This window comes from Dictyoglomus sp. DH (assembly GCF_055181375.1).
This window is the reverse complement of the sequence record NZ_CM143706.1, coordinates 922162-1037504: the sequence shown is the minus strand read 5'-3', so window position 1 is coordinate 1037504 and position 115343 is coordinate 922162. Positions and strand designations below refer to the sequence as shown.

At 32.0% G+C, this 115343-nt stretch carries 111 protein-coding genes, 6 tRNA genes, 1 pseudogene and 1 riboswitch (2 of these 119 only partly in view); of the genes and pseudogenes, 23 read left to right on the top strand and 95 right to left on the bottom strand.

From position 1 onward, the window contains the following. The 13 genes from ACY3JJ_RS04950 to ACY3JJ_RS04890 form a co-directional block, all read right to left on the bottom strand. Positions 1-607 carry the 5' portion of an ABC transporter ATP-binding protein gene (locus tag ACY3JJ_RS04950; protein WP_463091076.1) on the bottom strand. Its footprint begins 98 nt before the window's first position, so 607 of the gene's 705 nt are visible here — the first part of the coding sequence; it begins with the start codon at positions 605-607; the stop codon falls past the left edge of the window. Further along, positions 594-1373, bottom strand: coding sequence for an ABC transporter ATP-binding protein (locus ACY3JJ_RS04945; RefSeq protein WP_463091075.1), 780 nt, complete (start codon positions 1371-1373; stop codon positions 594-596). The genes ACY3JJ_RS04950 and ACY3JJ_RS04945 overlap by 14 nt, the downstream gene beginning before the upstream one ends. Further along, a complete protein-coding gene (locus ACY3JJ_RS04940; RefSeq protein ID WP_463091074.1) occupies positions 1373-2350 on the bottom strand; it encodes a branched-chain amino acid ABC transporter permease in 978 nt (325 codons plus the stop codon). The genes ACY3JJ_RS04945 and ACY3JJ_RS04940 overlap by 1 nt, the downstream gene beginning before the upstream one ends. Continuing rightward, on the bottom strand, positions 2350-3228 hold the full coding sequence (locus tag ACY3JJ_RS04935; protein WP_463091073.1) for a branched-chain amino acid ABC transporter permease: 879 nt from the start codon (positions 3226-3228) through the stop codon (positions 2350-2352). Before ACY3JJ_RS04935 ends, ACY3JJ_RS04940 begins: the two co-directional genes overlap by 1 nt. Before the next feature lie 84 nt (positions 3229-3312). After that, positions 3313-4443, bottom strand: a complete 1131-nt coding sequence (locus ACY3JJ_RS04930) for an ABC transporter substrate-binding protein (RefSeq protein ID WP_463091072.1) — start codon at positions 4441-4443, stop codon at positions 3313-3315. Positions 4444-4567: 124 nt separating this feature from the next. Beyond that, positions 4568-5869, bottom strand: a complete 1302-nt coding sequence (gene asnS / locus ACY3JJ_RS04925) for an asparagine--tRNA ligase (protein WP_463091071.1) — start codon at positions 5867-5869, stop codon at positions 4568-4570. A gap of 12 nt (positions 5870-5881) precedes the next feature. Then, positions 5882-7162, bottom strand: a complete 1281-nt coding sequence (locus tag ACY3JJ_RS04920) for an amidohydrolase (RefSeq protein ID WP_463091070.1) — start codon at positions 7160-7162, stop codon at positions 5882-5884. Continuing rightward, positions 7159-8193, bottom strand: coding sequence for an S-methyl-5-thioribose-1-phosphate isomerase (gene mtnA / locus ACY3JJ_RS04915; protein ID WP_463091069.1), 1035 nt, complete (start codon positions 8191-8193; stop codon positions 7159-7161). The genes ACY3JJ_RS04920 and mtnA overlap by 4 nt, the downstream gene beginning before the upstream one ends. After that, a complete protein-coding gene (gene mtnP / locus ACY3JJ_RS04910) occupies positions 8190-8981 on the bottom strand; it encodes an S-methyl-5'-thioadenosine phosphorylase (protein ID WP_463091068.1) in 792 nt (263 codons plus the stop codon). Before mtnP ends, mtnA begins: the two co-directional genes overlap by 4 nt. A gap of 17 nt (positions 8982-8998) precedes the next feature. Further along, positions 8999-9730 carry a zinc dependent phospholipase C family protein gene (locus ACY3JJ_RS04905; protein ID WP_463091067.1) on the bottom strand — a complete coding sequence of 244 codons (732 nt, stop codon included), beginning with the start codon at positions 9728-9730 and terminating at the stop codon, positions 8999-9001. A 25-nt stretch (positions 9731-9755) separates the two neighbouring features. Beyond that, entirely contained in the window at positions 9756-10856 is a 1101-nt protein-coding gene (locus ACY3JJ_RS04900; RefSeq protein WP_463091066.1) for a glycosyltransferase family 4 protein, read from the bottom strand. An 11-nt stretch (positions 10857-10867) separates the two neighbouring features. Beyond that, positions 10868-11515, bottom strand: a complete 648-nt coding sequence (locus ACY3JJ_RS04895) for a cyclase family protein (RefSeq protein WP_463091065.1) — start codon at positions 11513-11515, stop codon at positions 10868-10870. Between the two features lie 100 nt (positions 11516-11615). Then, positions 11616-12152, bottom strand: a complete 537-nt coding sequence (locus ACY3JJ_RS04890; protein WP_463091064.1) for a type II secretion system protein — start codon at positions 12150-12152, stop codon at positions 11616-11618. A 276-nt stretch (positions 12153-12428) separates the two neighbouring features. Here ACY3JJ_RS04890 and pyrE point away from each other — a divergent pair, with 276 nt between their 5' ends. Further along, a complete protein-coding gene (gene pyrE, locus ACY3JJ_RS04885) occupies positions 12429-12998 on the top strand; it encodes an orotate phosphoribosyltransferase (RefSeq protein WP_463091063.1) in 570 nt (189 codons plus the stop codon). 652 nt (positions 12999-13650) lie between these two features. On the opposite strand, the gene lysS is transcribed toward pyrE, so the two are convergent. The 13 genes from lysS to ACY3JJ_RS04820 form a co-directional block, all read right to left on the bottom strand. Further along, positions 13651-15222, bottom strand: a complete 1572-nt coding sequence (lysS, locus tag ACY3JJ_RS04880) for a lysine--tRNA ligase (protein WP_463091062.1) — start codon at positions 15220-15222, stop codon at positions 13651-13653. Continuing rightward, positions 15216-16430, bottom strand: a complete 1215-nt coding sequence (locus ACY3JJ_RS04875; RefSeq protein WP_463091061.1) for a methionine adenosyltransferase — start codon at positions 16428-16430, stop codon at positions 15216-15218. The genes lysS and ACY3JJ_RS04875 overlap by 7 nt, the downstream gene beginning before the upstream one ends. Positions 16431-16618: 188 nt before the next feature. Continuing rightward, complete coding sequence (xylB, locus tag ACY3JJ_RS04870) at positions 16619-18175, bottom strand: xylulokinase (RefSeq protein ID WP_463091060.1); 1557 nt, start codon at positions 18173-18175, stop codon at positions 16619-16621. Positions 18176-18340: 165 nt separating this feature from the next. Further along, positions 18341-20131: an NADH-quinone oxidoreductase subunit NuoF gene (gene nuoF, locus ACY3JJ_RS04865; protein ID WP_463091059.1), complete on the bottom strand. Its 1791-nt coding sequence runs from the start codon at positions 20129-20131 to the stop codon at positions 18341-18343. Positions 20132-20160: 29 nt separating this feature from the next. Next, positions 20161-20529, bottom strand: coding sequence for a (2Fe-2S) ferredoxin domain-containing protein (locus tag ACY3JJ_RS04860; protein WP_463082303.1), 369 nt, complete (start codon positions 20527-20529; stop codon positions 20161-20163). A 1-nt stretch (position 20530) separates the two neighbouring features. Further along, on the bottom strand, positions 20531-21064 hold the full coding sequence (locus ACY3JJ_RS04855) for an ATP-binding protein (protein WP_463091058.1): 534 nt from the start codon (positions 21062-21064) through the stop codon (positions 20531-20533). Continuing rightward, entirely contained in the window at positions 21061-21549 is a 489-nt protein-coding gene (gene nuoE, locus ACY3JJ_RS04850) for an NADH-quinone oxidoreductase subunit NuoE (protein WP_463091057.1), read from the bottom strand. Before nuoE ends, ACY3JJ_RS04855 begins: the two co-directional genes overlap by 4 nt. A gap of 2 nt (positions 21550-21551) precedes the next feature. Further along, positions 21552-22295 carry a PHP domain-containing protein gene (locus ACY3JJ_RS04845; RefSeq protein ID WP_463091056.1) on the bottom strand — a complete coding sequence of 248 codons (744 nt, stop codon included), beginning with the start codon at positions 22293-22295 and terminating at the stop codon, positions 21552-21554. Between the two features lie 18 nt (positions 22296-22313). Beyond that, positions 22314-22682 carry a DRTGG domain-containing protein gene (locus ACY3JJ_RS04840; protein ID WP_463082307.1) on the bottom strand — a complete coding sequence of 123 codons (369 nt, stop codon included), beginning with the start codon at positions 22680-22682 and terminating at the stop codon, positions 22314-22316. Beyond that, entirely contained in the window at positions 22679-23026 is a 348-nt protein-coding gene (locus ACY3JJ_RS04835) for a serine kinase (protein WP_463091055.1), read from the bottom strand. Before ACY3JJ_RS04835 ends, ACY3JJ_RS04840 begins: the two co-directional genes overlap by 4 nt. After that, positions 23013-24338 (bottom strand): [Fe-Fe] hydrogenase large subunit C-terminal domain-containing protein, encoded by a 1326-nt coding sequence (locus ACY3JJ_RS04830; protein WP_463091054.1) that lies wholly within the window; start codon positions 24336-24338, stop codon positions 23013-23015. Before ACY3JJ_RS04830 ends, ACY3JJ_RS04835 begins: the two co-directional genes overlap by 14 nt. Next, the gene (locus ACY3JJ_RS04825) at positions 24338-25207 is read right to left on the bottom strand and encodes a CBS domain-containing protein (protein WP_463091053.1); all 870 of its coding nucleotides are present in this window, start codon (positions 25205-25207) and stop codon (positions 24338-24340) included. Before ACY3JJ_RS04825 ends, ACY3JJ_RS04830 begins: the two co-directional genes overlap by 1 nt. Next, positions 25204-25563, bottom strand: a complete 360-nt coding sequence (locus ACY3JJ_RS04820) for a DRTGG domain-containing protein (protein ID WP_463091052.1) — start codon at positions 25561-25563, stop codon at positions 25204-25206. The genes ACY3JJ_RS04825 and ACY3JJ_RS04820 overlap by 4 nt, the downstream gene beginning before the upstream one ends. A gap of 236 nt (positions 25564-25799) precedes the next feature. Here ACY3JJ_RS04820 and ACY3JJ_RS04815 point away from each other — a divergent pair, with 236 nt between their 5' ends. Further along, a complete protein-coding gene (locus tag ACY3JJ_RS04815) occupies positions 25800-26726 on the top strand; it encodes a patatin-like phospholipase family protein (RefSeq protein ID WP_463091051.1) in 927 nt (308 codons plus the stop codon). Here ACY3JJ_RS04815 and ACY3JJ_RS04810 read toward each other — a convergent pair. The 5 genes from ACY3JJ_RS04810 to ACY3JJ_RS04790 are packed head-to-tail and all read right to left on the bottom strand — an operon-like array spanning position 26723 to position 30593. Further along, on the bottom strand, positions 26723-27229 hold the full coding sequence (locus ACY3JJ_RS04810; protein WP_463091050.1) for a nitroreductase family protein: 507 nt from the start codon (positions 27227-27229) through the stop codon (positions 26723-26725). The genes ACY3JJ_RS04815 and ACY3JJ_RS04810 overlap by 4 nt on opposite strands. Then, on the bottom strand, positions 27230-28156 hold the full coding sequence (htpX, locus tag ACY3JJ_RS04805) for a zinc metalloprotease HtpX (protein WP_463091049.1): 927 nt from the start codon (positions 28154-28156) through the stop codon (positions 27230-27232). A gap of 3 nt (positions 28157-28159) precedes the next feature. Further along, positions 28160-28711, bottom strand: coding sequence for a LemA family protein (locus tag ACY3JJ_RS04800; RefSeq protein WP_463082315.1), 552 nt, complete (start codon positions 28709-28711; stop codon positions 28160-28162). A 37-nt stretch (positions 28712-28748) separates the two neighbouring features. Beyond that, complete coding sequence (locus ACY3JJ_RS04795) at positions 28749-29990, bottom strand: adenosylhomocysteinase (protein ID WP_463091048.1); 1242 nt, start codon at positions 29988-29990, stop codon at positions 28749-28751. Positions 29991-29993: 3 nt separating this feature from the next. Beyond that, positions 29994-30593, bottom strand: a complete 600-nt coding sequence (locus tag ACY3JJ_RS04790; RefSeq protein WP_463091047.1) for a hypothetical protein — start codon at positions 30591-30593, stop codon at positions 29994-29996. A gap of 113 nt (positions 30594-30706) precedes the next feature. Between ACY3JJ_RS04790 and phoU the strand changes: the two genes are divergently transcribed. Beyond that, positions 30707-31363, top strand: coding sequence for a phosphate signaling complex protein PhoU (gene phoU, locus ACY3JJ_RS04785; RefSeq protein ID WP_463091046.1), 657 nt, complete (start codon positions 30707-30709; stop codon positions 31361-31363). A 6-nt stretch (positions 31364-31369) separates the two neighbouring features. Further along, positions 31370-32521: a hypothetical protein gene (locus ACY3JJ_RS04780; protein ID WP_463091045.1), complete on the top strand. Its 1152-nt coding sequence runs from the start codon at positions 31370-31372 to the stop codon at positions 32519-32521. Here ACY3JJ_RS04780 and ACY3JJ_RS04775 read toward each other — a convergent pair. The 3 genes from ACY3JJ_RS04775 to ACY3JJ_RS04765 form a co-directional block, all read right to left on the bottom strand. Beyond that, complete coding sequence (locus ACY3JJ_RS04775; protein WP_463091044.1) at positions 32513-33157, bottom strand: cytidylate kinase-like family protein; 645 nt, start codon at positions 33155-33157, stop codon at positions 32513-32515. The two genes, ACY3JJ_RS04780 and ACY3JJ_RS04775, sit on opposite strands and share 9 nt — an antisense overlap. 23 nt (positions 33158-33180) lie before the next feature. Continuing rightward, complete coding sequence (locus ACY3JJ_RS04770; RefSeq protein ID WP_463091043.1) at positions 33181-33663, bottom strand: adenosine-specific kinase; 483 nt, start codon at positions 33661-33663, stop codon at positions 33181-33183. Positions 33664-33733: 70 nt separating this feature from the next. Further along, on the bottom strand, positions 33734-36418 hold the full coding sequence (locus tag ACY3JJ_RS04765; RefSeq protein WP_463091042.1) for an ATP-dependent Clp protease ATP-binding subunit: 2685 nt from the start codon (positions 36416-36418) through the stop codon (positions 33734-33736). A gap of 165 nt (positions 36419-36583) precedes the next feature. Between ACY3JJ_RS04765 and ACY3JJ_RS04760 the strand changes: the two genes are divergently transcribed. From ACY3JJ_RS04760 to ACY3JJ_RS04750, 3 genes are all read left to right on the top strand, one after another. Beyond that, the gene (locus ACY3JJ_RS04760) at positions 36584-37372 is read left to right on the top strand and encodes an inositol monophosphatase family protein (protein ID WP_463091041.1); all 789 of its coding nucleotides are present in this window, start codon (positions 36584-36586) and stop codon (positions 37370-37372) included. Further along, positions 37369-37845, top strand: a complete 477-nt coding sequence (locus ACY3JJ_RS04755; RefSeq protein ID WP_463091040.1) for a hypothetical protein — start codon at positions 37369-37371, stop codon at positions 37843-37845. The genes ACY3JJ_RS04760 and ACY3JJ_RS04755 overlap by 4 nt, the downstream gene beginning before the upstream one ends. Before the next feature lie 5 nt (positions 37846-37850). Then, positions 37851-37927: transfer RNA gene (locus ACY3JJ_RS04750), tRNA-Arg, on the top strand. Between the two features lie 7 nt (positions 37928-37934). On the opposite strand, the gene ACY3JJ_RS04745 is transcribed toward ACY3JJ_RS04750, so the two are convergent. The 9 genes from ACY3JJ_RS04745 to ACY3JJ_RS04705 all read right to left on the bottom strand — a co-directional run bounded on the left by ACY3JJ_RS04745 (position 37935) and on the right by ACY3JJ_RS04705 (position 48173). Continuing rightward, positions 37935-39995: an alpha-amylase/4-alpha-glucanotransferase domain-containing protein gene (locus ACY3JJ_RS04745; protein ID WP_463091039.1), complete on the bottom strand. Its 2061-nt coding sequence runs from the start codon at positions 39993-39995 to the stop codon at positions 37935-37937. 3 nt (positions 39996-39998) lie between these two features. After that, positions 39999-41570, bottom strand: coding sequence for a 1,4-alpha-glucan branching protein domain-containing protein (locus ACY3JJ_RS04740; protein WP_463091038.1), 1572 nt, complete (start codon positions 41568-41570; stop codon positions 39999-40001). A 103-nt stretch (positions 41571-41673) separates the two neighbouring features. After that, positions 41674-42786, bottom strand: a complete 1113-nt coding sequence (locus ACY3JJ_RS04735) for an ABC transporter ATP-binding protein (RefSeq protein ID WP_463082327.1) — start codon at positions 42784-42786, stop codon at positions 41674-41676. Positions 42787-42918: 132 nt separating this feature from the next. Further along, a tRNA-Arg gene (locus ACY3JJ_RS04730) sits at positions 42919-42995 on the bottom strand. Positions 42996-43087: 92 nt separating this feature from the next. After that, positions 43088-43163, bottom strand: a tRNA-Phe gene (locus tag ACY3JJ_RS04725). A gap of 51 nt (positions 43164-43214) precedes the next feature. Beyond that, entirely contained in the window at positions 43215-43646 is a 432-nt protein-coding gene (locus ACY3JJ_RS04720; RefSeq protein WP_463091037.1) for a LysM peptidoglycan-binding domain-containing protein, read from the bottom strand. Continuing rightward, on the bottom strand, positions 43612-46212 hold the full coding sequence (locus ACY3JJ_RS04715; RefSeq protein ID WP_463091036.1) for a calcium-translocating P-type ATPase, PMCA-type: 2601 nt from the start codon (positions 46210-46212) through the stop codon (positions 43612-43614). Before ACY3JJ_RS04715 ends, ACY3JJ_RS04720 begins: the two co-directional genes overlap by 35 nt. A 28-nt stretch (positions 46213-46240) precedes the next feature. After that, positions 46241-46768, bottom strand: coding sequence for an HNH endonuclease (locus ACY3JJ_RS04710; RefSeq protein WP_463091035.1), 528 nt, complete (start codon positions 46766-46768; stop codon positions 46241-46243). A 34-nt stretch (positions 46769-46802) separates the two neighbouring features. Further along, positions 46803-48173: a sugar transferase gene (locus tag ACY3JJ_RS04705; protein WP_463091034.1), complete on the bottom strand. Its 1371-nt coding sequence runs from the start codon at positions 48171-48173 to the stop codon at positions 46803-46805. Between the two features lie 65 nt (positions 48174-48238). Between ACY3JJ_RS04705 and ACY3JJ_RS04700 the strand changes: the two genes are divergently transcribed. Together ACY3JJ_RS04700 and ACY3JJ_RS04695 are read left to right on the top strand one after the other, a co-directional pair. Beyond that, positions 48239-49279: a hypothetical protein gene (locus ACY3JJ_RS04700; protein ID WP_463091033.1), complete on the top strand. Its 1041-nt coding sequence runs from the start codon at positions 48239-48241 to the stop codon at positions 49277-49279. Between the two features lie 18 nt (positions 49280-49297). Further along, positions 49298-50017 (top strand): LolA-like protein, encoded by a 720-nt coding sequence (locus ACY3JJ_RS04695; RefSeq protein WP_463091032.1) that lies wholly within the window; start codon positions 49298-49300, stop codon positions 50015-50017. On the opposite strand, the gene ACY3JJ_RS04690 is transcribed toward ACY3JJ_RS04695, so the two are convergent. The 19 genes from ACY3JJ_RS04690 to ACY3JJ_RS04600 all read right to left on the bottom strand — a co-directional run bounded on the left by ACY3JJ_RS04690 (position 49998) and on the right by ACY3JJ_RS04600 (position 69796). Further along, complete coding sequence (locus tag ACY3JJ_RS04690; RefSeq protein WP_463091031.1) at positions 49998-50948, bottom strand: ROK family protein; 951 nt, start codon at positions 50946-50948, stop codon at positions 49998-50000. The genes ACY3JJ_RS04695 and ACY3JJ_RS04690 overlap by 20 nt on opposite strands. Continuing rightward, the gene (locus ACY3JJ_RS04685; protein ID WP_463091030.1) at positions 50911-51396 is read right to left on the bottom strand and encodes a methylated-DNA--[protein]-cysteine S-methyltransferase; all 486 of its coding nucleotides are present in this window, start codon (positions 51394-51396) and stop codon (positions 50911-50913) included. The genes ACY3JJ_RS04690 and ACY3JJ_RS04685 overlap by 38 nt, the downstream gene beginning before the upstream one ends. Beyond that, positions 51371-54220 carry an excinuclease ABC subunit UvrA gene (uvrA, locus tag ACY3JJ_RS04680; RefSeq protein WP_463091029.1) on the bottom strand — a complete coding sequence of 950 codons (2850 nt, stop codon included), beginning with the start codon at positions 54218-54220 and terminating at the stop codon, positions 51371-51373. The genes ACY3JJ_RS04685 and uvrA overlap by 26 nt, the downstream gene beginning before the upstream one ends. Continuing rightward, entirely contained in the window at positions 54217-56205 is a 1989-nt protein-coding gene (uvrB, locus tag ACY3JJ_RS04675; protein WP_463091028.1) for an excinuclease ABC subunit UvrB, read from the bottom strand. The genes uvrA and uvrB overlap by 4 nt, the downstream gene beginning before the upstream one ends. A gap of 3 nt (positions 56206-56208) precedes the next feature. Further along, entirely contained in the window at positions 56209-56817 is a 609-nt protein-coding gene (coaE, locus tag ACY3JJ_RS04670; RefSeq protein WP_463091027.1) for a dephospho-CoA kinase, read from the bottom strand. Continuing rightward, positions 56814-59384 (bottom strand): DNA polymerase I, encoded by a 2571-nt coding sequence (gene polA, locus ACY3JJ_RS04665; protein ID WP_463091026.1) that lies wholly within the window; start codon positions 59382-59384, stop codon positions 56814-56816. Before polA ends, coaE begins: the two co-directional genes overlap by 4 nt. Before the next feature lie 4 nt (positions 59385-59388). Further along, complete coding sequence (radC, locus tag ACY3JJ_RS04660) at positions 59389-60075, bottom strand: RadC family protein (RefSeq protein ID WP_463091025.1); 687 nt, start codon at positions 60073-60075, stop codon at positions 59389-59391. Further along, positions 60056-60475: a DUF47 family protein gene (locus ACY3JJ_RS04655; RefSeq protein ID WP_463091024.1), complete on the bottom strand. Its 420-nt coding sequence runs from the start codon at positions 60473-60475 to the stop codon at positions 60056-60058. Before ACY3JJ_RS04655 ends, radC begins: the two co-directional genes overlap by 20 nt. A 1-nt stretch (position 60476) precedes the next feature. Further along, positions 60477-60908 carry a prepilin-type N-terminal cleavage/methylation domain-containing protein gene (locus ACY3JJ_RS04650; RefSeq protein WP_463091023.1) on the bottom strand — a complete coding sequence of 144 codons (432 nt, stop codon included), beginning with the start codon at positions 60906-60908 and terminating at the stop codon, positions 60477-60479. Between the two features lie 86 nt (positions 60909-60994). Beyond that, entirely contained in the window at positions 60995-61423 is a 429-nt protein-coding gene (locus ACY3JJ_RS04645; RefSeq protein WP_463091022.1) for a type II secretion system protein, read from the bottom strand. A 183-nt stretch (positions 61424-61606) separates the two neighbouring features. Further along, complete coding sequence (locus tag ACY3JJ_RS04640; protein WP_463091021.1) at positions 61607-62035, bottom strand: type II secretion system protein; 429 nt, start codon at positions 62033-62035, stop codon at positions 61607-61609. Positions 62036-62124: 89 nt separating this feature from the next. After that, positions 62125-62832 carry a sigma-70 family RNA polymerase sigma factor gene (locus tag ACY3JJ_RS04635; protein WP_463091020.1) on the bottom strand — a complete coding sequence of 236 codons (708 nt, stop codon included), beginning with the start codon at positions 62830-62832 and terminating at the stop codon, positions 62125-62127. Then, positions 62829-64058, bottom strand: a complete 1230-nt coding sequence (locus ACY3JJ_RS04630) for a type II secretion system F family protein (protein WP_463082347.1) — start codon at positions 64056-64058, stop codon at positions 62829-62831. Before ACY3JJ_RS04630 ends, ACY3JJ_RS04635 begins: the two co-directional genes overlap by 4 nt. Positions 64059-64065: 7 nt before the next feature. Continuing rightward, entirely contained in the window at positions 64066-65136 is a 1071-nt protein-coding gene (locus tag ACY3JJ_RS04625; protein ID WP_463092586.1) for a type IV pilus twitching motility protein PilT, read from the bottom strand. A gap of 29 nt (positions 65137-65165) precedes the next feature. Then, positions 65166-67787, bottom strand: a complete 2622-nt coding sequence (gspE, locus tag ACY3JJ_RS04620) for a type II secretion system ATPase GspE (protein WP_463091019.1) — start codon at positions 67785-67787, stop codon at positions 65166-65168. Between the two features lies 1 nt (position 67788). Then, the gene (locus ACY3JJ_RS04615; protein ID WP_463082349.1) at positions 67789-68313 is read right to left on the bottom strand and encodes a YqeG family HAD IIIA-type phosphatase; all 525 of its coding nucleotides are present in this window, start codon (positions 68311-68313) and stop codon (positions 67789-67791) included. Positions 68314-68315: 2 nt separating this feature from the next. After that, the gene (mltG, locus tag ACY3JJ_RS04610) at positions 68316-69440 is read right to left on the bottom strand and encodes an endolytic transglycosylase MltG (protein ID WP_463092585.1); all 1125 of its coding nucleotides are present in this window, start codon (positions 69438-69440) and stop codon (positions 68316-68318) included. Next, positions 69328-69666: a DUF1292 domain-containing protein gene (locus tag ACY3JJ_RS04605; protein ID WP_463091018.1), complete on the bottom strand. Its 339-nt coding sequence runs from the start codon at positions 69664-69666 to the stop codon at positions 69328-69330. Before ACY3JJ_RS04605 ends, mltG begins: the two co-directional genes overlap by 113 nt. Positions 69667-69708: 42 nt before the next feature. After that, positions 69709-69796: transfer RNA gene (locus ACY3JJ_RS04600), tRNA-Leu, on the bottom strand. 109 nt (positions 69797-69905) lie between these two features. Here ACY3JJ_RS04600 and ACY3JJ_RS04595 point away from each other — a divergent pair. The 3 genes from ACY3JJ_RS04595 to ftsH all read left to right on the top strand — a co-directional run bounded on the left by ACY3JJ_RS04595 (position 69906) and on the right by ftsH (position 73162). After that, positions 69906-69981: transfer RNA gene (locus tag ACY3JJ_RS04595), tRNA-Met, on the top strand. 6 nt (positions 69982-69987) lie between these two features. Then, the gene (tilS, locus tag ACY3JJ_RS04590; RefSeq protein WP_463091017.1) at positions 69988-71358 is read left to right on the top strand and encodes a tRNA lysidine(34) synthetase TilS; all 1371 of its coding nucleotides are present in this window, start codon (positions 69988-69990) and stop codon (positions 71356-71358) included. Between the two features lie 4 nt (positions 71359-71362). Next, entirely contained in the window at positions 71363-73162 is a 1800-nt protein-coding gene (ftsH, locus tag ACY3JJ_RS04585) for an ATP-dependent zinc metalloprotease FtsH (RefSeq protein ID WP_463091016.1), read from the top strand. 16 nt (positions 73163-73178) lie between these two features. Here the strand turns inward: ftsH and ACY3JJ_RS04580 are convergent, their stop codons facing one another. Further along, a complete protein-coding gene (locus ACY3JJ_RS04580; RefSeq protein ID WP_463091015.1) occupies positions 73179-73784 on the bottom strand; it encodes a tetratricopeptide repeat protein in 606 nt (201 codons plus the stop codon). Between the two features lie 51 nt (positions 73785-73835). On the opposite strand from ACY3JJ_RS04580, the gene ACY3JJ_RS04575 reads away from it, so the two are divergent. From ACY3JJ_RS04575 to ACY3JJ_RS04565, 3 genes are all read left to right on the top strand, one after another. Continuing rightward, positions 73836-74765, top strand: a complete 930-nt coding sequence (locus tag ACY3JJ_RS04575) for a 1-phosphofructokinase family hexose kinase (RefSeq protein ID WP_463091014.1) — start codon at positions 73836-73838, stop codon at positions 74763-74765. A 63-nt stretch (positions 74766-74828) separates the two neighbouring features. Continuing rightward, a complete protein-coding gene (locus tag ACY3JJ_RS04570; protein ID WP_463091013.1) occupies positions 74829-76037 on the top strand; it encodes an aminotransferase-like domain-containing protein in 1209 nt (402 codons plus the stop codon). Continuing rightward, positions 76034-77227 carry a geranylgeranyl reductase family protein gene (locus tag ACY3JJ_RS04565; protein ID WP_463091012.1) on the top strand — a complete coding sequence of 398 codons (1194 nt, stop codon included), beginning with the start codon at positions 76034-76036 and terminating at the stop codon, positions 77225-77227. Before ACY3JJ_RS04570 ends, ACY3JJ_RS04565 begins: the two co-directional genes overlap by 4 nt. Before the next feature lie 47 nt (positions 77228-77274). Here the strand turns inward: ACY3JJ_RS04565 and ACY3JJ_RS04560 are convergent, their stop codons facing one another. The 7 genes and pseudogenes from ACY3JJ_RS04560 to ACY3JJ_RS04530 form a co-directional block, all read right to left on the bottom strand. Next, positions 77275-79626, bottom strand: coding sequence for an S-layer homology domain-containing protein (locus ACY3JJ_RS04560; RefSeq protein ID WP_463091011.1), 2352 nt, complete (start codon positions 79624-79626; stop codon positions 77275-77277). Then, a complete protein-coding gene (locus ACY3JJ_RS04555) occupies positions 79623-79757 on the bottom strand; it encodes a hypothetical protein (protein WP_463091010.1) in 135 nt (44 codons plus the stop codon). The genes ACY3JJ_RS04560 and ACY3JJ_RS04555 overlap by 4 nt, the downstream gene beginning before the upstream one ends. Before the next feature lie 120 nt (positions 79758-79877). Further along, positions 79878-80345, bottom strand: coding sequence for a methylglyoxal synthase (locus tag ACY3JJ_RS04550; protein ID WP_463091009.1), 468 nt, complete (start codon positions 80343-80345; stop codon positions 79878-79880). An 18-nt stretch (positions 80346-80363) separates the two neighbouring features. Next, positions 80364-80774, bottom strand: a complete 411-nt coding sequence (locus ACY3JJ_RS04545; protein ID WP_463091008.1) for an ABC transporter permease — start codon at positions 80772-80774, stop codon at positions 80364-80366. A gap of 93 nt (positions 80775-80867) precedes the next feature. Then, positions 80868-81182, bottom strand: coding sequence for a hypothetical protein (locus tag ACY3JJ_RS04540; RefSeq protein ID WP_463092584.1), 315 nt, complete (start codon positions 81180-81182; stop codon positions 80868-80870). 54 nt (positions 81183-81236) lie between these two features. Beyond that, positions 81237-81650, bottom strand: a pseudogene (locus tag ACY3JJ_RS04535) (ABC transporter permease); the annotation flags it as partial. A 92-nt stretch (positions 81651-81742) separates the two neighbouring features. After that, on the bottom strand, positions 81743-82777 hold the full coding sequence (locus ACY3JJ_RS04530; protein WP_463091007.1) for a substrate-binding domain-containing protein: 1035 nt from the start codon (positions 82775-82777) through the stop codon (positions 81743-81745). 147 nt (positions 82778-82924) lie between these two features. Here ACY3JJ_RS04530 and ACY3JJ_RS04525 point away from each other — a divergent pair, with 147 nt between their 5' ends. Both ACY3JJ_RS04525 and ACY3JJ_RS04520 read left to right on the top strand, forming a co-directional pair. Beyond that, a complete protein-coding gene (locus tag ACY3JJ_RS04525; RefSeq protein ID WP_463091006.1) occupies positions 82925-83359 on the top strand; it encodes a PPC domain-containing DNA-binding protein in 435 nt (144 codons plus the stop codon). Positions 83360-83364: 5 nt separating this feature from the next. Continuing rightward, a complete protein-coding gene (locus ACY3JJ_RS04520) occupies positions 83365-84063 on the top strand; it encodes an RraA family protein (protein ID WP_463091005.1) in 699 nt (232 codons plus the stop codon). A 32-nt stretch (positions 84064-84095) separates the two neighbouring features. Here the strand turns inward: ACY3JJ_RS04520 and ACY3JJ_RS04515 are convergent, their stop codons facing one another. Next, positions 84096-86381: a glycoside hydrolase family 3 N-terminal domain-containing protein gene (locus tag ACY3JJ_RS04515; RefSeq protein ID WP_463091004.1), complete on the bottom strand. Its 2286-nt coding sequence runs from the start codon at positions 86379-86381 to the stop codon at positions 84096-84098. Between the two features lie 133 nt (positions 86382-86514). On the opposite strand from ACY3JJ_RS04515, the gene ACY3JJ_RS04510 reads away from it, so the two are divergent. Both ACY3JJ_RS04510 and ACY3JJ_RS04505 read left to right on the top strand, forming a co-directional pair. Continuing rightward, a complete protein-coding gene (locus tag ACY3JJ_RS04510; protein WP_463091003.1) occupies positions 86515-87408 on the top strand; it encodes a DegV family protein in 894 nt (297 codons plus the stop codon). A gap of 42 nt (positions 87409-87450) precedes the next feature. Then, positions 87451-87618, top strand: a riboswitch (FMN riboswitch). A gap of 75 nt (positions 87619-87693) precedes the next feature. Further along, positions 87694-88227 carry an ECF transporter S component gene (locus ACY3JJ_RS04505; protein ID WP_463091002.1) on the top strand — a complete coding sequence of 178 codons (534 nt, stop codon included), beginning with the start codon at positions 87694-87696 and terminating at the stop codon, positions 88225-88227. On the opposite strand, the gene ACY3JJ_RS04500 is transcribed toward ACY3JJ_RS04505, so the two are convergent. Continuing rightward, a complete protein-coding gene (locus tag ACY3JJ_RS04500; RefSeq protein WP_463091001.1) occupies positions 88199-89071 on the bottom strand; it encodes a DMT family transporter in 873 nt (290 codons plus the stop codon). The genes ACY3JJ_RS04505 and ACY3JJ_RS04500 overlap by 29 nt on opposite strands. An 86-nt stretch (positions 89072-89157) precedes the next feature. Here ACY3JJ_RS04500 and ACY3JJ_RS04495 point away from each other — a divergent pair, with 86 nt between their 5' ends. Genes ACY3JJ_RS04495 through ACY3JJ_RS04485 form a run of 3 tightly spaced genes read left to right on the top strand, consistent with a single transcriptional unit; the run spans position 89158 to position 91793 of the window. After that, entirely contained in the window at positions 89158-89631 is a 474-nt protein-coding gene (locus ACY3JJ_RS04495) for a bifunctional nuclease family protein (RefSeq protein ID WP_463091000.1), read from the top strand. An 18-nt stretch (positions 89632-89649) separates the two neighbouring features. Beyond that, the gene (purH, locus tag ACY3JJ_RS04490) at positions 89650-91146 is read left to right on the top strand and encodes a bifunctional phosphoribosylaminoimidazolecarboxamide formyltransferase/IMP cyclohydrolase (RefSeq protein WP_463092570.1); all 1497 of its coding nucleotides are present in this window, start codon (positions 89650-89652) and stop codon (positions 91144-91146) included. Then, on the top strand, positions 91143-91793 hold the full coding sequence (locus ACY3JJ_RS04485; protein WP_463092569.1) for an endonuclease: 651 nt from the start codon (positions 91143-91145) through the stop codon (positions 91791-91793). The genes purH and ACY3JJ_RS04485 overlap by 4 nt, the downstream gene beginning before the upstream one ends. Here the strand turns inward: ACY3JJ_RS04485 and ACY3JJ_RS04480 are convergent. Genes ACY3JJ_RS04480 through ACY3JJ_RS04430 form a run of 11 tightly spaced genes read right to left on the bottom strand, consistent with a single transcriptional unit; the run spans position 91780 to position 102342 of the window. Beyond that, the gene (locus ACY3JJ_RS04480) at positions 91780-92814 is read right to left on the bottom strand and encodes a LolA family protein (RefSeq protein WP_463092568.1); all 1035 of its coding nucleotides are present in this window, start codon (positions 92812-92814) and stop codon (positions 91780-91782) included. The two genes, ACY3JJ_RS04485 and ACY3JJ_RS04480, sit on opposite strands and share 14 nt — an antisense overlap. 3 nt (positions 92815-92817) lie before the next feature. Next, entirely contained in the window at positions 92818-93255 is a 438-nt protein-coding gene (locus ACY3JJ_RS04475) for an anti-sigma factor family protein (RefSeq protein ID WP_463092567.1), read from the bottom strand. Then, a complete protein-coding gene (locus tag ACY3JJ_RS04470) occupies positions 93245-93919 on the bottom strand; it encodes an RNA polymerase sigma factor (protein ID WP_463092566.1) in 675 nt (224 codons plus the stop codon). The genes ACY3JJ_RS04475 and ACY3JJ_RS04470 overlap by 11 nt, the downstream gene beginning before the upstream one ends. Positions 93920-93939: 20 nt before the next feature. Then, a complete protein-coding gene (locus ACY3JJ_RS04465; protein ID WP_463092565.1) occupies positions 93940-94578 on the bottom strand; it encodes a hypothetical protein in 639 nt (212 codons plus the stop codon). A gap of 57 nt (positions 94579-94635) precedes the next feature. Further along, positions 94636-96114, bottom strand: coding sequence for a glycerol kinase GlpK (gene glpK / locus ACY3JJ_RS04460; protein WP_463092564.1), 1479 nt, complete (start codon positions 96112-96114; stop codon positions 94636-94638). Between the two features lie 29 nt (positions 96115-96143). After that, complete coding sequence (locus tag ACY3JJ_RS04455; protein WP_463092563.1) at positions 96144-96710, bottom strand: hypothetical protein; 567 nt, start codon at positions 96708-96710, stop codon at positions 96144-96146. Between the two features lie 16 nt (positions 96711-96726). Further along, complete coding sequence (locus ACY3JJ_RS04450; protein ID WP_463092562.1) at positions 96727-97947, bottom strand: ABC transporter permease; 1221 nt, start codon at positions 97945-97947, stop codon at positions 96727-96729. Between the two features lie 10 nt (positions 97948-97957). Further along, positions 97958-99256: an efflux RND transporter periplasmic adaptor subunit gene (locus tag ACY3JJ_RS04445; RefSeq protein WP_463092561.1), complete on the bottom strand. Its 1299-nt coding sequence runs from the start codon at positions 99254-99256 to the stop codon at positions 97958-97960. Continuing rightward, positions 99253-100302 (bottom strand): TolC family protein, encoded by a 1050-nt coding sequence (locus tag ACY3JJ_RS04440; RefSeq protein WP_463092560.1) that lies wholly within the window; start codon positions 100300-100302, stop codon positions 99253-99255. The genes ACY3JJ_RS04445 and ACY3JJ_RS04440 overlap by 4 nt, the downstream gene beginning before the upstream one ends. Next, positions 100299-101642 (bottom strand): TolC family protein, encoded by a 1344-nt coding sequence (locus tag ACY3JJ_RS04435; RefSeq protein ID WP_463092559.1) that lies wholly within the window; start codon positions 101640-101642, stop codon positions 100299-100301. The genes ACY3JJ_RS04440 and ACY3JJ_RS04435 overlap by 4 nt, the downstream gene beginning before the upstream one ends. Continuing rightward, positions 101635-102342, bottom strand: a complete 708-nt coding sequence (locus tag ACY3JJ_RS04430) for an ABC transporter ATP-binding protein (RefSeq protein WP_463082387.1) — start codon at positions 102340-102342, stop codon at positions 101635-101637. The genes ACY3JJ_RS04435 and ACY3JJ_RS04430 overlap by 8 nt, the downstream gene beginning before the upstream one ends. Positions 102343-102484: 142 nt before the next feature. Here ACY3JJ_RS04430 and ACY3JJ_RS04425 point away from each other — a divergent pair. Next, positions 102485-102559 (top strand) — tRNA-Ala (locus tag ACY3JJ_RS04425). Between the two features lie 686 nt (positions 102560-103245). Here ACY3JJ_RS04425 and proB read toward each other — a convergent pair. From proB to lpxB, 12 genes are all read right to left on the bottom strand, one after another. Next, positions 103246-104355: a glutamate 5-kinase gene (gene proB, locus ACY3JJ_RS04420; RefSeq protein WP_463092558.1), complete on the bottom strand. Its 1110-nt coding sequence runs from the start codon at positions 104353-104355 to the stop codon at positions 103246-103248. Further along, positions 104348-104551 (bottom strand): DUF951 domain-containing protein, encoded by a 204-nt coding sequence (locus tag ACY3JJ_RS04415; protein WP_463082389.1) that lies wholly within the window; start codon positions 104549-104551, stop codon positions 104348-104350. The genes proB and ACY3JJ_RS04415 overlap by 8 nt, the downstream gene beginning before the upstream one ends. Then, a complete protein-coding gene (fusA, locus tag ACY3JJ_RS04410; RefSeq protein WP_463092557.1) occupies positions 104548-106635 on the bottom strand; it encodes an elongation factor G in 2088 nt (695 codons plus the stop codon). The genes ACY3JJ_RS04415 and fusA overlap by 4 nt, the downstream gene beginning before the upstream one ends. 83 nt (positions 106636-106718) lie before the next feature. Further along, the gene (gene dut / locus ACY3JJ_RS04405; RefSeq protein WP_463092556.1) at positions 106719-107168 is read right to left on the bottom strand and encodes a dUTP diphosphatase; all 450 of its coding nucleotides are present in this window, start codon (positions 107166-107168) and stop codon (positions 106719-106721) included. A 4-nt stretch (positions 107169-107172) separates the two neighbouring features. After that, the gene (gene proS, locus ACY3JJ_RS04400) at positions 107173-108615 is read right to left on the bottom strand and encodes a proline--tRNA ligase (RefSeq protein WP_463092555.1); all 1443 of its coding nucleotides are present in this window, start codon (positions 108613-108615) and stop codon (positions 107173-107175) included. 15 nt (positions 108616-108630) lie between these two features. Then, on the bottom strand, positions 108631-109818 hold the full coding sequence (locus ACY3JJ_RS04395) for a DUF3084 domain-containing protein (protein WP_463092554.1): 1188 nt from the start codon (positions 109816-109818) through the stop codon (positions 108631-108633). Next, entirely contained in the window at positions 109818-110537 is a 720-nt protein-coding gene (gene lptB, locus ACY3JJ_RS04390; protein ID WP_463092553.1) for an LPS export ABC transporter ATP-binding protein, read from the bottom strand. The genes ACY3JJ_RS04395 and lptB overlap by 1 nt, the downstream gene beginning before the upstream one ends. A 36-nt stretch (positions 110538-110573) precedes the next feature. Then, positions 110574-111206 (bottom strand): tetratricopeptide repeat protein, encoded by a 633-nt coding sequence (locus ACY3JJ_RS04385; RefSeq protein WP_463092552.1) that lies wholly within the window; start codon positions 111204-111206, stop codon positions 110574-110576. Beyond that, complete coding sequence (locus tag ACY3JJ_RS04380; RefSeq protein WP_463092551.1) at positions 111184-112137, bottom strand: Gfo/Idh/MocA family oxidoreductase; 954 nt, start codon at positions 112135-112137, stop codon at positions 111184-111186. The genes ACY3JJ_RS04385 and ACY3JJ_RS04380 overlap by 23 nt, the downstream gene beginning before the upstream one ends. Beyond that, positions 112130-113869, bottom strand: a complete 1740-nt coding sequence (locus ACY3JJ_RS04375; protein WP_463092550.1) for an ABC transporter ATP-binding protein — start codon at positions 113867-113869, stop codon at positions 112130-112132. Before ACY3JJ_RS04375 ends, ACY3JJ_RS04380 begins: the two co-directional genes overlap by 8 nt. Further along, positions 113844-114935 carry a glycosyltransferase family protein gene (locus ACY3JJ_RS04370; RefSeq protein ID WP_463092549.1) on the bottom strand — a complete coding sequence of 364 codons (1092 nt, stop codon included), beginning with the start codon at positions 114933-114935 and terminating at the stop codon, positions 113844-113846. The genes ACY3JJ_RS04375 and ACY3JJ_RS04370 overlap by 26 nt, the downstream gene beginning before the upstream one ends. Continuing rightward, positions 114932-115343 carry the 3' end of a lipid-A-disaccharide synthase gene (lpxB, locus tag ACY3JJ_RS04365; RefSeq protein WP_463092548.1) on the bottom strand. Its footprint extends 677 nt past the window's final position, so the window shows 412 of its 1089 coding nt (coding positions 678-1089); its start codon lies off the right edge, out of view; the stop codon is at positions 114932-114934. Before lpxB ends, ACY3JJ_RS04370 begins: the two co-directional genes overlap by 4 nt.

The following is a 115343-nucleotide window of genomic DNA, read 5'->3' as shown; positions in this document are numbered from 1 at the left end:
TATGAGCAATGGAAAAAGCCATATTGGCATTTTGTTCTACAAGAAGGAGAGTTATTTTTTCTTCATTTATCTTTTTTAATACAGAAAAAATCTCTTGAACAAGTAAGGGAGCAAGTCCCATAGAAGGCTCATCAAGTAAAAGAAGTCTCGCATTAGACATCAAAGCTCTACCTATGGCAAGCATTTGTTGCTCTCCACCACTTAATGTTCCAGCCAATTGTTTTTGTCTTTCTCTAAGGCGAGGAAAAAGATTATACACAAATTCTAAATTTTTTTCTACTACCTTTTTATCTTTAACAAGATAAGCACCCATTTCTAAATTCTCTTTTACAGACATGTTAGGAAATACTCTTCTCCCCTCAGGAACATGTGCAATTCCAAGGGAAGCAATCTTATATGATGGTAATTTGGTAAGGTTTATTTCGTAAAAATAAATATCACCTTTTACTATTGGAGTTAATCTAAATATAGAACGAAGAGTAGTTGTTTTACCTGCGCCATTGGCTCCAATAAGAGCAACTACTTCTCCTTCTTTAACATCAAGATTAATACCTTGTAAGGCTTTTATACCACCATAATAAACATGTAGATCTTTAATGGATAACACCTTTTACCTCCTTACCCAAATATGCCTCAATAACTCTTGGGTTATTTTTAACTTCTTCAGGTTTTCCTTCTGCAATTTTCATACCAAAATCCAATACAATTATTCTCTCACATATATTCATAACTACTTCCATATGATGTTCAATAAGTAAGATGGTAAGATTGAATTTCTCTCTTATAGTAGATATCAAATTTACAAGCTCAAGAGACTCATTTAGATTCATACCAGCTGCAGGTTCATCTAAAAGTAAAAGGGAAGGCTCAGTGGCTATTGCTCTTGCTATTTCAAGTTTCCTCTGTTCTCCATAAGGAAGATTTTCTGCAATTTCATCTTTTCTTTTGTAGAGTCCAAAGAAATCTAAGTATTCTTCAGCCTTGTCCCTCTGAATACTTTCTTGTTGAATATACTTACGATTAGAAATTAAGGTATCAAACAAGGATGCATCATAAACTTTGTGCATAGCTATCATCACATTTTCTAAAACTGTTAGTTTTTTAAATAACCTTGGATTTTGAAATGTTCTTGCTATTCCAAGCTTTGTTATTTGATAAGGTTTCATACCTAATAAATTTTTTCCATTAAATATAATACTTCCCTTAATAGGTAGATAAAAACCAGTTATTAGATTAAAAACAGTTGTTTTTCCAGCTCCATTAGGACCAATTATTCCTAAAATTTCATTTTTTTCTACTTCAAAGGAAAGATCTGAAACTGCCATCAGTCCCCCAAAAGCACAAGATAGATTTTTCACTTCTAAGACAGCCATTAGCCTATCCCTTTCCTTTTCAAGAATTTATATAATCTGTAAAAAGAAATCTCTCTATTACCCATAAGTCCTGAAGGTCTTACAAGCATCATTATTATCAGAGTTAAAGAATAAATAATTAATCTTAAGTGTGCAAAACCCCTTAATGCCTCAGGAAGAACAGTTAAAACAAAGGCTCCAAAAATAGATCCCGTTATACTTCCAAGACCACCAAGTACAATCATGAGTAATATTTCCACAGATCTCATAAAAGTAAAACTACTAGGATGTAACATCATTAAGTAATGAGCAAAAAGTCCTCCTGCGATTCCAGCAAAAAAGGCACCTATAGAAAAGGCAAGTACTTTATAATAAGTAGTATTTATTCCCATACTTTCAGAAGCAGTTTCATCTTCTCTTATAGATATTATTGCCCTACCATGAGAAGAATTTATGATCCTATATATAACCAAGACAGCTATAAAAGCCCAAAAAGCAACCCAAGTTATATCTGTTAGCTTTGGTATACCAGGAAAACCTCTCGGTCCTCCTACCACATCTAAATTTAAAATTGCAACTCTTATGATCTCACCAAAACCTAAAGTAGCTATGGCAAGATAATCCCCTTTAAGTCTTAAAGTAGGAATACCTATTATTAGTCCCAAAAGAGCAGCAAACAACCCTCCAATAATGAGAAAAGCTAAAAATATAACACCTTGAGCCAAATCTCTTGGAAGAAAACTTAACATATTTAATAGTTTCTCTCCCTGATAGATACTTAGGGCTGCACTAAAGTATCCTCCCGCTGCCATAAACCCTGCATGTCCAATTGAGAATTGTCCTGTAAAACCATTTATCAAATTTAAACTCACTGCAAGAATAGAGTTTATCCCAAAAAATACTAAAATTTGATATATATAAGGATCCAAATTCTTACTTAATACAGAAAGAAATAATATTAATATTAATGTTGATAAGGTCAAAAGATTTCTTCTCATCACACCTTTTCCCTCATATATTTTCCTAAAAGTCCTGAAGGTCTAACTAAAAGAATTACTATAAGGATTATAAAAGCAACAGCATCTCTAACAGTAGATGATATAAAAGCAGAAACTAAAACTTCTGCAATTCCCAAAATAAACCCACCAAGCATAGCTCCTGGAATTATTCCAATACCTCCTAAAACAGCTGCCACAAATGCTTTTAAACCTGGCATAACTCCCATATAAGGTTCTATTTTATTAAAATATAATCCTACAAGTACTCCACCTGCAGCTGCTAAAGCAGACCCAAGAGCAAAAGTAAAGGAGATCACACTATCAATATTTATTCCAAGAATCAACGCCATTTCTTTATCTTGAGAAACAGCCCTCATAGCTTTACCTATCTTTGTTCTCATAACAATAAATTGTAGAAGTATCATAAGAAGAATAGATATTAATAAAATTATAATTTGACGATTAGTTAAAATAAGTCCACCTAAATTGTATATATCTACAGGAATACTTTGGGGAAAAGATCTAGGTGACGCACCTACTATAAGCACCATTAAATTCTCTAAAAGAAATGAAACGCCTATAGCTGTTATCAATAATGATATCCTTGGAGCTGTTCTTAAGGGTCTATAAGCAAATCTTTCTATAAGCATACCTATGACACTTGCACCAATCATTGCTACAACAAGCCCTAAAGCAAAAGGTAAATTCCAAGAACCTAAAGCAAAATAACCTATAAAAGCTCCTACCATAAATATATCTCCATGAGCAAAATTAATAAGTCTTAATATACCATATACCATGGTATAACCTAAAGCAATCAAGGCGTATATACTACCTAAGGATATTCCATTTATTATTTGTTGTAATATATCAACCATCTATCCACACTCCATTTTAAAGATAAAACCTTTATATTATACAAGAAGGGAGGTAGATAAATCTACCTCCCACATGAAAACCTATTATGGTTTCACTGTAGTTCTATAAACTTGTTTTCCATCTTTAATCTCAATTATAACTGCACTTTTTACTGGATTTCTATTTGCATCAAAAGTTATGACTCCTGTCACTCCTTTGAATCCTTTTGTAGCTGCAAGAGCATCTCTTATCTTTGAAGAATCTGTACTACCAGCTCTCTTAATAGCATCTACTAATAGTTTGGCTGCATCATAAGCAAGAGCAGCTAAAGCATCTGGTGTTGTTCCGTACTTCTTTTGATAATTCTTTACAAAGGTTTGTACTATAGGCTCTTTCGAATCAGGACTATAGTGGTTGCTGAAGAAACATCCTTCAGCTGCTTTTCCTGCTGTTTGAAGAAGTACAGGAGAATCCCAACCATCTCCACCACCAAATGGAACAGTTATTCCAAGCTCTCTTGCTTGAAGAAGGATAGGTCCTACATCAGCATAATATCCTGGTACATATACAAAATCTGGTTTTGCTGATTTGATTTTAGTTAATTGAGCTCTAAAATCAGAGTCTCCCTCAGAATATGACTCTTCAGCCACTATCTTACCACCAAGAGCGGTAAATTTCTGTTTAAAGAATTGAGCAAGTCCTTTACTATAGTCACTTGTCACAGCGGTAAGTATGGCTGCAGTCTTTAATTTTAAATTTTTATAAACAAAATTTGCCATTACTTCTCCTTGGAAATCATCTATAAAGCATGCTCTAAAGATATAATCTCCTACTTGTGTTACTTTTGGATTTGTTGCAGTTGGTGTAAGAAGTACTATTTTAGATTGTTGGGCAATAGGAGCTACTACTAAAGTAACAGAGCTTGTTACCTCTGCTATAAGAGCCACAACCTTATCTCTCTCAATAAGCTTTTTAGCAGCGTTTGCTGCCTCTTCTGGTTTATACTGGTCATCTTCAATCAGAAGTTCAATCTTACTTCCTAACACTCCTCCTCTTAAATTAACCTCTTCAATAGCCATTTTTGCTCCATTTGCACAGGATGTACCAAAAGTAGCTAATGGACCAGTAATTGGGAATATAGCTCCTATTCTTATTGTTCCTGCTGCTTGTAAGGGTAGTACCAAAAGGAAAATTAAAACCATAGAGATTAGGAAAAGTTTTGCAAAACGCTTCATCCCTTCACCTCCCTAAAGTATATTTATAAAAAAACAGGGATATTCCCTAAAGAACATCCCTGTTCTAAGTATTGAAAAGTATAACTAAATTTTTAGCTTAATGTCAACTATGAATGTTTTTAAACTAAGGATAAATTCTATATATCATTCTCGGGAATGGAATTGCTTCTCTTACATGTTTTAAACCGCATATCCATGCTACTGTTCTTTCTATACCAAGTCCAAAACCTGAATGAGGCACACTTCCATATCTCCTTAAATCTATGTACCATTCAAAGGCTTCTCTTGGTAAATTGTTTTCTTTTATCTTTTCTTCTAACAATTTTAGATCATGTACTCTCTGACTTCCACCAATAATTTCTCCATATCCTTCAGGAGCTAAAAGGTCATTATTTAAAACTTCATCGGGATTCTCTGGATCCGGTTGCATATAAAATGGTTTTATCTTAGCAGGATAATGATGAATAAATACTGGTTTATCAAATTGATTTGAAATTATTGTCTCCTCATCACCACCAAAGTCATCTCCATATTCCACATTTAAACCATTATTTTTAAGAATTTCTATAGCCTCTCTATAAGTAATTCTTGGAAAAGGTGGTTCTACATTTTCAAGAGGTTTTGTGTCTCTCTCTAATATTTCAAGCTCTCTTTTTCTTTTTTCCAAAACTCTCTGAACTATATAACTAACCAAGTCTTCTTGTAATTTCATATTATCTTGCCAATCCCAATACGCCATCTCTGGTTCAACCATCCAGAATTCTGTAAGATGACGTCTTGTCTTTGATTTTTCTGCTCTAAATGCTGGACCAAAACAATAAACTTTACCAAGTGCCATGCATGCAGCTTCCATGTAAAGTTGTCCACTTTGTGAAAGATAGGCTTTTCCAAGATCAAAATAATCAAGAGAAAATAATGTGGTTGTTCCTTCACAAGCGGAGGGTGTCAATATAGGAGCATCAACTAAAACAAACCCCTTGCTATCAAGAAAATCTCTTATAGCTTTAACTACTTCACTTCTTATTCTTAAAATAGCATTTTGTCTCCTTGATCTAATCCACAAATGTCTTCTTTCAAGAAGAAAATCTATAGAATGATCTTTCTTCTGTATTGGATATTCTTCAGAATAGGAAACCACATTTACCCCTTTCAACATTAATTCATAACCACCAGGAGCTCTTGGTTCCTTTTTCAAATCTCCAATCACAATTATGGATGACTCAATTGGAATTTTCTCAAAAGAATCAAGCTCTTCTTGACTAAAATTGTCCAAAGTTGCTACACCTTGTATATAACCTGTACCATCTCTAATAATAAGAAAAACAACCTTACCACTTGATCTTTTATTAAATAACCACCCTCTTATTTCAATTTCTCCCTCTTGTATCTTAGGAATATCTTCAATGTAAACCCAGGAAGCTGTCATAGCTTCATCCTCCTAATTTTTTTTAATTAAATCAAAAGCTCTTTTCTCAGCCTCATATATAATCTTCTCTTCATCAAGAGTTTTCAATTCTCTCTTCTCCATTAAAATTCTACCATCAACAATAACAGTATCTACATCAAAAGCCCCAGCAGAATATACAAGATGAGATAAGAAATTATGACGAGGATAAAAATGTGGTTTATTAATATCTACAAGGATTAAATCTGCCTTATATCCTTCCTTTATTACCCCAGAATCATGCCAGCCTAAAATCTCCATACCACTTTTTGTAGCCATAGTTATTGCATCCTTAGCTGGGATTGCTACTGGGTCTCTTTCATATCCTTTATGTAATATTGCAACAAGCCTTATTTCCTCCCACATATCCAGATTATTATTACTAGCTGGGCCATCAGTACCAAGACCTACCTTAACTTTTTTCTCCAACATTCTTTTCACAGGAGCAATTCCAGAAGCAAGTTTAAGATTACTCTGTGGGTTATGAGCAACACCTACACCTTTTTCAGAGAGAATCTCTATCTCTTCATCATCTACAAAAACACAATGAGCAGCAAGAACTGGCACATTAAAAAGACCTATTCTATTCATCAAACGGACAGGAGTTAAACCATATATATTTTTAATATTCTCTACTTCTAATACTGTCTCCGAAAGATGAGTATGAATACCAACATTTAACTCAACAGCTTTATTTATTACTTTTTCCAAAAAAGAAGGTGGACAGGTATAAGGAGCATGAGGTGCAAGCATTACTTTTATCCTTCCATTCTCTTTATTATGCCAATTTCTTGCAAATTCTACTCCTCTATTTAGAATCTCATCCTCATCCCCAGCAATACCTATCATTCCGACTGAAAGAGAGGCTTTTATTCCACTCTCAGAAACTGCTTTTGCAACTTCATCCATAAAAAAATACATATCTGCAAAAGCAATGGTACCAGACTTTATCATCTCACAAAGTCCTAACAAACTTCCCCAATATACATCATCAGCTTGAAGTTTAGCCTCTTGTGGCCATATTTTTTCCTCTAACCACTCTTTCAAAGGTAAATCATCTGCATAACCCCTAAAAAGCGTCATAGCAAGATGAGTATGTGTATTTACAAGTCCTGGCATAGCAATTTTATTTTTCCCATCAATCTTATAATCAATATTTTCAAAATCTTTTTTATCAGAAATTTCCATAATCTTATCTTCTTCTATTAATATATTCTGATTTGATATTACTCTATCTTCTTGAAGAATATCCACATTCTCTATAAGAATTCTCATTTGGATATTTCCTCCTTTATTTTTAAAATTTTCTCTTTAAAGGGAGGATAAATAACACCCTTATCAGTTATTATCCCTGTAATAAGTTCGGCAGGTGTTATATCAAAGGCAGGATTTAGAGCCTTTATCTCATCCAAGGTAATTTTCTTACCCATACACATAAGGACTTCTTCAGAATCTCTTTCTTCTATAGGAATATCAGATCCATTTTCAATGCTAAGGTCAAAGGATGAAAAAGGTGCAGCTATGTAAAAGGGAATATTATGATAATTGGCAAGAATAGCTATCATGTATGTACCAATTTTATTTGCTGTATCTCCTCTTAAAGTAATTCTATCAGCTCCTACGATTACAATATTTACAAGACCCTTAGACATGACATAACCCACCATATTATCAGTAATTAAAGTAGAAGGAATTTTCTCTTTATAAAGTTCCCATCCAGTAAGTCTTGCTCCCTGTAAAAGGGGACGAGTCTCAGTAAAATATACATGCTCTAACTTTCCCCATTTCCAAGCCTCTTTAATAACTCCAAGAGCAGTCCCAGGACCTATGGTAGCTAAGCCTCCAGTATTACAATGTGTCAGTATTCTTGCCTTTTCAGGTAATATTTCAGCACCATAATTAGATATAGCTTCGGATTTCTCTCTTTCCTCTTTCTCTATTCTTTTAGCCTCTTCAAGAAGAAGGATCTTAATATCAGAAGGTGATAAATTCTTATTATTATTTAAAACATTTGCCATTCTATTTATAGCAAAAAACAAATTTACAGCAGTTGGACGAGAGATGGCAAATTCACTCATTACCTCATTTAAATAATCCACAATATTGGAACCTGTGTACTTGATTGCAGCAAGAGCAATTCCATAAGCAGTAGCAACCCCAATAGCAGGTGCTCCTCTTATTCTCATTTTCTTAATAGCATCAATCACTTGTTGATATTTAAAACACAAAATATAATCTTCTTTAAATGGGAGTTTAGATTGGTCAAGAATATATAGGACATTATTTTTCCACTCTATAATATTCATAATATCCCCTTCTCCTTATACTCCTTTAATGCATCTTTACATATACATTTTCTTTCCTTAGGAATCTTAGGTATCGCTCTTGCAAATAATTTTCTTACTTTCTCTATATTCTCAGACATAACATCCAAAACCTCCTGATGAGTCAAAGGAGAGGGAGATATACCTGCAGCATAATTAGTTACTAAGGAGACCGAAGCATAACACATCTCAAGCTCCCTCGCTAATATAACCTCAGGAACATTGGTCATCCCAACTACATCACCAAAATAAGAAAACATCTTTATCTCTGCTGGGGTTTCAAAACGAGGTCCCTCTGTGCAAATATAGGTACCATAATAATGGATTCTCAATCCTAATTCTTTTGCTGTTTCAAATAAAATCTCTCTCAATTCTGGACAATATGGTTGTGTAAAATCTATATGAAAGACTTTCCCATCATCTCCATTAAAAAATGTATAATCTCTTTTCTTTGTAAAATCAATAAATTGATCAAGTATTACAAGATCCCCTGGCATAAGATCCATCTTCAGACTCCCCACAGCAGTAGTTGAAAGAATCCTTTCTACCCCAAGACTTTTTAGAGCCCACATGTTAGCCTTGTAATTTATCCTATGAGGTGGAACTGAATGACCTGCTCCATGTCTTGCTAAAAAAGCTACTTCCTCTCCTTGATATATACCCTTTAATATCTTGGTATCCCCATAAGGGGTAGAAATTATAATCTCTTGAGGATTTTCCAAAAAGGCAGGATCATATACACCTGTACCCCCAATGATCGCTATTCTCATTTAGTAACCTCCCTTTTTTATCTGAAAAAAATACCCTTTATATAATCTATAAGATCATTGACAAGATCTATAAATGAAGTCCCTCTTGTACCTCTATCAAGAGCACTATAAAAATAGCTTGCTACATCAAAAGTTGCTTCATCTATTTGCCTTTGGGTAATTTTTGAAACATCCGAGAAACCTTTTCCTCTTAAATAAGCTCTTTCAATATCACTATAATATTTAGACGCAATTTTTGCTCTTTCTATAATATAACTCATAGGGTAAGAGATATATTTTAAAGACTTTGGTCTTTTAGGTTCAATTACTTCTGCATCTTTCTCATATTTACTGTGAAAGAGATTCTCTGTTTTGCTTGTTGCTGTATGAAGAGGTTGATTCAAATCAGCAATATAATGAGATAAAACTCCCAGTTGAAAAGCTATAAGTCGCCAAGGTTTTTTATCTTGAATTAATCTAATAATTTCTAAATATTTTTCTCTTATCTTTTCAGGACCTTTTCCTTTACTTCCATATACATGATAAATTTGGCTATCAAAATCCCTATAAATTCTATCTGGGGCTGTACTTCCATCTATTATTTCATCAAAATATGGTGATAGTTTCTTTTGATACTCCTTTGGCAAAGCATAAAATGCTTCCTTTGCTATCTTTTGATGAGTTTTACCTCCCCACCCCAAAATGGGGGTACTAAGAAGTAATATGATAAGAAAATATACAAATAATTTCTTATAACAGAATCTTCTCATAACGGTAAATATTTTATCACAAAAATTAAGCATTATTTAATATCTCATCCAAAAACTCTTTAAATTCTTTTAAAAATCTATCTTTTGAAAATCTATACGCATTTTTAACTATATTTTCAGTTTTGAAATTATCTCTTTCATTTATAAACCTAAAAATAGCTTTCTTTAAAGACTCCACATTCTGCTCATAGAAAAAGATACCAGTTTCCCCCTCTATCACAGTCTCTAAAGCTCCTCCTTTTCCATAAGCAATTACAGGAGTTCCACTTGCTTGAGACTCGACAGGAACAATACCAAAATCTTCTTCTGCTGGGAAAATTAAGGCTTGAGCTTTGGATAAATAATCCCTAACAATATGATCTTCTTGCCAACCTAAAATTCTAATATTTTCTTTAGCAATTTTTTTTATTTTTGACATTTCCTCTCCATCCCCAATAACAACAAGAGGTAACTTTATCTCATTAAATACTTCCACCACTAAATCTACCTTCTTATAGGGAACTAAACGTGACAGAACCAAAAAATAATCATCCTTATCTTTAGAAGGAGTAAATTTATCAATATCTACGGGAGGATATATAACTTTGGACTCTCTTTTATATATTTTCCTTATTCTCTTTGCCACATTTTTTGAATTTGCAATATAATAATCCACTCTATTTGAACTTAAAACATCCCACATCCTTAAATAATGGAAAATTACTTTAACAAACAAACCCTTTATACCAGTATCTACCTTATGATCTCTCAAATATGGAAAATAAAGATCCCAGATATATCTCATAGGAGTATGGCAATAACAAACATGTGTCTGATGCGATTTAGTTATTACTCCTTTTGCCACACAATGGCTACTGGAAATCACTAACTCATATTTGCCAAGATCCAATTGCTCTATAGCTAAAGGCATTAGTGGAAGATAAAAAGAGTACTTTTTCTCGCCAAATGGCATATATTTTATAAAAGAAGCATAAACCTTATTTTTTATATTCAGTTTTTTCAAGGTTTCCTCAGAATACACTAAGGTAAAAATATCTGCATTAGGGAAAATCTCTAAGATGGCTTTTAATACTTTTTCAGCCCCTCCTATATTAACTATCCAATCATGAACTATTGCTACTTTCATGTTTAAACCTTTTATACTTCTACAGGAAATAATATGGCTCTTACAGGTGACCCTTCTCCTCCTTCAATCTTTAAAGGAAGAGAAACAATAAAATATAGACCTTCCCCCACATTTAACAGGTCTAAACCTTCTATTATTCCTATTTCTTCCCTCAAAAGAGTCCTATGTACTTCTCTCCCTTCATCTCCTCTTGGTCCAATTGATAGATAATCGATTCCTACAGTCTTTATTCTTTTGCTTGCTAAATATTTAGCTGATTCAATAGATAATCCTACATAATTATCATGAAATTTATTTTCTCTCAACAAATATGAATTCTTAGTTTTAAAAAGGATTATATCTCCTTCTGCAATAGGCAAAGGAACGATGTCATCTAACGTTATTTTCTCTTCATTTTTTATTAAAAAAACTTTAGCTATACCAAAAAATTTATTTATATCAATCCTCTCAAGAGTCTTCCCATCCTCAAGAAAATGATAAGGTGTATCAATATGAGTACCTGTATGAGAACCCATAACTATCTTTGATAAATTTGCATTTCTTCCTTCCAATATTTTTGATACCCATTCCCTTTGAAATTTAGGATCATTAGGCCAAAAAAGCATATTTTCATTTATAAGTAAACTAACATCTATTGGTTTATCCCAAATAATTTTCATTATTAACTCCTCCTTTTTTAAGTATTATAACATTAATCTATAAGAAAGATATTCTCTGTCCCCATTGTAGAAAGACATAAAGGATTAAAGTAAAAGTAAATTAAGGTAAGCAATTTCCACAAGGCGAATATCCATTCTCTATAGCTCCTTTTCGAGTTTTAAAAAAAATTTGATTTTGAGGAGAAGGAAGAGTCCAACACCAAGGATAATGAAATTTCTTTGTTCCTTTATTACTTACATAGAACTTGGGAGGATAGTAAAAGACTGTATATGCTTTTTCTTCATAAGCATAAAAAATTATGTGGGCATTTTTAAAATTATCATTCTTAAAAGCATTTCTGAAATAAGTTATATCTGATGTAAAGGTGTAATGCTTATCATTATAAGGACTAATAGGATATTCGAAAAATTTAGATAAAAGATCTTGTAATTCGTTGAGATTTGGATATCTTCCATATTTTGTAGCAAAAATCTCAATTTCTTTAGTTATCAATTGCATATTATTATGCTGGGTAGCTCTCTTCGCTTCTTCTATGGTATTAAAATATAGAGGTAATGCTAAAGAAACTAAAATAAATAAGATACTTATAACAATCAAAATTTCTAAAGAAGAAAAACCCCTCCTCACTTTCGTCATGCCATTAATATCTAAAAAAGTATTTAAAATTTATATATTTAAAATAAATTATAACTCAAATTTAGTAAATTTTCAAAAATTAAAAGCAATTTACCTTTAGAAGGAGAAAAAATCATATTTTTTCATATTCTATTTGAGCACAACATCTTGCAGTATGTCTATACAACATTTGTACTTACCCTAAATAAACATATCTAAAATCACTTGACCTAAATAAATTATGTGTAGTATCTTTAACATAGTTAAAATAAATTAAAAGAGAAAGGAAATTCATATATGGATTGGCTTAATGTATTTAAAGCAAAAGGAGCTTTTTTAGAAGGCCATTTTTTATTATCCTCAGGTCTCCATAGTCCAAATTATCTCCAATGTGCCCTCATACTCCAATATCCTGATTTATCAGAAAAGATCGCAAAAGAAATAGCAGAAAAAATACCTGAGTACTTAAAGATTGATGTAGTAGTTGGTCCTGCTCTTGGTGGAATTATAATTGCCTATGAGCTTGCAAGGGCGTTAAACGTAAGAGGAATATTTGCAGAAAGAGAAGAAGGTAAAATGACACTAAGAAGAGGCTTCAGTATCAAACCAGGAGAAAAAGTCTTAATCTGTGAAGATGTAGTTACTACAGGTGGTTCTGCGTTAGAGGTAGCAAATTTAATTAAAGAAAATGGAGGAGAGGTAGTTTCTTTTGCCTGTATTGTAGACAGAAGTGGAGGAAAGAATATTTTTGACAAACCTATTTATTCTTTAATTCAATTAAAACTTGATACCTATAAACCTGAAGAATGCCCCCTCTGTAAGGCAGGAATTCCCTTATTAAAACCAGGAAGCAGAGGACTAAAATAAAAAGGGGATAATAGATTACTTCTATCCCCTTATATTCTCAATATCAATTATATTCCTTATAATAGTGTTTCCTTGAACTACTCCTATAAAAATCACAATGTTGTAACTAATTCTCCAGCACCTCCTGTTACAAGATTCTTATATAATATCTTCATATCTTCCAGAAATATTTTTTGTTGATTGGTGGAAAGTTTTATATTTTTCCCATTGAAACGCGCAAGTTTTATTCAATAGAAGTATTACTTGCCCAAATAGTTTTTTTACAAACTTTTACTTTTTAAAGGTAGGAGGTAAAATTACTTAAGGATTAGATATTGTTCTCAAACTTGTTGAATTTTTCAACTCAAGTATACTTTTAGTTTATATTGCACATAATCCAGATTTTGTTGAAACAAAGGATGAATTAAAATGGAATTTTAAATGATGACTGTCAATACTATGAAAAACCTCAATGAAAAGTAGAAAGTTATATGGAGCAAGATACATACTCGTTAAAGTAGCAAAAAATATAGTTAGACATGCCCACTACTCTGTAAATGAAGAAGATATAAGATAATTATCTTTACCTATTATTGATAAAAAACCTAATAATTAAAACATTCTGCCGTTTGAAAAAATTATAGTAATTTTTTTAATGGACTTTTTTAAAAATCTAACTTCCTGCTTCCAATAGTCTACTTACAACAAAATCTTTCGGCAAAGATATTAAGAAGTAACCAGCTCTTGGCCCTGATGTTTGATTGAGAAAAGAAAGATATATAAGCTGAAAAGCTCTTTTTCCTTCTATTCCATGTTCTTGAGCTAAGTTATATATAAAGTTTTGTAGTTCATCACCTTGCCAATCTTTTTCCTTTATTTTATTAGCCAAAATTCTTAAAAATTCCTTTTCCTTAGGAAGAAAGGTTTTAACTATTTCAGGTGTCTTTTCCTGTAATTTAAATTTCACCTGAGATGGTGCAAATTTTTCAAGCCAATTTTTTACATATTCAATCCTTTTTAATATTTCATCAAATTTACTAAGCTCACTTTCATAACCGCTTCTTATAAGCATCTCTTTTAGATGTTCATTATTTCCCAAGGATATTTGAGTTAATGTAATTATATGCCTGAGTGGTACTTGTGGCCCTATCTCTTTTGGAACCTCTCTTACCTGCGAAAGTTCATAAAGTCTCGCAATTTCAGCCCACTCTTCTTCAGTACCTTCAAATCGGTAATAAATTCTCTCCAATTTTTCATAATCCTCCGCTAAAAGAATATATCCATTTACTGGATCAAAATCTATATGCTTATCTGGTTTATATCTCAATATGAGATATCTTACCCATGATGGTGGAAGGATTTCTAATATTTCATTAATAGAAATAGCTATCCCTTTCGAGCTTGACATAGCTCCTTTCCCTTTCAGATATATCCATTCATATACAAAGGGATAAGGAGGCTCATATCCAAATATCTCTTTCGTAATTACCTTTCCTGTATCATAAGAACCACCTGTAGTAGCATGATCTTTCCCAAAAGGTTCTACTGTAACTCCAAAAATTTTCCATCTACCCGGCCAATCAAGTCGCCAAGGAAGTTTTGCTTCTCCTTTACTATAATCTGATACTCCTTGATGACCACATTTACATTGATATTCTACTTGATGTTTTTTAGTATTATAGGAAATTATTTTTGTAGTAGTTAACCTTCCACATTTTTCACATTTTGGAAGAAGAGGAACAAAATCTTTCTCTAAATTTCTCCCTGCTATTTCATTAAGAATATCTGTTATTTTTTGATTATTTTCCAAAGTTAAGTCAATAATCTCAGTATACAAGCCCTTTTTATAACTTTCGTGAGCTTTTATTACTCTTGGTTCAATACCTAATACTTTTATTGCTTCTAAAAATGGTTCTAAAAAGTGTTCTGCATAATTCTCATGACATCCTTTAGGATCAGGAATTTCAGATATGGGCTTCCCTACATGCTCAGCATAAGATTCTGGTAAGAAAGGATATACTTTTCTTAAAGGGTCAAAGGTATCTGCTATATAAATAAAATCTACTTCCGAACCTTGATCCCTTAAAGCTCTTGAAAGGGCATCACCAGTTAAAATCTCCCTCAGGTTCCCAAGATGGATGGGACCTGAGGGAGTAATACCGGTTGCTACCACATTTTTATTACCTTTTAATTTAATTATTTCAGATGCTGCTATATCTGCCCAATGCGAAACTTTTTTTACCATACAGAATACTTCCCTTCTGCTAATTCATTGCAGAATTTTTCGATATTAGAAAGCTCATTATCAATAATATTTTCTACTGATTTTGATATATCATAAATTGATACACCATTTTCTAAAATAAGTTGAGCGGTAGCAATTTTTGGTTGATCAATTGGCTTTCCAATTTGACTGCAAAGCCATACATATACCTCTTTTATACCAGGGACATTCTGATAAATTTCATTTGCTATTTTATGAGTCAAAATATTGTATATTTTTCCTACATGGCTTACAGGGTTTTTACCTGCAGCTGCCTCCGTTCCCATTGGGCGATTTAGCGCAATAACACCATTTACTCTATTTCCTCTTCCCACTTGTCCTGAGTCAGCATCCTCAGCAGAAGTTCCAAGAACGCTTATATACATTCCATCCATACCTCTTTCAGAATCATCCAATGTGTTAATATCTATTGTTATCTGATCAAAATTTTGAGCTCTCTCTTGTACAAACTTTTCAACTATTCCTCTAATTACTTCCTTTTTCTCAAAATAATCTAGCACACTATTAACATATCTATCGATAAAAGGCATAGCTATAGTAACTTGCAAATTTCTTTTTTGACGAAATGCCATTATTTTTATATCTTCTCCTACTTCGGGATGAATTTTCTTAAATTCTGGAGAGTTAAGATATCTTTCAAGTTCTAAAACTATTTTTTCAGTGGATGTTAAAGGTGCATATCCTACAGCAGCTGAGGTATCATTAGCTGGAAGAAGACCTTTCCTTCTTCTGAAAATATCGGTAAGCTCTGGAGAGCCAGGATAAAGCTCTACTTGATATTTTACATGTTTATCAGGATCAACAAATCTCAAGTTTTTTCTAAACCATTCTTTGGCGGTTTCAATTGCTATCTCTTCTACAGGAATTCTAATACCATCAACCTCAAAAGTCGCTCTGTCTCCTATTACTAAAAGCATTGGTTTTTTCACTTCTCCACCAATTCCAAGCTTTCTTTCAACCTCTCCAGCTACTAATAAACTTTTATCAATATTATGGTGTAATATATTTCCTACCCTTCTTATATACTCCTGGGAAAGATTTACAGATATCTGGTCCATGATTGCATCACATATAGAGTCAGGATGTCCTACACCTTTTCTTTCAACAAGTTCTACTCCATGTTCTTCTACTGGTAATGAATTTAATTTTTCAACTACAATGTTTCTCATCTTTCCTATCCTCCTTCTTACTTTTTTGTTGAAAATAAGCAAAAAAATAATATCACAAGTTAATTAATATTACAACAAAAAGTTTATATTAAATAAAAGTAATACATTTTTCTTAAAATTGCAATAAAAAGAGGGGAACATTTTAGTTCCCCTCAATATTATTTTAATATAAACGTATGTTTAAAAAATTACTTCTTATTAGAGTAATATCTCTCTACAAAATTATGTAATTTTCTATAATATTCCTTCATTATAGGATATAATTCTCTGTAAAGACCATATAATTCTTCATATAGTTTTGCTCTTTCTTGATCTGGTTCTTCTCTACTTACTACTTTTACTACTTTATCACATGCATCCTCTACACTCTTGTAAACTCCAACACCAACTCCTGCAAGTAGAGCAGCACCATAGGCAGCACCTTCTGTTACATTTATAGTAGTGATAGGAGTATTAAATACATCAGCTAAAATTTGTCTCCAAAGAGGACTTCTTGCACCTCCAGCTATAGCTCTTATTTCTCTCATATTTATTCCAAGAGATTTCATAAGTTCCAAAGAATCTCTTAATCCAAAAGCCACTCCTTCTAACACTGATCTTACAAAATAAGGCTTATTATGCCTCAAACTAATTCCCGCAAAAACTCCTTTTGCCATAGGATCGGCATGAGGAGTTCTCTCACCAGTAAGATATGGTAAAAAGATTAATCCTTCTGATCCGGCTGGAACATTCCCAGCTTCCATGGTCAAAAACTCATAAGGATCTTTTCCTGTCCATTTAGAAAGCTCTGTTTCTATCTCCCCAAAAGAGTCTCTAAACCATCTAAAGGATCCACCAGCTGATAACATAACTCCCATAGTATGCCACTTTTCGGGGACTGCATGACAAAAAGTATGAAGTCTTCCCTCAGGATCTCCTTCTGGAGTATCCAAATGAGCAAAAATTACTCCTGAAGTTCCTAAACTTACAAATAAGACCCCACTTTTTACAATCCCACTACCTACTGCTTGCGCTGCATTGTCACCTCCACCACCTACGACAGGAATCCCTGCAGGTAGACCAAGTTCTTCAGCAACTTTTGGAAGTAAGGTTCCTGTAATCTCAGGAGATTCATATACTTTTGGCATCCAATCCTCTGGAATATCAAGAAGATTTAACATCTCTTTAGACCAAGTTCTCTTTTTTACATCAAATAACAAAGTACCAGAAGCATCAGAAACTTCTGATGCGTACTCTCCTGTTAATCTGAATCTTACATAATCCTTTGGTAATAATACTTTAGCAACCTTAGAATAATTCTCTGGCTCGTTCTCTCTAAGCCAAAGGATTTTGGGAGCTGTAAATCCTGTAAGAGCAAGATTTAAAGTAAGTTCAAGAAGTTTTTTAACCCCTCCTACCCTTTCTACAATCTCGTCGCATTGCTTAGCTGTCCTTTGGTCATTCCAAAGAATAGCTCTTCTAATTACATTACCTTTTGAGTCAAGAAAAACAGAACCATGCATTTGCCCAGATAATCCTATACCTTTTATCTCTTTTGGTGATACGCCAGTTTTATTTATTAAACTAATAATTGCATCCTTTGTTGCCTTCCACCAATCCTCTGGCTCTTGTTCAGACCAAGAAGGAAAAGGAGTAAATAGAGGATACTCAAAAGTTGAACTTCCTAATACTTCTCCTTCTTCATCAATAAGCAATGCTTTAGTACCAGAAGTACCCACATCAATACCTAAAAGCACTTTTTCCACCTCACCTTTCCCATGGAGTTTTATCTTTGATTATAAAAACGTTTTTCTTTTTAGTCAATAAAAAAATAAAAATACCATAAAAAATTTATAATATTTCCTTATAAAAATCTTCTTTTAAGAGATGTTTCTTTTTCTCACTATAGGGAGGAGTAAAACTCCTCCCTATTATTCTTTTCTGATAGCTTTAAATGGACATACTTGGAAACATATTCCACACTTAGTACATTTACTTTGATCAATAACATATGTTCCATCTTCGTCTTTATAGATCGCCCCTACAGGACAATTTCTAAAACATATAGAACATTTCCTACACTCTTCCCTTATTACCTCATAATGAATCAAAGCAGTACAAACTTTTGCAGGACATTTCTTATCCCTAATATGGGCAAGGTATTCATCCCTGAAGTATTTTAATGTTGTTAAAACAGGATTAGGAGCTCCTTTTCCAAGACCACAAAGTGATGTATTTCTCACAGTATAAGCCAATTGTTCAAGCTCTACTAAATCCTCTTCCGTCCCTTCACCTTTTGTTATTTTATCTAAAATTTCCAACATCCTCTTAGTACCTACTCTGCATGGTACACATTTTCCACAAGATTCGTCTTGTGTAAAGGACAAGAAAAATTTAGCAACATCCACCATACAGTTATCTTCATCCATAACGATAAGTCCACCAGATCCCATAATAGCTCCAAGAGCAGTTATCGATTCATAATCTATAGGTGTATCTAAGTATTCTGCTGGTATACAACCCCCAGCTGGACCTCCTATCTGGACAGCTTTAAACTTCTTTCCATTAGGTATTCCACCTCCAATATTGTAAACTACCTCTCTCAAAGTTATACCCATAGGTACTTCTATAAGTCCTGTCATATTTATTTTCCCAGCTAAAGCAAAAACTTTAGTCCCTTTACTCTTCTCTGTTCCATAACTTGCAAACCAATCAGCACCATTAATAATTATTGGTGGAATATTAGCCCATGTTTCTACATTATTTATCACAGTAGGTTTTCCCCATAATCCAGAATTTACTGGAAAAGGCGGACGGGGTCTTGGCATACCTCTTTTACCTTCTATAGATGCAATTAATGCTGTCTCCTCTCCACAAACAAAAGCTCCTGCTCCAATTCTAATCTCAATATCAAAGGAAAAATCAGTACCCAATATATTGTCTCCTAAAAGGCCATAATTTCTTGCTTGTTCTAAAGCTGCAGTAAGTCTTTTAATAGCTAAAGGATATTCAGCTCTTATATAGACAAATCCTTTCCTAGCTCCAATAGCATAACCTCCAATTAACATACCCTCAATAACAGAGTGAGGATCACCTTCCATAATACTTCTATCCATAAAAGCTCCAGGGTCTCCTTCATCTGCATTACAAACTACATACTTTTCTGTTCCAGGAGCTTTTCTACCAAGCTCCCATTTTAATCCAGTAGGAAAACCCGCTCCTCCCCTTCCACGAAGACCAGATTTTTTAACTTCAGAAATTACATCTTCTGGAGACATTTGAGTAAGAACTTTTGCAATAGCAGAATAACCATCTCTAGCAATATATTCCTCAATATTTAGAGGATCAATAAATCCTACATTTCTTAAAGCAATTCTTACTTGATTTTTAAAAAAGGGAAGATCGTTAATAGTTGGTATAACTTGTTTTTGCTCTGGTTCCTTTACAAGAAGTCTCTCTACAATCCTACCCTTAATAAGGTGTTCATATACTATCTCTTTTGCATCCTGTGGCTTTAATTTAACATAAAAAGTCCCCTCTGGATATATAGCCATAACTGGCCCTAAATCACAAGTACCAAAACATCCAGTTTCAATAATTTTTACCTCATCGTAAATACCTGCTTCCTTTAATTCCCTTTCAAGGGCTGATTTAAAACTTTCTTCACCCGCAGAAATGCATGCTGCACCTGCACACAAAAGAATATGTGCTCTCTCTGGCATTTTTAAACCTCCTTATATTGTTTTATTCTTTATTCGGTAGAAAGAACATCCTCAGATACAACCTGACCATTAACCACATGCTGAGCAATTATCTTTCTTGCCTTTTCAGGAGTTACATGTTTGTAAAGAACCTTATGTCCTCCTAACTTTTGAACAGATATTAATGGCTCATACTCACAAAGTCCAATACATCCTGCCTGAGTTACAACCACATTTTTTAAACCTCTTTTTTCTATCTCATCCAAAATAGCCAATAATGTTTCCCTTGCGCCAGCTGCTATTCCACACGTTCCCATATGCACTACTATCTTATCCTTACCTTCAGGACTTCTCATCTCAAGTTCTGCTTGAGTCTTTTCTTTAATCTTTTTGAGATCCTCTAAAGTTAATTTTTTCATTTTACCAACCTCCCAAATTTTCATTTAAAAATTCTTTTAAAAAGGAAATTACTTCTGGAGAATTAATAGGTATTTTAATAGACTTCTTTATTTCCTTTGTAGAAATATTAATCTCATCACCATTTTTTACTATCTTAATCTCAAAATCTATATCTGGATTTGTAACTATCAAGCTCCATATAGTCCCAGAAAGATTTCCCATAGGAGGTAAATCTATACATAAAAAAGGAACTTCTGCATAAATCTCTGTGCCTTTTCCTATCTCAGAGTTAATCTTTACCTCTCCCCCACAATTTTTAATCAACTCATAAAATAGAGGAATACCAAGACCGACTTTCCTTGTAGTTCTACTTGTAAAAAATGGATTTTTAATCTCTTCTAATATCTCTTTTGGCATACCTTTTCCATCATCTTTTATAATTATATACAAAATTCCCCTTTGAAGATCTTTTCTAATCTCCAAGTAAATATTTTTTGCATTAGCTTCTATAGAATTTTGTACAAGATCCAAAATATGTAGAGATAATTCTTTCATTGATGTTCTTTTCTAAAGTTTTCAATTAATTTTCTCAACTTATCAGGAGTAAGTTTTCCATAAACATCATCATCTATCATGAGAGCTGGTGCCATACTACAAGCTCCAATACACCTTACAAGATCCAAAGAAAAGAACCCGTCCTCTGTTACTTTACCTTCTTTAAGTCCCATCTGCTCAAGGGTTCTGAGTAAGTCCTCAGCTCCTTTAACATAACAAGCCGTTCCCATACAGAGTCTTATTACATGCTTGCCTTGAGGCTCAAGTCGGAAGAAGGAATAAAATGTTACTACACCGTAAATCTCACTTAATGGCACTTTTAATCTTTCAGAAATCAGTTCTAAAGCCTCACGAGGTAGATATCCAAACTTTTCCTGTACTGCATGAAGGATCATAATCAAAGATCCCCTTGAGTCTGCAAAACGATCTAGAATCTTTTCTACCTCTTTCTGAGCATATTCGGAAAACTTTAATTCTACTGCCATTTCTATACCTCCATTTCCTGTATTTTTATATTTTTTTCTTTCAAGCTTTTAAAGACTGCTTTTTTAGAAAATTCTTCTAAATATATAAAAGTTTTTGGTTCTTTTATATCCTCTAAATAGTGAGCATCAGAAGAAATTAAAAACTTCTTATCTTTCAGCTCTGGGTGCTCGCTAATAAATTTAGAATAGTTTATCTTGTTAGACAATTCGATAAAATCAAAAAATAAATCCTTCGGAATAAAACCCAAATTAGATATTATACTAAAGGAAGGCCTATCCACATGGGCTAATATTATTATCCCGCCATATTCTTTTATTTTTTTAACTGTGTCTGTAACCCTAAGTGATATAGAGGTATTTAATAACCTTTCCTCTATTCTTTCTACCTCATCATTCTCATTAACCACTACTTGTACTCCAAAAATTTCTTCTCTATTTTTAGTATCTGGTAAAAAGTTAAAAATATCTTTTTGAAATTTTAAAGCTGTATCATAATCTTCAAATAAAGCCAATATATGCACTTCTTCACTGGTTTGAATTTCCATACCTGGTATTACTAAAACACCCATTCTATCTCCCCAAAAAGAGATAGCAGGATAATTTTCTACCATATGATGATCGGTTATCGCTATAACTCCTATATTCATTTTCTTTACTCTCTCTATAATGTTTTTAGGACTCATACTCCAATCTCCACAAGGAGAAAGAACCGAATGTATATGCAAATCTATCCCTACCCATGCCAAATAAAAAATTCCTCCTTACTACGAATCATTAATAGAGGTAGGCACAATACCTTTATTATATAGAATTCCACTAACCTCAAAAACTATTTTATCAGTACTTATAAGAATAATTCCTTTTTCTTTAGAAAGTTCAACAACTTCCTTAGGAACTACTTTTCCTCTGCAGACAATTATCATTGGTATATCAAGAATCTCAGCAGTGCGAACAATTTGTGAATTTGTGATCCCCGTAATAAGTACCACATCTTTTTCATTAGAAGTTACCATAGCTAACACATCACTCATAAGATCTGCAGCAAAAGCCTTTTTAATATCTACCTCATCTAACAAATTTTCTCCTGCCAATACCTTCCCATTAATCAACTCTACAATCTCTCTTGCCTTCATTGAAGCTTATCTACTCCTTTTATTCCTAAACTATAAAGTTTACCTACCACATTAAAGGCATTATCTTTAGTAATTAATAAAGCAATTTTTTCTTCTTTTGCCTTTTTAATAGTCTCTTCATCAGGATTTTGACCTGAAACAAAAATTATACTTTTAATTCCAGTAAGTACTGCAACTGCTATAGTATTTACATGAGTCTGAATAGTAACCCATACGGAATCTTCAGGAGCATGAGCCATAACAAAAGAAAGCAGATCACTTACAATTCCGCCCCTAATTTCGTAATCCTCATCCATATAAATAACATTTAACTCCAAATTTCTAACAATTTCACTCAGTTTCATCTTTTTCTTCCCTCCGTTTTAAGATAACCGAAGAGGACCTTCTGGATAATTCTTCCATCTCTTTTGCCATTTCCCATAACTTTTCCTTGAGAAGAAATATACAATCATAAATTTGAGCATTTCCTCTCACTATATCTTCTGCTAAAGCAGCACAGGTAGGAGATCCACATGAGCCACAATCAAGTCCAGGAAGCATTTCTAATATTTTTCTCATATCCTCCATCTTTCTTAAAGCCCTATTTATATCTTCATCTAATTTCCAAACAGGTCTTGGTAAAATAGGAGAAGTTCTTAATACTTCTGATAGATTTATATCCTCACAAAGAGATTTCTTTATAAAATCTTTATCAAGTTTTTTGTGTAAGGCTAAAATTCTTTTCTTGGCAAGATAATAATTCTCAGGATTTAATACTCCTCCAACACAACCCTCATCACAGGCTCTAAGCTCCAAAAACTTTACATCCTGAAGTTTATTTCTTTCTAAATCTTCTAGAGCTCTAGCTACCTTTTCTATACCTCCCACACTTATCACTTCTTCTTCGTTGAATACTATTCCCTCTCCCCCAAGAGCTCCTGATAAAATTCCCCTTGCATAAAACCCACCATCTATTGCTTCTACCTCCCTATTGTCCTCTTTAAGATCCTTTTTTATTTTTAAATAAATATTATCAATGCCTATAACAAATTCAAAGCCTTCTTCTTTATTTTGTTTTAAATATGTGGCAAAAGCAGGACAAGGAGTAATATAAGCAAGATGAAGTATTCCTCTTTCTTTCTTCTTCCATAACTTTTTTACTATACTCCCTGTTATCTCAACAGGAGTTTTAAAAGGTGATAAGTTAGAAATCAAAGTAGGAAAACGTACTTGTATTAACTCTACAACAGCAGGACAGTAAGTGGATATAAGTGGAAGATTGCGAGAACTATTAATATAGTCCATAAGAGCTTCTTGTAAAAGAAATAAACCACAGGTAGTATCCCAAACTTCTACAGCATTAGTTACCTTTTTAATTGCTCTTTGAATTTCAAAAGGAGAATAATTAGTTGGAAATTGGGAATATATCTCGGGAGATATTACTACAACCAAATTATCTAAATTAGATATACTATCATAGGTGTGAGTAAATCCAAAAGGTGCATGATATGGGCAAACTCTAATGCATTCCCCACAATCAATACATCTATATGGAAGAATGAGGGATTTTCCATTACGAACCCTCATAGCTTCAGTAGGGCAATACCTTATACAATGAATACACCCCTTACACCTTTGTAAATTAATAGCCACAGAATGGATATATTTCTCGCTCATCATCTATCCCTCTTTAAATATATTTTTGAGTACACCTTTGTACCCTTTCCCACTTCAGACTCAATCTTTAATTCATCTGATGAATTTTTAATATTTGGAAGTCCCATACCTGCTCCAAACCCCATTTCCCTAATATTATCTGGTGCTGTTGAATAACCAGGTTGCATAGCAAGCTCTATATCCGGAATTCCTGGACCTTCATCCTCAGCAATAATTTCAATATATTCTGGTGTAACTTTTACTCTTAAAACTCCCCTATAGGCGTGAATAACTATGTTCATCTCAGCCTCATAAGTGACTACTGCAACTCTTCTAAGTATATCTACACTTATTCCAAGTTGTTGTAAAGCCTTTTTTATATTACTGGATGCCATACCAGCAAGAGCAAAATCTCCCCCTAACACAGGAAACTCCAAAGTTAATATATTTTCCTCTTTGGGCTCTTGAGTAATAGTTCCTTCAATATCTTCCACATCTACCAAATTCAAAACTACATCCTTAGTACTTAATATTCCTAAAACCTTTTTTTCATTATCTATCACAGGAAATCTTCCATACCTAAATTGTCGGAACCTAATCAAAGCTTCATATAAAGTATTATCTGGAGACAAACATTTTGGATCTTTTACCATATACTTTCCACACGGTGAGTTTAAATCACCATTAACAAGTGCCACAATTACATTCTCTACAGTAACTAAACCTACAAGCCTATCTATATCATCTACAATAGGAATTGCATCAATTCTTTTGATTCTCATAATTTCTTGAATTGAACGCATATCTTGGTAAGGTTTTAACCTTACTATATCTGTATTCATCATATCTTTTACTTTTATTTTTTCTAAATATTCCTTAGGTATCTTCAAATATCAAAATCAACCTTCTTTCCTTGAAACCCAGCTACATATAATTTTCCACATGCCTCATACATAGGGTATTTTGTTGTAAGAAGAGGAATACCATATTTCTTTGCTACTTCTATTACATCTTGATAGGGTATTTTACCTCTAACAAACACAACTCCAGCCAAATCTAAAATCTCAGCAGTTCTTATAACCTGCAACGTAACAAGACCTGTAAGGAGAAGGGAATTTGCCTCTAAGAGACAAAGAGCATCACTCATTAAATCTGTTGCACCTACATATAAAATCTCATTTTCGAGTTTCTCTTCTAAACATAGGACTTCAGCTTTTAATATTTCTTTTACCTTCCTAAGATTCATTTCTCTCTCCTCAAAATATTTTCAGGTTTAATTTAAACACATTTTTAATATCATTGTCAACAAAGATAAAATATGATATAATTTTAAATTTTTTTTAATTATACCTACAGGGGTAAACTAATTTGTTAAAATTTTCTCAATTGATTTAGGTTTCTAAAGATAATATCTATTAATATACAGTGGTAAGGTATATAAAATTAGTGATATATATTCAGTTGTAATGTTATAATATAAACATGAAAAAGAAGAAGATAGGACTTGCATTAGGTAGCGGAGGAGCAAAAGGTCTTTCCCACATTGGAGTATTAAAGGTACTGGAAAGGGAGGGTATAGAAGTCTCTTATATAAGTGGGAGTAGTGCAGGGGCTTTAATAGGTGGATTATATGCAAAAGGATATTCTGCAGAATATTTAGAGAAATTAGCCTTAGAAATAGGAAAAAACAAAGAAGAATTTTATAAACTTTTTGATTTTTCAAAATCTCTCCAGGGAATTATAAAGGGTGAAAAAATATTAGAGTATTTAGATAATATATTAGAAGGATCTCTATTTTCAAACCTAAAAATACCATTTATATCTTTATCAGTAGATCTTATTACTGGAGAAAAAGTAATTATAAATGAGGGAAAAGTATCAGAGGCTATCAGAGCAAGTATATCCATTCCTGTGATATTTCAACCTTATCCTTGGAAAGATAAACTACTAATAGATGGAGGTGTACTTTCTCCTGTTCCAGTTAAAGAATTGAAAGAGATATATAAACCAGATATCATCATAGGAGTTAGTTTGCATAAGAGAACAAATTGGAAACCTAAAAAAGAAATTCAGATAGATATTCCCTATCAACCCAGCAATATAACAGAAAAAATCACATATAAAATGTCTCAGATAAAGTTCTTTAAGGAATTTCAACAGAGGTTAAATCCATTATTAAACCCATCCTTATTTGAGGTCCTTATGCAGACCATAGATATTATGAATTATGAATTAGAAAATCAGAATCTCAAATATGCAGATTTAGTTATCATCCCTGAGGTACAAAATTTTGGAACTTTTGATTTTGATAAAGCTTCCGATATTATAGTCTTAGGTGAAAAAGCCATGGAAGAAAAGCTCGATTCCTTAATAAAGCTTATAAAAAAGAAAAAATTTATATTCTTTTAATAAACCTGTATTATTTCATCTAACGGGAGTCTTGGTTTTTTTGGGGGATCTTCAGCTGGATACCCTAAGGTCATAAGTTGTATTACCTCTGCTTCCTTAGGAAGATTTAATACTTCTTTAACTTTATCTTGATAAAAAGATCCTATCCAACAAGTTCCAAGTCCTTCTTCCACTGCTTGAAGATGTATATGGGTTAAAGCTATAGCAACATCTATATAATGAGCAGGTATTCCACACCTCATTACATAATCCTTATCTAAAACATAAGCCACTATAATTATGGGAGCCTTTAACATAAAGGGTTGATGAGGAGAAGCTTCTTTAACCAATCTTTCCTTCAAATTTTTATCCCTTACAATAATAAATCTCCATTCCTGCCTATTTCTTGCTGAAGGAGCAAGTCTTGCCGCCTCCATTATTCTCAGAAGTTTCTCATCCTCCACATCCTTATCTAAATAATCTCTTATACTTCTTCTCTTATTTATAGCCTCAAAAACATCCATTTATTTCACCCCCATAAGTTTCCATCTCTCACCCATCATCCTTAATCTCTTTATTCTCTCTTCTATAGGCGGATGAGTACTAAAAAGATTATTTACATTATATTTTTTGAGGGGATCTGCAATATATAAAGGAGCAGTGATATTATTCGCTTTCTTTACAGGATTTGGATCCTTAGCTATCTTTTCCAGTGCAGAGGCAAGACCTTCAGGATATCTTGTAAGCATAGCTGCAGTAGCATCTGCCATATACTCTCTCTGTCTCGACAAGGCAAATCTTAAAATTGTTGCTAATAAGGGAGCCAATAAGGCAACAATTAAAGATATAATACCTAAAAAGTCTTGATCTTTAGTTTTTCTTTTTCCTGAATAGAAAGATCCATAATAAAATGATCTTTTTAAACTATCTCCAAGAATTACGATCAAACCTACCAATACAACCGCTATAGTTTGAAGTCTTACATCATAATTTTTTATATGTGATATCTCATGAGCAACTACTCCCTCAAGCTCCAATCTATTCATCTTCTCTAAAAGGCCAGTAGTTACAGCAATTGCACTATTTTTGGGGTCTTTTCCTGCAGCGAAAGCATTAGGTGATGGATCATTTATTACATAAATTTTAGGTGTAGGAATACCTGCAGCTATGCTCAAACCTTCCACAATATTTATAAGATAAGGATATTCATCCTTTTTTGGCTCATATGCATCACTTATAGATAGAATTAATTTATCACTATTTTTATACGCATAGTAGTTTACTGTTAAAGTAATTAACAAAGCTATTAATATAGCTATTTCTCCTAAATTGAAAAAATAGATTATAGAATAACATACAAAGAAAAGAAGAATAGATATAAGAAATAATATTAACCATGTTTTTCTCTTATTTTGTTCTATAGCTTCATAAAAAGTATAAGTATTCTTCATAAATTAAAAGCTAACTTTAACAGCTTTTCTTTCCTCTGGATTTTCCACTTCAAAATATTCTTTAGGCTTAAATCCAAAAATATTTGCGATTACAGAATTTGGAAAAACCTGCAAAGATTGATTATAAATCATAACAATGTCATTATAAAATTGTCTTGCATAAGCAATTTTTTCTTCAATTCCACTCAATTCTTCCTGCAACATAAGAAAATTTTGATTTGCCTTTAAATCTGGATAATTCTCAACTATGGCAAAGAGGGTTTTTAAAGTAGAAGTAAGTCCTTGATCTGCTTGAGCTATTTCTCCTGGGGTCTTCGCACTCATCATTTGCGCTCTATAAAGAGCAATTTTATCAAAGATTTCTTTTTCATGAGATGCATAACCTTTAACCACTTCTACTAAGTTTGGAATTAGGTCATATCTTCTCTTTAGTTGTACATCAATTTGAGCCCATGCATTCTCCACCCTATTTCTCAAAACTACTAATCGGTTATATATGACTATAACAAACAGAGCCAAAAATATTAATATACCTAAGATGATTAAACCTAACATTTTAAAAACCTCCCCTAAAAAAATTTAAAAATCAAAACTAATCCCAACTTTGAAGATATTTAAACTGTTCCTCTGTAAGAGTGTCAATTTCAATATTTAGGCTTTTGAGCTTTAACTCTGCAACTTCTTCCTCTATTTCTCGAGGAACTTGAAGCACTTTTCTTGGTAAGTTTTTACCATGCTCAAGCAACCATTTCATCACCAAAAACTGAACTCCAAAAGAAAGATCCATTATTTCGACAGGGTGACCATCACCCCCTGCTAAATTCAAAAGCCTTCCTTCTGCTATAACATAAAGCCTCTTATTATTAGGAAGGACATATTCATGTATATTTTCTCTTACCTCTTTTTTATTAATTGCTAATTCTTCTAAAGATTTCATATCTATCTCCACATTAAAATGTCCTGCATTAGCCAATATGGCTCCATCTTTCATATTCAAAAAGTGCTCCTTAGTTATCACCTTACAATTCCCCGTTGCTGTTATAAATACATCTCCTAACTTTACAGCCTTTGAAATTGGCATAACTTCAAAACCTTCCATATATGCTTCTAATGCCTTAATAGGATCAACTTCAGTTATAATAACTCTTCCTTTTAATCCTTGGACTTTATGAGCTATACCCTTTCCAACCCATCCATATCCTGATATTACGAAAATTTTTCCTGCAACTAACAAATTGGTGTTTCTCATAAAGGAAGACAAAGCAGATTCACCAGTACCAAACCTATTATCAAATAAAAATTTTGTCCTTGCATCATTTACTGCTACTATTGGAAAATCTAATCCCTTTTCTTTTTCAAGGGCCTTTGCTCTTATAACACCTGTCGTAGTTTCTTCTCCCACACCTAATATTTTACTTTTTAAACGTGAAAATTCCTTATACAAAAGGGTTGTAAGATCAAAGCCATCATCAATTAAAAGATCAGGTTCTTTATTTAACACTTCCCTCAGATTATTTATATAATCTTCTTCTGTTTCTCCTCTCCAAGCAAAAACTTCTACTCCTTCTTTTACCAGATAATCTACCACATCATCTTGAGTAGATAAAGGATTACTTCCAGCACATACTACCTTTGCTCCACAATTTTTAAAAGAAAGAGCAAGTCGTGCAGTTTTTGCCTCTAAATGAATACACATCCCGATAGTAGTATTTTTAAAAATTTGAGTAGAAGAATAGTTTTTTTCAAGAAGATTTACTACAGGCATAAACTGTTTTGCCCAATAAACCTTTCTTTCTCCATTTTTCCATAGATTAATATCCCTAATTTTGCTCATAATTCATCTCTTTTTTCTATTTTGCATGGCCATAAATTCTACTTCACCTTTTAATATTTGCAAAAAGAGATTGTTTCCTACATTTCTATTCTCTTTCATATACTTTTCTATTCTTTCTCTCTCAAATGATATCACCCTCAAAAAATCATCAACGGTAAATATGGGAAGACCAAATTCATTTTCTCTCTTCTCTAATTTTGCCAATTCCTCTTGTAAAATACTTTTTAGCTTTGTCCCGCGGGAAGATTTAGGGTAAATATTTGGAAGATATAAATTTTTTTTACGGGTTTGATACTCCTTCTCAAGTAAATTCAAAACCTCTAAAAACTCTTCATCAGTAAAAGAAGGAAATTCTGACAAAAATTTATACACCAACTCTTCTAAGAATAAAAATAAATCCCATTGGAGTCTTGTAAAATCAGCAGGTTTTTCTTCAACCCTCTCTATAGTGTGTATTTGAGCTTCCTTTAAATAGATACAATCTTGAGTACAATTTATCTCCTTTATACGCTTTGTGCCACAGCACTCAGTACATATAAAGGCGCTAAGAGCTGAACATTTTCTTTTACCTTTTCTTTTCCCACATATAACACATACACTCATGTGATAAATTATAGCATGAAGATTTTAAAATAACATTAATTGAATCCCATCAACTATGAATATATAATTACTCTATCAAAAACCAATAAATTTTTTAAAAGAGGAAATTCAATTTGGAAAAGACTACCATAACAAAAGAAATAGAAATCTTAAGAGAAAAACTTATACGTATGGGGAGCATTGTAGAGAAAATGCTCCATCAAACTATTGATTCAATAAGAAGAAGAGATCTAAAATTAGCCCAAGAAGTAATTGAAAAAGATAAATTGGTAGATGACTATAACTGGGACATAGAAAATCAATGTATTAGTATACTATCTAATCACCAACCTGTGTCAAAAGATTTAAGAATTATAACCTCTACAATGAAAATTGTAAAAGATTTAGAAAGAATTGGTGATTACTCTGTTGATATTGCTAAATATGTTTCAAGTCTCCTTGAATACTCCTTTGAACTACCCATTTCCGATATTATATCCTTAGCCTCTTTCGTTGAGCAGATGACAAGAGAGACAATAAGAACATATTCTAAGCCAGATCTAAACAAATTAGAAAAATTATCAGTATACTACAACCTTGTAAATCAAAAGTATCAGGAAACATCAGATGAATTGTTAGGTGAAATTTATAAAAATCCTATACTTACCCAACAAATTATCCAATTAATAATGATCTCTCGTTATTTAGAACGTATTGCTGATCATGTAACAAATATAATAGAGCTTATATTCTATATAGAGACTGGAGAAAGAAAAGAATTACATGGATGAAAAATAATGGAATACGTATTAGATGAAAACTCCTTATCTATAGAGGACCTTGTAGATATTGTTAAGAAGAGATATATAATAACTCTTTCTGAAACTCTTTCTCAAAAAGTTAATCAATCTAATAATCTTCTAAATATATATATTAGACATTTTGACTCAATATTTAAAGATGAGAAATTTAATAAAATCTTCTCTAGTTCTTATTTAAATAAGGAGGAAAAAAGATCTATTATTATCACATTAATATACACTGCCTCCAATGGAAATTCAGGCATAAGCTATAAAACCATAAAAGAGATTATAACTAAAATTGGTAGATTAGAAGATATAGACATTCCAGAAACTTCTTTAAGTCCAATAAATATGCCTCCATATGGCTATATTTTATCCCACTTAGATACCTCAGATGTGGAAAGAAGAATAATTCTAAAAAGTAAGGGTTATTATATAGCTATCTTAGCTCTTTTATATTATAGATTAGAGATTATTAGAAAAATTCTATCGGTAATCTTTGTCCTATATTATAGAACAGTGAAATTTCAAAACCCTTATATTGATCCCTATATTTTAGCTTCAAATCCTCATTTATCCTTGATCAAATTAGGAGAGAATATAAATATCCTAACAAAAAAGGAAAATGATAGATCTTTATTGGATTTAAATTCTATTGACATTTCTTTTCACAAACTCTGTCATCTTTATGATTTGTCCTATAAACTAAAAGAGATATTAAATATTGAATTAAACTCTTCCCAATTCCCTATAATTTTTAATATAGACAAAGAAAATTACGTTTTAAATCCTTTAAACACAACGGAAAAATATTTATTAACTATTTACTTGGAAAATATTACTAGAAATATTGTTGAGATTTTGTCTACCCTTTTTCCATCCTCCACATATAAATTATTCACAATAAAAAACCCTAAAAATTATGAGAGCAGTATACTATATTTTAAAGAAACCATTCGTATAACAGAAGAGATTTTAAGTAAAATACTATTAGAACTTTTAAAAATAAATAATTTACAAACTGAACTAAAAAATCTTTTAATAAATTTCCTGAAAGAATTTAAAATAAAAACTCAAGAAGAACTAACATTATCCCTTGAAAATCTAATCTCCTTTTTAGAGAATCAAATAGAAGAACTATACTAATTTAATTGTTTCTTTTATAACTCTAACAATCTTATCAATTTCCCACATACCCATATTGATTACCATATGATATAATTCTGGGTCATTCCAATCTACATTATAAAACCTATATAGATATTCTTGAGCAGCCTTATCCTTTTCAGAGATGTATTTTAAGGCTTCCTCCTTTGAAAAACCCTTTTTCTTCATCATATTCTCAATTCTAAATTCTAAAGGAGCTATTACTCTTAGATGTAAAGTGTGGGGAATATTCCTAAGAAGAATTTGTCCACCTCTTCCCACAATTACCACATTATCCCAATCCACCAACTTTTTAATTACTGCTTGTGTAAAGGCCAAAGAACTCTCTTCATCAAAAGTTTTTGTGGTAATAACGGTTCTACCTGTATCATCTTTTTCTTTAATGGTTATTTTACCTAAGGGAGTCTTTCTGTTAAAAAGCTGTTCAAAAAAGCTTTTTATTTTATAATTATCTTCATTGTAATCTATAACTTCAGCCTCGCTTAATCCAGAAGCAACAGCTATCTCTGTCATTAGGAGCTTATCAAAATACCTATATCTAAGTTCCTGTGATAACTTTTCTGCTAACTCATCTCCCATACTTCCTATCTGTCTTGATATGGTAATAATAGCCACAAAAACACCTCCCCCTAAAATGTTTAAAGTTTATATCCTATTTTTCTAAGAAATTCTTTTCTATGTTTTATATCTTCCTCTCCTTCAACTCCCTTTGGTTTCACCCCATCAATTACTCCTAAAACTCCTCTACCTATCCCGTCATCTGCAACTATTACTCTAAGAGGGTTAGCTGTAGCAGCAAAAATATTTACAACCTCTGGTACATGTTTTATAGCATTTAAAACATTTATAGGATAAAAATTCTTTATAAATATTATAAAAGTATGGCCAGCAGCTATTTTTTGCATATTCTTTATGGCTAATTCCTCCATTTCTTGATCAGTACCTATATGCCTTATAAGAGCAGGGCCCGAAGCCTCACAAAAAGCAATACCAAACCTTGCAAAAGGTACACTATTTACAATTGCCTCATATAAATCCTCTACAGTCTTTATAAAATGCGTCTGACCAAGTATCAAGTTAACATCTTCAGGTTTCTCAATTTCCACAATTTGAATCTCCATATTTTTAACCCCTCCTATTCTAATTCTTTAAAATAAAAGGGGAGGAAAAATTCCTCCCCTTTTATTAACTTCATTTTGCTTTAACTTCTTCGGTTATCTTTCCAAACTCTACTTGATTCTTTTCTTGATCATACTTAACCCTTATCTTATCTCCTTCTTGGATTGTACCATCTAACATGGCTTTAGCAAGCTTAGTTTCAATTTCATTCCTTATCTTTCTCTTAAGTTCTCTTGCTCCAAATTCTGGACTATATCCTATTTCAGCTAAGAATTCTATTACTGAATCATCAAACATAAGATCTACATTCTGAGCTTTTGCTGTTCTTCTTACTCTTTCCAGTTGTAATTTCACAATATCCTTTATCTGTTCTTTAGTAAGAGCATGGAATACAATTATCTCATCAATTCTATTGAGAAATTCAGGTCTAAAGTATCTCTTTAATATTTCCATAAGCTTTTCTTTCAACTGTTCATATGAAAGCTTTTCCTTTCCAGTAGCACTTAGATTAGCCTGAATAATGTCAGAACCAATATTACTTGTCATAATTATTATGGTATTTGTGAAATCTACAACCCTACCTTTTCCATCTGTAAGTCTACCAGCATCGAATACTTGTAAGAGAATGTTATGCACGTCTGGATGAGCCTTTTCTATTTCATCCAAAAGTATCACACTATAAGGTCTACGACGAACTCTTTCTGTTAATTGGCCACCCTCTTCATATCCTACATATCCTGGTGGTGCACCAATTAGTCTTGATACAGTATGTCTCTCCATATACTCACTCATGTCAATCCTTATAATAGCATCTTCATCACCAAACACTGCCCATGCTAAAGCTTTTGCTAATTCTGTCTTTCCTACTCCTGTAGGACCAAGGAACAAGAATGAAGCTATAGGTCTATTCTTTTCTCTTAAACCTGCCCTTGCCAACCTTATAGCATCACTTACGGCTTTTATAGCTTCATCTTGACCAACTACTCTTTCATGTAATTTTTCTTCAAGTCTTAATAATCTTTCTTTTTCGTCTACAGTAAGTTCTGTTACTGGAATACCAGTTAATGAGGAGACTATCTCTGCTACATGTTTGGCTCTAACTTCTGGTACCTCAGAAGCTCTTTCTTTCTGCCAAGCTTCAGTTTTTTCTTGAAGCTCTTTTTCAAGTTTTTGAATTTGTTCCTCTAATTCTTTAGCTCTATCATATTGTTTTCTTGATGTGGCATATTCCTGCTCTCTCTTTAGAGATTGTATCTTAGACTCTAATTCCTGAATTTCAGCCGGTCTTGAAGTAAGCATAATTCTTACTCTTGCAGCTGCTTGATCTATAAGATCAATAGCTTTATCTGGTAAGTACCTGTTAGTTATATATTTATCCGATAGCTCAGCTGCTACAATTATTGCTTCATCTGTTATCTTTACCTTATGATGGGCCTCAAATCTATCTCTAAGCCCTCTTAAAATCATAATTGTTTGTTCTACAGTTGGCTCAGCTATAAAGATAGGCTGGAATCTTCTTTCCAAAGCAGCATCCTTCTCTATATATTTTTGATATTCATTTAAAGTGGTTGCACCAATTAAATGCAATTCACCTCTTGCAAGAGCAGGTTTAAAGGCATTAGCTATATCTAAATTACCTTCTCCAGCAGCTCCTGCACCAACTATAGTATGAATTTCATCTATAAAGATAATTAAGTTATCTTGATTAGCAATTATTTCATCAAGAATCTGCTTTACTCTTTCCTCTAATTCTCCTCTATACTTAGTACCAGCAACTATTGAGTTGATATTTAATTCTACTAATCTCTTATCTCTTAATACTTCTGGTACTTCGCCCTTAACAATTCTTTGTGCCAATCCTTCCACTATTGCTGTCTTTCCAACTCCAGGCTCTCCTATTAAAACAGGATTGTTTTTCTTTCTTCTTGCAAGTACTTCAATAACTGTCTCTATTTCTTTAGCTCTACCAATTACTGGATCAAGTTTTCCTTGTCTTGCTAGCTCTGTAAGATCACGAGAATATTTATCTAAGGTAGGAGTATTAGTTCTTCTTCTTGTTTTTGCCTCCTCTTTACCTCTACCAACAACTTTAATTGTAGCTTGTCTTAAAGCCTGAGGAGATAATCCATATTTTCTTAAAACAGTAGAGGCAAATCCCTCCTCTTCTTCGGCAAGTCCAATTAATAGATGCTCAGGACCTATATAATTATGTTCTAAATCCCTTGCAGCCATAAACGCTCTCTCTAAGGCACTCTTAAGCCTTGGAGAGATATCTACTTCTACTTCTTCTCCTTCAGGCTTGAAGCTACCCTTAGGAGCATTATTTTCTATATATATCTTTATGTCCTGAGGAGAAAGTTTAAATTGTTTTAGTATTTCTCCTATCACATCGTTATCAAGAAGAACATATAGCAAATGTTCTGTTCCTACTTGATTTTTCCCAAAATCTACAGCCTTTTTAGCTGCCTCCTGTAGTAAATTCTTTGAAACCTCACTCAAATAGTCTCCTATATCAATAGCCTCTCTTTCTCTTTCAGGGTATCTTCCAAAAGGAAAGCCAAATTCATCTCCAAAAAAGTCTCTAAAAAGATCTCCAAAGAATAACGATTCTAAAGGAGAATAACTTCTTTCTTGTCTCCTTATTTTGCTATAACACTCTTCACAAATATCTAAGACACGCCTTTGTCCATTTTTGATAGTATACACCCTTACAGTAGCAGGGTTTTGACTACAAATATCACATAATTTTCTACCCATACATTTCACCTCCTTTTTATTATATCAAATTTTACAAATTAATGTTCTATATATTAAAACTGTATATATATTACATCTGTATATTTTTTTTGTCAACATATTTGAAAGAATAATTTAAAAATTTTATAATCAAAAGAAATGCTAACATCTGGAGGGAAAAGTATAATGTTAAGATTTTTGGAATCTGCAATAAATATAGCCAAAAAGTCTGGAGATTTCATAGTTTCTCATTTAGAAGATGAGAAAATTATAGAATTAAAAGGAATTTCTAATCTGGTTACTTCCATAGATAAAGAATCTGAGAAATTAATTATAAAATGTTTAGAAGAAAATTTTCCAGATCATTCCATATTAAGTGAAGAAAGGGGATTTTTGCAAAAAAAATCTGATTATACATGGATCATAGATCCATTGGATGGCACCACAAATTATGCCCATAGATTTCCTTTCTTTGGAGTAAGCATTGCTCTTAAATATAATGAAGAAATAATATTGGGAGTTATATATGATCCCATAAGAAAAGAATTATTTTTCGCCTTAAAAAATGAAGGGGCTTATTTGAATGATAAAAAAGTAGCAGTATCAAAAACTAAGAATATTGCAGATGCACTAATAAGTACAGGCATGCCATATGAACTAACCCTAGATGAAAAAAATTTCCTACCTTTTATTAATTTATCTTCAAGAACACATGGAATAAGAAGAGCAGGATCTGCAGCATTAGAGATTGCTTATGTGGCCTGCGGAAGATTAGATGGCTTTTGGGCAAGAAAACTAAAACCATGGGACATTGCAGCAGGAATAATTTTAGTAAAGGAGGCAGGAGGAAAAGTGACTGATTTTAACGGTAATGACATACAATTAAATAATGATAGTTTTTTAGCATCTAATGGACTTATTCATGATGATATTATAGAGATCATAAAATTGGAAAGGATAGTGATTAAAAAATGAAGATTTTTCCATTTATACATTTTATTAATTCTCTTCTTCATATTTTTTCTCTTTCTTATCTTATTGGATCACCTACTTTTTTAGTTATTATAGCGTTAAGAGAAAATCTTAATAGAGAGGAATTTTTAAAAATTATCAATAAATATATTTATTTTTCTTCCTTTTTCTATCTTCTTTTCTTTATTACTAATCTAAATTTCTTACTTATTGATAATACCTTTTCTTACTTTTTCAAGAAAAATCCATATGTTAAACTTTTAATAGAAGTCTATGTACCATTTGTAATTGGAACTATACTTATGAGTTTGCATCTTTATAGTAAGACATCTAAACTTTTAAAAGTCAAACTTCCAATACTTATACAAAAAGAATGGAGAAAGATTCAAATAGATCTTGTTGTTATATTAGAGTTTTTCTTGGTTATAATAATTATTGAGGCATTAATTTTCTACTTAATTTATATAATACCTTAAAAGGTGCGCCCGTAGCTCAAATGGATAGAGCATCGGTCTCCGAAGCCGGTGGTTGGAGGTTCAAATCCTCTCGGGCGCACCAATAGTTATCAATAAGCAATAAATTTCACACGAGTTTCCCAAATTTGATTCGGTCCTAAATTTATATGATAAAAATGAACAAAATCACTTCCTTGATATACTCTTTCAAACCCCTCCTCTGATAAAGATACAGTCTCAATAGGATATCTATAAACTTTTGTTTCAATATCAAGATAACAGTCTAAATTTATTCCAATTCCAGAACTTATACCCCATCTATTTATACTCTCAACTCCCATAGAATTAAGAGGAGCCTTCTCATTTTTTGTAGAAAAATAATAAAAATCAGGATGATTAGGTGCCAAGAAATTTAAATTTATCTCCCATGAGAAATTCAAACTAATATTTTCATATTTTAAATTTATAATTCGATAATATACTTCAATTTCATTCCTATCCTTAGGAATTATAAAAATCTTGCATAATTCAAAATCTGAAAATCCCTTTTTAAAGGAACAAAGGAATCTGTTATTTTCTTCCTTTATATCATAGTCAAATTTCTCATAGAAAGTGTCGATTATTAAATTTTCGTTATCTTTTAGTAATAAATCTATAGTTGGTTCTTTCTCATAAAATTTTTCAATAAAAGATACCCTTCTGTGTCTATCATAAAATAATATTTGATCTAATCCTTTCTCTTTAGCTGTCCATCTTTCATGAATACTTTTTCCTGATACATCTTCTTCTATTTTATAAAGCTTCTCGTGATAAGCTTCTCTTCTACGTGTAAGAACATTAGTAAGATTAAAAGACTTATTTTTAAAATCCCATTCTATTAATGACCCTCCATAAGAAGGTGAAAAATAAAGATTAAAAACAGAAGATTCAATAATAATCTCATCTTTACCGTCACAATCAAAGTCAAAAATATTATATTTGAAATCACTATCAACAAAATTTTCTGCTTTAATTAAATGTTCATAAATAGCAGATCTTAAATGTGGAAGATAAAGTCCACCAAAAATTCCATGCCAATAAGCATCATTCGCTTGCCCTTGCCAAAGTTCCTCTAAGGCTTTATTTTTCAACTCATCATTATTTGATAAATCAATTTTTTTTCTCACATATAACATCTTCTTTTGCATATGGTTTGATTCGTCATATTTGCTAAGAAAATTTCTCCAAAATCCACCTTTAATAAATGGTGCATATATTTCCCATGTACCTTCATTCTTAAGTTTTTCAACTAATCTCTCTAAATTCAATTGTGCATCTGGAAACAGAACCCATTCCATCATTTCTCTGTAGGAGGCCGTAGGTAAGTAAATTCTCCCTTTAGGGGGATATTTTTTCATGTACTCATATAAATTAACAGGTGTTATTAATAAAAAATTTTCCTCCAATTTCTCGAAAAATCTTTCAAGCCATTTTTCTTCATATACTGTCTTATATGTATCAGGCCAAAGCCCAAATTTTTCCCCATCATCAAAAAGAAGAGCTATCCTATCTCCCTCTACTGTTGCATACTTATCCAAATATTCTACTGTCTCTTGAGGATCTGCAAAAGGAATTAGATATCTCAATTTCATACTAATTGGAAAAACAGCTAATTTATACCCTTCTTCTTCCATTAAATAATAACCAAAAAGATCATCTTCATTTAATCCAACTGATAGAAAATGAGCATCATCCACAATTACATACTCAATACCAGCCTCTGCTATAAATTTAACAAGATGAGGTTCCCAAACTCTTTCCGCAAGCCACATTCCTTTTGGTCTTTGTCCAAATTTATTATAGATGTAATCATTTAGTTTTTTAATCTGCAAAATTTTATCTTTATCAGGTATTATAGGTAATATAGGTTCATAAAAACCACCGCTCAATATCTCAACTTGTTCCCTTTCTGATAAAGCCTTAAGAATCTGAAAATACTCTGGATGATTATTCTCTAACCAAAGCAATAAATATCCTGAAAAGTGGATGTTAAAAGGAAATTTTGGATACTTATAAAAAAATTCAATAAGAGGCTTATAACACATTTGATATGCTCTTTCAATTACAAAGTCAAAATTTCCTACAGGTTGATGATTATGCAGTCCTAAAGAAAAATATATCTTTTTTTGCATCCTCTACCTCCTTTCAAAGATTCTATAATTTAAGGACAAGAATAAAGAGTCTTTATCTTCGAATTTTTTCAATGTCCTATAACCTTCAATAGATAATTTATCCTCATTTAAAAAATTAGATAGATCCTTAAAATTGTTATAGTGTTCATAAAACCTATTAAAACCATATTCTTTGGCTTGTCCTGTGGTAATTAAAAATGGCCAATCACTACTTTCAAGTAGTAATTTCTCTCTTCCCATTTGATTTAGTACTTTTTCCTTCCATAATGGAACTTTCTGTTCTTTTACACTTGAAACAATCTCTTCCATAAATTCCTCTATTTCATAAATTTTTTCCCATAATTTATAAGTTTCCTCATTAAGCCACACTTCATGTTTTCCACCTCTTCCCCATGATGATTCAGGAAGATCAATTCTTTCTTCTGGCTCAAATTTTTCTAATGCTAAACTTGCGTTTATACTTTTAACCCTTTTACTTTCATTTAGAAGCTCAAACACTCTCTCAATAAACATGAGTCCCTCAAACCACCAATGTCCAAATAGTTCAGTATCATACATTGCAGTTACAATTCCCTCTTCTTTTATCTCATTTTCTAAAATACTTACAAAATGTTCAGCATGTTCATAAACTCTACCTTTGGCTAACAATGGATCATAAACGTCTTTTTCCCCTAATCCCTTGGTTTTATCTGTTATTCTCCAGTACTGAATACCCGAAGTATCTGCTTTTTTGTGAAATTCTCTATAAACTCCATCTCCAGGATAACCCCATTCTGCAGACCATACTTGCATACTTGTCCTACTATCTCTTCCAAAAACAATCACATTACTATCGGATACTAAATATGGTTTATAAATACTTCTTTCACTATTTTTAATCTCTACTTCTTTCTTTTTAAAATAAGGATAATCAGAAGATCCTCCACCAAGGATTGTATGGGTATCAACAAAGAAATACTTAATATCAAAATTCTCTAAAAATTTTTCTAGCCCAGGCTTATAGGCACATTCAGGAAGCCAAATACCCTTAGGAGGTCTGTTAAACTTTCTCAAATATGTCTCTTTACCAATATAAAGCTGAGCATATATAGATGAATTCTTTTTTAAAAGAGGTAAATATGCATGAGTTGCAGATGAGGTTATTATATCAAGATATCCTTCCTTCTGAAGATTACCCCAATATCCAAGAATATTATATGATATTTTATTCTTAAAAAAATCTAAAATCTTTTCAAAATACTCAATATAAAATTTTGCAACTTCTGATTCTTTCTTATTCTCCCTCTCAAATAAATCATAATCTTTTTGGGCCATTTCTAACTTACTGCTTATATATTTCTCAGTTTCATAAATCATATAAGAATCCATCATCATCTCAGATAGAACTGGAGTAACACCTATGGTTAAATGCCATTCGATACCCTTATCAATCAATCTATCAAAACACATGGAAAGGGGTATATAGGTTTCCAACATAGCTTCATAGAACCATTCCTCTCCAAAAGGCCATCTTCCAGCCTTTTTAACATAGGGAAGATGGGAATGAAGCACCAAATTAAAATATCTCTCTACCATATTAATCCTCCTTATTAACACATGTTAATAATTATATATAAAGGAAGGGGGAATTTGGTTCCCCCTTCCTTAACATCCCTAATACCCCTTTCCTTAATAATCCTTAAATTATAGCCATCTGAGTAACAGGATCAAAAAGATGCATCTTTCTTAGATCAAACATCACTTTTACATTTTCACCCATCCTTGCCCTTGTTTCTGCACTAACTCTTGCTACCACACTTACAGGTCCATTTAATAAATATAAATATACTTCAGTTCCCATAGGTTCTAAAACTTCTACTTTTAGATCTGCTACAGCTTCTGGTATTAGATCTTCTGTTTTCATAAGAGCCACCTCATATATATGCTCTGGCCTTACTCCCAAAATAACCTTTTTGCCCAGATAGTTTTTGGCATGTTCTGCCACAAAAGATTGCATATCAGAAGGAATTCCTAATTTGAAACTTCCAAGATTAAGAACTTTAGCATCTTCAGAAAGAGTTGCATCAATGAAATTCATTGGGGGACTACCTATGAAACCAGCTACAAATACATTATTGGGTTTTTCATAGACTGTTAAAGGATCATCTACTTGTTGAACCACTCCATCTTTCATAACTACAATTCTATCGCCCATTGTCATTGCCTCTGTTTGATCATGAGTCACATATATTGTAGTGACCCCAAGAGTTCTTTGAAGTTTCTTAAGCTCAGCCCTCATTTGTACTCTTAACTTTGCATCTAAGTTAGATAAAGGCTCGTCCATAAGGAAAACCTTAGGTTCACGAACAATTGCACGACCTAAAGCAACACGCTGTCTTTGACCACCGGAAAGTTCTTTGGGTTTTCTCTTTAGCAGATTCTCAATACCTAACATCTCAGCAGCTGCTTTAACTCTTCTGTCAATTTCACTCTTTGGATATTTTCTAAGTTTTAGACCAAAAGCCATATTATCATAAACAGTCATGTGAGGATAAAGAGCATAGTTCTGAAATACCATTGCTATATCTCTATCTTTGGGGGGTACATCATTAACTATTCTTCCATCAATATAGATGTTTCCAGATGTTATCTCCTCTAATCCAGCAATCATTCTTAATGTAGTTGTTTTACCACAACCAGATGGTCCAACAAGAACAATAAACTCTTTATCCTTGATATCAAGAGACACATTATTAACAGCTATAACATCACCAAATTTTTTTGTTACATTTTCCAATTTTACCTCTGCCATCGCTTCTACCTCCTTAGAGTTCTTAATGATTCATGTTTTAAAGAGCACAAAGAATACTGTGTTTTAATTATATGTACCACCTCCAAGTATTATATATTGAAGCGTAGGGTAGGTAACGCGGGTATTCAAAAGTGGTGCGCCCGAAGGGATTCGAACCCCCGACACGCGGTTTAGGAAACCGCTGCTCTGTCCTACTGAGCTACGGGCGCTTAGGAGTTCGAAAGGTAAAAAAAACTTAAGAAATCTATAAAAAAGATATAATTCCTTTCTTATCAAAATCCTATTTATTCTCCCCATTATATGGTGCGGACGGAGGGAATCGAACCCCCGACGCAGGGATTTTCAGTCCCTCGCTCTACCGACTGAGCTACGTCCGCACTCTTGGATAAATTATATCAAATAAACTTATTAAAGACAAGGGTTTATATCTATTTGTTATTTAATGGAATAATTAATTTTTGTCCTACCACTAAATAATTAGGATCTTTTAATTTATTTATTTTGGCTAACTCTTGCCAACTTATTCCATATTTCTGAGCAATGCCAATAATAGTATCTCCCACCTTAACTTCATATATAATCTGGGATGGATTTTGTATTTCTTCATGTGAAGATTCTTTTTCCTTAGTGCTTGATTGAGAGGATGTAGAAGTTACAGTCTTCTGAGTTGTCATTGTATAGGTATGATTGTTTGTAACATTTTTTAACGTGTATGTTGGAGTATATATAGAACTTTCCGTATTACTCTTTATAGATGTATAAATTGGTCTTTTTTCAAGAGAAAATAGTTGACTCGTTAAAAAGAGAATTAATAAAAAACTTATACTATAGATTAACAGCTCTCTTAAAAATTTTTTCATATATTTTTTCTCCTATTAGCTTGTAAATTGGTAATAAGCTCAACAAAATAACAAAAACAAGATCTTTTAGATCTAAAACCTCTATATTAAAAAATCTTATTCCAAAAGGTGTATATAACACTAAAAGCTGGATAACAATTGAAAATATTATAGCTAAACTTAAATACTTATTTGAAAATAACTCTCCAAAAATCTTTTCTCTTCTCCTTAATGAAAGGCTCAAGGATTGGAAAATCTGTGAAAAAACAAGACCAGAAAAAGCCATAGTCCTTGCAAAATTTTCGCTTTTTGCTAACCCAATATTAAATAATATTAATGAAGAGATCCCCATAAAAATTCCATCAATAATTATCTTTCTCCATAATTCTTTATTAATAATACCTTCATCTATTCTTCTTGGTTTTCTCATCATAATATCTTTTTCATAGGGTTCTATCCCTAACGCTAAGGCTGGAAATCCATCAGTTATCAAATTAATCCAAAGAAGCTCTAAAGGTGTCAAGGGTAAAGGTAAACCTAAAAATATACTTGTACTTACTACAAAAATCTCACTTAGATTACATGAAAGTAAATAATATGTCACCTTTCTTATATTATCAAATATTCTTCTTCCTTCTTTAACAGCTTTTACAATTGTAGCAAAACTATCATCAAGAAGGACAAGATCTGATGCTCCTCTGGCCACATCGGTTCCTCTCAACCCCATACTCACCCCAATATCTGCTATTTTTAATGCAGGAGCATCATTCACACCATCTCCCGTCATTGCAACTATCTCTCCTCTTTCCTTTAACTCCTTTACGATATCCATCTTATGTTCCGGTAAGACTCTTGAAAAAATAACTACATCATCCCAAGATATATTATCTAATCCTACCTTGTTTATATCTTCTCCTGTATAATATAAACCATTTTTCACATCCATTCCAAGATCCTGTGCTATCTTCTTAGCTGTTAAAAGATAATCACCTGTTACAATTATAGGACGAATACCTGCCTTTTTACATTCTTCAATAGCCTCCTTTATCCCCTCTCGAAGAGGATCCATAAATCCCAAAAGACCTAAAAAAACAAGATCCTTTTCCCAATTATCTTTGTCTATTAAACCCTTAAATGTTCTCTTTGCTACAGCTAAAACCCTTAAACCTTGTTTGGCTAACTCATCCTGAGCCTCTAAAAATTCCTGTCTCTTTTCTTCTGTTAATTCTATTTCTTCACCATTTAGATAATAAAACTTACTTCTTCTTAAAATTTCCTCACCAGCTCCTTTTATTGCAAGAAAATATAAATTATCTAATCGATAAAGAACACTCACTCTCTTCCTTTGAGAATTAAATGGAATTTCATCTATTTTTTCATAATAATTTAATGGATAAAGTTTCGAATAATGATTATATATTGCCACATCTAATGGATCACCTATAAAACTACCATCATCTTTTTTCTTCACATCGCTTGCTAAAACAGCAGTAAAAAGCAACTCCTTTAGATTATCTTTTTCCTTTTCAAAATCTTCCTTTTTAATTATTTTTCCATCTGGTAACATCACAGACACAAGATCCATCTTGTTTTCTGTTAAAGTACCTGTCTTATCAGTACAAATAACAGATGTAGCTCCTAAAGCTTCAACAGCAGAAAGCCTCCTCACAATAGCTTTGTTTCTTGCCATCTCTTGCAAACCTAATGCAAGAAGAATAGTTATAACTGTAGGAAGACCTTCAGGAATAGCTGCAACTGCTAAACTTACAGACGTAAAAAACATTTCAAAGGGATTTCTTTCTTGAATAACTCCTATAATAAAAACTAAAAATATGATAGCAAGAATTACATAAGTTAACTGTTTTCCAAGCTTTTCTAATTCTTTCTGAAGAGGAGTTTTTTCTTCTTCTATCTCAGATAGCATACGAGCAATATTTCCAAGTGCTGTATTTAAACCTGTTCCTACTACAACACCCTTTCCTTTACCAGAAACTACAGTGGTTCCTTTAAAGCCCATATTAAGTTGATCACCTAAAGTCATGTCATTATCCGCTATAAAATCTGCATTCTTTGTTACTGCTACCGATTCACCAGTTAAAATAGACTCATCAACTTGAAGATTTGAAGTTTCAATCCATCTAATATCTGCAGGTATTTTCTCTCCTTCTTCTACAAGAACTATATCACCTGGTACTAAGTCCTCTATATTAATTTCTTTAATCTTTCCATCCCTTATAACTTTTACCTTAGGAGTTATATAAGATTTTAAGGAAGCAAGAGTCTGTTCAGCTTTAAATTCTTGAAAAGCACCTAAAAAAGCATTTATAAGCACAATAATCAAAATAGCTATCGCATCCTTTGTCTCTCCCAAAACAAAAGAAATAAAGGTGGCAATAAGAAGTACAATAGTAAGAAATTCCCTAAACTGTCTTAATAAGATACTTATAAAAGTTTCAGGGGGTTTTTCAGGGATAGTATTTTTACCATATTGCTCCAACCTTCTTTTTGCTTCTTCCTCAGATAGTCCCGTATACAGACTCACTTCTAATCTCTTTAATACTTCTTCCTTAGATATTTTATACCACATGATCATTCCTCCATATATAATTCAAATGTTAAATATCTACATTAAAAAAATATTTTTTCCATCCTTCGTTTTTTTCTTCCTCTAAATATTTAGCTAATCTAAAATAATAAACATGTTTAGGAGCTTTAGGCTCCTTCAAAAGTCTCATATTAGCCTCTTCAAGAGTCCTATCTCCCTTCTTATGATTACATTCCTTACATGCAGTTACCAAATTTTCCCAAACAGATTTTCCACCAAGCCTTTTAGGTACTACATGATCTATTGTTAACTCTCCCCCTTTTTTACCACAATATTGACATGTATAATTATCTCTTAAAAATATCCCTTTTCTTGAAAGCTTAAGTTCTAATCTTGGTCTTTTTATATAGTAAAGTAGCCTAATCACAGATGGTATCTCAAGTTCTAAAGTCGCACTTCTTACAAAGCCACCATTTGTTTCTACAGTCTCAGCTTTCTCTTGTAAAATAAGACTAATTGCCCTCTTAACTTTACATACGTCCAAGGGTTCATAATTACTGTTTAATACCAATACCATTTCATTCAAAAGATCTTCCATGAAAAATCACCATTTAGATTATATCATAACTCCTTTAGTAAGCACCCCTTCCCAAAAAAACAGCAGGGATAGTTTTAAGAATTATCTTTATATCTAAAAGAAGACTCCAATTTTGTATGTAATAAAGATCCAATGCTATCCTTCTTGCATAATCCAGATCGCTTCTACCACTAACCTGCCAAAGACCTGTTAAACCAGGCTTTACTCTAAGGACTTCATCTTTATATTCACCATACTTTTCCAGCTCCTTAAGGGTTACAGGCCTTGGACCTACAATACTCATTTCTCCTTTCAAAATATTAAAAATTTGTGGAATCTCATCTAAACTAAACTTTCTCAAAAATCTACCTATACGTGTTATCCTTGGATCTTTTTTAAGCTTAAACTCTTTTTCAAATTCCTTCTTTAGCTCTGGATATTTATCTAAAATCTTATCTGCATCCTTATACATTGTCCTAAATTTCCACAAATAGAATGGTTTACCATATCTACCTACTCTCAGATGTTTATAAAAGATAGGACCATCTGAATCCAATTTTATAAGAATAGCAATTATTATAAAAAGGGGAGAAAATACAATTAGACCTATAGTTCCTAATACTATATCTATAATCTCTTTTATATAACCTTGAAATCCTTCTAAATTGGAGATTTCAAGCTCCATAATTGGGATACCACTAATTTCATCAAAAGATACCCTTTTGCTAAAAAAGAGATAACTTTCCGGCACCATTTTTATATAAACCCCTTTTTTCCTTTTCAAAGATATCAGTCTTAAAATCTCCCTATCACTGAGCCTTTTGGCTACCAATATCTCATTAATATCATTTCGAGAAACTAATTCCTCAATATTATTTATATCTTCAATCACATCTATAACATTATAATCTAAATAAGGATTTTGCCCCCAAAAAGATTTAATTACTTCCGATATTTCATTTCTACCTACTATAATTACTTTACTAGAAATTTTGCCTATAGTAGTCATCTTTAAAAGAAAAAGAATTATCCTTGTAAAAAAGGTCAATATTATTGCCACTACCCAAGTCAATATAAAAACTAACCTCGAATAAGAAAAATCACGATAAAAGAAAGACAAAGAAGAAACCAAAAAGGTACCTATAGTAATAGCACTAAATACTTGTTGAAAAGATAAAAAATTCTTAGATCTATAGACCTTATATATAATTAAAAGTAAAACCCAAGCAACAAATAAAATTAAGTTAAGGGTAAAATAATATGGAAAAAATTGAGGAATTTCATTTTTTTCTACATAAAAATATGGAATCTTACTTAACAGGTTAAAACGAACAAAATAAGCCAAAGGTAAAGAAAAACTTAATGTTATTAAATCTAATATTACAAGTATAAGTAAAAATAAAGCTTCTCTTCTTTCTTTCTCCATACTTGATAAATCTCCCTTTTTGGATTATAAAAAGATTTATAGAAAATGTCAAAAGGGAGGGAATTATGAGAAAGATTATAATAATATCTCTATCCTTTATCATCTTGTTTTCCTTAACTTATGCGTATGAATGGGGTAAAATGGAAATTTCAACAGAGGTAAATTCTTCATATGGCCAAGACTTTAATATCTCTTTTGAAAGATGGTGGAGTGACAATTTGGGTTTAGGGTCCTCTATTTTATACAACACTCTAAATAAGGAAATAAACTATCATCTTTTTATCCAATCCCCACATTTAAAGATAGTATCAGGTCTTTTTTATCCATCTTTGAACCTTTTTACAAATAATTTAAGATTGAATGGCTATCAATTAAGTTTATATTTAGGAAATAATGAGATTTTTTATCTCTCTGGAAAAGGAAGTAAAACATTTGAGGATCTACCTTCATTAACCCATTTAGAACCAAATATACCCTTAAAAATTTTAGGATGGAGTACCACGTTTTCCAATAATAATTATCTTACCCTTTCTATTTTATCTCTAAATAAAAATAATACCGAAAATTATATGGCAGACATCTTATTTGTAAGAAAAATTCATCTTCCTCTTGGATTTCTATTACTATCTCAGGAGACAAATTTATACCTTAAAGATTCAAATTTAAATTTTAGTGTTTTATTTAATGGAGAAATAAATATTGGAAGTTTAGGAATAAGAGGATTCATAGGATATTTAAATGGAAATACACTTTCTTTGTCTTCCTTAGACGAAGGGGATTTAGGTTTTAAACTTTCATTAGCTTTACCATTAAGCAGTAAAATATTTCCAGAATATAGCATAGGCTATTTTTACAATACAAAAGACAATGAACACAAAATAGATCTGGGAATAAAAGCCCAATGGAATGTTTCTAATAATTTAAATGTTGAAGGCTTAGTAAGATATCTTATCAATTTATCAGGAAAGAATTATATCTTTACTAAATTAGCCCTCAATTTTCCTGCCTTGGAAGGAGCTATGTGGAATAGCCTCTATATAAAATATGAATTGAAAGAAGATACTGAAAATACAAGTCTTGGAATGAAAATTTCCTATCAGTTTTAAAAAGGGGGTAATTAAAAGATGAAAAAGATTCTAAATTTAGTACTGTTTTTTTCTTTCTTTATTTCCTTTGTATATGCTCAAGCTCCTGATTCTATTCTCAAAGAAATAGAGAATAAATGGAACTCAGCAAAAGATATAAGTATGAAAATAACAATGACAGTTTATTCTTATTCCAGCAAAGGAGAAAGCCTTCCCACAAAGATATCGATGGAGATTAAGGCAATAAAAAACCCATCTATTTTAAGAATTGATTTTACAGAACCAGCACTCCTGGCTGGACAGATATTTTTGATAGATGCTGAAAAGCAAACAACAAGAATGTATTCTCCTTCCACTAAACAAATTATTGAAGCTCCTTACACTGTAACCCAAACCTCTACTATTTCTTTTTCCTCTATTCCTATGATCGGATCTAATGAAGATTTTTCATTAAAGGTAGAGGAAGTTACTGAAAAAAATCAAAAATTATATAAGATTACAGGAATTCCTCAAAAACCAGAATTAAAAGCCAATTATTCATATTTAGAATTTTTTATAACAAAGGATTATATACCCTTAAGATTAAAGGTTTATGATGTACAAAATAGGCCATATATAGAAATATTGTGGTCAGAAGTAAGAATTAATTCAAACCTATCTCCTAACATTCTTAGAACATTACCTCAAGGCAAGATCATAAAACAAAAAGAGCCATTAAATATGACCACACCTATTCCCTTTATGTCGCCTTCAAAGTAATCTCATGAAGTGCTACTGAAAAAGCTCCATATAGACCTACATCTTCTCCAAGTTGGGCAGGGACAATTTCAACCATATCCACAGGAACCAAAAAGACTCTCTGCCCAACTATTTCTTTTATTTTAAGAATGACATCCTCTCCTGAAAGACCTACGCTTCCCCCAATTATTATCCTTTGAGGAGAAAGAATCGTGATAATATTACCTATCCCAATACCTAAATATTCCATTGCCTGATTCCAGATATATGTTGCTACCTTATCTCCTAACAACATAGCAGACCTTACATGTTTTGCAGTAATTTCTTCCTTCTTACTCCAATCTAAAAGTATAGTATCTTCCCCTCTTTCTATAGCCTCTTTAGCCCTCTTTGCTATAGCAGTTCCAGAGGCAAGAGCTTCTAAACATCCTTTATTACCACAATTACATAATGGGCCATCAGGTAGAATGGTCTGATGCCCTACTTCTCCAGCACTATCTCTCCTACCATGCAAAATTTTTCCATCTATAATAATTCCTCCCCCTATTCCTGTACTTACAGTAACATAAACTAAATCTTTTACTCCTTTTCCAGCCCCAAAATAATATTCTCCCAGACAAGCTGCGTTAGCATCATTATCCATATAAACAGGAATTTTGAAAGCTTCTTCCAAATCTTTTTTTAAAGGTACTCCATTCCATCCTGGAAGATTAGGAGGTGAATATATTTCTCCTTTAATTCTATCTAATGGACCTGCTGTTCCTATTCCTATGGCTATTACATCTGGAGTTAAAAACTTTTCTATATTTTCTACCATTTCTTCCAATATCTTTTGATAACCCCTCTCAGGTCTTGTTGGAAATACAACTTTCTCTTCCAAAATTCCTTCTTCCCTAAATCTTCCTAATGCAATCTTAGTCCCACCAATGTCTACAGCTATATACTTTCTCATTTTCTATCGTCACTCCTTCCATTCTAAGAAGCCATATTTTTAAATCTTTTCCAAAGGAGAAATTACCTATATTTCCATCCTTCTTAACAACTCTATGGCATGGGATCACAATCAAAAAAGGATTCATTCTTAATGCATAACCTACAGCTCTACTTAAATTTTTATTTCCTAATTCTATAGCAATACTTCCATAATTTGTAATTCTCCCATAAGGTAAATTTCTAAGTAATTGGTATACTTTCACAAAAAATCCGGGAATATCATTCATATCAAGTTTGAGATCTTTAAAATCTACCATCTTACCAGAAAAATAATCTAAAAATAAATCCTTTCCTGGAAAATCCTTCTCAATTTCCTCTTTAAAACTAAAATATATTTTTGTAATGACTCCCTTTTCAAACTCTACAACTAAAAATTTATTATTATCTATTCTTAAAGCTCCTTTCACTCACTTCCTCCTTTATATTCAAAATCCTTTTTAAAAATTGTCCTGTGTATGACCTATCATTCATAGCTACATCTTCAGGAGTACCCTCTGCTACAATCTCACCACCCCTATCTCCTCCTTCAGGACCTAAATCAATAATATAATCTGCTGTTTTTATCACATCCAGATTATGCTCTATAACAAGTACAGTATTTCCAGCATTCACTAATCGATGAAGCAGATTTAATAATTTTTCTACATCAGCAAAATGTAATCCTGTTGTTGGTTCATCTAAAATATAAAAAGTCCTACCTGTACTTTTTCTTGAAAGTTCTGCTGCAAGCTTGATTCTTTGAGCCTCTCCTCCTGAAAGAGTAGTAGCAGGCTGTCCCAATTTTATATATCCTAATCCAACATCATACAATGTTTCCAGCTTTCTTCGAATAGATGGAAAGTTTTCAAAGAATTCCAAGGCTTCTTCTACACTCATATCTAATACATCTGCAATATTTTTACCTTTATAATTTATTTCTAAGGTCTCACTATTATATCTTTTCCCTTTACATACTTCACATGGAACATAAATATCAGGTAAAAAGTGCATTTCTACTTTTACCATACCTTCCCCTTTACACGCTTCGCATCTTCCACCCTTCACATTAAAGCTAAATCTTCCAGCTTTATATCCTCTCATTTTAGCCTCTGGTAATTGGGCAAAAAGTTCTCTTATTTCCGTAAAAACATTAGTATAGGTAGCTGGATTAGATCTTGGAGTCCTCCCTATAGGAGATTGATCAATGACAATAACCTTATCTATATATTCAGTACCTTTTATTTCCTCATAATACTCGCTTCTTACCTTCTTTCCATGTAATGCTTTCTGAAGAGCAGGATATATAATCTCTTCCACAAGAGTACTCTTTCCAGAGCCCGATACACCAGTAAGACATACAAAGGCATTTAGTGGAATTTTAACATCTATATTTTTTAAGTTTCTTGCCTTAGCCCCTTTAATTTCTAACCATCTTCCACCTATATTCCTTCTCCTTACAGGAATAGGTATTTTTCTCTCACCCCTAAGATATTGTGCTGTTAAGGATTCAGGATGTTTTATTACCTCATTTAAAGGACCAGCAACAACAATTTGTCCCCCTTTTTCTCCAGCTCCTGGCCCTATATCTACAACAAAATCTGCGGATCTGATTATTTCTTCATCATGTTCTACAACGATTACTGTATTTCCAAGATCTCTAAGATTTTTTAGATTCTTTATTAATCTCTCATTATCTCTTGGATGTAATCCTATACTTGGTTCATCAAGGACATATATAACTCCTACAAGTCCTGACCCAATTTGAGTAGCAAGCCTAACTCTTTGAGATTCTCCTCCAGATAATGTAGATGCAGATCTATCAAGAGTTAAATAATCTACACCTACCTCTATTAAAAAATTTACCCTTTGAATTATCTCTTTCAATATGGGTGATGCAATAATTCTTTCTCTATCAGATAAGGAAAGATTCATAAGAAAATCCTTTAATTCCACAAGAGTTAAAGAAGAAACATCAGCTATATTTTTACTCCCTATAAATACTGATAGAGCTTCTTTCCTTAATCTCTTTCCCCCACATTCACTACAGGGGGAAAAAACCATAAATCTCTCATAGAAGTTTTTAACATCCTCAGATTCTGTCTCTTCATATCTTTTCATAAATATATTTATTAAACCCTCAAAATGTCTATATCCATAAATATCCCAGTCGGGAAAATTTACTTCTACCGCAAAAGGTACACCATATAAAAGAGATTTTAGTTGATTTTCTGTAAAAAATTTAAGGGGAGTATCAAGATTAAAACCAAGCTTCTTTCCAATATTGGCCAGTAGAATTTTATAATAAGGAGATATTTCCTTTCCCCAAGGGATAATTGCCCCTTCTGATATAGATTTTTCATAATCCAAAATCAAATCTGGATCAAATTCTTTTTTACCTCCAAGTCCAGAGCATACAGGACAAGCCCCATATGGACTATTAAAAGAGAAAAATCTTGGAGTTATCTCCCCAAAACTAAACCCACATATTGGACAAGCATAATTTTCACTGAAAATATGTTCTTCCACTTTATCTCCCACATATTTTTCCACAATTAATAATCCTTCACTAAGTTTTAAGGCCAATTCTACCGAATCAGATAATCTTGTCTTTATATCAGGTTTCACTATTAATCTATCTACGATCACAGAAATATCATGTTTTTTATTCTTATCAAGCTCTATTTCATCTTCTAAGGAATAGAGCTCACCATCTATTTTTACTCTTAAAAATCCTTCTTTTCTTAAATTCTCCAATAACTTCTTATACTCTCCTTTTCTTCCCCTTACCACAGGAGAAAGGATTTGAATCCTTGTTCCCTCTTCCCAAGAAAGAATCTTTTCCACTATTTCCTGGGAGGTTTGGGCAGAGATTTCAATACGGCAATTGGGACAATGGGGTCTTCCAATATTAGCAAAAAGAAGTCTTAAATAATCATATATCTCGGTAACTGTACCTACCGTAGATCGAGGATTTTTTATCACTGTTTTTTGATCTATAGAGATAGCGGGTGAAAGACCTTCTATAATATCCACATCAGGCTTATTTAACTGTCCTAAAAACTGTCTTGCATAAGTAGAAAGAGATTCTACATATCTCCTTTGCCCCTCAGCATATATGGTATCAAAGGCAAGTGAAGATTTACCAGAGCCACTTATCCCGGTAAATACAATAAGTTTGTTTCTGGGGATATCTAAATTTATATTCTTTAAGTTATGTTCTCTTGCTCCCCTAATCTTTATATAATCACTCATAATTTTGTCTTTTTCTTTAATTCATTCTTTAATTCTTTTATTTGATCCCTCAAATATGCCGCTCTCTCAAAATCAAGTTCCGCAGCAGCAGAATACATCTCCTTTTCAAGATGTTTTATAACCTCTTCTATCTCATCTATAGATAGATTTTTAGATACAGCTTTGTAATCTACTTTCTTCTCACTAACAGCCTCAACAAAATCAAAAACTTCTTTTACAGATTTTTGAATACTTCTTGGAACTATTCCATGAGCTTTATTATATTCCATTTGAATTCTTCTTCTTCTCTCCGTTTCTTCAATAGCCCTTCTCATAGAATCGGTTATAGTATCTGCATACATAATCACCTTACCATTGACATTCCTTGCTGCTCTTCCCATTACTTGTATAAGAGATCTTTCTGATCTTAAAAACCCTTCTCTGTCAGCATCTAAAATTGCTACCAATGAGACCTCGGGTAGATCTAACCCCTCCCTAAGAAGATTTATCCCTACGAGTACATCGAATTTTCCCAATCTCAGATCCTGTAAAATTCCTGTTCTTTCTAAGGTTTCTATTTCTGAATGCAGATAGGTTACTCTTATACCAAGATTAGATAGATATTCTGCTAGATCCTCAGCTGTTCTTTTTGTTAATGTAGTTACAAGAACCCTCTCTCCTCTTGAAACTACCTCTTTTATCTTTGAAATTAAATGCTCAATCTGACCCTCCGTTGGATGTACCTCAATTTCAGGATCAAGTAATCCTGTAGGTCTGATAAGTTGCTCTACTATCTGTTCTGAAATACTAAGCTCAAAATCTGCAGGTGTTGCAGAAACAAAGATCACTTGTGGAACCCTTTCCCAAAATTCTTCAAAAGTCAAAGGACGATTATCATAAGCTGAAGGAAGTCTAAATCCATATTCTACTAAATTATCCTTTCTTGATTTGTCACCATGATACATAGCTCTAAGTTGAGGAATAGTTAGATGAGATTCATCAATAAACACTAAAAAATCCTCAGGAAAATAATCCAGAAGGGTATAAGGAGGATCACCAGGTTTTCTACCATCAAAATGTCTTGAATAATTTTCTATTCCCTTACAATAACCCACCTCTTTTAAGAGTTCTAAATCATAAAGGGTTCTTGCTTCTAATCTTTTTGCTTCAAGAAACTTTCCTTGAGATCTAAGCCCCTCAAGCCTTTCTTCCAATTCTTTTCTAATAGATTCTATAGCCCTTTCTAATTTCTCTGTAGGAGCAATATAATGAGTGGCAGGATAAATAAAGGTACTTTTTAAATCATAAATCCTTTTACCACTTATAGGGTCAACCTCTGAAATTCTTTCTATTATATCACCCCAATATTCTACTCTAATCGCAGTTTCTCCTCCTATAGGAAATATCTCTACTAAGTCTCCCCTAACTCTAAACTTTCCTCTTGTAAATTCATAATCATTTCTTTCATATTGTAATTTTATAAGTTTTCTTAAAAGTACTTCCCGAGGTATCTCATCGCCTTCTTTAATCATAAATATCATCTGTTCATAATCTTCAGGAGAGCCCAAACCATATATACAAGATACACTTGCAACTACAATAACATCTCTTCTTGAAAGAAGACTACTTGTAGTACTATGTCTTAACCTATCAATTCTATCATTTATATCTGCATCCTTTTCTATATAAGTATCAGTTTGAGGAATATAGGCTTCAGGTTGATAATAGTCATAATAACTTACAAAATACTCTACAGCATTATATGGGAAGAATTCTTTAAATTCACTATATAGTTGGGCTGCAAGGGTCTTATTAGGAGCAATTACCAGAGTAGGTTTTTGTACATTAGCTATCACATTTGCCATAGTAAAAGTCTTACCTGAACCAGTAACCCCTATAAGGGTCTGGTATCTCAGGCCTCTTTTAACACCTTCGGTAATCTTCTCTATAGCCTGAGGTTGATCTCCACAGGGTTTAAATTCAGATACTAGTATAAAACCATTCATAATTTACTCCAAATTCTTATTATATAACATCCTATATAAGTATGAAATTCTATCCAAAACCTGCTTTTTAGTATATTCCTTATCTTTATCATTATAAACAATGAAATGAGCTTTTTTAATTTTTTCTTCTAAAGGCATCTGAGATTTTATTCTTTTTATAGCTTCCTCCCAAGATATCCTATCCCTATCTATGATCCTTTGTATTTGGATATCAAGAGGCACATAAACTACCCATATTTCATCAAACCAATTCTCTATACCTACCTCAAAAAGTAAAGGAACTTCTACAGCAATTATTGGTTTCTCTTTTAATTCTTCCATTTTCTTTATAACCTCTTTTAATACAGGGGGATGAAATATACTGTTTAATTTTAATCTTGCAGATTCATCATTAAAGATAATATCAGCAAGTTTTTTTCTATTTAAATTTTCACCTTCAAAAACTTCATTTCCAAAAGTTACTCTTATTTTTTCAAGATAATATGGATCTTTTTGAAAATCTTTCACAATATCATCAACACTAATAACAGGAATACCTAAATCCCTCAAAATTCCAAGGACCAAAGATTTACCAGATGCAATTCCTCCTGTAATTCCAATCTTAAAACTCATTTTAATTCAGCAAGGTTTTTACCAACTGAAATTTCCACCACAAGAGGAACCAGGAGCTTAACTATATTCTCCATTTTTTCTTTAGCCATCTTAGGCACTATTTCCATCTCATCTTCAGGTACCTCTAAAATCAACTCATCATGAATCTGAAGGATAAGTCTTGATTTATAATTCTTTTGCTTTATTTCCTTAAAAATATCAATCATGGCAAGTTTAATTATATCAGCAGCAGTGCCCTGTATAGGAGCATTAATAGCAATTCTTTCATAAAGACTTCTTACCTGCTTATTTATACTTCTAATTTCAGGAATATATCTTTTTCTTCCAAAAATAGTTTTAACATAAGCCTTTTCTCTTGCCTCGTAAAGAGCCTTATCTATATATCTTTTCACATAAGGATAATGTTTAAAATATGTATCTATAAATTTCTCGGCCTCTTCAGGAAGAATTCCGGCTGTCTCTGATAATCCAAATGCAGAAATACCATATATAATTCCAAAATTTACAGCTTTAGCACATGATCTTAAGAGATCATCTACCTTATCCTCTGGAACACCAAATATTTCAGAAGCAGTTTTTCTATGAATATCTTCTCCTTTTTGAAATGCGGATATTAACTTAGGCTCTTGAGATAAATGAGCCATAATACGAAGTTCTATTTGGGAATAATCTAAAGAAACAAAGTAATATCCCTCTTCAGAAATAAAAGCTGATCTAATTTTTCTTCCTTCTTCACTTTTTACCGGAATATTTTGAAGATTAGGCTCACTACTACTTATTCTACCTGTAGCAGTACCTGTTGGATTAAATTTAGTATGAACCCTACCTGTTATAGGATTAACCAGATTGGGAATAGTATCTATATAAGTACTTTTTAATTTGTATAATTCTCTATATTCTAAAATTTTCCTCACAATAGGATGAGTATTTACCAAATTCTGGAGAATAGAAGAAGAGGTAGAATATCCTTTCTTACCTTTCTTTCCTGTAGGAAGCTTTAATCTATCAAATAAAACCTCAGAAAGCTGTTTGGGAGAATTAAGATTAAATCTCATTCCTGCCAATGAATAAATATCCTCTTCTATCTTTTTAATTCTCCCACAGAACTCTTCAGAAAGCCTTCTTAAATAATCTATATCAACCCCTATTCCCCATCTTTCCATAGAATGTAAAACAGGAATCAAAGGAATTTCAATTTCATATAATACCTTCTCCAATTCTTCTTCTTTAATTCTTTTTTCAAGGATCTTCTTTAGATCAAATAAATATCCAGCAAATTTTTGAGGAATAAAATTAGTTTTACCAAGATACTCTCCTATAAGAATATCTAAAGAATGATTTTGTCTCTCAGGATTTAGAAGATAAGATGCAATACTCACATCAAAAACCTTACCTGATATATTACCTTCAAAAAAATGCAGATCTCTCTGAACATACGAGCCTATTTTTTCTACCTCATTAGATATAAGAACTTTTTCAAATTTAGATCTTATATCATCATTAAAATCAAAAGATGTTATAAAATACCCTTCCCCTTCTCTAAAAGATATGGATATACCTTCTAAAGTTTTTTCCCCAAGACATTTAAAAGCAATTTTCTTCTCCCTTTTAGCAATATCCTCTAAATCAAAGTCTATATCCTTAAATTCTATATTCTCTTCTTCTTGAAGATCTGGAAATAACCTTTGAAGAATACTTTTTAGCTCATATTTTTTAAGAAACTCTACTACCTTCTCTTCTCTTTTTATCTCAAAAGGCCTAAGTTCAAAATTTTTACCAATATCTTTAAGAGTAACAAGCTCCATATTCCTTTCAATAAGTTCCCAATTATCCTCTAACACCTTCCTAATGTCGCTATCAATCATAGGTAAATTTATTTTTAGTTCTTCTATATTTGAAATCTTTTCTAAAATTTTTGTAGCCTTTTTAGGTCCTATCCCTGGCAATCCCGGAATATTATCCGATTCATCTCCTACAAGAACTTTATACAAAGGTATTTTATATGGCTCAATTCCATATCTATCTTTAACTTTTTGAGGATCATATATGATAAATTCTGTTATACCCTTTTGGGGGTGAATAATATAGCAATTATCAGAAACCAATTGAATTAGGTCTAAATCTCCAGATAAAATATATTTCAAAGATCTTTCATTTCTCTTTACAATTGTAGCTATAACATCATCAGCTTCATATCCAGGCTCCTCTAAAATTGGTAGATTATTAATTCTCAAAAATTCTCTAATCCACGGAATTTGTGCTTTTAAATCGTCCTTCATAGGGGGTCTTTTAGCTTTATACTCTTTATAAATAATATGCCTAAAAGTTGGCTCTGGTCTATCAAAAGCTATACCAATAAGATTCGGCTTAAAATCCTCAACAGCTTTTAAAAGAATCCTTATAAAACCATAGAGAGCATTGGTAATTTCTCCATTTTTTGTTTTTAAAGGAGGTAGAGCATAATAAACCCTATAAATAATACTTGAAGCATCAATTAAAAGAATTCTATCTTCTATAGTTTCTTTCTTATCCTCTTGAAATAGATCCCAAAGAGATTTTTGCTCCATGATATTAGAAATAATTTTTGGCTTTTAAGCTTAAATAGCTATCATTGTATATTATAAGGTGGTCTAAAATCTCAAGTCCAATAATTTTTCCCGCCTCAGCAATCCTTTTTGTAAAAATTATATCATCTTCACTGGGAGAAATATCACCAGAGGGGTGATTATGAGCTAATATAATTTTGGCTGAATTTTCTTGAAGAGCATATTTTAATATTTCTCTCGGAGTTGCATATACCAAATTCAGATTACCTTTTGCAATCAATATTTTATTAAGACAACGATTTTTAACATCCAAATATGCACAAAAAAGATGCTCCTCTTTTAAATCCCAAAAATCATTTTTAAAGAGATTAAAGGCATCTTCAGGATTAGTTATATTTTCATTAAAAAAGTTTTTCTTCTCTGAATATATCCTTCTTCCAAGCTCTATACTCGCCTTTATTTGAATAGCCTTTGTAATACCAACTCCAGGATATTTTATTAACTCTCCTATTCCAACCTCTGAAATCTTTTTTAAACTTCCAAAATCAATTAAAAGTTTCTGAGATAGCTCAAATACCGTATTATTCTTATCCCCTGTTCTCAAAACAATGGCAAGAAGTTCTGCATCCGAAAGAGCTTTTTCGCCATAGTTTAATAACCTTTCTCTCGGTCTTTCCAATGGGGGAAGATCTTTAATCTTTCTTTTCTTCATCTTCTAATGTAGGAATTTTTTCCACATCTTCAGGCTCAAGTTTTTCTTCTTCGGCAATTTTCTTGATTTCTTTTTGCTTCTCATTTATGGTATTTTCAATTTTTTCAACCTCTTTTAAAAGATCCTCAAATTTATCTTTTTTAATCTCTTCTCCCTTTTTGTGAAGATCATAAAGCCTTTCCCCAAGCTTTCTAAAAATATCATTCCTATTTAATTCGAGAGAGACTATCTCCGCCTTCAATTTACCAATCTTAGCAAGCTTTGCTGATTCCTTTCCCAGGGTCTTTGCCATATCTGATATTGTATCTCCTGCTTTTTTAGCTACCTCTCCTGCCTTTTGAGCAAGATCTGATATTTGCGGTTTTAAATTTTCCCATAGTTTTTTCCAACGGTCCTCCATCTCAGTTACCCCCTTTTATCACAATTTTATTTGAGAGCAGTATAAGTCTCTTTATATTATACCTGTCCCATACCGTTAATGTATAGGCATTTTCCAAAGGATCGTATGTATAGGTAATTCTATAATAGCTGTTGTTTTCATCAGAATAAGGTTGATCATTATAAGGATTTGCCGGAAGATTTCCTCCAGGAAGAAATTTCTTAATTTTATCTCTCAATTCATTTAATCCATTTGCTATTGGATAACTCCCCTCATTTTCCGTAGCATACATTTCTAAGGACATTTGAATTACTTTTAATGCTTGAGTTGCCACACTTTCTCTTGTCTTTTCCAAAGCCCTGTAATAACTTCCTATTCCTACGCTAAAAAGTATTGCTATGACAACAATAACTATCATAATCTCAATAAGAGTAAATCCCCTATCTTTTCTCATGATAGTTCTTCACCTCTTTTAAAGTTAAAAAAAGGGGGCAAGATATGATATCTTGCCCCCTTTAAAGATTATGTCAGCCAATATTTTTACTTAATTGTACCAGCACTTGAGACTTGTATTACAATCTTAGTATTATCTTTACCATATCCTGTGATAGTATAAGCTGTATTATCAGAAGTAACAGAATAAACAATCTTGTATCCAGACTCTCCACTATCATTGTCATTTGATTTAAAGCCATAAGGTGCATTTGTTGCTGGATTGTTTGGGAATTTTCCACCTGGTAAGTAGTTACCTTGTGTTAGAGAGTAAACAAAAGAAGGATAATAACCATTGTTGTCTGTCGCATACATCTCAAGAGCTGTTTGAATAGTTTTTACTGCAGATCTTACTGCAGACTCTCTTGCTCTTTCTGTTGCTCCCATAAAGTTTGGTAATGCTACCGCGGCTAAAATGGCAATGATCACAATAACTACCATCAACTCAATTAATGTAAAACCTCTCTCTTTACGCATAATCTAACCTCCTTTTTAATTAGTCTTTCTAACAAATATTATACCCTAAAAAAAATTTTTTATTCATAAAAAATAAGTTTTTTTAACAATATTTTTAATATTATTACAAATAAAAAATAAAGGGGGAACCATATATAAAGGACTGTTCCCCCTTTGTAATTATTGATTTTTAAACAATTAAGTCTACTTCATAGTACCAGCACTTGAGACTTGTATTACAATCTTAGTATTATTTTTACCATATCCTGTGATAGTATAAGCTGTATTATCAGAAGTAACAGAATAAACAATCTTGTATCCAGACTCTCCACTATCATTGCTATTTGATGTAAAGCCATAAGGTGCATTTGTTGCTGGATTGTTTGGGAATTTTCCACCTGGTAAGTAGTTACCTTGTGTTAGAGAGTAAACAAAAGAAGGATAATAACCATTGTTGTCTGTCGCATATATTTCAAGAGCTGTTTGAATACTTTTTACTGCAGATCTTACTGCAGACTCCCTTGCCCTTTCTGTTGCTCCCATAAAGTTTGGTAATGCTACCGCTGCCAAAATGGCAATGATCACAATAACTACCATCAACTCAATTAATGTAAAACCTCTCTCTTTACGCATATTAATGTCCTCCTTCCCCCAATTTTACTTTCACTATAGATTATACCCTACTCTATTTATAAATTATGCATAAATTTACTTTAAAAAATTTAAAACATTTCTCTTAATCTTTTTAAAGCTATCTTCAAAAGCCTTGAAACTTGAGACTGAGATATTTTTAAAATTTTTGCTACTTCCATCTGAGTTAAATCTTGATAGAATATAAACTCAATAATTTTTCTTTGTATATCAGGAAGTTTTGAGAGAGCCTGTTCAAGAGCAATTTTATCCTCTATAGGTAATTTAAAAGATTCTAATTTTTCTGCCCTAATCTTATCCATTTCAATTTCCATATCTTCCAAAGATATGGCCATTATAGATTCTTTTATCCTAAAAAGTTCCTCAACAGCTTCTTTTTTTACATTCAAATACTGAGCTATTTCTTCCGTAGTAGGAGATCTATTTTCCTTTTCCCATACCTCATTTATATACTTATCCATTTTATTGATTAATGTTTTTACACTTCTCGGAATCTTTACCTTATCTATTTTATCTCTTAAATAATGTCTAATTTCACCCAATACAAAATGGGATATATAGGTAGATAATTCACCTTTTTCTGGATCATAATTCTCTATAGCTTTAAGAAATCCTAAATAGCCTACCTGCACTAAATCCTCTAATGGTTCACCATAAGATACAAACTTAGATGCCCAGTAATAAATGAGATCATCATATAGTTCAAGAAGAGCTTCTAAAGCTTTCTCATCCTTTTCCTTTTTATATCTTTCCCAGAGTATAATAGCAGAATTCTTCATTTTATGTATTGGAACATGGTAAATATAGGTAGATACAAAGCTATAAGCATACCACCCACTATTCCACCTATAACTACCATCATGAGAGGCTCAATTAAAGATGTCAAACTTTCAACAGCAGCAGCAACTTCAGCCTCGTAAAATTCAGCTATCTTATTCAACATAGTCTCTAAGGAACCCGATTCTTCTCCCACTGAGATCATATGTATTACCATTGTTGGAAACACTTTTGTCTCTTTAAGAACAGGAGCTATTCTCTCACCTTCTCTTACCCTTACTCTAACTAAATCAATGGCTTTCCTATAGACACTATTTCCTGCTGTTTGTCCTGCTAATTGAAGAGCTTGTAGTATGGGAACCCCTGTTCTTACTTGGGCAGAGAGGGTAGTTGCAAAATTAGCTATTGCTGTTTTTTGTATTAAACCGCCTAACACAGGTATTTTTAATAATATTTCATCTATTTTTTCCTTTATTTTAGGATTTTTCCATGCCCTAATAGCTGTCAAAACTAAAATCACAGTTGCCAAGAAAATAAGCAAGAAATTTTTCCTTATCATTTGGCTTAATCTAAGTAATACAGCTGTAGGTAAGGGCAACTGTGCACCCATACTTTCAAACATACCAGCAAAAATAGGCACCAAAAAAGTAAGCATTCCAAACCCTGCCCCTATAGCTATTATTAATACAATAACAGGATAGGTCATAGCTGATTTTATCTTTCTTCTTAATTCTTGCTGCTTTTCTAAGGTTATTGCCAATCTTTCTAAGGTCTCATCTAACGTTCCAGCTGATTCTGCAGCTCTTATCATATTTACATAAAGTGGAGAAAATACATTTGGAAAATTCCCAAAGGCATCAGATAAAGAACTTCCTTCGTCTACCATTTTTTGTACTTCTTTTAGTATTTGTCTCAAAGCTTTACTTTCACTTTGTTCTGATAATATATTCAAACAAGTAGAAAGAGAAAGACCTGCATTAATCATGGTAGCAAATTGTCGAGTAAAAATTGTAATATCTTTTAGTTTTACTTTTCCTCCTTTTTTTTCTTTTGGAGAAGTTAGGGAAAGAGTTAAAAAGGAGGATGTTCTTTTTTCTTCAATCCTAATAGGATATAAATTCATTCCTCTCAATTTCATAGCTAATTCTCTCATACTTTCTGCTTCTGATTCTCCAGTTACAAGCTCTCCTTTCATATTTCTTGCATGATAAACATATACCTTTGCCATCTACCCCTCACCTCCTAATTTCTCCCCCCAAAAGACGCATTAATTCCTCTCTATTAACAGCCCTTTCAAAGGCTACTTCTTGAGTTATAAGACCTTTTTTAACAAGATCAGCGAGACTTTGATCCATAGTCATCATTCCATATCTTCCACCTGTTTGTATTACACTATATATTTGAGGAGTTTTTCCTTCTCTAATGAGACTCCTCACTGCAGGGATACCAATAAGTACTTCAGTAGCAACTATTCTTCCAGTACCATCTTTTCTTGGGAGAAGCTGTTGAGAGATAATTCCTTGAATAACTCCAGAAAGTTGAAGCCTTATTTGTTGTTGTTGATGAGAAGGGAACTGGTCAACTATTCTTTCAATACTTTGAACCGCATCAACAGTATGTAAAGTTGCCATAACTAAGTGACCAGTTTCTGCTGCTGTGATAGCTATAGCTGTAGTTTCCAAATCCCTCATCTCACCTACTAATATAACATCTGGATCTTCTCTTAAAGCTGATCTTAGAGCATTAGCAAAGGAATAGGTATCACTTCCTACTTCTCTTTGATTCACAATAGATTTTTTATGAGTATGCAAATACTCTATAGGATCTTCTATTGTTATGATATGCCTGCTGAAATTTGAATTGATATAGTCTATCATAGAAGCAAGAGTAGTAGATTTACCACTTCCTGTTGGACCCGTTACAAGTATTAATCCTCTGGGAAGGGCTGCAAGATCTTTTAAAATTAAAGGTAATCTAAGTTCTTCAATAGAAGGAATCTTCCAAGGAATTAATCTAAATACAGCAGCTAAGCTCCCCCTCTGCCAAAAAGCATTTACTCTAAATCTTCCTTCACCACTTATACCAACTGAAAAATCCAACTCTTTGTTTTCTTGAAGCTTCTGCTTTTGTTCTTCTGTTAAAAGACTAAAAACAAGATTATAAGTAAGTTGAGGAGTTAAAACAGGATATTGAGTTTGAGGTATTAAATGCCCCTTAATACGGAAAACAGGTGGTACTCCAGAAGTTATATGTACATCTGAGGCTTCTTTCTGTAAAGCATTTTGTAGTATTTCAATAATAGAAATACTTTCTTTCATTTTTTATTACCTCCCTCTTAATCTGCAGCTGTGACCCTCATAACTTCTTCCACAGTAGTAAAACCTCTAAGAACTTTACGCATTCCATCTTCCCTTAACGTTACCATTCCATATTTTCTTGCAGCCTCTTTTATAGTCTCACGAGAAGCCTTTTTTAATACCAAATCTCTAATTTCATCATTCATAAGCATAATTTCATGAATAGCTGTTCTTCCCTTATAACCTTTGTTGTTACATCTGGGGCAACCCTGACCTTTATAAAAAGTAGCATTAGATAAATCTATATTTCCTAAGGTTGCTTTTATAGCTTCTATTTCCTCCTTTGTAGGTTCATAAGGAGCCTTACAATAAGGACATACTGTCCTCACCAATCTTTGTGCTACCGCTCCAAGTAAAGAGGAACTAATCAAGAACGGTTCGATACCCATATCAATTAAACGGGTAACAGCCGATGGTGCATCGTTGGTGTGAAGGGTGGATAATACTAAGTGTCCTGTTAGAGCAGCCTGTATAGCAATTCTTGCTGTTTCTTCATCACGAATCTCACCTACGAGCACCACATCTGGGTCTTGACGTAAAATAGATCTCAAGGCACTGGCAAAAGTAAGACCCGCTTTTGGGTTCACCTGCACTTGATGTATCCCTGGAAGTTGATACTCCACTGGATCTTCTACTGTTACTATATTAATATCAGGAGAATTTATCATATTTAAAGATGCATAAAGGGTTGTGGACTTACCACTTCCTGTTGGACCTGTTACAAGTATAATACCATATGGTGTCTTTAACATTTTTAAATATCTTTCGTAATTATCTTCAGAAAAACCTAGACTCTCAAGAGATAAAGATATAGCTCCTCTTCCTAAGATTCTCAATACCACCTTCTCACCAAAAACTCCAGGTAATGTAGAGACACGGAAATCATACACTTCTCCTTTTATATTTGCTTTAATACGTCCATCTTGAGGTATTCTCCTCTCAGAAATATCCATATCACTCATAATCTTTATTCTTGAAACAACAGCTGCCTGAAATCTTTTTTGAATATACATAATTTCATGTAATACACCGTCTATTCTAAATCTTACCCTTACATTTCTTTCCAGAGGCTCTATATGGATATCACTAGCTCCTCTTTTAACTGCATCAACTAAAATACTATTTACGAGCTTTGCTATAGGACCTTCCTCAGATGAAACTTCTTCTAAAGAAACCTCTTGATATTGAGTCTCTTCCTCTTCTTTCTGAACTATAATCTCTTCAAGTACTTTCTCTACCTCTTCACTACCCCAAATCTGATTAATAGCATCAATAAGTTCATTTCGTGGTACTATTACTGGAATAACTTCATTTCTAGTTACCATTTTTAAATCATCGAGGGCTATTATATTTGCTGGATCTACAATTCCTACTATGATCCTCCCATCCTCCTTATAAAGAGGAAGTATTAAATTATCTCTCGCTTTTTTAGCTGTTATAAGTTTTGATAGATCTGGATCAATTTTTATCTCCTTTATTGATTTAAAAGGAACCCCTAATTGTTCACTTAATAACTTTGCAAGATCCATATCACTTAGAAGCTTTAGTTCTAAAAGTGCTTCTCCAAGCCTTATACCCTTCTTAGATGCAAGCATCAAAGCTTCATCTAATTGCTCTTTTGTAATTAAATTCTTTTCTAATAATATCTCACCAAGAGGCTTTCTTTTTGCAGGGGTTGATGTTTTCCTTAATGTTTTTTTCTCAGTAGTGGTTAAACTACTTTTAATACTTTCAATTATCTTATTGGCAAGATCCTTTTCTTTTTTCCTCTCTTCTTTCTCCTCGGTTTTTATCTCCTCTTTAATTTCCTGTTGTATATTTTCTTCTTTAGTCTCTTCTTTGATCTCTTCCACAATTCCTATGCCTTCTAACTCAGAGAGCACATCAGTTATTGATTCTTCTTTAACATTAATCTCTTTAATATTTTCTTTAGGTATTTCTTCCTCAGATTTAGAAGGCATCTCTTCAATAATCTCTTCCTTGACTTCCTCTTCCTTTAGCTTCTCTAACAATCCACCTTCAGGAACTAATTCTTCTACAAGCTTAGAAATTTCTATATCATTTATTGTTTCTATACCTATCTTTGATTCTTCCTTTACCTTAGTTTCAGAAACATTAGTTCTAGGAATCATTGACGATGTCAAAATTGAAGTTGTAGAACTTATTTCTTTCTTCTCAAATATATCTTCTGAAGATTCCTTATCCACAACCTTTAAAAGATAAGGTTCTACTGAAAATCCTGTAAGCAATCTTATATCCTCAAGTGCTGTAGCTTTTACTGGTGGGAAGAAACCCACATGAAGCATTCTTTCTTCTAATTTAAGAGGAATAAAATTATGAAATTTCACTAAAAAAGGAGGAATAATCTTTAATGCGTCTTCGTCAGGTTTAAATTCTTTTCCTTCAATAATTTTCCACCCTAAAATTTCTGATAATAAATCAGTAAGTTTATCTTTCGATATTAATCCCTCTTCCAAAAGAATTTCTTGTAGTTCTTTACCTTTTACTGAAGAAAGTAAGTTATCTAATAACCCCTTAGGGATAAGATTTCTCTCTCTAATAATCTCTAAAAGTTTCTCATTAATATTAGGAGAATCCATCTTACTCCTCCTTTATTAACTCCTTTTTAGACAACCATCTCTTAATTAAATAATTTTCAATAAGCCTTACAGTCCATCTTTTAATCCACAATTCTTTCTTATTTAAAGGAGATACTAGTATGGTAAACATCCCCAATTTATTACCACCATATATATCTGTTAATATTCTATCACCAATTACCAAAGTTGTCTCGGGGGTAGTACCCATTATCTCTAAAGCTCTTTTAAAAGATCTACTTCTTGGTTTTAATGCATATCCTAATGCAGGAAGCCGTATAAGCTTAGAAAAATGTTTTACCCTTCTCTGAGACCAATTATTTGATAAAATAACAACTTTAAAGCCTAAATTTTTGATATCTTCTATTAATTTTTTTGTTCTCTCATCCAATTTGTTTTCATCCCAAGGAACAATAGTATTATCAAGGTCAAAAATAATACCCCTGTATCCTAATTTATATAATTCTTCAAAATTAATTTTAAATATTGTTCCCACATATCTATTTGGTTTTAAGATTTTGCACATCATAATCACCTTTTATAACCTTGAGCTTTTAAATGCTCTTCATAGGTCTTCGAAAAGGTATGAGTTCCATCATTATTTGAAACAAAAAAAAGATAATCTCCTTTAGGTTGTAATATTGCCTCCAAAGATTTTAAAGATGGAGAACAAATAGGAGTAGGAGGAAGACCATAATATTTATACGTATTATAAGGAGAATCAATCTCCAGATCTTTGTATAAAAGAGGATTTTTCTTAAAATCATATAAATACTCTACTGTAGCACAAGATTGAAGCATATATCCTTTCTTCAAACGATTAATAAAGACACCAGCAATTAAAGGTCTCTCTCTGTCTATCTTGGCTTCTTTTTCCACAATAGATGCCAATATTATCCATTCATTAAAACTTAAACCAATTTTTTTAAGATCTTCTTTATAATCAGGAAAATTAGAAAGGATCTGCTTAAAAAATTCTTTCAAAAGAATTTCTATAATCTCTTTCTCTTTAATGTCTTTTGGTAAAAAATAAGTAGAAGGAAATAAATAACCTTCTAATGACATGGGTATTTTACCCCCAAAAAATTCTTTATACTCTTTTAAGAAAGACGAAACATAATTAGAATCAGTGCAATATTTAAGAAAAAGGTCTTTTGAAATATTTAAGCGTTCTTCAAGAATTGCCCCTATCTCTTTTAAAGATACTCCTTCAGGTATTGTTATCTTTATACTTAAATTTTCTCCATTTACTAATTTATTCACCACATGAACAAGTGAATAAGATGGAGATAATTTATAGTACCCTTTTTTAATGTTCCTCTCTCTCCCAATAAGCTTTGTATACAATATAAATATTTCTTTAGATTTTATAATCCCTTTTTCATATAATATATCAGCTACTTGGGAGAGTGAGGAACCCTCTTGAATATATACCTCTACATCACTATTAGTCTTAAACTTTGGGACGAAAAGTATTACAAAAACAAATATTAAAAATAAAATTAGAGAAAAGGAAAAGAATATAAGAATTTTTTCTAATTTACTATTCCTCTTCTCCTTTTTCCCAATCTTCTTCTTCCAAATCCTCTTCTTCCCAATCTTCGTCTTCCCATTCTTCCTCTTCTTCCAGAGCTTCCACAACTTTTTCAAATTCATCATCATCTTCTATTTCTTCCAAAGCATCTATATAGAGTTCACCATCTTTTTCTGAAAGCCTGCAACGATATACATAAATTTCATCCATATCTTCCGCATCTTTTGGTGTTAGAAGAACATACGTCTTATCATCTACCTCCACAAAATCTCTAATCAAATACTCATAAGTATTTCCATCCTCGTCTTCTAAAATTATAACTTCCTCGTCAAACATTTTATCTGACATTATGAACACCTCTTTTTTAAAATTTAAAGAGGGGCTAAGGATTGGTGCCGGAGGCCGGACTCGAACCGGCACGGGGATTACTCCCCACTGGATTTTAAGTCCAGTGCGTCTGCCATTCCGCCACTCCGGCGGTAATTCCTCATACCTCTCTTTGGTTAAAAAGTGTATCATAAGTTTTTATATTAGTAAAGTATTGTCTAAAACAAAATTTTTTATTATAATTTAAAGCAAGGAATATTGGCGGTGTAGCTCAGCGGTTAGAGCACACGGTTCATAACCGTGGTGTCCAGGGTTCGAATCCCTGCACCGCCACCATGAAAAGTGAAAGATAAATTTATTGAGAACTTAGAAAAAAAAGTATTAAATTTTATTAACACTGAGTCCCTCATTAATGAGAGGGACTCTATTCTTATATGTATTTCAGGAGGAAGTGATTCTTTTGCATTAGCTGAAGTAATTAGCACTCTCTCACCTCATTATAATTCTAATATTCATCTTTTATATGTTGATCATCATGTAAGACAAAATACAGAAGAAGAAAAGTCGTTAATAAAGGAATACGCAGATAGGAAAAATATTCCTTTTACTATTTTAAATATATATCCTGATAATCTTACAGAAAAAACCTTAAGAGAAAAAAGATACAAAATAATAGAAGAATTTGCTCAAAAAAATGGATTTACCAGAATAGCTCTTGGACATACCTTAGATGATAATATAGAGACAATACTTATGAATTTCCTAAGAGGATATGGGCTTGAAGGACTTATTGGTATACCCCCAAAGAGAGATAAAATAATAAGACCAATTTTGGTTCTTACCAAAAAAGAAACGGCAGAGTATTGTAACAAAAAAGAAATAAAGTACAAAGAAGATTTTACAAATTATTTACCAATTACTCTAAGAAATAGAGTAAGATATCAATTAATTCCATTTTTAAGAGATATCATAGAACAATTTCCTCAAAGTTTAATGAATCAAAAAATAATACTAAATTGGGATCAAGAATTAATAAAAAACATATCAAAGGAGTATTCGAAAAAATACATAAAAAGTAATATGGATGGTTTTGAAGTAAATTACAATGACTGGAACAATATTCCAGACGCAATAAAAGTAAGGATTTTAAAAAATATATTTAATAATATGGGTGAGATTATCACAATTGAAGGTTTAATATATTTAATGAATAAACTTTCCAAAATAAGAAAAACAGGTAATATAGCTACAATGAATACTATTAAAATATATAAACACGAGAATACTGTCTATTTTATCAAGAAAACCTTGGAAGAAAACTACGAATATACATTACCTATCCCTGGTTCTTTAAAGCTTCCATCAGGTTACGAAATTATTACTGAAATAATTGAAGATAATAAAGAGTCTATAAATTTTAATGATCTTTGGCATGTATATTTTGACTATGATAAAATAGAAGTAGATAAATTAAAAGTTAGAAACTGGAGAGAAGGAGATAAAATTAAACCATTTGGTCTAAAAGGTAAATCCAAAAAGCTTCAAGATCTCTTTATTGATAAAAAAATTCCTAAATGGAAAAGACTTGAAATTCCAATTATTTTTTGGGAAAATGAAATTTTGTGGGTAGTAGGAATAGCAAGAAGTAACATAGCGCCTATTACCGAAAATACAAAAAGAATATTACATATAATGGCAAAGAAGGAGGTTTAAATAATTGAACTTTAAAAATATAATCTCAAGATTAATAATTATTTTCTTTATAGGCTTTCTTGTTTTTACATTCCTTAATCCCAATATACTTGATAACTCTGCAAAGGAAAGAGTGATTCCATATTCAGAATTTATAAAATCTGTAGAAAACAAGGAAGTATTTAAAGTAGAAATTGGAGAAAAAGAGATCAATGGTCTATTTCGAGATGGATCAAGATTTAAAACCTATTCACCAACTCAGGATGCTAACTTAATTCCTACTTTAATTAAAAATGATGTTGTGGTAGAAGTAAAACCACCAGATAACACTTCATTATGGATAAGTTTCATCTTAGGATTTGCTCCTTATCTTATACTTATATTTTTCTTTTGGATGATGTTTCGTCAAGTACAAGGAAGTAATAGTCAAGCCTTTTCTTTTGGAAGAAGCAGAGCAAGATTATTCTTAGATAATAAGCCTAAAGTAACCTTTGCTGATGTTGCTGGCGTAGAAGAGGCAAAACAAGAATTAAGAGAAGTGGTAGACTTTTTAAAGAATCCCCAAAAATATAGAAGACTCGGAGCTAAAATTCCAAGAGGAATATTACTAGTAGGACCTCCAGGCACTGGAAAAACTCTTTTAGCAAGAGCTGTTGCAGGAGAAGCAAATGTACCTTTCTTCTCTATAAGTGGATCAGAATTTGTAGAGATGTTTGTAGGTGTAGGAGCAGCAAGAGTTAGAGATCTATTTACTCAAGCCAAAAAATTAAGTCCATCTATAGTTTTCATTGACGAATTAGATGCAGTAGGAAGACATCGTGGGGCAGGGCTTGGTGGAGGCCATGATGAAAGAGAACAAACATTAAACCAGCTTTTAGTTGAGATGGATGGGTTTGATGAGAATACTAACGTGATTGTACTTGCTGCCACTAATAGACCTGATATCTTAGATCCAGCATTATTGAGACCAGGAAGATTTGATAGGCGTGTGATTGTAGATAGACCAGATTTTGAAGGAAGAAAAAAGATATTAGAGGTACATCTGAGAGGAAAACCAATTGGTAAAGATGTTAATATAGATATAATTGCCAAAAGCACACCAGGCTTTGTAGGTGCAGATCTTGCAAATCTTGTAAATGAAGCTGCCATTTTAGCTGCAAGAAAAAATAAAAATGAGATAAATATGGAGGAATTTGAAGAAGCAATAGAGAAAGTAATTGCTGGACCAGAGAAAAAAAATAGAATACTAAGACCCCAAGAAAAGGAATTAGTAGCTTTTCATGAGCTTGGACATGCTTTAGTAGCAAAATTAATTCCTGAAGCAACTCCTGTACACAAAGTTACCATAATCCCAAGAGGACTTGCTTTAGGTTATACCTTACAACTTCCTGAAGAAGACAGATATTTACTCTCTAAAAAAGAATTAGAAGCTGAAATAACAGTACTTCTTGGAGGGAGAGCAGCAGAAGAACTTATTTTTGGCCAACCAACATCAGGAGCTGCAGATGATTTAAGAAGAGCTACAGAACTTGCAAGGAAAATGGTATGTGAATATGGTATGAGTGAGAAATTAAGAAATCTTACCCTTGGAGAAAATCATTCTGAAGTATTCCTTGGAAAAGATCTGATGCAGATCAAAAATTATAGCGAGGACACTGCAAAAATAATAGATGAAGAAATAAAAAATATAGTAGACAAAGCTTATAATAGAGCATTATCATTATTAAAAGATCATGAAAATGTATTAAAAGAATTATCTAAGATATTAATAGAGAAAGAAACTCTTGATGGTAGTGAAATTGATAAATTCCTACAAAAAAAATAAAGAAACAGAGGGAATATTATAGTTTCCCTCTGTTTCCTTTAATTTCCTTTTGTTTATTTTTCAATTCTTGGACCCTATAAAGAATCTGCCAATCCTTAGGATCCTTTTCTCTAAATTTTTCTATCTCTAATTTTGCTTCTTCAAGCTTCCCAGTTTTTATTAAAAGTTCTATTAAATTATCCAGAGCTGCACTATTTTCAGGGTCCTTATTTAACACTTCTCTAAATAAATTTTCTGCTTCTTCATAATTGCCCTTCAAAAACTCTACCCAGGCTAAACCTCTTAAGTATTCGTAGTTATCAGGATCTAACTTTAGCGCAATCTCAAAATATTCCCTTGCCCTGCTTAGATCCCCGCTTCCTATCATTATAAATCCCATATAGTAATAATTAAATGAATCCTTTGAATTAGACTCCATGTTTTCTAAAATAAGTTTCTCTGCTTTATCAAAATCTTTAATCCAAAAATAAAGATCAGCAAGCGTTAATCTCAACCAATATAAAAGATTTTCATCCACCACTTCATTATAAAGGGTTTCATATAAGGTAATAGCTTTATAAAGTTTACCCCTCTGTTTTAGATCATCCGCCTTAATAAGAATTTCATCTACTCTTAAACTCATAGTTAATTAAGTATAATATAATCATAAGAAAAATTAAAGCTGGAGGAAATAATGATTTTAATAGTAAATCTAAATCCCAGTTTGGATGTTATATTCTATACAGAAAAATTTTTAAAAAATAAAGTTAATAGATCTAAGAGAGAATATATTATGCCAGGTGGAAAAGGTATAAATGTAGCCAAAACCCTAAAAATCTTCAATGAAAAATTAAAAGTTCTTGGCTTTTGTGGCGGAAGCACAGGAATAATCCTTAAAGAGGAATTAAAGAAAAGAGATATTGATTTCAATTTTGTAGAAATAGAAAATAATACAAGACTAGCTATAGGAATAAAGAATCTATATAAAAAAGAGCTTACAATTCTAAATGGTGCAGGGTCAGAAATTCCAGACTATAAAATAGAAGAATTTTTTAAGATATATAGAATCATTATTAAAGATGCAGATACCTTGATAGTTTCAGGAAGTATTCCACCTAATATTCCATATGATATATATTTTAAAATATTTAAAGAAGCAGAAAGAATTAATATAATCAGAGTATTAGATGCTAAAGGAAAAGAATTTATAGAAGCCCTTAAAGCCCAACCTGACATAATAAAACCAAATAAAGAGGAAATGGAAGATATTTTGAATAAAACCATCAAATCAAAAAGAGATATTATAAGAGCCTTTAAGTTTATTGAAAAATTCCAAATAAAATACCCAATAATTTCTCTTGGAAAAAAGGGGGCTGTAATATCTATAGATAGCAAACTATATCATTCCTTTTTACCACCAATAGATGGAATACACTGGGGAGCTGGAGATGCATTTCTTGCAGGTTTTATTTATGGTTTAAGAAAAACTAATGATCCACTATATTCATTGAAAATTGCCTGTGCTACAGGTTATGTAAAAGTCAAAAAAGAAGAACTTAATATGAACGATAAAGAAGAAATTTTAAAATATGTAGAAAGAGTAAGTGTTAAAGAAATAAAATAATACCTCTTGACCTTTTAGCATAATTATGCTAATTTTATGGAAAAATTTAGGAGAGTGGCGAAAATGGGGAAGAGAAATTTCTCTAAAAGAGCATTCTACAGAACTTCCGATGCTATGTCAAAATTTGTTTTAGCTCAAGACCCAGAAACTATTTCTTTCGCTGGTGGTCTGCCTGATAATAATCTCTTTCCTGTTGAAGAATTAAAACATGCATATGATGAGGTTTTAAGAACGGAAGGAAACCTTGCCTTTCAATATACATCAACTTGTGGAGATATAAAACTAAGAGAATTAGTAGGTAAAAATCTTTTCAAGAGATGGAATAAGACAATCCCTGCAGACAATATAGTACTTACTGAAGGCTCTCAACAAGCACTTGATCTCTTAGGAAAGTTATTTCTTGATGATGGTGATATAGCACTAATTGAAGAACCAGGTTATTTAGGTACTATTCAAGCTTGGAGTATGTACTCTGATAATCTAATAGGGATACCTCAAGATGAATATGGAATTGATATAGACTACTTGGAAGAAAAACTAAAAGAGCTGAAAGATTCTGTTAAAGTTCTTTATGTGGTACCAGATTTTTCAAATCCTGCTGGGACATGCCTTGAAATTAAGAGAAGATTGAAACTAGTAGAACTATCTGAAAAATATAATTTTTACATAGTAGAAGATTTAGCCTATAGTCTTCTTTCCTATGATCATGAAACATATCCTCCATTAATTACTTTCTCTGATAGCCACAAAATCATAACTATAGGGAGCTTCTCAAAAATACTTTCTCCAGGACTTAGAACTGGATTCATAATTGCACCAAGGGAAATTACTCAAATGATTATACGGCTTAAAGAAGGCACAGATTTATGTTCTGGTACTTTAAATCAAAAATTAATATATCAATTTTATAGGTTAGGATATTTAGAAAAACATATTGAAAAATTAAAAGTTGCATATAGAACTAAAAGAGACTCACTGAATAAAGCCTTGGATGAAAAATTTAAAGACATTGCAAAGTGGAATTTTCCACAAGGGGGTTTCTTCTTTTTCCTTGTTTTTCCTGAATGGGTAGATGCATATAAGCTTGCAGAAACTGCTTTAGAACAAAAAACCAGTTTTGTCCCTGGAGAAGAATTTTTCGTCTCTAAAAGAGGGAAAAATACTGCAAGAATATCATTTTCACAAGTATCTCCAGAAAAAATGGCAGAGGGAATAAAAAGACTTTATATTGCATGGGAATTATATAAGGAAAAAGAAGAAGTTTTTCTATGATATGGGATTTAGTTATAGTTGGTGGAGGTCCTGTAGGAAGTTACGCTGGATATTTATCAGCAAAAAATAATATAAAAACTCTAATCTTAGAAGAACATGACAAAATAGGAGAACCAATACACTGTCTTGGAAAATTAAGTGTCCATGCTTTTGAGGAATTTCATCTACCTAAGGAAACTATAGTGAATAATCTAAAAGGTGGATACTTTTTTTCTCCTTCGGGAGAATATTTAAAACTTAAAAAGGATTACGCTGATTCCTTTATCTTGGATAGATTTTTATTTGATAAAACAATTGCAGAAAAAGCAGAAAAAAGTGGCTGTTCTTACTCATTCAATTCAAAAGCAATAGGAGTAAATCATTATGAAAATCACTCTACCTTGATAGTAGAAGAAAAAGGTAAAACAAAATATATTGACACGAAGGTTATATTAGTAGCAGAAGGTGCCAAAAGACAATTTCTTAGAAAGATAGGACTTAAAATAAGACCTTACTTAGTATCTTTACAATATGAGATTTCAGGATTAAATCCATTAGATAGAGAATGCGTAGAAGTTTATCTTGGAAGTACTTATTCACAAGGTTTTTTTCTTTGGATTTCACCATTTAAAAACATAGCCAAATTGGGTGTTGCTGTAAATCCTTCATATAATCCTAAAGTATTCCTTGATAATTTTATAAGGAATAAATTAAAGGAAAGATCTGAAAAAATATATATAGAAAAAGCTTATGGGGGAATAATTCCTATTTTTGGACCTTATGAGGAATTTATTCCTCCAAATATCTTAATAGCTGGAGATGCTGCAGGTTACAATAAATCAACAACAGGTGGTGGTATATACTTTGGATTAAAAGGTGCTGAAATAGCAGTTAATCAAATAAAAAAATATCTTGAAGATTATAATAAAGCATATTTATCAGATTATCCAAAATTAACCCATAGATCCTTTGGAAAAGAATTAACTTTTACAAAAGTTGCTAGAAAGTTTCTAAATTCCTTAAGTGACGATGATTTTAATCTAATATGGTCAGTTTTAAAAGAAAATGATAAAATTGTAAAGACAATGGAAAAATATGGTGATACCGCTTATCAAACATCTATTATAAAAATATTCCCTAATCTCATTACCTCAAAAAGTTTTGTTAAATTATTGCCATTAACAAAAACACTCATAAAATCTCTTTTATAAATAAAAAAAGGGTGGGGATAATTGTCCCCACCCACTGATTCTATTTTTTAGAATGTAATTGTTGTTCCAAAGTTTACACTATCTGGATATGGGTTACTTGTAAATGCTGGTAAGTTAGTTTTTTCAACACCAAGTGTAAGATTTACATTATCTACTGGAACATAGCTTATTCCAAGACTTAATTTAGATACATTATTACTTCCAGAATTGTTAGTAACTGATCCAGATAATGTTAATCTCTCACTAACCTTATATGAACCAAATACTGTTACTGTTACTGTATTCATATTAATATTTGAGAGATCAGCCATATCAATTGATACACCAGCATCAAAGCCTTTCATCAATGTTGTACTTACTTTTGCATATGCTCCAAATTTATTATCAACATACTTAGCTTGTAAAGTTACAAATGTGTCTTTTATTAATCCATCAAGGGATACACCAGCAAGACCTGCAAAAGATGCATCATCATAGTAGGCATCTGCAAACACTGTTACCCCTTGTGAAACAGGCATACTTATATCTGCTCCAACTGGACCAAAATCATATGCCCCACTGCTTATGCTTAACATTCCATATACATTCCAATTTATATTACCCATACTTCCAGAAACTTTTCCACCTACAGCATCATTACCTACACCTACAGAAACTTTTACTCCTGCAACATTTACACATGCAGATAATGGTGCACTAAATCCTACCAAACCATAGTTATCCAGAGCAAAGTATCCAGAATTGTTATATGTCAAAACAAGTTTATCGATGCCAAAATCTAAATTGTTTAAAGTTAGCCCTACTTTACTTATAGATACAGGTGTTGTAGATATGGTCTTATTTACAAAGTCCCATGTTGCCCCAAATGTTAATGTTAATGTGAATGGTTTTACACCTTTGTTCTCAAGATCAGCCACTTTGCTCTCTAAGTCAGAAAGTCTATTTATTGCTTCGTCAAGTCTTGTAGAAACCCCATCATTCAATACATAGAGATCGTCAACACTGGTAGACAATGCATCTATACTGGAATTAATGTTGTCTAAGGATGCCATTAATTCATCTACTCTTGCATTAACATCATCAATTTGAGATTGTAAATCGGATGCAAGAGTATTCAAATCTTCCATGGCTACCGCAAGATCAGAAACCTTAGCATCTAATTCTGTAATAAAGCTCTTGATATCTTCTAATTCAGCAGGAACTTCAATACCAGGTATTGCTTCAACCATTCTTATTATTTCATCCAATTTATCTTTTAATGCTAATACTTCTTCTACTTTATCAGAAAGATCTACAAGATTAGCATTAACTTCATCTATAGTGCCCATTAAATCAGATATTGCAGAGTCAAAATCATCAAGTCTTGTCTCTACTGCGGATACTCTATCCTCAAGATCTGATACTCTACCAGTTAATTCCTCAACATCTGGTACGGAAATCTCAGCTATCTTCTCCTCTATCATTGCTTGCACTTCATCAAGAGATGGCTTATCTACTAATGCTGTCTCTACATCTGCTAATCTGCTGTCAAGATCAGTCACAAACCCCTCAAGATCTGATACTCTACCAGTTAATTCCTCAACATCTGGTACGGAAATCTCAGCTATCTTCTCCTCTATCATTGCTTGCACTTCATCAAGAGATGGCTTATCTACTAATGCTGTCTCTACATCTGCTAATCTGCTGTCAAGATCAGTCACAAACCCCTCAAGATCTGATACTCTACTTTCAAGATCTCCAATTTTCTCTTCCACTTTTGCACTAACAACCTCTTCTAATCTATCTCCAACTACAGCTTCAATCTGCTCTGGAGTAACTTCTACTTTTTCAATAGATAATACAGCTTCTTGTATCATTGCTTCTACATCTTGAACACTTACCTTCTCTTGCACTGCTGACTCAAGATCTGATATTCTACTCTCTACGTCATCAAGTCTTGAAACAACATCAGAAAGTGCTTCTTGTATCATTGCTTCTACATCTTGAACACTTACCTTCTCTTGCACTGCTGACTCAAGATCTGACACCCTTGTATCAAGATCTTGCAATGCTGACATCAAATCTTCAACATTAGCTCCAATAAGATTTAATTCATCTTGAAGCTGACTTACAAGATCTTTTAGATCTTCAACATCTGCTGTAGGTAATGCAATTTTTCCAGCTTGTAAAGCTTGAATTAATTTATAAAGTAATACTGCAACCTGATACCTTGTAACGTAAAGATCACCACCAAAAGTATCTGGTCTTATACCTGAAATAATCCCCAAATCTGTTAGATACTTTACTGCAGACGCTGCCCAGTGATTACTTGGAACATCTTTAAAATTTGCTGTTTGAGCAAAAGAAACACTTAAAAGTAAAAACAATGTGAGTAATACTGCTAATAACCTCCTACTCATACAACCCTCCCATCATATAATATTTTAGAGAGAGCTTCTTCTATCCCAAGAGGGATAGAAAGCTTCCTCTCTAATTTTCCTAAATCACTCCATAAAAATCTAAATATCATGGTTAAATGGGGTTTCCTCACCACCTCCCTTTCCAAAAAAGCTTCAAATAAGATTATACTTCTTACTAAGAAATATGTCAACCTGACAAGGGAATATTCTAAAACTTCATAGATAAGAAAAGAAAATGTTTTTATACTCTTTCAAGTTTCTTTCTTATATTTTTCTATTAAGAAATGTGTATAATCAGGCACTAATCTTTTGTACTCTCTATCCATAAGAGGTGAGGAAATCAAAAAATCAGCTGTAGATCTATTTGATGCTATAGGAATATTCCATACAACTGCTATCCTCAAAAGAGCTTTAACATCAGGATCATGAGGCAATGGCTCTAAAGGGTCCCAGAAAAATATAAGAAAATCAATTTCACCTTCTGCAATTTTTGCTCCAATTTGCTGATCACCCCCTAAAGGTCCACTAAAAAATCTTATAATCTTTAAACCCAGTTCTCTCTCCAAAATCTCACCAGTCGTTCCTGTAGCATATAATATATGTTTTGATAATGTTCCTTGATTAAATCTTGCCCATTCTAATAATTCATGTTTCTTATTATCATGGGCAATTAGGGCTATCCTTTTTTGAATTCCAATAGGTATCTCTTTATAACCCATTAAAAAAGTTCCTCCCTTCTATTTATAAGATCGTGGATCAAATATATCTCTTAATGCATCTCTAAACAAATTAAAAGCAAGAACAAGAAACATTATAGCAAGATCAGGAAAAACTACAGTCCATGGTGCTGACGTTAAATATTGTCTTGATTCACTTAACATAGCACCCCACTCTGGAATAGGTAGCCTTGCCCTTAATCCTAGAAAAGAAAGACCTGCAGCTTCTAATATAGCGGAAGCTATTCCTAAGGTAGCCTGCACAATAATTGGAGCTAATACATTAGGAAGAATATGTCTAACAATTATCCTAATTTCTCTTACTCCTAAGGCCTTTGCAGAATTTATATAGTCTTTCTCTTTTATAGAAAGAGTTGTTGCTCTAACTACTCTTGCAAATTGTGGAATTGAAACAATACCTTCAGCTATCATTACATTTTCAAGTTTTGGACATAAAAATTGCCACAATACCAATAGCAAGAAGGATAGTTGGAAAAGCAAGCATTATATCTATAATTCTCATAATCAGAATATCCCACCATCCCTCCAAAATAACCATAAGAAGCCCCTAAAATTGTTCCAAAAATTAAAGCTAATGATACAGACACAAAACCCTATGGTAAGAGATATTCTTGTTCCATATATAATCCTACTAAAAATATCTCTCCCAGCATAATCAGCACCTAATAGATGCTCCCATGAGGGTGGTTGCAATTTTTCTAATAAATTTTGAGCAATTGGATCGAATTTTGTAATATATGGAGCAAAAACAGCCGTAATAATATAAATAAGTAATATTAAACCTCCTATTATTCCTGTTTTATGCTTTTTAAATTTTATTAAAGATCTTTTCTAAAAACCACGATTATAATTCCTTTCCAAAAACATTCCTTCCTATTCATATCTAATCCTTGGATCTATAAATGCATATAAAATGTCAACAATAAGATTTATAAATACAAACAAGAAAGAAGACAATAAAATACAACCTTGAATCAAGGGATAATCCCTTGACATTATTGCATCATAAACTAACCTTCCCATGCCTGGCCATGAAAAAATCGTCTCTGTCATTATTGCTCCTCCAAGAAGGAAACCAAATTCAAGCCCTATTATAGTTATTATTGGAATTAAAGCATTTCTTAAAGCAGATTTCATGATTATCTTCTTCTTAGGCAAACCTTTTGCATATTCAGCTAATATATATTCATGGTTTAAGACTTCTAACATACTTGATCTTGTCATTCTTGCAATTGTTGCCATAGGAACAGTGGATAAAGCAAAACCTGGAAGGACTAGATGATATAACTTTTTAACTTACTCCTCCTTATAGTTTATAAACCATTATAAAACCTTTAAGATACCAAGAACTATTATAAACAATTATTAATATTTGTCAATTACAATCTCAAAGAATCCCTATATATAACTTGAGCAGGAATTAGTACCCTCTTTTGAGTTATATTCTTGCCATGATTAATATCAATAATAATGTTTAAAATCTCTCTGACTATCTTCTCCACATCCCATTTAAAAGTAGTTAATGAAGGCTTTATTTCGGTAGAGAGAGAAATATTATCACAACCTATTATACCAATTTCTTTACCAATATTTAATCTCTTCTCTTTTAACCTTTGTATTAAACCAATTCCCATCCAATCATTTGCAGTAAAAATACCTATAGGCTCTCTAATTTTATTGTATATACTATAAATTTCATCGCCAATCATATACCCTGATGTATAATTCATTTTTGATTCTATAACCCTATAATTTATTCTAGTAGAATTTTTCACTCTATCTAAAAACCCAATTTTTCTAAGATAAGATGCGGTATATCTTCCTGGCCCTGCTAAATGTATTAAAAATAAATATCCAGACTTAATTAGAATTTCAGCAGCCATCCATCCTATCCTATAATCATCTACAGAAACTTGTATAATCTCGTCATGATTCATATACTGTTCTATGGTCAAAATATACTTATAACTTCTCTTAACTTTTTCTATTAATTCATCATTTAAAAGACCTATCATAACGATAGGGATATCTTTATTTTTTTTACTTTCATTAGTAAGACTTTCTACATTTACAAAAAGGATCTTAAAACCATTAAGAGTAAAAATATTAGTTAGCTCCACAAAAAACCTTGCATAAAAAGGATCATCGCTTTTTATGTCAGGAGAGGATAAAATATGCACAATTTTATCTCGAGTCTTAGGTACAATATATGTGCCTTTCCCTTGAAATTGAATAAGTAATCCATAATCAATTAACTCTTTTATTACAGAACGTATAGTAGTACGACTAACCTGAAAAGTTTCAGAGAGGTCTCTTTCTGAGGGTATTTTTACATAATCATACCCTCTATTCTCTTCTATCAGTTTTAATATTTCTTCTTTAACTTTTTCTTTAACTAATGGTTTAAACTTCATTTTTAAACACAATACCATTTAAATACCACTTTAAATATAAAGGTATCATATTAGAAAAAAAAGTCAATTATTTTTAAGATTGACTATGTGTAAGTTTAAATTTAATATCTTAACTAACTACAAACATATTTAAAGGGGTGACAAAATATGAGAGCTTTTAAAAAAGCTAACACCCAGAACAATGAAATAATAATTATCAATCTGGATCCTGAAGAATTTCTCATTGAAAGTATAGTTGATTATCTTAAAAACAATAATATTAAAAATGCTTGCGTGATTAGTGGAATTGGCACCTTAAAAAAATTAACATATCATCGTGTTCTTTCCACATCCATTTATCCCGAAAACGAATATCTATCTTTAGAAGGACCTTTTGAACTATCTTCTCTTCAAGGAATGATAATAAACTATGAACCACATCTCCATTTCGTAGCTTCAGACTTAAAAAATACATATTCAGGCCATATTGAGTTTAATTCTCAAGTATTGTATCTAGCAGAAATTGTCTTATTAACATTGAATAACTTTTCTCTTAAAAGAAGACTCAATGAAAAAAATATAAACATTATCGAGGAGGAATAACCAAAATGGTTTTCAATGATAAAGAAAATCAAGAACTTTTGAAACTTTTTGAGGGATTAAGAGTGGCAGATGTAAGAGATGGACTTGATTATCTTTTGTTACATCATAATTATAGTATTCCCTATACTATAAAACCTCTATTTCGTACAAGAATTGTTGGTATTGCAAAAACTGTTAGATATCTTCCTTATAAAGGAGAAATACCCAGAATGTCACCAAAAGAATATGCTGAATGGATGGGTTATTATTATAACAATATATGTACATATCCCTGGTTAGATACAATTAAAAAAGGAGATTTTATAGTAATAGATCAAAGTTGTGTAGACGCAGGATTAATGGGATCAAACAACTCTCTATTAGGTTTCACTAAAGGAGTAGTTGGATATTTAACCAACGGAGGTCCAAGAGATTCTGATGAATTAATATTACAAAAGATTCCTTTTTGGTGTAAATTTATATCTCAGAAAACAGTAATTGGAAGGTTGCAGTTTGATGCAATGAATATTCCTGTTAATATAGAAGGCGTAATTGTTAATCTAGGTGATATTGTAGTAGCAGATGGGGATGGAGTAGTCATAGTACCCCGTGAAAAAGCTTTTGAGGTAGCTATGTATGCCAGAAAAGAATTAGAAATGGATAAAGAGGGAAGAAGAAAACTATATGACATAATGGGCTGGAACTATGATGAAACAGTAAAATAAAGAGGGAGGAGAGAAATCTCCTCCCTCTTTATCTATTTTACTATTACATCACTTGAAAATTTTCTTTTCTCAGTTATTACTTTTGTCTCTTTAATCTGGAAATTACCTTTAAGTTTGATATCTTCAGATGAAGACCCAATCATTACCTCAAAATTTCCTCTTTCTACCACAAACCTCATAAACTCATCATAGAAAGCAAGTTGCTCAGGATACAAAATAAACTTAACTGTTTTTTCCTCTCCAGGATTTAAATAGATTTTTTTGAATCCCTTCAATTCTTTAACTGGCCTTTCCAAGCTTGCTATTTCATCATGTATATAAAGTTGTACAACTTCTTCTCCAGCTAGTTTTCCTACATTTTTTATTTTAAAAGTTATTTCAACAGGTTCTAAGGAATTAACTATCTGAGGTTTTATTTCTAAATTGGAATATTCAAAATTTGTATAAGACAGACCATGACCAAAAGGATATAGTGCTTTAGCTTTAGCATCAACATAATCAGTAAAGGCAGAAGGCTTTCTATTATAATATACCGGTATTTGACCTGTTACAGTTGGAAAAGATATGGGAAGTTTTCCTGAAGGATTGTAATCACCAAATATAACATCTGCTACTGCACTTCCTCCTTCTTCTCCTGGATACCAAGCAGTTAAAATAGCATCCATATTTTCATCTTCCCATCTCAAAGCTAATGGTCTTCCATGGATAAGAACAAGTATAATAGGTTTACCTAAATTCTTAAGCTCTTTAAGTAATTTTCTTTGGATCTCAGGAAGTTCTAATTCTGATCTATCATTACCTTCACCAGATATACCTCTATGGAAAAGACCACTCTCTTCTCCCATAACAGCAATTATAACTTCTGACTTCTTAGCTTCTTCTAAGGCATTTCTTATATCTTCATCAGAACCATTTACTACATTACATCCTTTAGCGTAATGAATTTCTGTGTTCTTAGAAACTTTATTTTTTATTCCCTCAAGTATACTTACTGTTGGTACAGCACATACTTCTTCTATCTTTTGGCCTTCTAATGTTTCAGAAACAGATGGAATATGTACAGTATAACTATAATCACCATGTAGATTTCTTGGATTATCAGCATTAGGACCTATAACTGCAATAGATTTTATATCTTTTGGAAGAGGAAGAATTCCATTATTCTTAAGTAAGACAATTGATCTTCTAGCAACATCTCTTGCCAGTTCACGATGTTCAGGAAGATCAAAAGTTTCATATACTTTCTTAGGCTCTTTCTCTTCTTCTTCGAATAAGCCTAAAAGGAATTTTGCTCTCAATACTCTCTCCACAGAAGTATCTATAACTTCCTCTGAAATTAATCCTTCTTTTACTGCTTGAATGAGAGGTTCACCATAACAATCAATTTCAGGTAATTCAATATCAATTCCTGCTTCCAAAGCTAAAATTGCAGCTTCTTTAGCATCCTTTGCCACTCTATGAAAATTTTCTAACATCCTAATAGCAACATAATCAGAAACCACAAACCCTTTAAAGCCCCATTCCCATCTTAATATTTTAGTTAACAAAAATTTAGATGAAGCACAAGGTACTCCATCAATTTCATGGTATGCATTCATTAAAGAACCAGCTTGAGCCTCTTTTACAGCCACTTCAAATGGGAAAAGAAACACTTCTCTAAGTTCTCTCTCTCCTATCTTAGCTGGTCCTAAATTTCTTGCACCCTCAGAAATACCATAAGCAGTAAAATGCTTAATTGTAGCAACTATTCCTTCTTTCCAGTCCTCACCTTGAAGTCCTTTCACGTAAGCTGAAGCCATTCTTGAAACCAGATACGGGTCCTCTCCAAAAGTTTCTTCTGTTCTTCCCCATCTTGGATCTCTTGGGATATCAAGAACTGGAGCTAATCCTTGGTGAACGCCTACAGCCCTCATTTGTTGCCTAATAACATCGGTAACCTTCTGAATAAGATCTGGTTCAAAGGTGCTTGCCATACCAATCGCTTGTGGAAAAGTAGTAGCACCCTTTGCTAAATATCCGCTAAGACATTCCTCATGAATAATGGCAGGAATTCCAAGTCTTGTTTTTTCTTTAAGAAACTTTTGAATCTTGTTTCTCAAAATAACTGCTTTCTCAGGTTCTACACCCTTATCACCAGCCAATCTTGTAATTTGACCTATCCCATATTTCAAATATTTTTGAGCTTTTTCCTCAGAAAATTCCCCATCATCATCTACTAAATTTTTAGCAAATACTGCTTGCAATTGTGCAATCTTCTCTTCGAGAGTCATCTTTTTAATTAATTCTTTAACCTTTTTACTTAACTCTTTTTCTTCCATTATAATACCTCCTTATAAGCAAACGTTTTTATCTTAAATTATAAACTAATAGGATAAAAAAATCAAAAAAGAATTACTAATTAAAATAATATATGTTATTATTATTTAAGACTACTTTGTTATGGAGGTAACTATGGATAAGAACATAATAAAATTTAAAGTGGTAACAGACACTACGTCTGATATACCTACTGAGATAGGAAAAGGGCTTAATATTAATATAATTCCTTACTATATTCATATGGATGGAAAATCTTATGAAGAAAATGTTGATATTCAGCCTGAAGATGTTTGGGAATATCTAAAAAAGGCTCCAGAAAATAACCTTCCTAAAACAGCATGTCCTGGTGTAGGAGAATATTACGAAGCATTTAAAAAAATCTTAGAAGATGGCCTTTCTGTTTTAAGCATACATTTAACATCATGGGGAAGCGGTGCTTTTCAATCAGCCAGTACAGCAAAATCTATACTAAAAGAGGAAAATCCAAATTATGAAATAGAAGTTATAGATTCTAAAAGTGTTTCATTAGGAACTGGGTTTATGGCTATAGAAGCTGCTCGAGCTGCATTAAAAGGATTATCTCTAAAAGAAGTAGTAGAACATATCCAAAAAATAAGAGATAACTTATTTCATGCTTTTACTAATGAAACACTAAAATATCTTGCAGCTGGTGGAAGAATAGGTAAAGCAAAGTATCTTTTAGCTGAAATATTAAATATCAATCCCATAATATCAATTGACAAAGAGGGAGTTCTTTTTGCTTTAGATAAAGCCAGAGGAAGGCTTAATGCTTATCAAAAAATTATATCTCATATGCACGATTTTTTTAAAGAAAAAATCAGTTTGAATATAGGATTACTTCATGCAAATGCATGGGAAGAGGTACAGAAATTAAAAGAAGAAATTGCTAAACATTTTGAAATAAAAGAAGTAATTATTAATAAACTATCAGCGGCTCTAAGTGTTCATTCTGGACCTGGCACTGTAGGTGTAATTGCCTATCCATCATCCCTTTCCATAGAGTAAATTTGACAAAAACCATAATTTAATTTAAAATTATCGGCAAGGTATTACCTTCGGGGCAGGGTGAGGGAAGAGATAAAGCTCTTCCCAATTCCCGACCGGCAGTGATGGTATCTCTACAAGAGATACCTAAGCCTGCGAGCAAGCCTTTTGGCTTGCAGACCTGGTGAGAATCCAGGGCCGACGGTATAGTCCGGATGGGAGAAGGTAATTTATTTATTTGTAAAAGGAGCCCTGGGGGTAAATACCCCTAGGGCTTTTTTAATTCAAAAAAAGGAGGTTGATAGCATGACCACTAAAAAGCTTACAACAATTTCTATCTTAACAGCCTTATCTATCATCTTATCAATAACAATCTATTTCCCCATTCTCCCCCAAGCCCCCTATTTATTGTATGATCCAGGAGATATTCCCTTATTATTAATAGCTTTGTATTATGGTATTTCGGAGGGTATTCTTACAACTCTTATTGTGGCAATTTTGATGGCCATATTCACAGGCCAAGGTGGACCTATAGGAGCTCTTATGCATTTTATAGCCACAGGCACCTTAATAACAGTAGCTGGCATATTATACAGAAAAACAAAAAATAAAATTCTATCTCTATTTTTTGGAACAATAAGTATGGCTATAACAATGGCAATTGCAAATTTAATACTCACTCCCATCTACTTAGGAGTACCAAGAAGTAGTATTATTCCATTAATTATTCCAGTGATAATTCCATTTAATTTAATTAAGGCTGGTGTCAATTCAATTATTGCTTATCTTATTTCCTCCATAAATACATTAACTAATTATCTATTGGAGAAGAAGGACTAGAAATGAACAAAGCTAAGAGTATAAGAAAAGCTCCAATAAACTGAATAAAAGATAATGATTCTTTTAATATAAAAAAGGCAAAAACAGTAGCAAAAACTGGTTCTAAGTTATATATTAAGGCTGATTTCGTAGGAGTAAGGTACTTTTGACCTATAAGTTGAAGTGTCAGAGTTAAAGAAGTAGCAATAGTACCTAAGTAAAAAACAGGAAGAAAAGATATAAAAATATTTTTTAAAGGGAGACTTCCTGGTTCAAAAAAAATATGGAACAATAATGCTAAAATCGCTGTTAAAAAGAGTTCAGAAAAAGCAAGATCTAAAACTTCTTTTTTATGAACTACATATGCAATATAGACAATCTGGATAGCATAGAGTAATGCGCAAATAAAAACCAGGAAGTCTCCCCAATTTACATAACCAATTTGCTTAAAATCGACAGTAAGCATAGTTAATCCTAAAAAGCCTATAAAAACCGAAAACCATAATCTAACACCAATTTTACTTCCCAAAAATATTCTTTCAAAAAATGGTACCATTAAAACAGAAAGCCCAGTTATAAAAGCACCTTTAGTGGCAGTTGTAGATCTTAATCCAAAAGTTTGAAAAGCTATAGCTGAAAAATTAATAATTCCTAAAATTGATCCTGCCCAATTTATTGTTAAAGGATCCCTTTGAGCTATGAAATAAATACTTAAAGATAGACTTCCCAAAAAGAATCTTGCAGATAAAAGAAAAAAGGGAGTAAGATATTTTAAAGATATCTTCATCAAAGAAAATGTACTTCCCCATATTAATGTTACAAAAACTAAAATTAATGTACCTTTAAATTCCAATTTTCTTATCATACAGCAGAATTATATCACAATGATTTACAAAAAAGCATATCTGGGTTAAGATATGATAAAAGGTCAATCAAAAGAGGTGAATTATCATGATGGTTGAGGTTTATATAGCAGGGCTAAGTTTAGATCCTCAAACCAATCAGTTTGTTGTTCTTTTAAGAGAAAAGCCAGAAGGGAAAAGATTCCTCCCAATATGGATAGGTCCTTTTGAAGCAAATGCTATTGCTATTGCTTTGGAAAAAATAGATATAGGGAGACCTCTTACCCATGACCTTCTAAAAAATATAATTGAATCTTTAAATGCAAAGGTAGATAAAGTTTATATACACTCCCTAAAAGAAAATACTTTTTATGCGACCATCTTCTTAAATGTAAGCGATAAAATATTAGAAATCGACTCCAGACCTTCTGATGCTATGGCTCTTGCTTTAAGAACTCAATCTCCCATTTATGTAGATTCTCAGGTATTGGAAGAAGCTGGTTTCGTAGAGGAATATAATGCAGAAGAAGAATTAACAAAACTATTACGAGATTTAAATCCTGAAGAATTCAAAAAACAATAAGAAGGAGGTTATATACTAATGCCATTCTCTCTCATTAGTGTTTATGACAAGACTGGAATTGAGAACCTTTGCTTTGAACTAATTAACCATGGATATCAGATTATTGCAACTTCTTCTACTGCTAAATATCTAAGGGAGAAAGGATTTAAAGTAAAAGAAGTATCTGAATATACAGGTTTCAAAGAATTAATTGGTGGAAGAGTTAAGACCCTTCATCCCAAAATATTTGCAGGAGTTTTGGCTAGAAGAGATAAAAAAGAAGACATAGAAGATATACAGAAAGAAAACATCCCTTTAATAGATATTGTTGTTTGCAACCTTTATCCTTTTGCAAAAGTTATTTCTAAAAAAGATGTATCTTTAGAAGAAGCATTAGAAAACATTGATATTGGAGGTGTAAGCCTTTTAAGAGCAGCTGCAAAGAACTTTCCATATGTTCTTGTAGTCCCATCCCCTGAAGATTACGAGAAAGTAATTCAATATTTAAGAGAAAATAGGAATGATATTGAATTTAGAAGAGAGATGGCTATTAAAGCCTTTTCTATTACCTCCATATATGATCAAACTATATCCTCCTATTTATCTAAAGAATTTTATGAAAATATAAATCTTAATTTAAGCAAGAAAATAGATTTAAGGTATGGAGAAAATCCTCAACAAAAAGCAGGATTTTATACTTTACCTTATCAAGAAACACCTTTTGAGAAACTTCAAGGAAAAGAATTATCCTATAATAATCTCTTAGATATGGATTCAGCTTGGAATTTAGTTAAAGAATTTACAGAGCCCACCGTAGCAATTATCAAGCACAACAATCCTTGCGGTGTAGCTTCTGACAATAACCCCACTAAAGCCTTTTTAAAAGCCCTGGAAAGTGATCCTGTATCAGCATATGGTGGAATTATAGCATGTAATTTTATTTTAGATGAAAATACAGCAAAAGAGATAACAAAATCTTTCTTTGAGATTGTAGTAGTACCAGGTATTACAGAAGAAGCTAAAAATATTCTTTCTGCTAAAAAGAACTTAAGAGTTTTAATATATAAAGAAAATATCCCAGAGAATCCTTTTGAGATAAGATCTTTAAGGAGAGGATTCTTAATTCAAATCTTCAATAATGTACTGATGAATAACTATGAAGTAAAAACATCTATAAAACCTGATGAAAATGATATAGAAGAATTACTTTTTGCTTTAAAAATTGTAAAACATGTTAAATCAAATGCTATTGTGGTTAGTAAAAACAAACAAACCTTAGGAATTGGAGCTGGACAAATGAATAGAGTGAATTCAGTAAAAATAGCACTAGAACAAGCAGGAGAAAAAGCAAAAGGAGCTTATCTTGCATCTGACGCCTTCTTTCCTTTTCCAGATTCCATAACTCTTGCAGCCCAATACGGAATAAAGGCTGTAATTCAACCATCAGGGTCCATAAGAGATGAGGAAGTAATAAAAGAAGCAGAGAAAAATAGAATCATATTAGTCATGATAGATACCAGACATTTTAGACATTGAACCAAATAGAAGAGATTTTTAAAATTCTTTTTGATAGATATGGTCCTCAACATTGGTGGCCTGCTGAAACTCCCTTTGAAGTAATAGTAGGAGCTATTCTTACTCAGGCCACAAGTTGGAATAATGTGGAAAAGGCAATTAGTAATTTAAAAAAACATAATCTCCTTGATCCTTATAGTATTTACAACATCTCTGAAAAGGATTTGTCAAATTTTATTAAACCATGTGGATTTTACAAAATAAAAGCAAAAAGACTTAAAAGTTTTATAGAGTTTTTCATTAATAAATTTGAAGGGAACATATCCAAGATGAACATTTATCCCACATCATATTTAAGAAAAGAACTTTTAAACATAAATGGTATAGGTATGGAAACCGCAGATTCCATTTTATTATATGCATTAAATAGACCTGTTTTTGTAATTGACAACTATAACAAAAGATTATTTCACTGCCTTGGACTTTTTGACTACAAATTACCTTATGAGAAATGGCAACAAATTTTTCACAACTCTTTATTCCCAATTTACCAACTATATCAAGAATATCACGCATTGATTATAGAACATGGTAAAAGAAAATGTAGAAGATGCAATGATAAATGTTTTCTTAAAAAGACTTTATATTTAAACCCTACTTTTGGATAAAAGCTTTTTCTAAAGGTTCCTTTTTTATTTCTCTTATGGATAATTCTTTCATTACTTTTATAAAAATTGTTTCTACATAACTATCAGGAATATCACCCACGAGAAGATAGTATTTATTATCTTTCTTCCAAACTATAGATTTCCACAGAATATTAGATGCAAAAAATACCTGAGTATCATCAATAATAATAAGCTGTCCAGTAGGTCTAAAAGGAATATTGCCCTCAAAAAGGGATAAATCAGAAACTCCATCTGAATACTTATAATAATGGGTTATTTTATCATTATCTTCTAATATAGAATAAAATTTAATAAGCATATATCCTAAAGGAAGCTCAAAAGGTACTTTTGCATTATTAATTTTTTCCTCGACTAATTTACTCTCCTCTATTTTCGTATTCTTATTTCTTATAAAGTCAAGATTAAAAAAATTCTCAGAGAACTTAGGATTAAAATTGATCTCTATAAACATCGTTCTTCCCACAATTTTTCCATTACTATTATACTTATCCGTTCTCAAAGATATATATTTTTCACTATCTATCCACATTTTACTTATGAGTTTCTTAGTATATTTAGAAACGAATAGAATAACATATACCCTCCTGCCTAAAAATACCTCTTCATTTTCTATAGTAACAATATAATTTTTCCTTATTAATTTTATTTGTCTTTCTATCTCATCTTTAGTTCTTATGATAAAAGATGAAGGAGAAATTCTTACCACATTAATTTTAGGGTCAAAATCATATTGATATCTTCCATTATCTATAACTACTCTACCCAAAAGAAAGGGTGGTGATAAATAATCTTTTCTAAAAAGATAATTACCATTAGAATAAACCTTAGCAATACTTGTTTTCTCAAAATTAGGATCATCAAATAATATAGAAACCTCTATGCCTGAAAATGGTACTATACCATTATTTTTTTCATAATTTCTAATAATTTCGAAAGGATCTTCAGCAAAAACAGTTGTAATGTAAAAGAGGCTTATAAACAGTACAAATATCCTTTTCATTACTCATTTTCCACTATACTGATAAAGTACAAGATCGACCAAAGTATTTTCATTTATTGAAGTACTCATTTTTCCGTGAAAGTTATAATAACTATATATGTTTTTATCAAAACTCTGAGATTTAAAATAATTCTGTGCAAGAAAGATAATTGCACCGAAGAAAGCAATAAAACCAAGAATTAAAAGGAATTTTCTGAACGGGTTCTTTAAAAATTCATCTTTCTCTAAGGTATATTTTACCCAGATTTTATCTGACAATTCTTCGTAAGGTTCAATTTCAGGAAGTTCATGGATTAATTTCACTATTTTCTCCATCATTTCTAATTCCCTTCTACAATCAGGACAAGTTAAAAGATGAGCTTCAAACTCTCTCCTTTTATCTGGAGAGATTTCACCATCAATATATGACGATATCAATCTTTTGGCCTCTTTACATTGCATAATTTACGTCTTCCTTTAATAGTTTCTCTTTCAATTCTTTTCTCGCTCTAAAGAGTCTTGATTCTACAGTACCAACAGGACAATTTAGTATTTTAGCTATCTCCTCATATGACAATCCTTCATATTCCCTAAGTATTAAAACTTCCTGATATTCCTTAGGAAGCTCCTTTATTAATCTACGTACTTTACTTTTCATATCTTCCTTTTCTACCGTATCTAAAGGATCCTTTGTATCTCCAGCTATTATACTTCCAAATGTATTATCATCTTCTTCATTTATTGAATTATCTAAGGAATATACTTCTTTATTTTTTCTTCTATAATCATAAGCAATATTAATCGTTATTCTATAGAGCCATGTAGAAAACTTTGAATCTCCTCTAAAACTATTAATACTTTTAAAGGCCTTTATAAATACCTCTTGTACAAGATCCTCTAAATCTGGAATATTTCCAAGTTGAAGATAAAGAATATTCAAGATTTTCTTTTCGTATCTTTTTACAAGGATAGAGAAGGCCTCTCTATCTCCACTTTTGATATAAGAGAGAAGAGCATGATCAGATAACTTGCCCTTTTCCTCCTCAGAAAGGGAGGAAAAGGGCTTTAATTCACTATCAGATATAGTTTTCTTTCCCTTAATCACACTAACTAATTCTCTATACATAATTTTTCCTTCCCTTCAGATCAAAATTTAGGAGCCTTTCTATTATATATCATTAACAAGTATCTTAATCTTACCACATCCCCTTTATCTAAAACATTGCTTATCTCTTTCCACATTTCTTTCTTCGTATCCTTTTCTTTTATCCTTAGTTCTCTAATCTCTTTTTTCAATTGTTCTAATTTTTCCTTATCTTGACTTCCAAAAGCTCTTGCTTGTAAAGTCTTTTCTCTTATTTGTAATCTTAATTCCTTTAAAGCATCAAGATACTTATCAAAAATAGCCTTAACTTTTACCTTCTGTTCTTCTTTAAGCTTTAAACTCTTATCAAGGAAAGACAGTAAATTCTTCTTCCATTCTTCATATATCTTGTTATTCAAAATTTTTAATTCATTAATCTTTTGCTGTAATCTTTCAGAATCAATCTTTTCTTCTCTTAAAAGCAACTGGATCTCAGCTTGTATTCTATTTCTTTCTCTTAAAAGATTCTTTAAATCTTGAGAAATAAGAACTCCCAGCCCAAAGGTATATCTGTTTCTGTCTAATATCATAACTTTTTCTCTATAAAGCATCGGACCTTTATGATTTGGAGTAGCAAAAATAATATTTGAAATAAGGGAAAGTATTATTAAGATTCCTACAACATACTTTAGTCTTTTCATATTCTCACCCCTTTCCCAATATCTTTTCACATAATTTATGACGAAAATTACTGTTTTTTATTCCCAATTTTTAGCTCTTCTAACAGCCTCTTTCCATTTCTTTAAAAGCTCTCTCCTTTTCTCCTCTGAGAGACAGGGTTCAAAAATTTTCTCTTCTCTCCATAAATGCTTGAGTTCATCAGTACTTTTCCATAAACCTATTCCAAGACCTGCCAAAAATGCTGCACCTAAGGATGTGGTTTCAGTAATAAGAGGTCTTATAACTCTTATATTAGAAATATCAGACTGAAATTGCATAAGAAAATTATTAGCAGAAGCACCACCATCAACTCTTAACTCTCTAATTTTTATACCAGTCTCTTCACTCATGAGTTCTAAAACATCTTGGGTTTGATATGCTATAGCTTCTAAAGCTGCTCTTATAATGTGTTCTTTCTGAGTTCCACGGGTTATTCCTATAATTAGCCCCCTCGCAAACATATCCCAGTGAGGCGCTCCCAGCCCTACAAATGCAGGTACGAAAAACACTCCTCCGTTGTCATCAACACTCTTTGCAAGAATTTCGCTTTCTGAAGAATTCTTTATAATTCCTAAATTATCCCTAAGCCATTGTATTACTGCCCCTGCAATAAAAACACTACCTTCTAAGGCATAGTAGATATCATCTCCTAACCCATAAGCTATAGTAGTAATAAGACCCTGAGACGAATATTTAATATTTTTGCCCGTATTCAGTAAAATAAAACAACCAGTACCATATGTATTTTTTACTATGCCTTCTTCAAAACCACATTGCCCAAAAAGGGCAGCTTGTTGGTCTCCTGCATCCCCAGATATGGGAATCTCAAAATTGTCAATAATATGGCATGTCCCATATACACAACTTGAAGGGAGAACCTTAGGCATCATAACTCTCGGAATATTCATTATCTCTAAGAGCTCATCATCCCAATCTAAGGTTTTTAAGTTAAAAAGCATAGTTCTTGAAGCATTAGAATAATCTGTAACGTGGACTTTACCTCCCGTAAGATTCCATATTAACCAAGTATCCACTGTACCAAAAAGGAGCTTACCTTCTTCAGCCTTTCTTCTTGCGTTAGGTATATTGTCTAATATCCATTTAATCTTGGGCCCTGAAAAGTATGCATCAATTACAAGACCAGTTTTCTCCTTTATTAATTCAGAAAGACCTTCTTTCTTTAATTCTTCACAATAATTTGCTGTTCTTCTACACTGCCAAACAATTGCATTGTATATCGGTTCTCCTGTTTCTTTATCCCACACAATAGTTGTTTCTCTCTGATTAGTAACTCCTATAGCAGAAATCTCTTTTGGTGATATTCCTGATTTATAAACAGCCTCTATCATTACTTCTTTTTGAGAATTCCAAATATCCCAAGGATTATGCTCTACCCATCCTGGTCTTGGGAAAATTTGAGGAAATTCTTTTTGGGCCACACTAATAATATTACCTAAGGAATCAAAAACTATAGCTCTTGAGCTCGTAGTTCCCTGATCTAATGCAAGAATATACATATTTACCTCCCCCTCTTCCTTAATTTTTTTTATTTTTTCCTTAAATAGTCTATCAAATCATTCAACTGTTTTTTATACATAGTTAAATGATAAAAAGGATTTAATGGTTGTCCTTTACTCCATGCTTCCATAAATTTTTGAAATTCTTGTCTCTCTTTCTCAGAAACATTTTGTGGTCCTCTCCATTGAGGATTAACTTGTCCTTGACTTGTTTGTGAACCTTGAGGGTTTTGTTGCATTCTCTGCCTTATTTCTTCCAATCTTTTTTGCCTTTCAATTTGTAATTTATCTAGATAGGTTAATTGATTATCAGTTAAAACACCTTCAATTCTTGATATAAATTTATCAGCATCTTTCTTAGGAAGCATACTTGTTTTAAGAAGCTCCTGTAGGATAGGAATAAGTTTTTGAGCCTGGTTTTTTGTAATAGCCACCTTCTTATCTTTATCAAGCTCTCTTAAATCCCTTATTAATCTTACAAGATATTGAACCTCTTGAGACATAAAATTTCTTCTTTGTTGTTGAGTTTGGGTTTGAGGATATACTAAGGTTATTAGTAATATAACGAACAACATTAAAGTAATTAGTCTCTTCATGGCATTTACCTCCTTATTATTCATACCTCAAAGCCTCTATAGGATTCAATTTAGAAGCTCTTCTTGCAGGATAATAACCAAAAAATATACCAACCAATGCAGATACTGTAAATGATAAGATTATAGGATTTAATGTTACAACAGCAGAAAGACCAGAAAATGATTTTATAATTTGTGCTAAGAAAATACCTAATAAAATACCCACTATCCCACCCACTACCGACACAACTACCGATTCTAAGAGAAATTGCAAAAGAATATATCCAGATTTTGCTCCTACAGCTTTTCTTATACCTATTTCTTTTATTCTTTCTGTAACGTTGACCAACATTATATTCATAATACCTATTCCACCAACTAAAAGGGAAATAGCCGCTATTCCTGCAAGAAAGAGGGTTAGTGTTTGCATTGACTGATTCAAAGAAGAAAGAATAGTTAATTGATTCTGTACTATAAAATCATCTTCATCGGGATTTGTTATCTTATGCTTTTTTCTTATTATTTCTTCAATCTGGGTTTGTAGATCATCCATAACATCAGGACTTACAGCAGAAATATATATATTGTTTAAAAAATTTCCTCCTTGAATTTTACGTTGAAAGGTTGTTAAAGGTATAAATATCATATCATCTAAGTTAGCAAATCCACCTAATTGTCCTTGAGGTTCAAGGACTCCTATAACTTTAAAAGTTATTCCAGCTATTTTTATACTTTGACCCACAGGGTCCTCATTCCCAAAAAGAGTTTCGGCAACAGAAGATCCCAATACTGCTACTTTTTTACTCCCCCTATAATCCTCTTCACTGAAGAAATCTCCTTCCTTTAACTTTATCTCTCTCACCCTCATATAATCAGCAGAAGTACCAATAACTTGAGTATTAGTATTTGACGCCTTATACTTTACCTGAACATTTCTGTTTGCATAAGGTACTATAGCTATAACTTTTGAACTGTCCAATTCTTTTTTAAGAACTTCATAGTCATCATTAGTAATAGAACTTCGAGGTGCTCCTCTTACAAGCCCAACTCCTCTACCAAATCGTGGAAAAACAGTAAGAAGATTAGATCCAAGAGAGGTAAATTGCTTTTCAATAGAATATTTAGTACCCTCTCCTAAGGACATTAAAGTTACTACCGCTGCGACCCCTATTATTATCCCAAGAGTTGTAAGAAATGTTCTTAATTTATTTGACGAGAAACTATGAAAGGCCATTTTTAGTATTTCTACGATCATCATATTCTCACACCTACCTTAAAGGAACTCCTAGAATTCTAATCTGCATTTGCTGGTTTGTAGATCTTGATGTATTACTTGATGATGGTAATATAATCATATCACCTTCTTTAAGACCACTTTCCACAATCACACTAGTGCCATCATCTTCTCCCAAAGTAACCCTAACAAGTTCAGCGTTTCCGTTTCCTTTAAGAACTTCTACATAACTTCTTCTTTCTGTCTTCTTCACAGCTCTGAGTGGTATTAATAAAACATTCTTTTTCTCTAAAAGAATGATATCTCCATCAGCACTCATCCCTACTTTTAATTTTAAATCAGGATTAGGTATTTTAACCCTTACCTTAAATATAGGTATATTATTTGAAATAGTTGCAACAGGAGATATCCTTATTATTTTTCCTTCGAATTCTTCGTCAGGAAAAGCATCTAAAGTAACTCTTACTGGTAGGCCTATATTAACTTTTCCTATGTCTGTCTCATCTACTTCTAAACTTAATTCCACATTATCTGTATCCAGTAGTGTCATTAGAACAGTATTATTTGAAATTATTTGGCCATTTACTACTTTCACATTAGACACAATTCCAGAAAAGGGTGCTTTTATAATAGTATTTTCTAAGTTTTTTTTCGCATTTTGTAAATCCAATTTTGCCTTTTCAAAAGAAAGTCTACTTGTTTCAAGATCTTTTTGTAAGTTTTTAAGTTGATTATCATAATTACTTTTAACTATCTTCAAATTTGTCTCAGCCTGAGTATAGGAATTTTTCGCCTTCTCCAAAGTTAGTTTAGCATTATCTAAATCACTCTGTGAAGCAAACCCCTTTTCAAAAAGTCCTTTAATCCTTTCTAAATTCTTCTCAGCATTTTTATATTCCAAAAATGCATTATCTCTACTTATTTGAGCATCACTTAAGTTTTTATCTAAATTTCTTTTTTGTGTTTCATAATTAAGTTTTGCTTGTTCATAGGAGTTTTCAGCATTTTTATAAGAAATTAATGCTTGATTATAGGATATTTGATAATCTGTAGGATCAACTTTTACAAGAATATCTCCTGCTTTCACTTTTTTACCTTCTTCTATCACATATATGACTGTCCCTGATACTTTACTGACAACATCAAGACTTCTCTCAGCCTCGAGCATTCCACTGCCAGATACCGTTACTAAAAGATCTCCTCTTTGTATAGTATATGTGGTAATTGTAGTTTTATTTGAAGAAGTTCTTGAATTTCTACCAAAAATGGACCATGATGTTATAATCACAACAAAAATAGCTATAACAATGAGTAATATATTTCTTTTTTTCATTTTTTATCCTCTCCTCCTTCGAAAAGTGCTTTTCCTACAGACATAGAAAGATTATCCAAATTTCTAAAATATGTGTGCAAAGAAGAGTAATAATTGTTTTCAGCCTTTATTAAATTTATTTCAGCATTCATTAGATCTAATTTAGTTATTAATCCAGCTTCAAATCGCGTTTTTGTAATATTGTAATTCTCTTTAGCAAGATCCAAATTACTCTTTTGTAATTCTACTTCCTTCAAACTTGCATACAATTGGTCTAACCTTTGAGCTATAGCTAATTTTGTACTATTCAATACCTGTTCTAAATTCATCTTTGCACTTTCCAATGAATTTTGGGATGACAAAAGAGTTGCTTTTGGTGTATATTCATTATTATAAAGCTTTACTTGTAAATTATAGAGTTCAACATTATTACTTGCCTGTACAATATTTGTTAAATTCTCTTTTGCAAGATTAAAAAGGTTATCTAACGTAAAGTTAAAAACTACAAGATCTGGTTCTTTGAGAGTTATATTTTCCATAGGAGAGACCCCCAAGGTTTGCCAAAACTGACTCCAAGTTATAGTGAGATTATTTTCTGCTGATTTTAACATATTTTGAGCAGACAAATAATTTATTTCTGCCTGTTTAACATCAGTAGCAGTTGCATTACCTAACTGAAATTTTAGCTTTACTGCATTCAGATTTTCAAGATAATATTCTACTTGTTTTTTATATAATTTAACTTGTGCTTGTGCTTCTAAGACAGAAAAATAAGCATTTCTAACACTTTGAATTACTTGAATTCTTGTATTATTATATTTTACCTGTTCAAGCTTTACATTTAATTCTGCTTGCTTTAAAGAGAGTATTAAAGTAGTTGGATCTTTCTTTTTATTTTCATAATCAAAAACTGCATTATCCAAATTTATTTTCGCTACCAAAATATCTTTATTATTTTTTAAAGCAATATTTACTGCTTCATCAAAAGTTAATATCTTTAATTCTTGAGAATAGCCTAACGTAAGAACCAAAAATGTTAAAACTAAAAAAGCCAATACTTTTCTCATAGTAGATTACCCCCTAAATTTCCAAGAAGATTAGTTAATTGGACTCTTAAAAGATTATAATTTAAAATAGCATCATTAAGATCATACTTGGCTTGCATATATTCTATTTCATAACTCTTTAAATCCAAATCTGTAACTAAGCCCAAACTATACCTTATCTTTTGAGCCTCAAAATTTAGTCTCTTTTGTTCTAAGGCAATCTCTTTCTGTTTTATAACGGATTGAGCTTGAATTAGATTATAATAGGTCTTCCAGAAATTAAGTTCTACCTCTTTCTTAGTTTTCTCAAAATTAATCCGCGTTTGTTTCAAGGAAAGTTCTGCCTGTGTTTTATTTATATTACTATTTCCTCCATCCAAGATAGGAATACTAAACTGAATCTTGATATTCCATGACTCTTTATTCGAACTTATTGTATCTCCAAAATTTTGATCTGTATTAAATGATAAAAGATAGTTTTTTGTATTAAAGGAGGCATTATAAGATGCATTTCTAGTATTGTAATTTCCACTAAATGAGATACCCCAAGATGGAAGATATGCTTTATCTAAATTAAGCTTACTTTTTTCCAAATCTAAGCTTGCATTTTTTATACTTAAGTTATTAGCATAAAGTTTATTCAAAAGATCTTCAGGCTTGTCTTTTATCTCATCATATTTAATATCAATTTTTACTGGAACTCTTGGTAAGGTTGTTCCTAAAAGATTTTCAAGGGACTTATATGCTAATTCTAAATTACTTTTTGCTGAGTTATAATTAATCTCTGCCAATTTTTCCCTTTGTTTATAATCCAATAAATTTATTTCATTTATAACCTTATTCTCAAATTGTTTCTCCGCTACTTCTCTTTGCTTTACTGCTAAACTATAACTTTCTTCATATATCTTCAATTTTTCCTGAGCTAAATAAAGACTATATATGGATTGTAAAAATTGAATAAATAGATCATTATAATTAATTTGAAAATTATTTTTTGCCTGCTCTAAACTTAGCTCAGCTAATTTTAGATTTATTCCCGCTTCTCCGAAAGGAAGAATAATCTGAGAATAACTTAAGGATAGAACTGTGTTTTGAGTTGTATTTATAGTAGTAGATGATCCTATTATAGTCTTTGTTTCTCCCTGATTATATGATGCTTGAAATGTAATATTAGGCTTTAAATTTGCTTGAGATAAGTAATAATTCTGTAAGGAATTTTCATATTGATTTTTATATACGTCATAGAGGGGTGACTTTTGTAAAAGAGGTAAAAGAGAGTCTATAGTTATGTAATCTTCGCTATAAGATATATTTAAAAAAACAAAGAAAATGATCATAATCAAAAGAAGTTTCTTATACATGGCTTATCTCCCTTTTCCTATCCTCTATATCTACGATTTTTCCGTCTTGCATCCTTACAATTTTTTCAGCATAAGAAGCAATATCTTGTTCATGGGTTACTAAAACAATAGTAAGATTTTCTTCTTTATGAAGCCTACTAATTAAATTCATAATCTCATGACTGGATTTAGTATCTAAGTTTCCTGTCGGTTCATCGGCAAGCAAAACTAAAGGATCCACTACAAGTGCTCTTGCAATGGCAACTCTCTGCTGTTGACCACCTGAAAGTTGAGTAGGTCTATGAAATAACCTATCACTAAGACCCATTCTTTCTAAAATTGCTTTAGCTTTTTCTCTTCTCTCTTTTGGTGAAATTCCTTGGTATATTAAAGGAAGTTCTACATTTTGGAGTGCATTATAACGGGGAAGTAAATAAAAACTCTGAAATACAAAACCAATTTTCTTATTTCTTATCTCAGCTAATTCATCATCAGTAAGTTTAGAAACATCCTTTCCTTCAAAATATATTTTACCAGATGTTGGTCTATCAAGACATCCTATAAGGTGCATCATAGTAGATTTACCAGATCCGGAAGGGCCCATTATTGCTATAAATTCCCCTCTCTTAACCCTTAATGAGACTCCATTTAATGCAGTAGTCTCTACTCCATCCATTTTATAAATCTTAATCACATCTTCCAAAACAATAATGTCTTCCATCTTTACTCTCACACCCTTTCTTTAATAGTTTATCCAATTAAATTAGACATTTTAAATGATATCGTTATTCCATGAAATTAAATTAAAACAATTTGACAAAAACCTTTTGTTTTGATTAAACTTAAAAAGGTTTAAATAAGGTGGGGGCGTAGCTCAGCGGGAGAGCGCTTGCTTCGCATGCAAGAGGACGTGGGTTCAAATCCCATCGCCTCCACCAAAACATCGAATAATATTTTCCATCTATATCTTCGCCATTTTATTTATTTTATTAAACATTTATTTTAGCCTCTATTTTTGAAGGAGGCAAGCGGACAATGAAAAATCAATCTATGTCGTGGAAATTTTTTCTTGATAATTTTTTCTTCATATCCCAAGTAAATGGAAAATGTCACAAAACTATCTATTGATATAAAGATACATTAAACATCTTTTACAAATTCAGTTTCATTAGATACTCTATCTATATACTCCATAAAATAAATATATTGCACCATTAAGGGATAGAGTATCTAAGCTTGCATCTATTGATACTCATCTAAAAGCTATAAAACCCTCTCTAAATTTTTCGTTGGAAGAATAATACTTAGAAGAAAATATTTATGTAAATATTAAGAAGATAAATTTCCTAAACATTACCTTTTGTTATTTAATTATCTAGAGAATATTTTTATAATTTTTTTTCTTGAAGAGTCAAAGATAGAAATACCAATTACTTCTTTAGGAACTTTGTATCCTTATTCTCATAACTATAGAGAATGTTTTTTGAGTATCATGAATCTAGTAAAATCCTTTTAACTAAATATACTTATATACCTAAATTTTTTAACTTATTTCTTTCTTCTGTTAATGCTGAATATTTGCCTAACTTTATCTTTTTTTATTTTTTGGAAATACAATTTATAACTAATCACGATGTATAAGAGCCATATTGTTCCTATGAATTACCTCTTCGTAAGAGTTATCCCCTAAAATAGCTTTTATTTCTTCAGAGTTTTTTCCAATTATGTTTTGAATTTCATTGCTGTCATAATTAACAATTCCTTTACCTATTTCATTTCCTTCTTCATCCAATATAGATACTGTATCCCCCCTTACAAAATCACCTTCAATCTTTTTTATCCCAACTGGAAGTAAACTCTTACCTTTTTTAAGAATAGCTTCTTTAGCACCATTATCTACATAAATCTTCCCTTCACTTTTCGCCACAAATAACATCCAGTGCTTTTTTCTACTCAGATGTTTCTCAGGAGGATAGAAAAAAGTTCCAATTTTTTCATTTTTTAAGATAAGTCTTTCCAAAATATTTTCAATATCTGTTTTTGTTAGAATCATAGGTATCCCAGCCTCTGTAACTATCTTGGCTGCCATTAACTTTGTATACATACCCCCAGTTCCCTTACCAGGGCCTGCATATTTTTCAATATTTTCATTTATCTCATAAACTTCACTTATCAATTTAGCATCATTAGATTTATTGGGATCTTCTGTATATAGACCATATACATCAGACAATATAACTAAAACGTCAGCATCTACAGCACATGCTACTTTTGCTGATAATGTATCATTATCCCCAATCTTTATTTCTTCAACTGCTACTGTATCATTTTCATTTACAATAGGAATAATCTTCTCTTCTAAAAGAGTCTCAAAGGTCTGAGATATATTTAAATACCTCTTTCTATCATAAATATCTTCTGCCGTAATAAGTATTTGGGCTATAGGTTGTTTAAAAATAGAGAAAATTTGTGCATAGTATTGCATTAACCTTACTTGTCCCACAGCAGATAATGCCTGCTTGGCAGGAAGATCCTTTCTCTTAGAGAGACGAGTTATAATTTCTCTTCCTGAAGCAATAGCTCCGGAGGATACCAATATAACTTCTTTACCAGATCTTATAAGTTTTACGCATTCTCTTGCTAAGGAAAGGATCTTCTCTGCCGATGGATTTCCCTTCTCATCAGTAATACTTGAAGTACCAACCTTTACAACAATTCTTTTCCAGTTATTCATCCTCTTTTATTTCTACCTTTCCCACTTTTTTTGCCTTTCTTTTTATATCAATCCTTGGTAGCATAACTATATGACCACATTTTTCACATTTTAATTTAATATCAACACCAGAATAAAGCACAATCCATCTATTTCCACCACAAGGATGTTTCTTAGGTAGTTCTAATATATCACCTACTTCAATTTTCTCTATCATTCCTCTTCTTCTTCTGCTCTTGGTTTTGCCTTAGCTATAATCTCCTCTTGTATCTTTGCTGGTACCTCTTCATAATGTGAAAATTTCATAGAATAAGATCCTCTACCTTGAGTAATAGATTTAAGAACAGATGAATATCTAAGCATTTCAGCCAAAGGTACAAGAGCCTTTACCACTTGTAGTTTACCCAAGGAATCTATCTGGGTTACTCTCCCTCTTCTACCATTAAGGTCACTTATAATATCACCTGTATACTCACTTGGTGCTGTAACTTCTACACTCATTATTGGTTCAAGAAGTACAGGTTTTGCCTCCATAAAACCTTTTTTGAAGGCTTTTGCAGCTGCTATCTTAAAGGCCATATCTGAAGAGTCTACTTCATGATAAGATCCATCGAATAAAGTAACTCTAACATCTACTACGGGGAATCCAGCCAATACTCCTTTTTCCATTGTTTCTCTAACACCTTTCTCAACTGCAGGTATATAGTTCTTAGGAACAACTCCACCAACAATCTTGTCTACAAATTCATATCCAGCACCTCGAGGTAGAGGCTCTAACTCAAGCCATACATGACCATATTGCCCTCTACCACCTGTCTGCTTTTTAACTTTACCTTCAGCTTTGACAGTAGCTCTAATAGTTTCTCTATAAGCTACTTGTGGTGTACCTAAGGTCACATTTACCCCAAACTTTCTCTGCATTCTCTCCACTACTACTTCTAAATGAGAATCTCCTAACCCATAAATTAATGTTTCATTGGTTTCCAGATTTCTTTGCACCCTTAAAGTTGGATCTTCCTCTAAAATTCTTGCAATTGCAGAACTCATCCTATCTTCATCAGCTCTGGTCTTTGGAACTACTGCAACCGCAAAAACAGGTTCGGGAAATTCCACTGGAACTACCTTTATTGAATTATCTTTATCACTCAAAGTCTCATTTGTACTTGTTTCTTTCAATTTTGTTATGACACCTATATCTCCAGTATTGATCTCTGTTGCAACTTCCTGATTCTTACCTCTTTGATAGAAAAGTCCACCTATCTTTTCCTGTACTCCTTTATTTACATTGAATAATGGTGAATCTGGCTTTAACACTCCTGATAAAACCCTAATGTAACTTATCTTACCAACAAAAGGATCTGCAGAGGTTTTAAAAACAAAAGCCAAAAGGCCATTCTTTTCTCCTATTCGTACAGCTTTTGTTTCCCCCTTTTTAAGATCTTCAACAGGTATAGCTGGTCTTTCTAAAGGATTTGGGAAGAAAGCAACTATTGCATCAAGTAATTTTGATACTCCTACATTTTTAAAAGAGGATACAGGAAAGATTGGGAATAATTCTCTTCCTATAAAAGCCTCCTTTAAAGTTTTAGCTATTAATGCACTTTCTATCTCTTCTCCTTCTAAATATTTTTGAAGCAACTCCTCATCAAACTCAATAATAGTTTCAATTAACTGTTGTCTATATTTTTCATAATCCGACTTAAGCTCTACTGGAATATCAGACTCTACTGGTTCACCCTTCTCATCTTTATAAATATATGCTTTACCCTCTAAAAGATCTATAATACCATTAAAATTACCTTCTTTACCAATGGGTAAATATATAGGAATTGCTTTGCCTCCAAATCTTTCTTGAATAGCTTTTACATTTTCATAGAAATCAGCACTCTCTCTATCAAGTTTATTCACTATAAAAGCTACTGGTAACTTCTCTTCCTCACCTATCCCCCACACCTTTTCAGTCTGAACCTGAATTCCAGAAATAGCATCAATTACAATAAGCATACTATCTACTGCTCTTAAAGCACTCTTGATTTCTCCTATAAAGTCTGCATATCCTGGTGTATCAATTACATTAATTTTCTTTACCTTCCATTCCAAGGGTAGAACTGAAAGACTTAAAGATATTCCTCTTTTTATTTCTTCAGGTTCAAAATCAGAAACCGTATTACCATTTTCAACTTTACCTATTCTATCTATTACTTTTGCAGTATATAAAATTGCCTCAGCTAAACTTGTTTTTCCTGCACCTCCATGCCCAAAGAGTCCTACATTCCTTAAGTTTTCAGTTTCATATTTCATTTTTCTTTCATAACCCCCTTACTTATTTTTGTTTTAAAAACTTCCAATTTTAAATTATATATCACATAAAAGAAAATTACATTTTATAAAATCCCAGTACTTCCCAGCCCCCCTTCTCCTCTTTCCGTTAAAGGAAGGCTTTCCACTTCTTCCCATTCTACCCTCGGATAATGAAGAACAAGAAGTTGAGCTATTCTCATACCTTTTTTACCGTAAAATGGCCTTTGTGAAAAATTGACAAGATTAACTAAAATTTCTCCTCTATAGTCACTATCAATAAGTCCTGGAGTGTTTAAGATTGTTATACCTTCCTTTGCCGAAAGTCCACTCCTAGGCAAGACCAATGCCAAATATCCTTCAGGAAGGGCAATTTTTATTCCTGTAGGAATTATAATTCCTCCACCTATCTCATTAAAGGGGGGAAGTACAAAATCAACGCGAGAATACAGATCTAAAGCAGCAGATCCAGATGTAGCATAAAAAGGAAGTGATAGTTCTTTATCTATTCTTTCTATAAGTACTTTAACCTTCATATCTCTAATATGCCTTTGCAAATAAGGCTTTAATCTTTGTTTCCTTTCCACAAAGAATACATTTTCCTTCTTCCTCTTTCCAATCAAGAGGTAAATTTCTTATCGTTGCTCCAGTTAATTCTTTTATCTTTAACTCACATTCTCCGTCTCCACACCAACTTGCTTTAACAAACCCCCTTTTTGTATCCATAATTTCTTTAAATGTATTAAAGTCTCTTACATTATGAAAATTTTCTTCTCTAAATTTTAAAGCCTTTTGGAAAAGAGTTTTTTGAATATCATCTAAAAGATTACTTAGCTCTTCCACCATATTTTCTTTTTTATACGACATTTTCAATCTTAAATCTCTTCTTGCCACAAATATTTCTTGCTTATCTACTTCCTTTGGGCCTACTTCTAATCTTACTGGAACACCTTTAAGTTCATATTCATTAAACTTCCAACCAGGAGTATGTTCCTCATCCTTATCTACCTTTACTCTAAAGTATTTCTTCAAGATATTATATATTTCATCTACATAATTGTAGACTTTTTCCCTTTCAGCATCATTTTTCCATATCGGTATAATCACTATTTGATAAGGTGCAACCCTAGGAGGTAATACAAGGCCATAATCATCACCATGAGTCATTATTAAAGCTCCAATAAGCCTTGTAGACACTCCCCAGCTGGTTTGCCAAACATATTTTCTCTCTCCATCCACATCTTGAAACATAATATCAAATGCCTTAGCAAAATGTTGACCTAAATTATGAGATGTACCAGCTTGAAGGGCCCTTCCATCCGCTAAAAGAACCTCTATAGAATATGTGTGTAAAGCACCAGCAAATTTTTCATTCTCCGTTTTTTTACCAGCAATTACTGGAATAGCTAAATCATTCTCAACAAAATCTTTATACACAAAAAGCATTTTTAATGCTTCTTCTTCTGCTTCTTCAAGGGTTCTGTGAGCGGTATGACCTTCCTGCCATAAAAATTCAGTGGTTCTTAAAAAGGGTCTTGTTTCTTTTTCCCATCTAACAACATTAGCCCATTGATTTATCAGTACTGGTAAATCTCTCCATGACTGAATCCATTTAGCATACATGCTACAGATGATTGATTCTGAGGTAGGTCTCACAGCAAGAGGTTCAAAAAGATCCTCATCTCCCCCCTTTGTAACCCAAGCAACTTGAGGTGAAAAACCCTCCACATGTTCTGCCTCTTTTTCCAAGAAGCTCTTTGGTATAAAAAGAGGGAAATATGCATTTTCATGACCTGTTGCTTTAATCTTCTCATCTAAAATCTTCTGTATATTTTCCCATATAGCATATCCATAAGGTTTTATTACCATACAACCTTTAACAGGAGAGTAATCCACAAGTCCTGCCTTTAATACCACTTCGGTATACCATTTTGAAAAATCATCTTTTTGAGATGTTAATGCTTCTACAAATTTCTTTTCCATAAAAATCACTACCTCCTATATCTCAAATCTTATTTTTAAAGGACCACTGTTATAAGTATCCTCTTCAACTATCACTTTTAGGATAACCTTTTTACCCCTCTCTTTAATTTTATAAGCAGTATCATAAAATTCCTCAAAAGATATTTCACCAACAGTATTTGATAATGGATCAGGAAGTATTCCTTTTTGTTGAGCTATTTTATTAACCTCTGATAGAACATCTAATAGTCTTGCTTCAATTTTATCTAAACTTTCACTACCATCAATAACTTTTAGTAATATTACCTCTCCTGCCTTATATACTAATTTATAAGGAAAAATTTGGAAATATACAATAACTGGTTCACCCTCAAATATATTTGCTAGAGAATGTACCCTTACCAATTTTTCCTCTGTAGTTTTCATTGCTTCCAAAAGTTTATTCCATTCCGCTTCTGGCACCCATACGTATCCTTTTTCTTCATTTCCTGCTCCTCTTTCTCTTGCTATACTTTCAATTAAAGAAAGTAGTGCTTTTGCCTCTTTTTGTATATCATAACCTATTTTACTTCTAATAATATAATTAAGGATCAATTCTCCTCTCTTAAATATAATTCCTTCTGTACGTAGACTGGCTATAGTAGAATTCAAAAATTGCAATTCATCAAGTAAATATTTCTTATCTTTCTCCAAGGACTCTTTTTCCTTAGATAATGTGGCAATTTTTTTAGAGACTTCGTATATAGACCTTTGAAGTCTCTCATTTTCTTTCTTTAATCTCTCTTTATCCATAGACAATTTATTAAGTTCTTTAAGTAATTTTTCTCTTTCCATTTCCAAAATATGAATTTTCCTTTTATATTCCTCCAAATCTTTTAGAGCCTTATCTCTACCTTTTTTAACTTCCTCATACCTCTTTAAAATCTCTGTATATTCTTTTTCCTTTGACTTAATCAAATTTTCTAAAGAATATATCTGTCTCTTTAATTTTTCCATCCCAAATAAAGCTACTCGAACATTTTCAGAAATAACAGAAAGCACAACAAGAGAGAAAATCATAATTAAAATGCCAGTCAAAATACTGATTATACGAGAAGTATATTTAGGCCTAAGTCCAAAGAGAGAAAGTTTCTTTTTTCCTGCTTTTCTACCTACATAATCTCCTGCATACGCAATCAAACCACTTGCAAGAATCAATATAATTATTAAAAAAAATCCAGACATTAAAGATTAAACCTCTCTCCCAAGAAAAATCTTTTTGCCATATCACTATTAACTATCTCTTCTGGAGTACCGGAGATAAGAACTTCTCCAGAAAATATTATATATGCATAATCTGTTATAGCCAATGTATCTCTAACATTATGATCAGTAATTAATATACCCAACCCCTTTTTCCTTAAATAAGAAATAGTTTCTTGTAAATTTTGAACAGTAATAGGATCAACCCCTGCAAAAGGTTCATCTAAAAGTATATACTTAGGAGAAAGGGCTAAAACCCTAGCTATTTCAACCCTTCTTCTCTCTCCTCCAGAGAGTGTATACCCTAAATTTCTCCTAACTTTCTGTAATTGAAATTCTTCTATTAATTCTTCTAATCTCTTTTTTTGCTCTTTTGGAGTTAACTTTGTTAATTCTAATACCAATTTTATATTGTCTTCTACTGAAAGTTTTCTAAATATCGTAGGATCTTGGGCAAGATAACCAATACCTTTTCTTGCTCTTTGGGGCATAGATAAATGTGTAATATCCTCGCCATCAAGTAAAATCTTACCCTGATTAGCAGTTACTTCCCCCATTATAGTATAAAATGTAGTAGTTTTTCCTGCCCCATTTGGTCCTAAAAGCCCAACTACACTCCCAGGGGTTACACATATTGAGACATTTTTAACTACGCATCTTTTTCCGTAGTATTTATATATACCTATGGTCTCAAGTGCCATAATTTAATGTTAAGAAAATTTTAACAATATGTCAATTTATCTCAAATTTTTTAAAATTTCAAATATGTTTTTATATCCTTTCCTTTGAACAATACTCAAAGTCGTAAAGTATTCCTTAAGAGCCGAAAAATATCTATTTTCTTTTAAATATAAGGCACATAAAAGAGCGTGAAAAACCTCATTATCTTTATTTAATTTTAATCCTTTATCTATTAATTCTTTTGTCTTATTTAAATTATCTTTTAAATAGTACAAATATGCAAGAAAAGCTATTACCCAATCATCGTTAGGCTTTAAATCATACAACCTTTCAAAATAAAAGATAGATTTATCATAATCTTCTAAGAAATAATACAAAAATGCTAATTTATATAGATTGAATATACTACTATCTTCTTCCTTTATATCTTTTTTTAGGTTTTTAAGAAAGTTAGGATCAGTAGCAATAAGCAAATTATATGTATTATAAAGATTCTCTAAATCTCCTAAAGCTCCATATACTACCATAAGATTAAAAAGAACTTTAGAATTTCGAGGCTCTTTTTTTAATTGCTGTTCAAATTGAGTTTTTAAATATTTTAGATCATCAGAAGATAATGATAGAATAATAAAAAAGATAAGAAAGATTATAGATAAGTAAAAAATTTTAAGTACCTTTCTTAATATCAAAAACTCTCAGCTCCTTTAAAATTTCAGTAGCAAGGGCTAAAGCTAATTTTCCATCTTCCAGGGTAACTTCAGGATCCGATCCCTCAAGAATACAACTTACAAAATGTTCAAGCTCTAATCTCAAAGGTTCCTCTTTCTCTAAAACTGGAGTCTCTATGGATGTTTCAACTTGTTTTCTATTCCCATGAATTATAGATATGCTTTGTTCCATATAATCTATGCTTATTAAATCCCCATTCTTCTCATAAATATCTAATCTTCTAATCTTTTTAGGAGTTACCCTACTGGCAATCAGATTTACAAGAAGATTTCCCTCAAAAACAAGTTCTACATTTGCAAAATCTTCATAAGAAGTATAAAAAGAATAACCATATCCTTTTATGTCTAATATTTTTCTACCCTTACCTAATACATAAAAAAGTATATCCAAATCATGAATCATAAGATCCATTACAACCCCTACATCAGTTATCCTACCGTCAAAAGGACCAGATCTTTTTATCTCCATGTAAAAAGGATCATTTATATATCTTTTTAATTCTTGAACAGCAGGATTAAATCTTTCTATATGACCTACCTGTAAAATAAGATTTTTCCCACTAGCAATCTCTAAAAGAGTTTCCGCTTCTTTTAAAGTTTGAGTTACAGGTTTCTCTATAAAAGTATGAATACCTCTAAGCAAAAAATCTTTTGCTATCTGAAAATGAGTATTAGTAGGAGTAACAATACTAACAGCATCAACCCTATCAAGTAAATCTCTATAATCAGAAGTTACAAAATGTATATTATAAATAGAAGCAATCTCTTTTGCTCTTTGCAAATTCAAATCTGCAATTCCTACAATTTCTACTTTAGGAATCTCACTAAAAATTCTTACATGATGTTGCCCTAAATACCCTACTCCAACAACTCCTATCTTTACCTTATTCATCTCCTATATTACTCTCCTCAAGTTGCCATTTTATTATTCTTGCATAAATTCCACCCTTCTTCAAGAGATCTTCATGAGTACCCTCTTCTACTATTTCTCCATTTTCTAATACAATTATTCTATCAGCTTTTCTTATAGTAGATAAGCGATGAGCTACAATAAAAGCAGTTTTTCCCTCCATAAGATCTTTTAAAGCTTCCTGTACATAGGCTTCTGATTCTGAATCTAATGCTGAGGTGGCTTCATCAAGAATTATTAATCTTGGCTTTAAAAGAACAACTCTTGCAATAGCAATTCTTTGTGCCTGTCCTCCCGAAATACCTACCCCACCTTCTCCAATTACAGTATCGTATCCATCTGGTAGATTCATAATAAAATCATGAGCCCTTGCAATTTTAGCAGCCTCTATAATTTCATCTAAAGTTACATTTGGGTTTCCATAACTTATATTATCCTTTACTGTACCATAAAAAATAATAGTCTCTTGTGGAACGAAACCTATTTGAGATCTTAAAGATTTTAAACTCACTTCTTTTATATTGTACCCATCAATTCTTACTTCTCCTTGAGCGGGATCTATAAACCTTGGAATAATATTTACCAGAGAACTTTTTCCTGCACCACTACTTCCTACAATAGCAATTTTTTCTCCAGGATTAACTTTAAGATTTATATTCTTTAAAACCCAACTCCTTCCGTCATATGTAAAATATACATTTTTAAATTCTACAAAACCTTTTATTGGAGGTAGAACTATTGGATTTTTAACCTCTTCTACTTCTTTACCTTTATCCAAAATCTCAAAAATTCTTTCTAAAGCTGCATAGGTTTGCCTAAGTCCTGAAAACACTTTAAGAATAGTTTGAGTAGGATCCAAAGCCATACCCACATAAGTAAGAAAAGCTACAAAGGATCCCATTGTTATCTCTCCTCTTGCTATCTTTCTTGTACCTAACCAAAGGATAAAAACAAGTGCTAAAGCACTTAAAAAGCTAGCAAGAGGAATTTGCAATGCTGTAAGTCTTGCAATTTTCAAATTTCTAAAAAAGTTTTTCTCGTTTTCTTTCTTAAATCTTTCAATTTCTTTTTCTTCTTGAGAAAAGCCTCTTACTATTCTTGCTCCTTTTATACTCTCCTGTATAAGTTTTGTTAAATCTGCTACCTTTTTTTGTACAGACATGGACCATTTTTGTATTTCCCTACCTATACCAGATATAGAAAAAACAAAAAGAGGAATAACAATAAGAGTTGCAAGAGCAAGTTGCCAATCTGTGATGAATATTATAACAAGTACCCCTGATAAAAGGACTTTAGCATAAAAAAGATCTGCTATGCCTGATAAAAAAGAAGTTTGTATCAATTGAGTATCTTGAAGAGTACGAGCTATAAGATCACTACTTCCCCATCTATTTAAATAATCTAAAGAGAGATATTGAATCTTCTCGAATAATTTTTCTCTTAAATCTGCTACTAATCTATGACCAATAAAAGAAAAAATATAAATCTGACCATACAAAAAAATACTTCTTGTAAAAAGAAGAAGAATAATTATAAAGGCTAATCTATTTAAAACATTTAAATCTCTAATATGAGAAAGCTGATCCAAAAGTTCTCCTAAGAATTTTGGTGCATATAATTGAGCACCATTACCAACTATAATACAGAAAAAACCTATTATAAAATAAATTGCATATGGTTTTAAAAATTCAAATAGCCTTTTCAAGTACTTCATGATAAAAATCCTTCCAGATCAACTCGGACGATAGATAATTCTTATTAAACTTTTCTTTTAACTCATTATGTATATTTAAGATTATCTCCCTTTCAACAATTAATCCTCTTAAAAATTTTAACACATCCTTAAACAAAAATTTACCTACTACTTCAGGTAGTATTCCAGGATATAGCTTATTGGGCAAGGCTAAATATGGATTTCTATTTAAGTAGGCTTTTATAATAAAATCTCGTATTCTTCCCTTAAACAAATTACCAATCCCTTCAAGAGGAAGATATTCTGGTCTATGAAGAGGCAATATTACTAACATAGGAATCTTCATATATGCAAGTTGCAAAGTATTGGTACCAGGAAGTGTAATAGCAAGAAAATAACCATTCACATCTCTCATATCCTTTAGATCTCTAAACTCCATAGGTAAATCTTTCCAAAGAGGTTGCAGTTTCTCTAATATTTTTCCACTTTCTAATGGATTTAAAAAGGGAGAGAAAAATAAGGTGAAGTTAAGATCTGGAAAATCTTTTAAAATTTCTCTTGCTAACATGAAATAAAATGGCAAATAAAATCTCAACCCATAGGTCCTACTCCCCGGAAATAAAGCAATTTTATTATTGTTAGAAAACCCATTATTGGGAAGAAAATCAAATCTTAAATCTCCAACTACTACTGCCTTTTTATATTTCAATACTTCAGATGCATAGATCCTATTATAAAATCTTTCCCAATAAAAATCTTTCTCCAAGTATGCTAAAGATTTACTTTTCCACCTTTTGGCAAGAGCCAAATTAAAAAATAAATCTCCTCCTATATGGAAGATTATTGTGTTACTTTCTTTAACTTTAAAAAGCTTCCAATATTCATTTGGTAAGATTATATCTTCAAAAAATTCCCATGTTCTTACAACTCTTTCTTCTTCTCCTGATGCAAATTGACAAGGATTTAATATTAAATAATATGACAAATTTTTACTCCAAAAAGGCTCATACTCCCTTATCCACTGTACCAATGGATAGAGCCAGCCTGCTATTTCTCCAGGCCCATTAGCTATGAAATAAATTTTCATAAAAGATTTAATATAAAATCAGAAATTTTATCTAAAACCCCAGGTTTTCCAATTATTTCAGAGATTCTATCAAGATCTTTTAACATTTTTTCTCTTCTATCGCTATCTCTCAAAAAATCATCTATATCCTTAACAACCTTGTTTATATCTATATACTGCACATACTCAGGAAATATACGTTTTTCTAAAATAATATTGGGCAAAGCAATATAAGGATAATGAACAAGTCTTTTAGCAATAAAATAAGTCAATGGAGAGATCTTATAAAATACAAAAACAGGTGTCTTGAGAATGGCAGCCTCTAAAGTTACTGTACCAGAGGCTACAAGGCTTATAACAGATGCCCTTAAGATCTTTTGGCTTTCATTTCCTGACACAACTTTCACCAAATTCTCCTTCCCTTTAATG

Excerpts from the sequence above, each read along its gene's own strand:
- ACY3JJ_RS04945 (WP_463091075.1), bottom strand. The coding sequence starts at position 1,373 with ATGGCTGTCTTAGAAGTGAAAAATCTATCTTGTGCTTTTGGGGGACTG.
- ACY3JJ_RS04940 (WP_463091074.1), bottom strand. The coding sequence starts at position 2,350 with ATGAGAAGAAATCTTTTGACCTTATCAACATTAATATTAATATTATTT.
- ACY3JJ_RS04935 (WP_463091073.1), bottom strand. The coding sequence starts at position 3,228 with ATGGTTGATATATTACAACAAATAATAAATGGAATATCCTTAGGTAGT.
- ACY3JJ_RS04930 (WP_463091072.1), bottom strand. The coding sequence starts at position 4,443 with ATGAAGCGTTTTGCAAAACTTTTCCTAATCTCTATGGTTTTAATTTTC.
- asnS (WP_463091071.1), bottom strand. The coding sequence starts at position 5,869 with ATGACAGCTTCCTGGGTTTACATTGAAGATATTCCTAAGATACAAGAG.
- ACY3JJ_RS04920 (WP_463091070.1), bottom strand. The coding sequence starts at position 7,162 with ATGAGAATTCTTATAGAGAATGTGGATATTCTTCAAGAAGATAGAGTA.
- mtnA (WP_463091069.1), bottom strand. The coding sequence starts at position 8,193 with ATGAATATTATAGAGTGGAAAAATAATGTCCTATATATTCTTGACCAA.
- mtnP (WP_463091068.1), bottom strand. The coding sequence starts at position 8,981 with ATGAGAATAGCGATCATTGGGGGTACAGGTGTATATGATCCTGCCTTT.
- ACY3JJ_RS04905 (WP_463091067.1), bottom strand. The coding sequence starts at position 9,730 with ATGAGAAGATTCTGTTATAAGAAATTATTTGTATATTTTCTTATCATA.
- ACY3JJ_RS04900 (WP_463091066.1), bottom strand. The coding sequence starts at position 10,856 with ATGAAAGTAGCAATAGTTCATGATTGGATAGTTAATATAGGAGGGGCT.
- ACY3JJ_RS04895 (WP_463091065.1), bottom strand. The coding sequence starts at position 11,515 with ATGAAAATTATTTGGGATAAACCAATAGATGTTAGTTTACTTATAAAT.
- ACY3JJ_RS04890 (WP_463091064.1), bottom strand. The coding sequence starts at position 12,152 with ATGACGAAAGTGAGGAGGGGTTTTTCTTCTTTAGAAATTTTGATTGTT.
- pyrE (WP_463091063.1), top strand. The coding sequence starts at position 12,429 with ATGGATTGGCTTAATGTATTTAAAGCAAAAGGAGCTTTTTTAGAAGGC.
- lysS (WP_463091062.1), bottom strand. The coding sequence starts at position 15,222 with ATGGTAAAAAAAGTTTCGCATTGGGCAGATATAGCAGCATCTGAAATA.
- ACY3JJ_RS04875 (WP_463091061.1), bottom strand. The coding sequence starts at position 16,430 with ATGAGAAACATTGTAGTTGAAAAATTAAATTCATTACCAGTAGAAGAA.
- nuoF (WP_463091059.1), bottom strand. The coding sequence starts at position 20,131 with ATGCCAGAGAGAGCACATATTCTTTTGTGTGCAGGTGCAGCATGCATT.
- ACY3JJ_RS04860 (WP_463082303.1), bottom strand. The coding sequence starts at position 20,529 with ATGAAAAAATTAACTTTAGAGGATCTCAAAAAGATTAAAGAAAAGACT.
- ACY3JJ_RS04855 (WP_463091058.1), bottom strand. The coding sequence starts at position 21,064 with ATGAAAGAATTATCTCTACATATTTTGGATCTTGTACAAAATTCTATA.
- nuoE (WP_463091057.1), bottom strand. The coding sequence starts at position 21,549 with ATGGCAGTAGAATTAAAGTTTTCCGAATATGCTCAGAAAGAGGTAGAA.
- ACY3JJ_RS04840 (WP_463082307.1), bottom strand. The coding sequence starts at position 22,682 with ATGAAGGCAAGAGAGATTGTAGAGTTGATTAATGGGAAGGTATTGGCA.
- ACY3JJ_RS04835 (WP_463091055.1), bottom strand. The coding sequence starts at position 23,026 with ATGAAACTGAGTGAAATTGTTAGAAATTTGGAGTTAAATGTTATTTAT.
- ACY3JJ_RS04830 (WP_463091054.1), bottom strand. The coding sequence starts at position 24,338 with ATGAGCGAGAAATATATCCATTCTGTGGCTATTAATTTACAAAGGTGT.
- ACY3JJ_RS04820 (WP_463091052.1), bottom strand. The coding sequence starts at position 25,563 with ATGAATCTTAGGAAGGTAAAAGAAATATTAAAAGCTGAAGTCCTATGT.
- ACY3JJ_RS04815 (WP_463091051.1), top strand. The coding sequence starts at position 25,800 with ATGAAAAAGAAGAAGATAGGACTTGCATTAGGTAGCGGAGGAGCAAAA.
- ACY3JJ_RS04810 (WP_463091050.1), bottom strand. The coding sequence starts at position 27,229 with ATGGATGTTTTTGAGGCTATAAATAAGAGAAGAAGTATAAGAGATTAT.
- htpX (WP_463091049.1), bottom strand. The coding sequence starts at position 28,156 with ATGAAGAATACTTATACTTTTTATGAAGCTATAGAACAAAATAAGAGA.
- ACY3JJ_RS04800 (WP_463082315.1), bottom strand. The coding sequence starts at position 28,711 with ATGTTAGGTTTAATCATCTTAGGTATATTAATATTTTTGGCTCTGTTT.
- ACY3JJ_RS04795 (WP_463091048.1), bottom strand. The coding sequence starts at position 29,990 with ATGAGCAAAATTAGGGATATTAATCTATGGAAAAATGGAGAAAGAAAG.
- ACY3JJ_RS04790 (WP_463091047.1), bottom strand. The coding sequence starts at position 30,593 with ATGAGTGTATGTGTTATATGTGGGAAAAGAAAAGGTAAAAGAAAATGT.
- ACY3JJ_RS04780 (WP_463091045.1), top strand. The coding sequence starts at position 31,370 with ATGGAATACGTATTAGATGAAAACTCCTTATCTATAGAGGACCTTGTA.
- ACY3JJ_RS04770 (WP_463091043.1), bottom strand. The coding sequence starts at position 33,663 with ATGGAGATTCAAATTGTGGAAATTGAGAAACCTGAAGATGTTAACTTG.
- ACY3JJ_RS04765 (WP_463091042.1), bottom strand. The coding sequence starts at position 36,418 with ATGGGTAGAAAATTATGTGATATTTGTAGTCAAAACCCTGCTACTGTA.
- ACY3JJ_RS04760 (WP_463091041.1), top strand. The coding sequence starts at position 36,584 with ATGTTAAGATTTTTGGAATCTGCAATAAATATAGCCAAAAAGTCTGGA.
- ACY3JJ_RS04755 (WP_463091040.1), top strand. The coding sequence starts at position 37,369 with ATGAAGATTTTTCCATTTATACATTTTATTAATTCTCTTCTTCATATT.
- ACY3JJ_RS04745 (WP_463091039.1), bottom strand. The coding sequence starts at position 39,995 with ATGCAAAAAAAGATATATTTTTCTTTAGGACTGCATAATCATCAACCT.
- ACY3JJ_RS04740 (WP_463091038.1), bottom strand. The coding sequence starts at position 41,570 with ATGGTAGAGAGATATTTTAATTTGGTGCTTCATTCCCATCTTCCCTAT.
- ACY3JJ_RS04735 (WP_463082327.1), bottom strand. The coding sequence starts at position 42,786 with ATGGCAGAGGTAAAATTGGAAAATGTAACAAAAAAATTTGGTGATGTT.
- ACY3JJ_RS04720 (WP_463091037.1), bottom strand. The coding sequence starts at position 43,646 with ATGAAAAAATTTTTAAGAGAGCTGTTAATCTATAGTATAAGTTTTTTA.
- ACY3JJ_RS04715 (WP_463091036.1), bottom strand. The coding sequence starts at position 46,212 with ATGTGGTATAAAATATCTAAGGAAGAAGTATTAAAGAGATTAGAAGTG.
- ACY3JJ_RS04710 (WP_463091035.1), bottom strand. The coding sequence starts at position 46,768 with ATGGAAGATCTTTTGAATGAAATGGTATTGGTATTAAACAGTAATTAT.
- ACY3JJ_RS04705 (WP_463091034.1), bottom strand. The coding sequence starts at position 48,173 with ATGGAGAAAGAAAGAAGAGAAGCTTTATTTTTACTTATACTTGTAATA.
- ACY3JJ_RS04700 (WP_463091033.1), top strand. The coding sequence starts at position 48,239 with ATGAGAAAGATTATAATAATATCTCTATCCTTTATCATCTTGTTTTCC.
- ACY3JJ_RS04695 (WP_463091032.1), top strand. The coding sequence starts at position 49,298 with ATGAAAAAGATTCTAAATTTAGTACTGTTTTTTTCTTTCTTTATTTCC.
- ACY3JJ_RS04690 (WP_463091031.1), bottom strand. The coding sequence starts at position 50,948 with ATGAGAAAGTATATAGCTGTAGACATTGGTGGGACTAAGATTGCATTA.
- uvrA (WP_463091029.1), bottom strand. The coding sequence starts at position 54,220 with ATGAGTGATTATATAAAGATTAGGGGAGCAAGAGAACATAACTTAAAG.
- uvrB (WP_463091028.1), bottom strand. The coding sequence starts at position 56,205 with ATGAATGGTTTTATACTAGTATCTGAATTTAAACCCTGTGGAGATCAA.
- coaE (WP_463091027.1), bottom strand. The coding sequence starts at position 56,817 with ATGAGTTTTAAGATTGGAATTACAGGAGGAATTGCATCTGGTAAATCT.
- polA (WP_463091026.1), bottom strand. The coding sequence starts at position 59,384 with ATGGAGCAAAAATCTCTTTGGGATCTATTTCAAGAGGATAAGAAAGAA.
- radC (WP_463091025.1), bottom strand. The coding sequence starts at position 60,075 with ATGAAGAAAAGAAAGATTAAAGATCTTCCCCCATTGGAAAGACCGAGA.
- ACY3JJ_RS04655 (WP_463091024.1), bottom strand. The coding sequence starts at position 60,475 with ATGGAGGACCGTTGGAAAAAACTATGGGAAAATTTAAAACCGCAAATA.
- ACY3JJ_RS04650 (WP_463091023.1), bottom strand. The coding sequence starts at position 60,908 with ATGAGAAAAGATAGGGGATTTACTCTTATTGAGATTATGATAGTTATT.
- ACY3JJ_RS04645 (WP_463091022.1), bottom strand. The coding sequence starts at position 61,423 with ATGCGTAAAGAGAGAGGTTTTACATTAATTGAGTTGATGGTAGTTATT.
- ACY3JJ_RS04640 (WP_463091021.1), bottom strand. The coding sequence starts at position 62,035 with ATGCGTAAAGAGAGAGGTTTTACATTAATTGAGTTGATGGTAGTTATT.
- ACY3JJ_RS04635 (WP_463091020.1), bottom strand. The coding sequence starts at position 62,832 with ATGAAGAATTCTGCTATTATACTCTGGGAAAGATATAAAAAGGAAAAG.
- ACY3JJ_RS04630 (WP_463082347.1), bottom strand. The coding sequence starts at position 64,058 with ATGGCAAAGGTATATGTTTATCATGCAAGAAATATGAAAGGAGAGCTT.
- gspE (WP_463091019.1), bottom strand. The coding sequence starts at position 67,787 with ATGGATTCTCCTAATATTAATGAGAAACTTTTAGAGATTATTAGAGAG.
- ACY3JJ_RS04615 (WP_463082349.1), bottom strand. The coding sequence starts at position 68,313 with ATGATGTGCAAAATCTTAAAACCAAATAGATATGTGGGAACAATATTT.
- mltG (WP_463092585.1), bottom strand. The coding sequence starts at position 69,440 with ATGAATTTGAAAAAGTTGTGGAAGCTCTGGAAGAAGAGGAAGAATGGG.
- ACY3JJ_RS04605 (WP_463091018.1), bottom strand. The coding sequence starts at position 69,666 with ATGTCAGATAAAATGTTTGACGAGGAAGTTATAATTTTAGAAGACGAG.
- ACY3JJ_RS04580 (WP_463091015.1), bottom strand. The coding sequence starts at position 73,784 with ATGAGTTTAAGAGTAGATGAAATTCTTATTAAGGCGGATGATCTAAAA.
- ACY3JJ_RS04575 (WP_463091014.1), top strand. The coding sequence starts at position 73,836 with ATGATTTTAATAGTAAATCTAAATCCCAGTTTGGATGTTATATTCTAT.
- ACY3JJ_RS04570 (WP_463091013.1), top strand. The coding sequence starts at position 74,829 with ATGGGGAAGAGAAATTTCTCTAAAAGAGCATTCTACAGAACTTCCGAT.
- ACY3JJ_RS04565 (WP_463091012.1), top strand. The coding sequence starts at position 76,034 with ATGATATGGGATTTAGTTATAGTTGGTGGAGGTCCTGTAGGAAGTTAC.
- ACY3JJ_RS04560 (WP_463091011.1), bottom strand. The coding sequence starts at position 79,626 with ATGAGTAGGAGGTTATTAGCAGTATTACTCACATTGTTTTTACTTTTA.
- ACY3JJ_RS04550 (WP_463091009.1), bottom strand. The coding sequence starts at position 80,345 with ATGGGTTATAAAGAGATACCTATTGGAATTCAAAAAAGGATAGCCCTA.
- ACY3JJ_RS04545 (WP_463091008.1), bottom strand. The coding sequence starts at position 80,774 with ATGATAGCTGAAGGTATTGTTTCAATTCCACAATTTGCAAGAGTAGTT.
- ACY3JJ_RS04530 (WP_463091007.1), bottom strand. The coding sequence starts at position 82,777 with ATGAAGTTTAAACCATTAGTTAAAGAAAAAGTTAAAGAAGAAATATTA.
- ACY3JJ_RS04525 (WP_463091006.1), top strand. The coding sequence starts at position 82,925 with ATGAGAGCTTTTAAAAAAGCTAACACCCAGAACAATGAAATAATAATT.
- ACY3JJ_RS04520 (WP_463091005.1), top strand. The coding sequence starts at position 83,365 with ATGGTTTTCAATGATAAAGAAAATCAAGAACTTTTGAAACTTTTTGAG.
- ACY3JJ_RS04515 (WP_463091004.1), bottom strand. The coding sequence starts at position 86,381 with ATGGAAGAAAAAGAGTTAAGTAAAAAGGTTAAAGAATTAATTAAAAAG.
- ACY3JJ_RS04510 (WP_463091003.1), top strand. The coding sequence starts at position 86,515 with ATGGATAAGAACATAATAAAATTTAAAGTGGTAACAGACACTACGTCT.
- ACY3JJ_RS04505 (WP_463091002.1), top strand. The coding sequence starts at position 87,694 with ATGACCACTAAAAAGCTTACAACAATTTCTATCTTAACAGCCTTATCT.
- ACY3JJ_RS04500 (WP_463091001.1), bottom strand. The coding sequence starts at position 89,071 with ATGATAAGAAAATTGGAATTTAAAGGTACATTAATTTTAGTTTTTGTA.
- ACY3JJ_RS04495 (WP_463091000.1), top strand. The coding sequence starts at position 89,158 with ATGATGGTTGAGGTTTATATAGCAGGGCTAAGTTTAGATCCTCAAACC.
- purH (WP_463092570.1), top strand. The coding sequence starts at position 89,650 with ATGCCATTCTCTCTCATTAGTGTTTATGACAAGACTGGAATTGAGAAC.
- ACY3JJ_RS04480 (WP_463092568.1), bottom strand. The coding sequence starts at position 92,814 with ATGAAAAGGATATTTGTACTGTTTATAAGCCTCTTTTACATTACAACT.
- ACY3JJ_RS04475 (WP_463092567.1), bottom strand. The coding sequence starts at position 93,255 with ATGCAATGTAAAGAGGCCAAAAGATTGATATCGTCATATATTGATGGT.
- ACY3JJ_RS04470 (WP_463092566.1), bottom strand. The coding sequence starts at position 93,919 with ATGTATAGAGAATTAGTTAGTGTGATTAAGGGAAAGAAAACTATATCT.
- ACY3JJ_RS04465 (WP_463092565.1), bottom strand. The coding sequence starts at position 94,578 with ATGAAAAGACTAAAGTATGTTGTAGGAATCTTAATAATACTTTCCCTT.
- glpK (WP_463092564.1), bottom strand. The coding sequence starts at position 96,114 with ATGTATATTCTTGCATTAGATCAGGGAACTACGAGCTCAAGAGCTATA.
- ACY3JJ_RS04455 (WP_463092563.1), bottom strand. The coding sequence starts at position 96,710 with ATGAAGAGACTAATTACTTTAATGTTGTTCGTTATATTACTAATAACC.
- ACY3JJ_RS04450 (WP_463092562.1), bottom strand. The coding sequence starts at position 97,947 with ATGATGATCGTAGAAATACTAAAAATGGCCTTTCATAGTTTCTCGTCA.
- ACY3JJ_RS04445 (WP_463092561.1), bottom strand. The coding sequence starts at position 99,256 with ATGAAAAAAAGAAATATATTACTCATTGTTATAGCTATTTTTGTTGTG.
- ACY3JJ_RS04440 (WP_463092560.1), bottom strand. The coding sequence starts at position 100,302 with ATGAGAAAAGTATTGGCTTTTTTAGTTTTAACATTTTTGGTTCTTACG.
- ACY3JJ_RS04435 (WP_463092559.1), bottom strand. The coding sequence starts at position 101,642 with ATGTATAAGAAACTTCTTTTGATTATGATCATTTTCTTTGTTTTTTTA.
- ACY3JJ_RS04430 (WP_463082387.1), bottom strand. The coding sequence starts at position 102,342 with ATGGAAGACATTATTGTTTTGGAAGATGTGATTAAGATTTATAAAATG.
- proB (WP_463092558.1), bottom strand. The coding sequence starts at position 104,355 with ATGAATAACTGGAAAAGAATTGTTGTAAAGGTTGGTACTTCAAGTATT.
- ACY3JJ_RS04415 (WP_463082389.1), bottom strand. The coding sequence starts at position 104,551 with ATGATAGAGAAAATTGAAGTAGGTGATATATTAGAACTACCTAAGAAA.
- fusA (WP_463092557.1), bottom strand. The coding sequence starts at position 106,635 with ATGAAATATGAAACTGAAAACTTAAGGAATGTAGGACTCTTTGGGCAT.
- dut (WP_463092556.1), bottom strand. The coding sequence starts at position 107,168 with ATGAAGGTTAAAGTACTTATAGAAAGAATAGATAAAGAACTATCACTT.
- proS (WP_463092555.1), bottom strand. The coding sequence starts at position 108,615 with ATGGAAAAGAAATTTGTAGAAGCATTAACATCTCAAAAAGATGATTTT.
- ACY3JJ_RS04395 (WP_463092554.1), bottom strand. The coding sequence starts at position 109,818 with ATGTCTGGATTTTTTTTAATAATTATATTGATTCTTGCAAGTGGTTTG.
- lptB (WP_463092553.1), bottom strand. The coding sequence starts at position 110,537 with ATGGCACTTGAGACCATAGGTATATATAAATACTACGGAAAAAGATGC.
- ACY3JJ_RS04380 (WP_463092551.1), bottom strand. The coding sequence starts at position 112,137 with ATGAATAAGGTAAAGATAGGAGTTGTTGGAGTAGGGTATTTAGGGCAA.
- ACY3JJ_RS04375 (WP_463092550.1), bottom strand. The coding sequence starts at position 113,869 with ATGAAGTACTTGAAAAGGCTATTTGAATTTTTAAAACCATATGCAATT.
- ACY3JJ_RS04370 (WP_463092549.1), bottom strand. The coding sequence starts at position 114,935 with ATGAAAATTTATTTCATAGCTAATGGGCCTGGAGAAATAGCAGGCTGG.